Annotated in this window: 94 protein-coding genes and 1 riboswitch (2 of these 95 running past the window's edge); of the genes, 48 read left to right on the plus strand and 46 right to left on the minus strand. The window is 39.3% G+C overall.

The window, feature by feature from the left end; translation table 11 throughout:
* Both CLV48_RS06030 and CLV48_RS06035 read right to left on the minus strand, forming a co-directional pair.
* A protein-coding gene (locus tag CLV48_RS06030; RefSeq protein ID WP_106566362.1) for a SusD/RagB family nutrient-binding outer membrane lipoprotein crosses the window boundary here: on the minus strand, positions 1–1,360 show its 5' portion. Its footprint begins 68 nt before the window's first position; 1,360 of the gene's 1,428 nt are visible here — the first part of the coding sequence; the start codon lies at positions 1,358–1,360; its stop codon lies off the left edge, out of view.
* Positions 1,361–1,366: 6 nt separating this feature from the next.
* Positions 1,367–4,459 carry a SusC/RagA family TonB-linked outer membrane protein gene (locus CLV48_RS06035; protein ID WP_106566363.1) on the minus strand — a complete coding sequence of 1,031 codons (3,093 nt, stop codon included), beginning with the start codon at positions 4,457–4,459 and terminating at the stop codon, positions 1,367–1,369.
* A 977-nt stretch (positions 4,460–5,436) separates the two neighbouring features.
* On the opposite strand from CLV48_RS06035, the gene CLV48_RS06040 reads away from it, so the two are divergent.
* A complete protein-coding gene (locus CLV48_RS06040; RefSeq protein ID WP_106566364.1) occupies positions 5,437–6,186 on the plus strand; it encodes a DeoR/GlpR family DNA-binding transcription regulator in 750 nt (249 codons plus the stop codon).
* 148 nt (positions 6,187–6,334) lie between these two features.
* Here CLV48_RS06040 and CLV48_RS06045 read toward each other — a convergent pair whose 3' ends face one another.
* The 8 genes from CLV48_RS06045 to CLV48_RS06080 form a co-directional block, all read right to left on the minus strand.
* Positions 6,335–6,778, minus strand: a complete 444-nt coding sequence (locus CLV48_RS06045; RefSeq protein ID WP_106566547.1) for an Hsp20/alpha crystallin family protein — start codon at positions 6,776–6,778, stop codon at positions 6,335–6,337.
* Positions 6,779–6,894: 116 nt separating this feature from the next.
* Positions 6,895–7,857, minus strand: a complete 963-nt coding sequence (gene hutG, locus CLV48_RS06050; protein WP_106566365.1) for a formimidoylglutamase — start codon at positions 7,855–7,857, stop codon at positions 6,895–6,897.
* Positions 7,858–7,889: 32 nt separating this feature from the next.
* The gene (locus CLV48_RS06055) at positions 7,890–8,288 is read right to left on the minus strand and encodes a VOC family protein (protein ID WP_106566366.1); all 399 of its coding nucleotides are present in this window, start codon (positions 8,286–8,288) and stop codon (positions 7,890–7,892) included.
* Positions 8,289–8,341: 53 nt separating this feature from the next.
* Positions 8,342–9,808, minus strand: coding sequence for a Gfo/Idh/MocA family protein (locus tag CLV48_RS06060; protein WP_106566367.1), 1,467 nt, complete (start codon positions 9,806–9,808; stop codon positions 8,342–8,344).
* 477 nt (positions 9,809–10,285) lie between these two features.
* Entirely contained in the window at positions 10,286–10,762 is a 477-nt protein-coding gene (locus tag CLV48_RS06065) for a DUF4199 domain-containing protein (protein WP_106566368.1), read from the minus strand.
* A gap of 37 nt (positions 10,763–10,799) precedes the next feature.
* On the minus strand, positions 10,800–11,459 hold the full coding sequence (locus tag CLV48_RS06070) for a hypothetical protein (RefSeq protein WP_211299905.1): 660 nt from the start codon (positions 11,457–11,459) through the stop codon (positions 10,800–10,802).
* 113 nt (positions 11,460–11,572) lie between these two features.
* Positions 11,573–12,031 (minus strand): SRPBCC domain-containing protein, encoded by a 459-nt coding sequence (locus CLV48_RS06075; RefSeq protein WP_106566369.1) that lies wholly within the window; start codon positions 12,029–12,031, stop codon positions 11,573–11,575.
* Between the two features lie 93 nt (positions 12,032–12,124).
* On the minus strand, positions 12,125–12,730 hold the full coding sequence (locus CLV48_RS06080) for a DUF2911 domain-containing protein (RefSeq protein WP_106566370.1): 606 nt from the start codon (positions 12,728–12,730) through the stop codon (positions 12,125–12,127).
* A gap of 632 nt (positions 12,731–13,362) precedes the next feature.
* Here CLV48_RS06080 and CLV48_RS06085 point away from each other — a divergent pair.
* On the plus strand, positions 13,363–14,211 hold the full coding sequence (locus CLV48_RS06085) for a DUF4349 domain-containing protein (RefSeq protein ID WP_106566371.1): 849 nt from the start codon (positions 13,363–13,365) through the stop codon (positions 14,209–14,211).
* Positions 14,212–14,278: 67 nt separating this feature from the next.
* On the opposite strand, the gene CLV48_RS06090 is transcribed toward CLV48_RS06085, so the two are convergent.
* From CLV48_RS06090 to CLV48_RS06105, 4 genes are all read right to left on the minus strand, one after another.
* Positions 14,279–14,485 carry a helix-turn-helix domain-containing protein gene (locus CLV48_RS06090; protein WP_106566372.1) on the minus strand — a complete coding sequence of 69 codons (207 nt, stop codon included), beginning with the start codon at positions 14,483–14,485 and terminating at the stop codon, positions 14,279–14,281.
* A gap of 3 nt (positions 14,486–14,488) precedes the next feature.
* The gene (locus CLV48_RS06095) at positions 14,489–15,049 is read right to left on the minus strand and encodes a DUF2975 domain-containing protein (RefSeq protein ID WP_106566373.1); all 561 of its coding nucleotides are present in this window, start codon (positions 15,047–15,049) and stop codon (positions 14,489–14,491) included.
* Between the two features lie 82 nt (positions 15,050–15,131).
* Entirely contained in the window at positions 15,132–16,184 is a 1,053-nt protein-coding gene (locus CLV48_RS06100; protein WP_106566374.1) for a hypothetical protein, read from the minus strand.
* Positions 16,185–16,337: 153 nt separating this feature from the next.
* Positions 16,338–18,968 (minus strand): valine--tRNA ligase, encoded by a 2,631-nt coding sequence (locus CLV48_RS06105; RefSeq protein WP_106566375.1) that lies wholly within the window; start codon positions 18,966–18,968, stop codon positions 16,338–16,340.
* A gap of 299 nt (positions 18,969–19,267) precedes the next feature.
* Between CLV48_RS06105 and fahA the strand changes: the two genes are divergently transcribed.
* On the plus strand, positions 19,268–20,515 hold the full coding sequence (gene fahA, locus CLV48_RS06110; RefSeq protein ID WP_106566548.1) for a fumarylacetoacetase: 1,248 nt from the start codon (positions 19,268–19,270) through the stop codon (positions 20,513–20,515).
* Positions 20,516–20,724: 209 nt separating this feature from the next.
* A complete protein-coding gene (locus tag CLV48_RS06115; protein WP_106566376.1) occupies positions 20,725–21,264 on the plus strand; it encodes a hypothetical protein in 540 nt (179 codons plus the stop codon).
* 210 nt (positions 21,265–21,474) lie between these two features.
* On the opposite strand, the gene CLV48_RS06120 is transcribed toward CLV48_RS06115, so the two are convergent.
* From CLV48_RS06120 to CLV48_RS06135, 4 genes are all read right to left on the minus strand, one after another.
* Positions 21,475–22,824: a flavin monoamine oxidase family protein gene (locus tag CLV48_RS06120; RefSeq protein WP_106566377.1), complete on the minus strand. Its 1,350-nt coding sequence runs from the start codon at positions 22,822–22,824 to the stop codon at positions 21,475–21,477.
* Between the two features lie 6 nt (positions 22,825–22,830).
* On the minus strand, positions 22,831–25,167 hold the full coding sequence (locus CLV48_RS06125) for a glycoside hydrolase family 95 protein (RefSeq protein ID WP_106566378.1): 2,337 nt from the start codon (positions 25,165–25,167) through the stop codon (positions 22,831–22,833).
* Positions 25,168–25,271: 104 nt separating this feature from the next.
* On the minus strand, positions 25,272–25,937 hold the full coding sequence (locus CLV48_RS06130; RefSeq protein WP_106566379.1) for a hypothetical protein: 666 nt from the start codon (positions 25,935–25,937) through the stop codon (positions 25,272–25,274).
* A gap of 101 nt (positions 25,938–26,038) precedes the next feature.
* A complete protein-coding gene (locus tag CLV48_RS06135) occupies positions 26,039–26,617 on the minus strand; it encodes a TlpA family protein disulfide reductase (protein ID WP_106566380.1) in 579 nt (192 codons plus the stop codon).
* A gap of 1,096 nt (positions 26,618–27,713) precedes the next feature.
* On the opposite strand from CLV48_RS06135, the gene CLV48_RS06145 reads away from it, so the two are divergent.
* The 3 genes from CLV48_RS06145 to CLV48_RS06155 all read left to right on the plus strand — a co-directional run bounded on the left by CLV48_RS06145 (position 27,714) and on the right by CLV48_RS06155 (position 33,298).
* Positions 27,714–29,963, plus strand: a complete 2,250-nt coding sequence (locus CLV48_RS06145) for a Tex family protein (RefSeq protein WP_106566382.1) — start codon at positions 27,714–27,716, stop codon at positions 29,961–29,963.
* A 279-nt stretch (positions 29,964–30,242) separates the two neighbouring features.
* Positions 30,243–32,330 carry a S9 family peptidase gene (locus CLV48_RS06150; RefSeq protein WP_245889500.1) on the plus strand — a complete coding sequence of 696 codons (2,088 nt, stop codon included), beginning with the start codon at positions 30,243–30,245 and terminating at the stop codon, positions 32,328–32,330.
* Between the two features lie 185 nt (positions 32,331–32,515).
* Positions 32,516–33,298: an SDR family NAD(P)-dependent oxidoreductase gene (locus CLV48_RS06155; protein WP_106566384.1), complete on the plus strand. Its 783-nt coding sequence runs from the start codon at positions 32,516–32,518 to the stop codon at positions 33,296–33,298.
* A gap of 19 nt (positions 33,299–33,317) precedes the next feature.
* Here the strand turns inward: CLV48_RS06155 and CLV48_RS06160 are convergent, their stop codons facing one another.
* From CLV48_RS06160 to CLV48_RS06240, 17 genes are all read right to left on the minus strand, one after another.
* Entirely contained in the window at positions 33,318–34,052 is a 735-nt protein-coding gene (locus CLV48_RS06160) for a sugar isomerase domain-containing protein (protein WP_106566385.1), read from the minus strand.
* A gap of 1 nt (position 34,053) precedes the next feature.
* The gene (locus CLV48_RS06165) at positions 34,054–36,195 is read right to left on the minus strand and encodes a c-type cytochrome domain-containing protein (RefSeq protein WP_106566386.1); all 2,142 of its coding nucleotides are present in this window, start codon (positions 36,193–36,195) and stop codon (positions 34,054–34,056) included.
* 13 nt (positions 36,196–36,208) lie between these two features.
* A complete protein-coding gene (locus CLV48_RS06170; RefSeq protein ID WP_106566387.1) occupies positions 36,209–37,660 on the minus strand; it encodes a DUF1501 domain-containing protein in 1,452 nt (483 codons plus the stop codon).
* 1 nt (position 37,661) lies between these two features.
* On the minus strand, positions 37,662–39,968 hold the full coding sequence (locus CLV48_RS06175) for a PSD1 and planctomycete cytochrome C domain-containing protein (RefSeq protein ID WP_106566388.1): 2,307 nt from the start codon (positions 39,966–39,968) through the stop codon (positions 37,662–37,664).
* A 177-nt stretch (positions 39,969–40,145) separates the two neighbouring features.
* Positions 40,146–41,495, minus strand: coding sequence for an acetyl-CoA carboxylase biotin carboxylase subunit (accC, locus tag CLV48_RS06180; protein ID WP_106566389.1), 1,350 nt, complete (start codon positions 41,493–41,495; stop codon positions 40,146–40,148).
* A gap of 26 nt (positions 41,496–41,521) precedes the next feature.
* On the minus strand, positions 41,522–42,001 hold the full coding sequence (gene accB / locus CLV48_RS06185) for an acetyl-CoA carboxylase biotin carboxyl carrier protein (RefSeq protein ID WP_106566390.1): 480 nt from the start codon (positions 41,999–42,001) through the stop codon (positions 41,522–41,524).
* 99 nt (positions 42,002–42,100) lie between these two features.
* Positions 42,101–42,664 (minus strand): elongation factor P, encoded by a 564-nt coding sequence (gene efp, locus CLV48_RS06190; RefSeq protein WP_106566391.1) that lies wholly within the window; start codon positions 42,662–42,664, stop codon positions 42,101–42,103.
* 23 nt (positions 42,665–42,687) lie between these two features.
* Positions 42,688–43,689, minus strand: coding sequence for a beta-ketoacyl-ACP synthase III (locus CLV48_RS06195; protein WP_106566392.1), 1,002 nt, complete (start codon positions 43,687–43,689; stop codon positions 42,688–42,690).
* 155 nt (positions 43,690–43,844) lie between these two features.
* The gene (locus CLV48_RS20895; protein WP_414734290.1) at positions 43,845–43,922 is read right to left on the minus strand and encodes a hypothetical protein; all 78 of its coding nucleotides are present in this window, start codon (positions 43,920–43,922) and stop codon (positions 43,845–43,847) included.
* Positions 43,923–43,939: 17 nt separating this feature from the next.
* Positions 43,940–44,131: a 50S ribosomal protein L32 gene (rpmF, locus tag CLV48_RS06205; protein WP_106566393.1), complete on the minus strand. Its 192-nt coding sequence runs from the start codon at positions 44,129–44,131 to the stop codon at positions 43,940–43,942.
* 23 nt (positions 44,132–44,154) lie between these two features.
* Positions 44,155–44,724: a YceD family protein gene (locus tag CLV48_RS06210; protein WP_106566394.1), complete on the minus strand. Its 570-nt coding sequence runs from the start codon at positions 44,722–44,724 to the stop codon at positions 44,155–44,157.
* A gap of 138 nt (positions 44,725–44,862) precedes the next feature.
* Positions 44,863–45,666: a pyrroline-5-carboxylate reductase gene (proC, locus tag CLV48_RS06215; RefSeq protein WP_106566395.1), complete on the minus strand. Its 804-nt coding sequence runs from the start codon at positions 45,664–45,666 to the stop codon at positions 44,863–44,865.
* A 56-nt stretch (positions 45,667–45,722) separates the two neighbouring features.
* A complete protein-coding gene (locus tag CLV48_RS06220) occupies positions 45,723–47,075 on the minus strand; it encodes a DUF5723 family protein (RefSeq protein ID WP_106566396.1) in 1,353 nt (450 codons plus the stop codon).
* 146 nt (positions 47,076–47,221) lie between these two features.
* Complete coding sequence (locus CLV48_RS06225; RefSeq protein WP_106566397.1) at positions 47,222–48,622, minus strand: NAD(P)(+) transhydrogenase (Re/Si-specific) subunit beta; 1,401 nt, start codon at positions 48,620–48,622, stop codon at positions 47,222–47,224.
* The gene (locus CLV48_RS06230) at positions 48,619–48,936 is read right to left on the minus strand and encodes an NAD(P) transhydrogenase subunit alpha part 2 (RefSeq protein WP_106566398.1); all 318 of its coding nucleotides are present in this window, start codon (positions 48,934–48,936) and stop codon (positions 48,619–48,621) included. The genes CLV48_RS06225 and CLV48_RS06230 overlap by 4 nt, the downstream gene beginning before the upstream one ends.
* Before the next feature lie 2 nt (positions 48,937–48,938).
* On the minus strand, positions 48,939–50,063 hold the full coding sequence (locus CLV48_RS06235) for an NAD(P) transhydrogenase subunit alpha (RefSeq protein WP_106566399.1): 1,125 nt from the start codon (positions 50,061–50,063) through the stop codon (positions 48,939–48,941).
* A 222-nt stretch (positions 50,064–50,285) separates the two neighbouring features.
* On the minus strand, positions 50,286–50,519 hold the full coding sequence (locus CLV48_RS06240) for a hypothetical protein (RefSeq protein WP_106566400.1): 234 nt from the start codon (positions 50,517–50,519) through the stop codon (positions 50,286–50,288).
* Between the two features lie 393 nt (positions 50,520–50,912).
* On the opposite strand from CLV48_RS06240, the gene CLV48_RS06245 reads away from it, so the two are divergent.
* From CLV48_RS06245 to CLV48_RS06325, 17 genes are all read left to right on the plus strand, one after another.
* The gene (locus CLV48_RS06245; protein WP_106566401.1) at positions 50,913–52,319 is read left to right on the plus strand and encodes an anthranilate synthase component I family protein; all 1,407 of its coding nucleotides are present in this window, start codon (positions 50,913–50,915) and stop codon (positions 52,317–52,319) included.
* A gap of 29 nt (positions 52,320–52,348) precedes the next feature.
* Positions 52,349–52,969, plus strand: coding sequence for an anthranilate synthase component II (locus tag CLV48_RS06250; protein ID WP_106566550.1), 621 nt, complete (start codon positions 52,349–52,351; stop codon positions 52,967–52,969).
* 22 nt (positions 52,970–52,991) lie between these two features.
* Positions 52,992–54,005, plus strand: coding sequence for an anthranilate phosphoribosyltransferase (gene trpD, locus CLV48_RS06255; RefSeq protein WP_106566402.1), 1,014 nt, complete (start codon positions 52,992–52,994; stop codon positions 54,003–54,005).
* 7 nt (positions 54,006–54,012) lie between these two features.
* A complete protein-coding gene (gene trpC / locus CLV48_RS06260; RefSeq protein WP_106566403.1) occupies positions 54,013–54,834 on the plus strand; it encodes an indole-3-glycerol phosphate synthase TrpC in 822 nt (273 codons plus the stop codon).
* A 17-nt stretch (positions 54,835–54,851) separates the two neighbouring features.
* On the plus strand, positions 54,852–55,463 hold the full coding sequence (locus CLV48_RS06265) for a phosphoribosylanthranilate isomerase (RefSeq protein ID WP_245889501.1): 612 nt from the start codon (positions 54,852–54,854) through the stop codon (positions 55,461–55,463).
* A 42-nt stretch (positions 55,464–55,505) separates the two neighbouring features.
* On the plus strand, positions 55,506–56,684 hold the full coding sequence (trpB, locus tag CLV48_RS06270) for a tryptophan synthase subunit beta (protein WP_106566405.1): 1,179 nt from the start codon (positions 55,506–55,508) through the stop codon (positions 56,682–56,684).
* Between the two features lie 232 nt (positions 56,685–56,916).
* Positions 56,917–57,690, plus strand: coding sequence for a tryptophan synthase subunit alpha (trpA, locus tag CLV48_RS06275; RefSeq protein ID WP_106566406.1), 774 nt, complete (start codon positions 56,917–56,919; stop codon positions 57,688–57,690).
* Positions 57,691–57,693: 3 nt separating this feature from the next.
* Positions 57,694–58,713: a 3-deoxy-7-phosphoheptulonate synthase gene (gene aroF, locus CLV48_RS06280; protein WP_106566407.1), complete on the plus strand. Its 1,020-nt coding sequence runs from the start codon at positions 57,694–57,696 to the stop codon at positions 58,711–58,713.
* Between the two features lie 172 nt (positions 58,714–58,885).
* Positions 58,886–59,668, plus strand: coding sequence for a phenylalanine 4-monooxygenase (locus CLV48_RS06285; protein ID WP_106566408.1), 783 nt, complete (start codon positions 58,886–58,888; stop codon positions 59,666–59,668).
* 143 nt (positions 59,669–59,811) lie between these two features.
* Entirely contained in the window at positions 59,812–60,405 is a 594-nt protein-coding gene (gene hisH, locus CLV48_RS06290; protein ID WP_106566409.1) for an imidazole glycerol phosphate synthase subunit HisH, read from the plus strand.
* A gap of 87 nt (positions 60,406–60,492) precedes the next feature.
* Positions 60,493–61,212 carry a 1-(5-phosphoribosyl)-5-[(5-phosphoribosylamino)methylideneamino]imidazole-4-carboxamide isomerase gene (hisA, locus tag CLV48_RS06295; protein ID WP_106566410.1) on the plus strand — a complete coding sequence of 240 codons (720 nt, stop codon included), beginning with the start codon at positions 60,493–60,495 and terminating at the stop codon, positions 61,210–61,212.
* 101 nt (positions 61,213–61,313) lie between these two features.
* Positions 61,314–62,069, plus strand: coding sequence for an imidazole glycerol phosphate synthase subunit HisF (gene hisF / locus CLV48_RS06300; protein ID WP_106566411.1), 756 nt, complete (start codon positions 61,314–61,316; stop codon positions 62,067–62,069).
* 22 nt (positions 62,070–62,091) lie between these two features.
* Positions 62,092–62,703, plus strand: a complete 612-nt coding sequence (gene hisIE, locus CLV48_RS06305) for a bifunctional phosphoribosyl-AMP cyclohydrolase/phosphoribosyl-ATP diphosphatase HisIE (RefSeq protein WP_106566412.1) — start codon at positions 62,092–62,094, stop codon at positions 62,701–62,703.
* Positions 62,704–62,709: 6 nt separating this feature from the next.
* A complete protein-coding gene (locus CLV48_RS06310; protein WP_106566413.1) occupies positions 62,710–63,123 on the plus strand; it encodes an OsmC family protein in 414 nt (137 codons plus the stop codon).
* On the plus strand, positions 63,123–63,362 hold the full coding sequence (locus CLV48_RS06315) for a hypothetical protein (RefSeq protein WP_106566414.1): 240 nt from the start codon (positions 63,123–63,125) through the stop codon (positions 63,360–63,362). Before CLV48_RS06310 ends, CLV48_RS06315 begins: the two co-directional genes overlap by 1 nt.
* A gap of 26 nt (positions 63,363–63,388) precedes the next feature.
* Positions 63,389–64,393 carry a PDC sensor domain-containing protein gene (locus tag CLV48_RS06320; RefSeq protein WP_106566415.1) on the plus strand — a complete coding sequence of 335 codons (1,005 nt, stop codon included), beginning with the start codon at positions 63,389–63,391 and terminating at the stop codon, positions 64,391–64,393.
* Entirely contained in the window at positions 64,393–67,296 is a 2,904-nt protein-coding gene (locus tag CLV48_RS06325; RefSeq protein WP_106566416.1) for a PAS domain-containing hybrid sensor histidine kinase/response regulator, read from the plus strand. The genes CLV48_RS06320 and CLV48_RS06325 overlap by 1 nt, the downstream gene beginning before the upstream one ends.
* 13 nt (positions 67,297–67,309) lie before the next feature.
* Here the strand turns inward: CLV48_RS06325 and CLV48_RS06330 are convergent, their stop codons facing one another.
* From CLV48_RS06330 to fmt, 6 genes are all read right to left on the minus strand, one after another.
* Positions 67,310–68,626: a dihydrolipoamide acetyltransferase family protein gene (locus tag CLV48_RS06330; RefSeq protein ID WP_106566417.1), complete on the minus strand. Its 1,317-nt coding sequence runs from the start codon at positions 68,624–68,626 to the stop codon at positions 67,310–67,312.
* Positions 68,627–68,708: 82 nt separating this feature from the next.
* Positions 68,709–69,974, minus strand: a complete 1,266-nt coding sequence (locus CLV48_RS06335; protein ID WP_106566418.1) for a competence/damage-inducible protein A — start codon at positions 69,972–69,974, stop codon at positions 68,709–68,711.
* Positions 69,975–70,021: 47 nt separating this feature from the next.
* Complete coding sequence (locus CLV48_RS06340; protein WP_106566419.1) at positions 70,022–70,807, minus strand: SDR family oxidoreductase; 786 nt, start codon at positions 70,805–70,807, stop codon at positions 70,022–70,024.
* On the minus strand, positions 70,808–71,305 hold the full coding sequence (locus CLV48_RS06345; RefSeq protein WP_106566420.1) for a dihydrofolate reductase: 498 nt from the start codon (positions 71,303–71,305) through the stop codon (positions 70,808–70,810). It abuts the gene before it with no gap.
* Positions 71,306–71,418: 113 nt separating this feature from the next.
* Positions 71,419–72,336: a DUF4412 domain-containing protein gene (locus tag CLV48_RS06350; RefSeq protein WP_106566421.1), complete on the minus strand. Its 918-nt coding sequence runs from the start codon at positions 72,334–72,336 to the stop codon at positions 71,419–71,421.
* Positions 72,337–72,438: 102 nt separating this feature from the next.
* Positions 72,439–73,365, minus strand: a complete 927-nt coding sequence (fmt, locus tag CLV48_RS06355; RefSeq protein ID WP_211299906.1) for a methionyl-tRNA formyltransferase — start codon at positions 73,363–73,365, stop codon at positions 72,439–72,441.
* A 217-nt stretch (positions 73,366–73,582) separates the two neighbouring features.
* Between fmt and CLV48_RS06360 the strand changes: the two genes are divergently transcribed.
* The 4 genes from CLV48_RS06360 (at position 73,583) to CLV48_RS06375 (ending at position 79,867) form a co-directional block, all read left to right on the plus strand.
* Positions 73,583–73,948, plus strand: a complete 366-nt coding sequence (locus CLV48_RS06360; RefSeq protein WP_170068987.1) for a hypothetical protein — start codon at positions 73,583–73,585, stop codon at positions 73,946–73,948.
* 173 nt (positions 73,949–74,121) lie between these two features.
* Positions 74,122–75,231 (plus strand): efflux RND transporter periplasmic adaptor subunit, encoded by a 1,110-nt coding sequence (locus tag CLV48_RS06365; protein WP_211299912.1) that lies wholly within the window; start codon positions 74,122–74,124, stop codon positions 75,229–75,231.
* Between the two features lie 29 nt (positions 75,232–75,260).
* Positions 75,261–78,407, plus strand: a complete 3,147-nt coding sequence (locus CLV48_RS06370) for an efflux RND transporter permease subunit (RefSeq protein WP_106566424.1) — start codon at positions 75,261–75,263, stop codon at positions 78,405–78,407.
* A 5-nt stretch (positions 78,408–78,412) separates the two neighbouring features.
* Positions 78,413–79,867, plus strand: a complete 1,455-nt coding sequence (locus tag CLV48_RS06375) for an efflux transporter outer membrane subunit (protein WP_106566425.1) — start codon at positions 78,413–78,415, stop codon at positions 79,865–79,867.
* A gap of 326 nt (positions 79,868–80,193) precedes the next feature.
* On the opposite strand, the gene CLV48_RS06380 is transcribed toward CLV48_RS06375, so the two are convergent.
* The gene (locus tag CLV48_RS06380; protein WP_106566426.1) at positions 80,194–82,359 is read right to left on the minus strand and encodes a S9 family peptidase; all 2,166 of its coding nucleotides are present in this window, start codon (positions 82,357–82,359) and stop codon (positions 80,194–80,196) included.
* Positions 82,360–82,475: 116 nt separating this feature from the next.
* Here CLV48_RS06380 and CLV48_RS06385 point away from each other — a divergent pair, with 116 nt between their 5' ends.
* Positions 82,476–86,801 (plus strand): PAS domain S-box protein, encoded by a 4,326-nt coding sequence (locus CLV48_RS06385; protein ID WP_106566427.1) that lies wholly within the window; start codon positions 82,476–82,478, stop codon positions 86,799–86,801.
* A 62-nt stretch (positions 86,802–86,863) separates the two neighbouring features.
* On the plus strand, positions 86,864–88,171 hold the full coding sequence (locus CLV48_RS06390) for a hypothetical protein (protein WP_106566428.1): 1,308 nt from the start codon (positions 86,864–86,866) through the stop codon (positions 88,169–88,171).
* A gap of 3 nt (positions 88,172–88,174) precedes the next feature.
* Here CLV48_RS06390 and CLV48_RS06395 read toward each other — a convergent pair whose 3' ends face one another.
* The gene (locus CLV48_RS06395; RefSeq protein WP_106566429.1) at positions 88,175–88,726 is read right to left on the minus strand and encodes a RidA family protein; all 552 of its coding nucleotides are present in this window, start codon (positions 88,724–88,726) and stop codon (positions 88,175–88,177) included.
* A gap of 177 nt (positions 88,727–88,903) precedes the next feature.
* Positions 88,904–89,005: riboswitch (SAM riboswitch) on the plus strand.
* 55 nt (positions 89,006–89,060) lie between these two features.
* On the opposite strand from CLV48_RS06395, the gene CLV48_RS06400 reads away from it, so the two are divergent.
* From CLV48_RS06400 to metF, 3 genes are read left to right on the plus strand one after another with little or no spacing between them, the layout of a single operon-like run.
* Positions 89,061–90,104, plus strand: coding sequence for a homocysteine S-methyltransferase family protein (locus CLV48_RS06400; RefSeq protein WP_106566552.1), 1,044 nt, complete (start codon positions 89,061–89,063; stop codon positions 90,102–90,104).
* Positions 90,097–92,799: a methionine synthase gene (gene metH / locus CLV48_RS06405; protein ID WP_106566430.1), complete on the plus strand. Its 2,703-nt coding sequence runs from the start codon at positions 90,097–90,099 to the stop codon at positions 92,797–92,799. The genes CLV48_RS06400 and metH overlap by 8 nt, the downstream gene beginning before the upstream one ends.
* A gap of 2 nt (positions 92,800–92,801) precedes the next feature.
* Positions 92,802–93,755 carry a methylenetetrahydrofolate reductase [NAD(P)H] gene (gene metF / locus CLV48_RS06410; protein WP_106566431.1) on the plus strand — a complete coding sequence of 318 codons (954 nt, stop codon included), beginning with the start codon at positions 92,802–92,804 and terminating at the stop codon, positions 93,753–93,755.
* Positions 93,756–93,927: 172 nt separating this feature from the next.
* On the opposite strand, the gene CLV48_RS06415 is transcribed toward metF, so the two are convergent.
* A complete protein-coding gene (locus CLV48_RS06415; RefSeq protein ID WP_106566432.1) occupies positions 93,928–95,217 on the minus strand; it encodes a glycosyltransferase family 4 protein in 1,290 nt (429 codons plus the stop codon).
* Between the two features lie 61 nt (positions 95,218–95,278).
* Positions 95,279–96,265: an aldo/keto reductase gene (locus CLV48_RS06420; protein ID WP_106566433.1), complete on the minus strand. Its 987-nt coding sequence runs from the start codon at positions 96,263–96,265 to the stop codon at positions 95,279–95,281.
* Positions 96,266–96,339: 74 nt separating this feature from the next.
* On the opposite strand from CLV48_RS06420, the gene CLV48_RS06425 reads away from it, so the two are divergent.
* Together CLV48_RS06425 and CLV48_RS06430 are read left to right on the plus strand one after the other, a co-directional pair.
* Positions 96,340–96,729 carry a Dabb family protein gene (locus CLV48_RS06425; RefSeq protein WP_106566553.1) on the plus strand — a complete coding sequence of 130 codons (390 nt, stop codon included), beginning with the start codon at positions 96,340–96,342 and terminating at the stop codon, positions 96,727–96,729.
* Positions 96,730–96,780: 51 nt separating this feature from the next.
* Positions 96,781–98,118 carry a S41 family peptidase gene (locus CLV48_RS06430; RefSeq protein WP_106566434.1) on the plus strand — a complete coding sequence of 446 codons (1,338 nt, stop codon included), beginning with the start codon at positions 96,781–96,783 and terminating at the stop codon, positions 98,116–98,118.
* 63 nt (positions 98,119–98,181) lie between these two features.
* Here the strand turns inward: CLV48_RS06430 and pdxA are convergent, their stop codons facing one another.
* On the minus strand, positions 98,182–99,207 hold the full coding sequence (gene pdxA, locus CLV48_RS06435; RefSeq protein WP_106566435.1) for a 4-hydroxythreonine-4-phosphate dehydrogenase PdxA: 1,026 nt from the start codon (positions 99,205–99,207) through the stop codon (positions 98,182–98,184).
* Between the two features lie 175 nt (positions 99,208–99,382).
* Here pdxA and rsmA point away from each other — a divergent pair, with 175 nt between their 5' ends.
* From rsmA to CLV48_RS06500, 13 genes are all read left to right on the plus strand, one after another.
* Positions 99,383–100,165, plus strand: coding sequence for a 16S rRNA (adenine(1518)-N(6)/adenine(1519)-N(6))-dimethyltransferase RsmA (rsmA, locus tag CLV48_RS06440; RefSeq protein WP_106566436.1), 783 nt, complete (start codon positions 99,383–99,385; stop codon positions 100,163–100,165).
* Complete coding sequence (gene mgtE / locus CLV48_RS06445) at positions 100,153–101,520, plus strand: magnesium transporter (protein ID WP_106566437.1); 1,368 nt, start codon at positions 100,153–100,155, stop codon at positions 101,518–101,520. Before rsmA ends, mgtE begins: the two co-directional genes overlap by 13 nt.
* A 7-nt stretch (positions 101,521–101,527) precedes the next feature.
* Positions 101,528–102,007, plus strand: coding sequence for a hypothetical protein (locus CLV48_RS06450; protein WP_106566438.1), 480 nt, complete (start codon positions 101,528–101,530; stop codon positions 102,005–102,007).
* 23 nt (positions 102,008–102,030) lie between these two features.
* Positions 102,031–102,993, plus strand: a complete 963-nt coding sequence (locus tag CLV48_RS06455) for a 2-hydroxyacid dehydrogenase (RefSeq protein ID WP_106566439.1) — start codon at positions 102,031–102,033, stop codon at positions 102,991–102,993.
* 153 nt (positions 102,994–103,146) lie between these two features.
* Entirely contained in the window at positions 103,147–103,620 is a 474-nt protein-coding gene (gene greA / locus CLV48_RS06460; RefSeq protein ID WP_106566440.1) for a transcription elongation factor GreA, read from the plus strand.
* A gap of 48 nt (positions 103,621–103,668) precedes the next feature.
* Positions 103,669–104,064: an HIT family protein gene (locus tag CLV48_RS06465; protein ID WP_106566441.1), complete on the plus strand. Its 396-nt coding sequence runs from the start codon at positions 103,669–103,671 to the stop codon at positions 104,062–104,064.
* Between the two features lie 169 nt (positions 104,065–104,233).
* Positions 104,234–105,547: a xylose isomerase gene (xylA, locus tag CLV48_RS06470; protein WP_106566442.1), complete on the plus strand. Its 1,314-nt coding sequence runs from the start codon at positions 104,234–104,236 to the stop codon at positions 105,545–105,547.
* A 173-nt stretch (positions 105,548–105,720) separates the two neighbouring features.
* The gene (locus tag CLV48_RS06475; RefSeq protein ID WP_106566443.1) at positions 105,721–106,296 is read left to right on the plus strand and encodes an RNA polymerase sigma factor; all 576 of its coding nucleotides are present in this window, start codon (positions 105,721–105,723) and stop codon (positions 106,294–106,296) included.
* A gap of 94 nt (positions 106,297–106,390) precedes the next feature.
* A complete protein-coding gene (locus tag CLV48_RS06480; RefSeq protein WP_106566444.1) occupies positions 106,391–107,482 on the plus strand; it encodes a FecR family protein in 1,092 nt (363 codons plus the stop codon).
* A gap of 116 nt (positions 107,483–107,598) precedes the next feature.
* The gene (locus CLV48_RS06485; RefSeq protein WP_106566445.1) at positions 107,599–110,961 is read left to right on the plus strand and encodes a SusC/RagA family TonB-linked outer membrane protein; all 3,363 of its coding nucleotides are present in this window, start codon (positions 107,599–107,601) and stop codon (positions 110,959–110,961) included.
* Positions 110,962–110,972: 11 nt separating this feature from the next.
* Complete coding sequence (locus tag CLV48_RS06490; protein ID WP_106566446.1) at positions 110,973–112,514, plus strand: RagB/SusD family nutrient uptake outer membrane protein; 1,542 nt, start codon at positions 110,973–110,975, stop codon at positions 112,512–112,514.
* A 27-nt stretch (positions 112,515–112,541) separates the two neighbouring features.
* Positions 112,542–113,624 carry a LamG domain-containing protein gene (locus tag CLV48_RS06495; protein ID WP_245889502.1) on the plus strand — a complete coding sequence of 361 codons (1,083 nt, stop codon included), beginning with the start codon at positions 112,542–112,544 and terminating at the stop codon, positions 113,622–113,624.
* A gap of 57 nt (positions 113,625–113,681) precedes the next feature.
* A protein-coding gene (locus tag CLV48_RS06500; RefSeq protein ID WP_106566447.1) for a glucoamylase family protein crosses the window boundary here: on the plus strand, positions 113,682–115,343 show its 5' portion. The gene runs 303 nt beyond the window's last position; the window shows 1,662 of its 1,965 coding nt (coding positions 1–1,662); its start codon is at positions 113,682–113,684; the stop codon falls past the right edge of the window.

Consider the following 115,343-nt stretch of genomic DNA (forward strand, 5'->3'; position numbering starts at 1 on the left):
GTTCATCATCAGCAATGTTGGAGCGCTGTATCCATGGTTCTCCAGGTATCTGATTGATTACAGGCTTGTTAAGTCCAGGATAAATATTGGGGTCGTATTGGTAGCGACGCATATCATTCCAAGTTTCCATTTGGAGATATAGTGCAATGTATTTTTGCATCATAATATCTCTCAATTGAAGATTTGAAGAACCCATAGATACCAACGTATTTTGCAGGTAAGAATTTATAGCATCACCAGATACCCCTAATTTTGTCATACTTGCCCGGATTCCATTGACGTAAGCTTCATAGGCAGCAGGCCTGTTAGAGTTTAGGAGCGCTTCAGCTTTGATAAACTGTGCCTCGGCATAGGTCAGCATCTGGAGTGGGGCTACATTTCTACTATGCCATGTGGTAGCAGTCAGGTTTACATTAACTGTAGGATCATCACCGACCAACCTTCCAGGTACTACTCCCCTGAATTCATTAGGATTGGAAGAGCTCATGTATAAAGGAAGGCGAGGATCTACCAATCCAGGGTACTGAGCTGTTCCGTTCATCATATTGGTGATGAAGGAAGTTGGCTGCTGGGTTTTGTTAACAGGGTTTCCTAGAAATGACCACCAAGGATTTTGGATATTAGCCTCATAAATCAGATCTAAATCCTGGGAAAAGCCAGTAAATGCCCTGTCTACGTCTGCTGCTGCCGCAGCCAAAAGGCTGGGATTTTTAATGGACATCTGTAAGTTGTACCTGGCCCTCAACGCAAATGCTGCTCTTCTCCAGTTATCTAAGTTTCCATTGTAGATATAATCGTTTCTTACCGTCCTCAAATTAGGGAGTTCAGGTAAAGGTCTTTGCAGGTCTTCAATCGCTGAGTTGATCAATTGGGGGATATGTACCTCATACAGCTGCTGCATAGTATCATAACAAGGATTCAGGATGGCTGTGCCTTTGTTTGCTTCAGTATATGGTAAATCCCCATAAATAGCCGAAGCAGTCAACATGTTCATAGCGAGCATAACTTTAGCTATCCCGCTGTAATTATAAGCTCCCAGAGCCTCAGCTCTGCTTATTATTTCCTGTAAACTTGGTAAGGCATCAGAATAAAGGGGTCTCCAAAGTTGGTCAAATCCATATGGTGTATATTGACTAATGGCCTGGCCGCCCAAATATTGTGGGTATTGGGCCCCAAACTGTGCAGCCCCAAACTGTACATTGGCGGTAAATCTGATAGCTGATGGTAGTAGGTTGGGGACAGTAATTTGATCTGCAGAAATCCTGCCGGGATCTACGTTTACATCCAATAAATTATCGCATGAGCTGGCTGAAAATAGGACAAATGCTGCAATGCTTATTTTTCTCAATAATCTTTTCATGACAGATTAGAAATTAAAGTTTAACCCAAAGAACACACTTCTGGTAGCAGGGACGTTGGTTCCTACATATCCGAATACGTTACTGCCTGGACCGTAAGCGCTCTGCTCTGGATCAAAACCTATAAAAGGTGTAGTCAACCAAAGATTGTTTCCTGTCACAGATGCAGTAATTGAGGTAAACGGAGTCTTACTGATAAGTTTTGTCGGCAGCGTGTAGTTCAGTGACACGTTTTGAAGTCTAAGCCAACTAGCCTCCTGAAAACCATTGAATTCTGAAGCTAGTCTATATCTGAAGGCCTGTCCATAAAGTTCACTTACACTGATTGGGACTGGCCTTTCATTAGGTACCCAATTTGGATTTTCAATGGTGCCTGTGTTAGTTACTCCATTGAATACAACCAACCTATTTCTTAATTCTGTTTCTGCCCCTGATGGAGCCTCACCGCCCGCTTGTCCATATCTCATTCTTCTATTAATGTCAAAGACATAGCCTCCTTTTCTAAATGTAAATAGAAATGAAAATTCTAAATTTTTATACCTTATTGAATTGTTCCATCCACCTTCCCAATCAGGAAAAGCATTTCCTATATAACTATCCTCAGCCAATGGAACACCTCTCCAGTTGTTGTTGACATCAGGGTAACCATTGACAATTATCAATTCTCCAAAGAAGGGGGAGTTCCTGTCTTCAACCCGGCTAAGGGGCCATCCGTACCAATCACCTGGTCTTCCTCCCACTTGAACACGTTGTTTAACCCAGGGTGATTCAGGCTGGAATGTGATTTGATCCAAGCCTTCGGGCAAGGAAATTACTTTACCTCTTAATCTTGACCAGTTCAAAATTGAATTCCAGGAAAAGTCTTTTTTCTGGATTAAAGCTATATCAGCAGTCAATTCCCAGATATTATTTCTGATTTCACCTGCATTAGTTACATAGTTTGTGAAACCTGTGGCTCTAGAAACCGGAATTGGAACAATTTGATCTATTGAGGTCTGGATTGCATAGTTGGCATCCAGTCTTAATCTGTTATTGAATAGTCCCATGTCTACGCCGAACTCAAGGCCTCTAGTCCTTTCGGGTCTGAGATTTTCTGAACCAATTGTGTTATCACGGGCTACACCTACTATCCCTCTGAAAGGCACCAAAGTGCTGTAATAATTTCCAATAAGGAAAGGAGCAGCATCCTTGCCCACTTCGGCAAAGGAACCCCTGAGTTTGCCATAACTCAAAAACCTAGAGGAGCTAAGTTTAAGCGATTCTGTAAAAATGTAAGACATGCTTACAGAAGGATAAAAGAAAGACCTGTTTTGTCTGGGCAGTGTGGAGGACCAGTCATTCCTACCTGTAATGTTTAGGAAAACTGTCTGTCTATAATCAAATTTAGCATCACCAAATACTCCAATAATGGATCTACTCGTAGGAAATGACCTAGATTGATATTGACTTAAGTTGTTGATTGACCAAAAGTCCGGAATTACGAAATTGGAACCCGAAGCATTAAGATTGGTGGTGTTGATGGTAGTTACCTGATTACCCAATGTTATTGTCATATTGAAATCATCAGAAAGTCTCCTGTCTGCGGTCAATAAGAAGTTGGAGTTGATTTCTTGATAACCTATGATTTGTTCATTGATGCTTCCATTCGATCCTGCACCTATAAGTGTTGTAGGAGATGTAAGGATAAACCTTTTGTCGGTATATTGGTCAATCCCTGCTCTATAACTGGCTGTCAGCCAGTCATTGATCATATAAGTTGCTCCAATGTTGCCAAGTATACGGTTTACATTCTCTTCCTGGAAGGCATTTTGGGCAAAATAAAGAGGATTATCCAAAATTGTAGAGTACCTTATTTGGGAACCATCGGGGTTGATAAAATCTCTTAAGTTCACATCAGGAGCATATCTGGATGCATATGAAATTACTCCGGCCCCACCAATTCCCATCCTAGGGTTGACACCATTAGAGTTGATAAAAGTTGCAGCCCCATCTAAAGTTAATTTGTCAGTTGCTTTAAGTGAGCCCGCGATTTTTAAATTGGTCCTTTCAAAATTGGAATTAGGTAAAATCCCAGTTTGGTCAAGTCTTCCTAGAGAACCATAAAAAGTAGCTTTGTCGCTTCCGCCGGAAAAGGAAAAGTTATTTTGGAAAGTATTGCCCGTGTTGAAAGTCTCATCCCATTGATTAAACACCGGTGTTCCCGCAGGAATAGGTGGTCCATCCGCCCTATAGTCTGTCGGGTTGTAAAGACCGTTAAATCCTCTGAGATACCTTTGTTGCATAGGTGGGGTTTTGCCTACTTGGTCTATGCTCGTAGTGGTTCTAAAATTAAATGTGGTTTTACCCGATTTTCCAGATTTAGTGGTGATGATTACAGCACCATTTGCAGCCCTTAGGCCATATAAAACGGATGCGGCAGGACCCTTTAAAATACTGATCGATTCAATATCATCAGGATTTATATCTGCTGCACGGTTAGTATTGGTGAAGTTGGCTCCTCCTCGTCCCCCTGTAATGTTAGTCTCGTTCGATATTGGGATGCCGTCAATTACAAAAAGCGGTTGGTTGTCAGCATTGGGATTAAGGGAGTTGATTCCACGGATAATTATGTTTGTTCCCGCTCCTGGCGCCCCAGAACTGCTTGTGATATTCACACCTGCTATTCTTCCTCTGAGCGCATTTAGGGCATTTGGCTGATTGGTTTCTAGGATTAGTTTATTGTCAATTTCCTGAACTGCATAGCCAAGGGATTTCCTTTCTTGGGCAATTCCAAATGCTGTAACCACAAATTCACTTAGATTATCAATACTTGGTTCAAGGGTTATTTCCAAATTGGTTTGGTTACCTACCCTGATTTCTCTCGTTCCGTATCCTATAAAGGAAAAAACAAGAACACTCTCCTGTGAAGGAACAGAAACACTAAACATCCCGTTTATATCGGTAACAGTTGCTCTATTTGTTCCCCTAAGGACGACATTCACCCCTGGGAGTTCTTCTTTGGTATCGGAGTCGATCACCTTCCCAGTTATTACAGATTGGGCCATGGCCGGAACTACAGCCATCACCCATAGCAATAACACAGCTAGTAGATTTTTTTTCATTTTGGTTGGATAATTGTTTTAGGAATGGATAAAATGGTTTTCATAAACTGGCTAATTCTTTTTCAAAAGGTTTCGCATTTTCATATACAGTTTGTATTTGGAAGGATCTGATTTCTTTTTCTTCTTAAAATTTCCTTGAAGTTTATGCGAAAGCTGCAAAAAAAGGCAGATAAATTCGCAAAATACTGCATGAATAAACTAAATTATGCCAGTATTTGCAAGAAATTATTGCAATAAATTTCTGCTTATTACATTTTATTCTGATTTAAGCTCAAAAAGTTGTTTATAATTGCAGTAATTTGCTATTTTTAGCAAAGTTTCTTTTATAAAAACAGCAAAAGTGATAAGATGAAAAAAGTTACTGAAGAACCATCCAAATGGGACCATCTTGGAAAGATCGAAGTCTTGGAAATTTTGGTTAATTGAAATACAAAAAGATGAGTCGATTGCTGGTGCAACCAAGGAAGAAATTAAAGAGTCTGTCCGGTGTATAGAAAAACTGACACCAAGTTTTCAATCGAAAATAGGCTTATATAACATTAGGTACATAAACAAGTGGCAAACTGGAAATTATTGATATTCCAGATATACCTAATACTAATGGGATTATTTATTACAGTCTTTCAGGATTGGCCAATGATATTAACCAAATATTCGAAGTAGAGGGAGTTCCTGAATTTATTATGGGAATCACATTGATAAAAAGTGAAACTGCCCAAATAATGATACTGAATATGAAATCTGACAGTCAAATAATCAAATAAGGAAAAGTTAAAAGGATTAAGATGATAAATATGAAAATATCCAATTTTAAGCTTTTTAATAGAGAACTTGATATTTTGACAAAGGAATTGGATATTTCAAAAGAAGAGGCAATGACGATGAAAAATATATGTGTATCTGTTATTGCCGTCTTGGAATATTACAGAAGAGCGTGAACTTAATTAAGGCAACCCAATTTACCCAAGTTTTTAACTATGCTTAAAGAAGAAAGACATAGGCTTATATTAGAGCAGGTCCATCTGCATAACAGGGTTTTATTGACCGATCTGGCAGAGTCTTTGGATGTTTCTGTAGATACTATCAGAAGGGATGTGAAAGAGCTGGATCATCAGAAAAAATTGAATAAAGTGCATGGAGGTGCAATTTCACATGGTTTTTTATCGAATTCTTCATTAAGTCAGGATGTGTACCTCCAGCCTGAAAAACAGGTCATTGCAAAGAAAGCAGTGGATCTTCTGAAGGAAGGACAGGTTATATTAATGAGCGGGGGGACTACTAATATTGAATTGGTTCGAAATTTTCCTCGAAAGTTTTCACTTACGGTGTTTACTCCAAGTCTTCAGGTGGCCAATCAATTGATGGATTTCCCAAATATAGAGGTGATTTTTGTTGGAGGAAAATTGTTAAGCGAAGCGAAATTTGCAGTAGGGGGTATGGTAATTAATTTGCTTTCCCAAATAAAAGTAGATATATGTTTTCTTGGCACCGGATATCTAGATTCCGTACAAGGTCTAACAGAATTTGATTGGGAAGTAGTCCAAGTGAAAAAGGCAATGATTGCTTCATCTAAAAAACTAGTATTATTGACTGTTTCCAATAAACTGAACTCTGTTCAAAGGTATAAAACCTGTGACCTCAATGCGGTTGATGTTTTGATCACAGAGCTTCCGAACACAGCCCCCAAATTGGATCCATTCAGGGAATTTATTTCAGAAATTTTGTAATGCGGAATATTTATTGGACTTGAGTGTTTTTTTGATAATTCTTGGATACAGTTAATCCCAATGCTCCATTATACAGTAATTTAAAAAAATGTAACTAAAAACCCCGACCAATTATGGCCGGGGCTTTTCCTATGAAAAAAAAATAAATTTAACCCACTGTGATAGCCCTTTTTGATGTATTTTCAACTTTATCATTTTTAGGTATCAATACCTTTAGGATTCCGTTGTCATATTTTGCATCAATTTTATTTTCCAATACATTTTCCGGAAGACTAAAAGAACGCCTGATACTGGAATAAGAAAACTCTTTCTTACGGTAATTTTCTTTTTCTTCCTCTTTCTTATGTTCTTTTTCTGCACTGATGCTCAAAATGCCACCACTTACTTCGACTTTAAAATCTTTCTTGTCGAAACCTGGAGCAGAAAGCTCCAACTTAAATTCTTTGTCATTTTCAATGACATTGGCAGAAGGTACTTCCATTGCTTTTTCGGGAAGCCAGAATTTTTCATCCCACGCAAAAGGATCTGCGCCAAAAAAATCCTGGATCATCTTCGGCCAAAAACCTCCATTTCTTTTTGCTAATGTGCCCATGATTTCTTGGTTTTTGAGTTGAAAGTTTGATTTTTTTAACAGCATAAATTTACCAAAAAAACAACACCTTCCCCATGATAAATATCAGGTTGTCAGTTGATTTTTGATTTTATTTGCTATTCACTTAAAATATTTCGTAGGGCATATTCTATGACCCGTGCTGCTAACCGGGAGGTAGAATTATCAATGTCATAGGCAGGATTCAACTCTACAATATCCAACGAAATTAATTTTCCAGACCTTGCAATCATCTGCACCACTTTGGCAGCAAGGTCAGGTTGAAATCCCCAAGGGGAAGGCGCACTGACACCGGGAGCAAATGCTGAGGAAAATCCATCCATGTCAATACTTAGGTAAATTTTATTTACTTGCTGACAAAATCTGTCTATTTGCTCAGCAATCTGGGACCAATTGTTTAATGTTAATTCTTCTGCTTCCATCCATTGAACTTTCATGGACTTAGCTATTTCAAATAATTGTGGAGGATTAGCTGCTCTTTGGATTCCAATACAGAAGTAATGGAAATCTTTAGGGTATTTATTACCTAACTGGAAAAATGGTGATCCTGAATGTCCCTGGCCTCCTAATGTCGGACGGAGGTCAAAGTGGGCATCTAAATTAATGATTCCTAACTTTTCTCCTTTTTCCAAACAATATTCTATTACTGCATGCCCATGGGGAAAGGCCAAGTCATGCCCCCCTCCAATGATTACAGGAAAGACTTTTTGTGACAATATTTTTTTCACAGTAGCAAAAATAACCGAATGGGTTCCCTCCATTTGCCCTCCTTCAGTCCTGAAATTTCCCATGTCATAAACTTTTATGGATTTTGGAAGATGATAAGCCAATGGGCCCATCATTTTTCTGACTTGGTCAGGACCTTGGGCTGTCCCTATTCTACCTTGGTTTCTTCTCACACCCTCTTCTCCCTGGTATCCCAAAATGGCGACTTTTTTCTCTTGAGTACCTACGGGTATTTCAGGTGAAGAGAGGCAAGTGACGGCATGATGCCAGTATTGGATTGTATCGGCTTTTCTACCGGACCATAGTGATGGGTTTGCGACTTGATATATAGACATGGATATACAACTGGGTGCGTAAACTTAAAAAATTAAATTGGCTTTGAAGGCTCTATCAGGTCCCAAAGATTTCCATAGAGGTCCTCAAAAACAAGCACCTTACCATATTTTTCCTCTCTTGGACCATTGATGATTTTTATTTTTTGAACCAAGATGTTCTGATAATCTCTGTCAAAATTGTCCGTGTGCATAAAGAGAAATACCCTTCCGCCGGTTTGGTTTCCGATTCTGCTTTTCTGTTCTTCAGAAGCAGCTTTGGCCAATAACAATGCAGCACCATTGCCACCTTTAGGTTTTACTACTACCCACCTCTTGGTTTCCGATAATTCTGTGTCTTCGACCAATTCAAATTTGAGTTTTTGGGTGTAATATTGAATGGCTTCATCATAGTCATTGACGACCAAAGCAATTTGAACCAGTGATTGATGCATTTTTTAGCTATGGTTTATGAAAAACGAAACGCGGGGTTAGCCCCGCGTTTTTATCATACTTCAAATCCAGGCCTGTATTCTCTGCCAACAAATTGATTGGCTTCTTCCAGGTTGGTGATGCGCATGTTGTTCCCGTCCCAGAGAAGTTTTCTCCTACCGAAAAACTCCATCTGTCCTCTGCTGTTCTGTCTGCGCAACATGTAGCTTCTGATGGCAAGATTGCCCATTAAGACCGTTTCTGTCATAGGTCCTGCATAGTCAAATGAGGACATGAGTTCCTTGTGTTCCTTTGAACCAAATCCTGCTTTGCATGCATCTACCCATTTTCTTTGGTGGCCATATTCCGGTTCGTCACCTTCTTCTTTCTCAGGTCCAAATTCGGTATAACCATCATTCATGTAAAGTTTGGGCATCAATGGGGAACTGTCATTGATATTGGTAGCAATGACACCGTTTTCTCCTATAATAAGCACCCCGTTAGCTGAATTTGTTCCTCCCATATCATGGTCAGCAGGAATGGCATCCGGTCTTGAAGGACGGATACCACCATCGCTCCAGGTCATCTCTATAGGAGATCTGCTTTTGTCAGTGGCCGCAAAATTAATGGTAATGAAAGAAGAAGCCGGGCAGCCCTCTGGGTGATAATCAGGGGTCCACATTTTGGTAAATACTGTTCCAACACTACATTCCGCAGCTGTAGGGTAATGTAGGCCTAGGGTTCGGAAGGGTATGTCAATCAAATGGCATCCCACATCACCCAATGCACCGGTACCATAATCCCACCAACCTCTCCAATTGAATGGATGTAAGTTAGGTGTAAATGGTATTTCAGGAGCCGGACCTAACCACAAATCCCAGTTTAAGGCACTTGGTTTTTGGCCAGGATCGGGTTGGGGGAATGCAAAGCCCTGAGGCCATACAGGCCTATTGGTCCAGATTTGAACTTTGGATATTTTGCCTAATTTCCCGCTGTCCACCCATTTTTGTACCATGCCCAAAAGAGGATTGGAGGCCCCCTGGTTACCCATTTGGGTGACGACCTTTTTGTCTCTTGCCATTTCAGTGAGCATCCTGGCCTCCCTGATATTATGGGTCAAAGGTTTTTGTACATAGACGTGCTTACCTCTTTCCATAGCATATTTGGCAGCAGGACCATGCACATGGTCCGGTGTAGAGATGGTCACTGCATCTATATCTTTTTCCTTATCGAGCATTTCTCTGTAGTCTGCATAGAGTTTGGCTTTTGGGAAATTTTCAATGGACTGCTTGGCTGAACCGGAAAAATCCACATCGCATAAAGCTACGACTCTTTCTCTCCCATTGACGGAAGCATTCTTGATATCGGATATACCTTTGCCTCCGGCACCTATTGCTGCAAGATTTAACTGGTCAGAAGGAGCAGTGAATCCTACACCGCCCAATACATGTCTGGGTACAATAAAAATAGAAGATGCAATGGCTGCATTTTTGATAAATTCACGCCTTGAATTCCCGGAATTTTCGCTTTTTGAGGGTTTCATACTAGGTTAATGGGTTATTGAAAATTTTCAGAAAACCAAGATACACTTTTTGTTTATTTTCTTGGAATTATTTCGCTTGATTTTTGCTTCAGGCTAAATTAATTCACCTTAACAGATCTATCCATTTCTGTTATCATTTTCTTAATTCATTACAACCTTTAGTGGTAAATGGCTTTATTGATTTGTAACTGATCTTTTCAAACAACGACTACCTTTCATTCCTTATTTTGATAGACCTCTCCTGCCGTCGAGGTGACAAGGATAAGCCTTTTCAGTGCTTAAACCTCTGAGATATTTAACCCTTTTTCTTGGTGCTCTTTGTGTGAGGTTCAAAATACTCACTTAAAAAAGAACCAAGCCCTTCAAGCCTACAAGTACATCCCACTTGGCTCTTTTTACTTTTGCCTTGGCGCTTTGTTCCTCATTCTCCATTTTTCATTGTATCATCCTCATTCCTCACTCTTCATTTTCAGCTGTCTAAGACTTCTTGGTGAAGATTGCCACAATAGCACTTGTTATTACTCCAGCCACTGGAGCAAAAAGGGTGCTCTGCATCAGGTAACTGTTGAAATTAAAGAAAGATTCGGCTTCTTCCTGGCTCATTTTGCCCTGACTGACACTGTAAGCGATCATATTGTCAAAATATTCCGGACTTATCCAATAAGAAGTAATGTATTGGGTGATTGGGGTAAGTATGGTAACAAAAAGCGAAATCCAAATCCCTGTGATAAATCCTTGCAGATAAGTCATCTTTCCCTGGTAAAAATTCTTCCTTTTGTCCAACAGTGCTAAAGCATAAATCAAAAAGGCCAAAATGGCCACTCCATTGGTGAATATGGCATGTTTGTCAATATGGGCATCATGCAGCCCGGTAAGTTTTTCCATAAGCATCCAGGAGAGCTGCATCAGCACAAAGATCAGTGCCCATTTGATTTCGATTTTTAAGTTTTTCATAGTGGGGTTGGGGTTAATTGAGTTTAAGTTATATGCATTAATTGGAGCTTGACGCCAGGTCAGAATAGCCAGCCATCTTTAGGTCATTGAGCAACTGAACGATTTTTGGTAGGGAAAATGCAGCACCGTTTTTCCCCAAATTTTCATAGAAAACACGGTCTTTAGGAAACCTCTTGGCTTTCAGGTATTGCCTGATGTGACCATCTAAATCCTTGAGCTCTATGTGCAAATCCAAGAGAAGAGAAACCAATTCCGGATGAAGGTAATCTGCATACCTTACATTGAGGATTTTCCATACTTCTTCTGCTTTTTCATGAAAGTATTCATAACTGCTTTCTGTGAAAAGTTCAGTTTCGTTGATATGTGCCAAGGTTTCTTCTTTATTAAATTTCGCAGTTTTGTTCAGAAAATCGGAGCGCACTTCCCGGATATGGGATTGTGTCTTTTTTGCATCTAATCCTTCAGGTATTTGGGGATCAAAATTATAGGCCCGGATGGAGATGCCATCCCGAAGCCGATTGACCGTTCTTCCTATAAGATAATTGATGTCCTCCCTAACCCTTTTCCATCTTTTGGTTTTTGACCTTACCAAAAGCACATCAATGATGAACAAGGTAAATGCTGCCCCGAAGAGTTCAGCGAAGAAATTCATGGCCAGTTCTTCATTGTAATTTCTCCACCACCACAAAAATGCCATGCTGCCAAGGATTACCAAGTAAACCAAGATTGGTATTTCCGATTAGATAATTCTCTTCGATAGGTATTTCCGCAGGTTTTTTATGGGCATGATTTTCAAATTTATTTTGGTTATCAGTTTTCTGTTTTCATATAATCAAAAGCTCCTTTTCGAAGATTGATGCCGTATTCAAGGTAGGCTTTAAGACAGGCCAGAAAATTTGCCCAACCAGCTGTATTGTTTTTCAGCCAGTTCAATCCTTCCTCGTTGGCCTCCATTTCTTTTTCTTCCACCTTGACCAAGGTGCTATTCCCTTCATTTTTTGGTTCAAGGTAAATATTTACTTCAAGTGGGTGGCTATCGCCATCCCATTCAAAATTGATGGATTCATAAGGTTTTACAAATAAGATTCTGACCGGGAAACTGCCCGGGAATTCGGGAAACTCCCAATCAAGGGTTTTGCCAGCTTCCATTTTACCTGAACTTTTTGAGATAAAGTAATGGGTCATATGGGCGGGGTCAATGATTGCCTCAAACACCTCTTTTGGTGTCTTACTGATCTGAAGTGATGTTGAAATCTGAATTTTGGCCATAGGGTGAAAAGCGATGGATTTAAATTTAAGAAAAAAAATAAAGGTGATAGTCACCCATCACCTTTATTCTTACCCCTAATAATGTGTAATTCTTTAAAATGCTGCTTTGAAAGCTTCCATTTTTTGGTCCACTTGTGTGTCTACCATGAAGGAAACACTTACATTTTCCCAGCTCATGGTTACTTTGGCCATTTTGTTGTTTTCAGCGGAGATGCTGTATTGTAATCTTTCCTGAACTGCAGGAAGTTTCTCTGCTTTAACTTTAATAGCAACCACATCGTCTTTTGCCAAGGCTTCTTCATCGATTTTGCCATCTTTCATGTAGGTGAATACAGAATTGCCTTTTGCATTCAATCTGACAGTCCATTCTCCTGAAGCTTCAGGGGTCATAAAGATAGAATATTTTCCAGCTCTTAGGTTTTTACCGCCCACGCTGACAGGAGTGCTGAACTCAATCATTGTGGCTGCATTGGCACCTGCTCTCCAGGTCACCCCATATTTTTCGATCTCACCGAAAATTTTTCTGCCCTTAACAGCAGGGGAGGAATAGTCAATGCTGATTTTGGTGAAACCTACATTCTGTGAAACAAAAGCTGCAGGGCTTGCCGCAGGGGCCTGTAATTGGGCCATAGATTCCATTTGGATTCCAATTAGGAAAGCAAATAAAATACCGGCAAATAATAAAACTTGTTTTTTCATTGTGATTTGAGTTTATGGGTTTATAACACGCAATTTATAACTTAAATCAGAAAACCTTGTTTCGGATATTTTTGGAGCGGTTAAAATTTTATTGAAAGGGGAATTTCAGACATAAGAAATGATTCTTTGCAACCTTACAGTTATTGTTAAATTGAAAATTTGATCGTTCATTATAAGGGTTTTACCGGACTCTTTGGCCCGATCCATCATGATAATTCAAATTTCTACCCGAAATTTGGTCAGCCAGTAATCATCCACGGGATTATGTGCGCAGTTTTTTTTGGCATGGCTGTGACAGTTAAAGCCATAAAGCAATCATTCGGCTCCACCTCTCAAAGAGGGGGAACATGGATGTAATGTTGGTTAACCCAAAAATCAACTAATATTCAAGAACTGTAAAAAAACTTGGCGGTAGACATGTTTTGGTTTCAACGGGTTCCAATCTGGGATAAGTGATAAAGCGCCATTAGCTTCCAAGGTTATTGAAGAAGATATTAAAGGGAGAGACCAGGCTTGAATTTCCAAATAGACGCACGGATAGATGCCTTTAGAAGTAAGAAATGGTTGATCGACTATTTTCAATGTAGTTTTTTCAAAGGATTAATGTTATTTTTCACATTAAATGATGATTCATGAAACAGTTATTTTTAATAATTCAACCGGCCATATTTCTGTTTATTGTAGGAGCCTGTCAAAACAGTGGTGATTCCACAGGCCAATTGGTTGATTTGGGCAAAGATTTTGAAGAAATGCTAGATGTCCCAACTACTGAACAGCCATCAAATTTTCAGTCAGAAGATTTTGAAAACCCTTTAAGTAATCAAAGGATGTTGGTAAAAAGAGGGGCTTTGGAATTTGAGTCCGTACAGCTGGAAAATGACTATCAAAAGATCCGCAATTTCCTTCCCCATTTCAATGCTTATCTGGAATCGGAGAATTTTAGCAATAATGATTACTCAAGTACTTACCAATTGAGAATCAAAGTTCCGGTAGCCCAATTTGAATCCTTAATGGATACCCTTTCTTCGGTAGGAAAGAGAACCACCAATAAATCCTCCAATGCTGAGGATGTGACAAGATCTTTCAGGGATCTTAAAGCCACGATTGAAAGCAAAAAGGCTTTGGAAAACCGTTATAGGGAGTTGTTGAGCAAGGCCACTCAGGTCAAGGACATGTTGGAGATTGAAAGAAATTTAAATGACCTGAGAAATGAAATTGAAGGTTATGAAGGCCGTTTTAGAACATTGCAAACGGATATCAATTACAGTACTATCAACTTGTATTTCTTCCAGTTAAAGGATCAAAAACAAGGTTTAGAACCTTCATTTTTCAATAGACTGACTAAGGCTTTCCAAGGAGGGTGGGACCTGTTTATTTGGTTACTGCTTGCCTTAGTAAGGCTTTGGCCAATTGGGGTGCTAGGAGTATTTATCTGGATGGCAATTATGATGGTAAAAAGGAAGAATAAATCCAAAATTTGAAAAAGGATGGAGTATCCATTTTAATATAAAAAGGCTGGTTTTATGACCGGCCTTTTCCTTTTTAAAATTATTCATCTATGTATTCCAAAATATCTCCTGGCTGACAATCCAAAGCCTTACATATGGATTCTAAGGTGGTGAACCTGACAGCTTTGGCTTTACCTGTCTTTAAAATCGAAAGATTGGAAAGGGTAATATCCACTTTCTCGGAAAGCTCGTTGAGCGACATTTTTCGCTTGGCCATCATCACATCCAAATTAACTATTATGGGCATAGCTTATACGGTTAACTCGTTCTCGGACTGGATTTCCACCCCTCTCTTGAAGACTTGGGCTATGGCATAAATCAGGGCTCCCAACAATAGGTATTCAAAGGCACCTCCGGTATAAGCCCCCATAGATGGAATATCAAATCCCCGCTTGATCAACCACTTCAAAGATCCTGTTGTGAGGATGATTAATAGACCTGTTTGGATTGCAATAGATGCAATTTCTGAAATTAGGACGGATACTTCTTTGCTAAAGGGATGATTTAGGTTGATAGTAAGGAAAATCCTTATCATCAAATAATAGAGATAGGCTTTCAAACAGGCTATTGCCACCAACAAAGATACCAAACCTACATAAAACCAAATTTCCTCGTTTCTTAAACCATACAAGTTCAATCCTTCATAAAGATCCTGTGATACGATTGGCTTAAAGAAACTGTAAATAGAAGTAAATAACAAAGCACCTGCCTTGATGCAAAGCCCGATAAATATGGACCAAATCACTACAGTAATCAGCATTAATCCTGGCTGGGTCACCCATTTGTCTTTCCATTGTTCAGTGAGTTTCATAGCATATAAATTTATTGTTTTTCAAATGTCAGAAAAAATTTATTGAAAAACAATAAATATATATTGATAAATGAAATTTATTTTAACTTCCAGGCTCAACCAAAATTTCAAAATCATCAAAATTTGCCTTTCCTTTCGTTCGAGGCATCATCACAGCAAATGGAATCATAAAGATGGTTTTTCTGGTGAAGTTGGTAAGTGTTAGTTCAATCAATTCATTATCTAATTTTCCGTTGATCGGATTCATTTCCGTGCTTAGAAAATGAGATTCAACAGTACTTGCCCCGCCTTGTCCTATTGCGGTTTGATACACTCTGAGCGCAATGGCTACTCCGGGACCTTCTAGATTTTCTGAGCTGATTTTTGTCCGAAGCCTGACTGTAGCTCCTTCAGGGATGTTAGGGGCGTCAATTTGTCTAAATGCATAACCTGTATTTTGACCGGTTCCTTCTGAAGAAATTTGGAAAAATGGATTCCCAGATGCTTCATTTATACCTCCGTTTATTCCATAGTTTCCATTGTCACTGGAAAACCTCCACATAGAGTCATTTATGTCTTTTTTAAAAAATACAGGATCTGATTCAAAGTCCTGTCCAAAATCAATACACTGTTGATTGGCAGCTAACCTGTCAAATAATTCGTCCAAATAATAACTTCGTAATTCGGGTTCATTTTCTCTGTAAATAAAAAATTGATTAAATGCTTCTGTCATTAGGGAAAGTGGCTTGCCATCACATTTCAAGGCATTGTCGTGCGGGAGGTTAAAAAAGGCATGACCTATTTCATGAAAAAACAGATTTTCTCTTTCTAAATCTGTTTTATTTGCCCAATCACAATTGATAGATTTTGAAATAACTACTGTTCTTCTGCCAGTTTGAGGATGTCTGATATATCCGTATCCACAATAAACTTCATTTGGAGAAATCCGGATTTCGTCAGTATAGGAAATATCTAAAACCGAAAAATCAAAATTAAACCCTCTCAGTTTGGCTTCATTCTCAAATCTATCCAAGAAAATCTTTAGATCAGGGAATTCTTCCTGCTGTGGTGTTGGATTGGGATCTTCATCAGTTTCACAGGCAAGGATACCAAAAATTAGAAATGAGGCTAGAATAAACTGAGAATAATATTTCATAGTAAAAAGGATTTAAAATAGGATTTATTGTCTTTACGGAAATAACAATCTATCAGTTCAAAAAAAATGAAATATTATGCAAAAAAAAACGCTTATTCCAAAATTTCATTTTGGAATAAGCGTCAGGTTATTAAGGGATCTCTAAATATAATATTACCCCAATTTTGATAAGGCTTCCTCTAAAGTTTTGATTTTTGCTTCAGCATCAGCCTGCTTTTTCTTTTCGTTTTCTACCACAGCTGCTGGAGCTCCTGAAACGAAACGCTCATTGCTGAGTTTCTTTACTACAGAATTCAGGAATCCTTTGGTATATTCCAGTTCCTTGAGCAGGTTTTCTTTTTCTTTTTCTACATCAATCTGCTCACCCATTGGGATAAAGCATTCATCAGCTTTCACCACAAAGCTTGTCGCATTGTCCACTTTCTCCCCAAAGTTTAATTCAGAAAGGTTGGCTAATTTCTTCAATACCGTCTCGAAACTGCTGTATAATTCAGTCTGTTTGGTATTTACCGTCAGGGCAAAGGCTTCTTTTGGAGAAATTCCCTTGGAAGAACGGATATTTCTTATCTGGGAAACCACTTCAAAAATTTGTGCCGCCTCGGCAATAGGTTTTGTTTCGAAGGCTTTTGCCTTTGGCCAAGCCGATACGATCAAAGCTTCTGAAGCTGATCTTTCCTTGATCTGATGCCAAAGTTCCTCGGTCAGGAAAGGCATAAATGGATGAAGAATCTTTAGGATATCTTCAAAGAATACAATGGTCTTCTCATAGGTCGCCCTATCTATCGGCTGCTGATAGGCAGGTTTGATCATTTCCAGGTACCATGAGCAGAAGTCGTCCCATACCAGTTTGTATGTAGCCATCAGGGCGTCTGAAATCCTGAATTTTTGGAAGTGTTCCTCGATTTCAGTGAGTGCCTCATTGAATCTGTTTTCAAACCAATGTATGGCAGCTGCATTTTCTGCGCCGGAAACTGTTTCGTCGATTTCCCATCCTTTTACCAGCCTGAAAGCATTCCAGATTTTATTGGCGAAGTTTCTGCCCTGCTCTACCAATTTCTCATCGAATGGCAGGTCATTACCGGCGGGTGAGGAGAAGAGCATGCCTGTTCTTACTCCATCAGCGCCGTAATTAGCGATCAGGTCCAGCGGATCAGGGGAATTACCCAAAGACTTTGACATCTTTCTGCCTAGCTTGTCCCTCACGATACCTGTCAGATATACGTTTTTAAAAGGCTTGTCGCCCATGTATTCATAGCCAGCAATGATCATCCTGGCCACCCAGAAGAAAAGGATTTCTGGAGCAGTCACCAGATCATTGGTAGGGTAGTAGTATTTAAGGTCTTCATTTGGCTTACCTGAAGTGAAAACTTCAGAATCAAATACAGAAATTGGCCACAGCCAGGAAGAGAACCATGTATCCAAAACATCTTCATCCTGCTTGAGATCTTCCATGGTGTAAGAGGCATTCAACTTTTCATTGGCCAGTGCCAAGGCTTCTTCTTTGGTTTTGGCTACCACAAACTCTCCATTTGGAAGGTAAAAGGCAGGAATCTGATGGCCCCACCACAACTGTCGGGAAATACACCAGTCACGTACATTTTCCATCCAGGCTCTGTACATGTTTTTGAACTTTGGCGGGTGGAGCTGTATGATGTCCTCCATTACCGAACTCAAGGCCGGCTTGGTGATTTCTTCCATTTTGAGGAACCATTGCAGGGAAAGCTTGGGTTCGATGACTGCATCTGTCCTTTCGGAATGGCCCACATTCGATTTGTAGTCTTCGATTTTTTCCAATTGACCTACTTCCTCTAGAAGTTTGCCGATTTTTTTTCTGGCAATAAATCTGTCTTCCCCAACCAATATCTGCGCTTTTTCATTCAAAGTACCGTCATCGTTCAGGATGTCGATGACTTCAAGTTTGTGCTTGATTCCCAGTTCGTAGTCGTTGATATCGTGGGCGGGGGTCACTTTCAGGCAACCAGTACCAAACTCCATGTCCACATACTCATCCTCAATAATTGGGATGGCCCTGTTGATCAATGGAATGATGGCTTTTTTGCCTTTGAGGTGGGTAAATCTAGTGTCGTTTGGATTGATACAGATGGCCACGTCTGCCATGATGGTTTCAGGGCGTGTGGTAGCAATGGTCAGGAAATCTTCGGATCCTTCGATTTTGTAATTGATGTAATAAAGTTTGGACTGGATTTCCTTCATTATTACCTCGTCGTCAGATAGGGCGGTCTTGCCTTGGGGATCCCAGTTAACCATCCTAATGCCACGGTAGATTTTGCCTTTGTTGTAAAGATCCACAAAAACGGAAATTACGGCATCGCTAAGATCGGAATCCATAGTGAATTTGGTTCGGTCCCAGTCACATGAAGCTCCTAGTTTTTTCAATTGCTCCAGGATTATGCCTCCGTATTTCTCTTTCCATTCCCAGGCATATTTAAGGAAATCTTCTCTGGTAAGAGATTTTTTGTCAATTCCTCTTTCTTTGAGCATAGCAACTACCTTTGCTTCAGTTGCAATAGAAGCATGGTCTGTACCTGGTACCCAACAGGCATTTTTGCCTTCCATTCGGGCCTTTCTGACCAGTACATCCTGAATGGTATTGTTGAGCATATGGCCCATGTGCAGCACCCCGGTTACATTTGGTGGAGGGATGACGATAGTATAGGGTTCTTTGCTATGATCAACATGGGAGGAGAAAAATTTTTGCTCCATCCAGTATTGGTACCACTTGGCCTCAGCGGCTTCAGGATTGTATTTGGTAGCTAATGACATTTTAAGAAGAGGTTTTTTAAAACTCAAGGCGCAAAATTAAGAGAAAAATGCTTTGGAACTATGAGAAAAAAGTAATTGTGTAGGGAAAAGCAAATTGGGTAAAAGTGAGGTGTGGTTTAGGATTTCTGTAAAAGTACCTTAAATTCTTCTATCATTTGTTTTCTAAACGGTTTAACGTCCCTCAGATTTTCTGAATCAATACTACTCATCTATGCCTTCCGGTTTTTACTTAAAACCATTAATCCTATCTTTGCAAATTCATCAAGTTTTTAAGTATGAGTAACCCAAATATAACACCCATGGCTTCTTGGGTACCTGTAGCCAAAGATTCCGATTTTACCATTTATAACTTGCCATTTGGAATTTTCCAAAATAAGAGACTTTCACCTAGGCTGGGAATTGCCATAGGCGATAAAATTGTGGACCTTTCGGTATTGCATGAGGAGGGCTTTTTCTCAGAGCTTTCCCAATTGCCCAATGATATCTTCTTAAGGGATGCTTTGAATGATTTTATAGCACTAGGTAAACCGGTTACAAGAAAAGTCCGTGAAATTGTTCAGAACTTATTGAAAGAAGAAAATGATCAACTCAGAGAGCATACTTGTCGTGGCAAGGCCATGGTTAACCGCAATGAAGCTCAGATGCTGATGCCAGTAAAGGTAGGGGATTACACGGATTTTTATAGCAGTATGGAACATGCTACCAATGTTGGTGCCATGTTCCGTGATCCAGAAAATGCGCTGCTTCCCAACTGGAAACACCTTCCTGTGGGATATCATGGGAGATCCTCTTCCATCATACCTTCCGGTGTTCCGATTTACAGGCCAAAAGGACAGTTTAAAGATGCCAACATGGAGAAACCTGAATTTGGTCCTAGCAGGAGATTGGATTTTGAGTTGGAGATGGCTTTTATCACAGGTGGGCCGACCAAAATGGGAGACAGCATCAATACAGAGGACGCAGAAGATTACATTTTTGGCATGGTGCTTTTTAATGACTGGTCAGCAAGAGATATACAGGCATGGGAGTACGTGCCATTAGGGCCATTTTTAGGAAAAAACTTTGCTTCCAGCATTTCTCCTTGGGTAGTTACCTTAGAGGCCTTGGCTCCATTTAGAGTGGAAGGTCCCAAGCAGGATCCCGAGGTATTGCCCTATTTGCAATGCAAAAATCAGCATGCCTTTGATATCCAATTAGAAGTATATATACAGCCAGAAGGCATGAAGGCCAGTAAGGTTTGTGCCTCCAATTTTAAATACATGTATTGGAATATTGCCCAGCAATTGGCCCACCATACCGTGAATGGATGCAATATCAATGTAGGGGATATGATGGCTTCCGGAACAATTTCAGGACCCACTGAAGACAGTTATGGTTCTATGCTTGAACTGGCATGGAAAGGCACCAAACCTGTACAACTTGAAGAAGGAGGGGAAAGGAAGTTTATAGAAGATGGGGATACTGTAATCATGAAAGGTTATGCTGAAAGCAATGGCATAAGAGTAGGATTCGGTGAAGTTTCCAGTAAGGTACTTCCTTCCAAATGATCAAACATTAACCATTTTACGGACCTCTGTAAGCTTTACCTTACAGAGGTTTTTTGTTTTCAAAAATGATGGACTTGGGGTTTTGAATTTTATTCCTCATTTCCTTTTCAATTAAACTGGCCCAAAAGCAGTTCTTAAAAAATTAATATGAATTATTTAGGTGATAAATTTGAAAATGTTAATTTAGGCTTCAAATTAATCAATATTTTATGAGAAAGCTTCTTTTAATAATTTGTTTTGCGTTATTGGTACAATTTTCATTGTTCGCTCAAGTTCCTGGTTCCCAGTCTGTCTACGTAGAATTGGGCGGTGCAGGATTGGCATATTCTTTCAATTATGACTTTAGATTTGATAAGAATAATATCAATTCATGGGGAATGCGGATGGGTGCTGGTGGATGGGCAAGAAATGATAGTTGGCGAACGGAGGGATTACTTACAATGCCTTTACAGGTCAATAAGTTATTTGGGAAGCAAAAACATTTTTTTGAATTGGGTGGAGGAACAACATTTATTTATTACCGGGATAGGGTAAATGATTGGAATAATGGAGAACCTAGGACTTGGAAAGATTTTGATTTTATTCTGAACTCCGGAGAAACACCTGCTTTTATGGGTACTTTGAATTTTGGGTACAGAAGAATACCCGTGGATGGAGGATTTACTTTCAAGGCTAATCTCAATCCCATATTTAACCACAATGGTTTCTGGCCACTTTGGGTAGGAGTTGGTTTTGGATATGCATTCTAAATACGCGCTTTCAACCTAATAGAGTTTAATTTGGGAATGCATATTTCTCAATTTTAGATTGATATAGGTTTTTTGATTCAGTAATTGTCCTCTCGGGTATATCATGGCATTTTTCCCTTCGCGGAAAAGCCAAATCTTCCTGAGAGGACATAATTTTCAGGTTACTTGCAATAGAATTAATAGCTGATCAATTACGATTGATTTAAAGGTTTAATTTTTGATCCCATCAATTATTTCTTGTGCTGCCTTTTCACCAGAACGCACTGCTCCTTCTATGTAGCCAAACCATACTTTAGAGGCTTCCGTACCGGCCCAATAGATCTGTCCTTCTGTTTGGGCATAGGAATCCTGAAAACCTGTCCAGGTTCCAGTGGGATAAATTCCTGCATAACAACCCCTGCTCCAAGCCTCATCGGTCATCGTGAAATCTTCATAGAGCAGAGGGTTTTGAGCTGCGGTTCCGAAATATTCCACGAGTTTTTCCAACATGATTGCTTTTCTATCTTCTTTGGTTTTGGTGAAATAATTTCTTGCCCTTTGACCGATGGTAAAGCCCAAAATGATTCCATAATCCGAGTTTCTTGGAGAAGTATCAAACATGGATTGGAAAGGAGAGTGCTGGTCTGCAAATGCCTGTCCGCTAAAGCCTGAATCCCGCCAAAAAGGTTTATCATACACCATGAAACATTTACCGACCTGTCCCATGGCTATTCGGTCCATGACTTGTCTCTTTTCTGATGATAGCATTGGCTGAAATTCAATTTTTGCTGCCAAAGGTGGAGGGATGGCCATAATGATCCTTCTGGTAGCATAAGAGAAATCTTTTCCGCTGACCTGGTAAGTTTCATTTTCTTGGGTGATTTTTTCCACTGCATGGTTGAAATAAATCCTTTCTTTGAAAGGGGCGGCCATTTTTTCGATAATGGTTTGCATGCCTCCTACAATCCGGTGCAACTGTGCTCCGTTTTTGATGTTGATCAGGGTATTGAGGTCCCTTCCTGATTTGATGTAAAAAAGGGCATGTAGCAAGGATACCTCGTTTAGTTCCGCAGCAAAAACAGTTTCAAGAGCCAGATCCACTACTTTTTTACAAGTTGAGGTTTTACAGTTAGTGGCCACAAAGGCACCAAGGGAAATGCTATCAAATTCCATTGCCTTTGGGTGGCTCCATGGGTTGTTCAATGAAATGCTTTTGGCCAATTTTTCCAGTTTTTTGAGCACATAATCCAGGTTGATCAAAGAAACGATATCCATTTTAGGGATCAATCCTTTGAATTTTTTGACCTTTTGGTTCAGATCCAATAGGTTAAAGCCCTGATTGTAGGTTTCATAATATCCAATCCCAAATTCTTCACAAAGCGCATACATTCTGTCTTGGCTCGGGCCTATCCACTGACCTCCAAAATCAAGGTATAGATTCTCCTTGATTTGCGTAGTGAAAACCCTTCCGCCAAGTCTTTCCCTGGCTTCCAGAACAATAAATGGGATTTTGGCTTCATATAGTTTTTTTGCAGCGGCAATTCCCGAAAAGCCGGCACCGATGATAATCACTTCCTTCATAGCATGCTATTGGATCTCAAATTCGAACTTCTCCCCTTTACCTAGTTCAACTTCCATTAGGGTATCCTTGTATTTAACTTTGGCTGTTCCTCCCAAAGCTGAAAAAATACTTGCACTAATCAGTTTCCCATCGGCCCAATAGAGCTCAAGGGTATAATTTCCCCTAGCTTTCAGGCCTGTAATACTACCGCTTTTCCATTCTTTGGGGATGGCAGGTAAGATGTGGATAATCCCATCATGGCTTTGAAGCAACATTTCGGCAACTCCTGCCGTGTATCCAAAATTCCCATCAATCTGAAACGGTGGATGTGCATCAAAAAGGTTAGGATACAGGGATATTTCGATCAGTTTTTTGACATGCTCATGTGCCATTTCTCCATCCTGCAGTCTTGCGGCGAAATTGATCAGCCAAGCCCTTGACCAACCTGTTCCCGCTCCTCCATGGGCCAGTCGATAATCCAAGGTATTCTTTACCGCGTCAAAAAGTTCAGGGGTTTTACTTTTCGTGATTGCACTGCCGGGGTGAAAGGCGTATAAATGGGACATATGTCGGTGGCCTTTTTCAGGTTCTTCATATTCCTGGTCCCATTCCAGCAATCTGCCATCTTTTCCTATTCGAAGTCCCGATCTAAGGTTTTTCCTTTTTTCCTTTACTTCAGCCAGAAGAGGAGGATTTTTGTCCAGTATTTCACAGGCTTTTATATAATTGTCAAAGACTTCCGCTATTATCTGTTGGTCCATGGCGGCTCCCATGGTGGAAGCTACAGATTCCCCTTTGGTATTTATAAAACTGTTTTCCGGTGAGGTGGAAGGGGAAGATACCCACTTGCCATCTTCCGGATATGGAACTAACCAATCCAGGTAAAAAGCAGCAACTTCCTCCATGGCAGGCAAGAATCTTTTTTCAAGGAACCCATTGTCCTTTGTAAAGAGGTACCTTTCCCAGAAATGCTGCATCATCCATCCTCCTGCCCCCAGCCAGGAACCCCAATAGGCTTGGGCGGCTTGGAGAAAGGTCATATGCCAAATGTCTGATCCATGGGCCAATGCTGCTCCACGCATACCATAAGTGCCCTGAGCGGTCTTTTTCCCACTTAAAATCAGTTGGTCCATATAATCGAATAACGGCTCATGAACTTCTGATAAATTGCTGACCTCCGCAGGCCAATAATTCATCTGAAGGTTGATGTTCAGGTGGTAATCTGCATTCCAAGGGGCTTCTATATGTCTGTTCCAAAGTCCCTGTAAATTGGCAGGTAGTGTACCTGGTCTGGAAGATGAAATCAATAAATACCTTCCAAAATCAAAAAGTAGGCTTTCTAAATATAAGTCTGTCTTACCTTCTTTTACCGCCTGGATTCGTGCATCTGTTGGAATGTCCAATGGGTTTGGATCTTCCAAAGCAAATTTTACTCTATGGAAAAGAGATTGATAATCTTTGATATGTCTTTGCTCTAGTTCTTCAAAAGTTTGGTGTTTGATATTCTGAAGTTGTTCTTGGGTTTTTCTATGGAAATCGTGGTGGTAGTAGGAAGTGTTTGTGAGCAATTTGATGGTTATTACTTCTACTCCTTCAACTTCAATATGATCCCCTTTTTGAAATGTTTTGCCACTCACGTTTTCTATGAAGGCGATGGTTTGGAATTTGACCCCATGAAGGATTGGATAGGGTTTGGAATCAATTTGCCCTCTTCTCTGTGTGATTTCTCCATCCATTTGTAAAGTTTGGTTGGAGGTTGTCTGCACAGTAACAGTGGGGTATCCATCATCCTCTGGCCTGCTCAGTCTAATTTTTCCATTGATTCCCTTTGGGTGTTTGGACTCCAATCGAATCACTATCGCCTGATCTGTTGCTGAAGAGAATACTTTCTGAAAAAAATCATATCCATCCACCTTATAACTAACTTTCACCAAAGCCCGGTCCAGATCCAGTTCACGCTTGTAATTACTTACTTGCTCATGTCCCAGGTCCAGCCAAAGGTCCCCCAAAGTCTGATGGGAGCGGGTGATGCTTTTTCTTGAAAATTTGGCTACCAATAAAGAATCTGCCTTTTTATTTTCTCCTTGCAAGATTAGCTGCCGGATGAACTCCAGGTCCTCCGGTTTTCCTTCTGCCAGTCCCCAGTCATCAGGTCCACCCGGCCAGAGGGAATCTTCGTTGAGCTGGATCCGCTCTTTTGATGTTTGCCCAAAGACCATGGCTCCTAATCTGCCATTGCCTATAGGAAGGGCTTCTTCCCAAATACTAGCAGGCTTTTCGTACCAAAGTAAGGTTTGAGCTTGGGATTTTTGTGCACCAAAAGTGCACAAAAGACAATACAATAAAAAAAGCGTTGACTTCATAGGTCGGGAATTAGGCAGTGGGTATTTCGCTAATTTACCGATTAAAAAGCAACACTTTTCTTATTGTATGTAAAATAATGGGATTAAAATCTGCTCTTTTTGACTTAAAAATGAAAAGCAAACCGGATGGCACGAAGAGGCAACATGTCAACGAACAAACTACTTCTTCTGATGTTTTCAGAAAAATTTGGATTTTCAGTTTTATTAGAGGATTTGCTGTTGTTAAATCCTGCATTTAATCCTGATTCTGCCGAAATTGAAAAATGTCTGGATAGATGATATTTCATACCTACAAATCCAATGGCACTGATACTGTAAGTGGTGTTGGTAGTGCTGAAACTGGTTTCAGGAAGGTTAATGAAATTTCCCCCTGTTGAACTTCTTCCATATCCAAGGTTGAGGTCCATTCCATAATAAGCCAATATTCTGTTTTGTATGTTTTTTTGCCATTCTTTTCCTATTAAAAAGTTGACTTGATGACTATTTAGGTCAACTGTACTTTGTGGATTTTCCTCATTTTTTTGAGAGGTGAAGGTCCCGGAAAAGTTTGCCCCGAGCCTAAATGCTGCATTTTTTCCTTTTTTGCTCACATAATTGTTTCGGTATAACAAGCTGCTGGGGAAATTCCCTAACAGTACTGGTGAGATGTCTATTGAAAACTCATGTTTATCTTCGGAATAATCAAAAATGGTGGTTTTTTGCATTTCCTGGGAAAAGGAAGTGGAGCTAATTACCAAAATCAAAAAGGAAATAATAAAGGTTTTTCTCATAAAATATTAGTTTATAAAGGAACATAATCATCATAACGGCAAAAAAAGTAAATAGTTAAAAAAAGGGAAAATTATTTTTAAATTCTTAGGAGAAATGTTGGTTATTTTTGATTGATGAGAAAATCACGGAATTCTTGTGTGTCAAAATTACTCATGCCCTCTTGATAAAAGACAATTTCACCATTGGGGTCGACCACCAGAGTGGTAGGAATGGATTGGCTTTGTAAGGTTGCATTCAGTCCGTAACTGGCATGTACCACAGGGAAAGTAAATCCTTTTTTGTCGATAAAATCTTTGCTCTTTTCAAATTCTTTATCCAAGGCAATCATTAGGAACTCCAGGTTTTCCTGTTCACTGACTTTTTTATACAAAGATTCGATATGAGGCATTTCTGCCCTACAGGGTGGGCACCAGGTTGCCCAAAGGTTGATGAATACTGTTTTCCCTCGGTATTCTTCCAACATCACCCGGTTGCCTTCCAGGTCCAGGAATGCACCTTGATAGTCAAATTTGGTATTGGATTTATCAACAAGTGTGATTTTTGGTTTTTTAATACCTGTGGCAAGCAACAAGGATTGTACGCCACCCATAATGGGAGTCAATAGTCCTGTAAAGTACAGAAAAGCAAAAACTGCAAACATTATGCCCCAGCTTTTCAATTCTTTTTTCCAATCGATCATTTAAATTCCATTTTTTGACAAATTAGAACAAAGTTGAGGATATATCTTGTGACAAATAATACTGAATACAATGGGAATTGGATTTCAGTCTTACAAAATTCGGGTATAGTAGTCTGAATTTGGCTAAAATTATTTAAAAGGATATAAGTAAATCTTTATAATTTTTGGAGGTCAAAATTTGTCATGCCCTCTTGAAAAAAATCAATATTACCGTCTTGACTAACAATCAAAGTCATAGGAATGGATTTTGTGTCTATTGACGAATTAAGACCTTCCTGTGAGTGAAATAAAGGGGAACTGTATTTTTTTATGTATGAAATCTATTGTTCTGGTAAAATCTTCATCTGTTGTAATTATCAGAAATTCAAGATTTTACCGATCTTTTACTTTTTTGTAAAGAATATTGATGTAAGGTATCCCGGCCCTACATGGCCCGCACCAAGAAGTCCAGATTTAAATGAAAAAAGTTTTCCCTTTGAAGTCGGTCAGAGATTCAACATTGCCCTCCAATTCAAGTATTATTCCGCTGAAATCAAATCGTGGGTTTGTTGGTTTCGGGTTAAATTTTCCCTAGATCAATCCTTTTACTAATAATTCCATCATTGCTTTTCTATGTAAAGATTTTTCGAATTGGGTAGTATACAAAAGACCTAAGAAAATTAAGGCCATGAAATGAATTGGCGGAATTAAAAACTTCGGCTTGTACTTTTGATTTATTATTTGAAATATGAAAGATTAGAACAAGCTGTTTGTCCTATGTTGTCCCATAGATTCATGTTATCATTATATGCATTTTTCCGATTCTAAGAAAAAATAATAACTTGAGAAGCAGCTATTTTCTCGATAAAATTTTCTCAAATATTGTGTTATCTGATGGCATTTCAAAGCAATGTTATTATGGATGATATTTTTTAAGTCTTACTTTTTTTGTTAAACAGCATTAATTAGTTGAAGAATTTATATTCATTTGGATAGAAATCAAAACATCAGGTTTTCAGTTTTTTAGTTTCCTCATTGAGAATTTCAAAAGGTATTTTTTTGAGAGACATCGAGGACTTCTTACTTTGCGCCACCATTTGAATAAAAACCTGAACTTATGAATATCCAACATTTTGTTAAAGTTGCCGAAGAGCTCAATATCAAAGTTAAACAGGTCACAGATACCATTGTGTTATTGGATGAAGGGGCTACCGTTCCTTTCATTTCCCGCTACCGTAAAGAAGTTACCGGTAGTCTGGATGAGGTGCAGGTGGCAGCTATAAGAGACCGTATTCAGCAATTGAGGGAACTTGACAAAAGGAGAGAGGCCATATTGAAATCCATAGAAGAGCAGGGGAAACTTACTGTTGAATTGGAAGAAAAAATCAATGCTGCCGAGACCATGTCGGTTCTAGAGGATTTGTACCTGCCGTACAAGCCAAAGAGAAGAACAAAAGCGACCATTGCTAAAGAAAAAGGTTTGGAGCCTTTGGCAGTCAAGATATTTGAACAAAGCTCCTTCGATCTCATAGAAGAAGCCGAAAAATATATTGATGCAGAAAAAGAGGTGAATTCCATAGATGAAGCCCTTCAAGGTGCCCGCGACATCATTGCTGAGTGGATCAATGAAAATGTGGAATTGAGGAAAAAAATGAGGGATCTCTTTATAGAAGAAGGGGAGTTCGTATCCAAAGTTATTCCGGGTAAAGAAGAGGAGGCCATCAAATACAAAGATTACTTTGATTGGAAAGAACCTATCAAAACGGCTCCTTCCCATAGGGTGCTTGCGATGAGAAGGGGCGAAAAGGAGTTGTTCTTGATGTTGGATTCTTCACCGGATGAATTTTCCGCATTGGCTTTGATGGAGAAAAGCGTTCTTGAAAACGCTTCCAATGCAGCTGTGGAGCAAGTTAGGCTTGCGGTGAAAGACTGCTATAAAAGACTTTTGAAACCTTCCATGGAAACAGAAGTCAGGCTCTTCACCAAAAAGAAGGCCGATGAAGAGGCCATTAAGGTTTTTGCCGAAAATCTGAGGCAGCTTTTATTGGCCGCGCCTTTAGGTGAAAAATCCGTGATGGCCATTGATCCGGGTTTCCGGACAGGCTGTAAAACCGTTTGTCTTGGCCCTCAAGGTCAATTGTTGAGCTATGATACCATCTTCCCAAATGAACCTCATAGGAAAACTGCAGAAGCGGGCTCAACTATTAAGCATTTGGTTGAAAAGCATCAGGTGGAGGCCATAGCTATAGGAAATGGAACTGCAAGCAGGGAGACAGAGGCTTTTGTGAAATCATTGGGATTGCCCAAGCATATCATTGTAACCATGGTCAATGAAAGTGGGGCATCAATCTATTCTGCTTCTGAAGTAGCAAGAGAGGAATTTCCAGACCATGACCTAACGGTGCGTGGGGCAGTGTCTATAGGGAGAAGACTAATGGACCCATTGGCAGAGTTGGTGAAAATAGATGCGAAATCCATTGGTGTAGGACAGTATCAGCATGATGTGGACCAGTCAGCTTTAAAGAACTCATTGGATGACACAGTGATGAGCTGCGTAAATGGTGTTGGCGTAGAAGTAAATACTGCTTCCAAACAACTTTTGACCTATGTATCTGGTTTGGGCCCTGTTCTGGCCCAGAATATCGTTAGCTACAGGAATGAAAACGGTCCATTCAAGAGCAGAAATGATATTAAAAAAGTACCAAGATTAGGTGACAAGGCATTTGAACAGGCAGCAGGATTTTTGCGCATCCGAAATGCCAAAAATCCACTCGATGCTTCTGCGGTTCACCCGGAGCGTTATGAACTGGTAGAAAAAATGGCCAAAGATATCGGAGCAAAAGTTACGGATCTGATGAGTTCTGAAGAATTGAGGTCAAAAATCATTTTGAAGAATTATGTTTCAGAAACAGTAGGGTTACCGACATTGCAGGATATCATGGAGGAACTTTCCAAGCCGGGAAGAGATCCAAGGGAAACTTTTGAAGTGTTCAATTTCCAGGAAGGAGTCAATGAAATTTCAGATCTGAAAGTCGGAATGAAGCTGCCGGGAATCATTACCAACATTACCAAGTTTGGGGCTTTTGTGGATATTGGGGTACATCAGGATGGATTGGTTCACCTAAGTCATTTGGCTGACCGATTTGTCAATGATCCTGCTGAAGTAGTGACTGTCAACCAAAAAGTGGAAGTAACCGTAATGGAGGTGGATATACCAAGAAAGCGGATCGGATTGAGCATGAAATCTGATCCATTTGCTGAAAGAGGAAAACCAAAACCTGGAGTAGAAAAGAAAAGAAGGGAAGAACCAGTGGCCGAGGGAGACCTAGCAGCGAAACTGGCCATGCTGAAGAATAAGTTTAGGTAAATTCAGAAGCAAGAAATTAGAAGCGAGATACGAGAAGATAAAAGAACCAAGAAGCGAAAGATTAGAAGCGAGAGACTTCTCCATGTCATTTGAAGATTCTATAAATTGGTATATTTACAAAAGGGTGATGACATCAAACTCAAAACTAGAAGAGGGTTGGTGGTTATCTTAGTCCTATGTTGCCAAACTTGGTATGTTTTATCCTATTAAAGGTTTATCCGAAAGCTTCTGATGAAAAAACTAAATTTAATTCTAAGTATTATTTGCATTCAAATAATTATGTCTTGTTCGAAAAAAGAATCCCAAGTGATATTGCCCGATGTGCAGCCACCTGTAGCCAAGATTGAGCCCTTTGAAATCTTATCCAAACATGGGCATGTCCGTGTGGATAATTATTATTGGTTAAATGACAGGGAAAACCAGGATGTAATTGCATACCTGGAAGCTGAAAACGCCTATCTGGATACCATGATGGGGCATACCAAAATTTTTCAGGAAAAGTTATTTCAGGAAATGAAAAGCAGGATCAAGGAAGATGATTCCTCAGTTCCTTATCAGCTGGATGATTTTTTCTATTACGTAAGGTATGTTGAGGGAGGGGAATATCCCATTTACTGTAGAAAAAAAGGGAGTTTAAATGCACCTGAGGAAATCATCGTAGATGGTAATGAATTGGGCAAAGAGAAAGCTTATCTTAATTTTTATACTTCTATAAGCCCAGATCATAATCTTGCTGCAATTATTATGGATACCCAGGGCAGAAATTTTTATTCCATCATGGTGAAGGATCTGAAAACTGGTCAAATTCTTCCGGATAGAATAGAGGACACAAGGGGTGGAATAGCATGGACCAATGATAACCGCTCATTTTATTACTCAATTCCTGATAAACAGACCTTAAGGGTATTTCAAATAAAAAGACACATTTTAGGTGCAGAAACTCTTAAAGATGAACTGGTTTTTGAGGAAAAGGATCCTACTTTGGATTGCTATGTCGGCAAAACTAAATCTAAAAAGTATGTCATCATCGGTTCTGGAAGGACTGATGCTTCCTATGCCCTGTTTATTGATGCCGATCAGCCGGGGAAACCTCAGTTGATTGAAAAAGTAAAGGACAATGTCCAATACCATGTGGACCATGCAGGAGGTGACAACTTTTATATCCATACCAACTTGGATGCAGTCAATTACCGCTTGGTTCAAGCTCCGGTGTCCAAGCCTCATGCTGCCAATTGGAAAGATGTGATCCCCCACAGGCAGAACATCTTCCTGGAAGGAGTTGATTATTTCAAAGAGTACATGGCCGTTCAGGAAACTTTCGAAGGTTTGGCCAAAATCAGGATCGTCAAATGGACTGATGGCTCTGAGCATGAATTGAAATTTGATGAACCTGCCTATTCGGCTGGGATAGGTTATAACCCAAACTTTGATACCAAAACGCTCCGTTATTCTTATACTTCGATGACTACCCCTAATTCAACCTATGATTACAATATGGAGAGCAGGGAGAAAACCTTGATGAAAGAGCAGCCTGTTTTGGGGGATTTTGATAAGAATAATTACCAAACAGAAAGGGTGATGGTGCCTGCAAGGGATGGAAAGCGGATTCCGATGTCCATTGTTTACAGAAAGGACAAGTTCAAAAAAGACGGCTCAATGCCCGGATGGATATATGCTTATGGTTCTTACGGGTATTCCATGGAGCCAACCTTCAGTTCTACCCGCTTGAGTTTGTTGGATAGAGGATTTGTTTATGCCATTGCGCATATCCGTGGAGGTCAGGAAATGGGAGGAGAGTGGTATGAGGATGGTAAAATGATGAACAAAAAGAATACCTTCACAGACTTCATAGACTGTTCAAAATGGCTTCAGGATAATGGTTATGTTGCAAAGGAAAGGTTGTTTGCATCTGGAGGAAGTGCTGGTGGTTTGCTGATGGGTGCAGTGGTCAATATGGCTCCGGAATTGTACAGCGGGGTAATAGCAGCTGTTCCATTTGTGGATGTAGTGACCACCATGATGGATGAATCTATTCCATTGACTACTTTTGAATGGTTGGAGTGGGGGAATCCTAACATTCAGGAACAATATGAATACATGCTTTCTTATTCGCCTTATGACAATGTGGAGGAAAAAGCCTACCCCAATTTGCTTGTAACGACTGGTTTGCATGATTCCCAAGTGCAATATTGGGAACCTGCCAAGTGGGTAGCTTTGCTCAGGACAAAAAAGACGGACAACAACAGGCTGTTTTTGTACACCAATTTAGATGCCGGACATGGTGGGGCTAGTGGCCGTTTTGAAAGGTTGAAGGAAATAGCCCTTGAATATGCATTTGTATTTGATATTCTGGGAATTTACGAATAAGGGGTGCCAAAGTCAGTGATGACATAGTTACAGCTACTTATTGGGCTTATAATAAAAAGGGATTTTCAAATCCCTTTTTTATTTATATTCAGTTTTTGGGGAATAAAACTTCCAAATTGGAAAATCCGAGAGACTTGGTGGGGATTTTCCCTTTTTCAGTATTGGATAATTGTTTATTTTAGGTCATGTTCAAAGACAAAGTGGTATGGATAACAGGAGCTTCTTCAGGCTTGGGGAAGTTCATGGCTTATGAGTTTGCCAGTCAGGGAGCGGTCTTGGCTCTTTCTGCAAGAAGAAAGGATCAATTGGAAGAGGTTAAAGCTACAATTGAATCCAAAGGAGCCAAATGCCTTGTATTACCCTGTGATGTTTTGGAGGAAAGTCAGTTAGAGGCCGCTGTTCAAACCATCATCCGGGAATTTGGGAGCTTGGACGTGGCTGTTGCAAATGCCGGGTATGGTGTGGTGGGGAAAATAAAAAATCTTAGTGCCAAAGAATGGCGCAGGCAGATGGATGTTAATGTAGTTGGTCTTGCTCTTACTTACAAATATGCATTTCCATATCTTAAAGAAGCCCAAGGTAGGATTGTCTTAATTGGAAGTGTGGCGGCTTATGTGCCCAATCCAGGGGTAGGGGCCTACGGAGCATCGAAAGCGGCAGTACGGTCCATAGGGCAAACCTTACAGTTGGAATTAAAAGGCACTGGAGTTTCCTGCACGGTGATACACCCAGGATTTGTGGAGTCAGACATTGCCAAAGTAGATAACGAGGGAGTTTTTCATCCTGAAAATCCGGACCCAAGACCTGCCCAATTGATGTGGCCAACAGACAAAGCAGCGAAAGTGATGGTCAGGGCCATAGCGAAAAGAAAGCGTTCCTATGTTTTTACCGGACACGGAAAAATTTTGGCATTTATAGGGCAACATTTTCCTAGGCTGGCGGCTTTGTTAGTATCAAAGATGGGCTGAATACTGGATTAGTTCTTTTTTAAAGGCCTTTTATTTTTCCTTTATACTTTTTGATGAGGGCTTCATTATGTTCCTCGCCTTCATCGGAATTGGAACTGCTGAAAACTTCAGGACTTAGCCCTTTTTTAACCATGTTTTCGGTGGCTTGGACCATAATGGCCTGAAGAATAGTGGTTCCTATCACTGTAGAAGTGGCACCGACTTTAAATCCGAGACCTTCGATTTCTACTGATGCATCTCCGATTTCTCCCCCATTGTCAAAATAAAGGTCAGCAATTTGGAAAAGTTTTTTGCCGGATGGGTGTCTGGACTCCACTGACAGTGTATGTTTGAGGTTGGTAATAGCAATCACTTTGGCCCCATTTTCCCTGGCAATCATAGCCATTTCTATACTGACTGTATTCCTCCCCGAATTGGAAGAAATGATAAAGATGTCTTTTTCGGTAATAGAATAAGCTCCTAGAAGTTGGGCGGCATATCCTTCCATCCTTTCGACCTCTGTACTGTATGAAGCATCCTTGTGAAGCATAAGGGCATCATCCAAAATTGGGATTACCCTAGCAAATCCACCTGCACGATAGAAGATTTCCTCTGCAAATATATGGGAGTGCCCAGTACCACTTGTAAGGATATATCCTCCCATTTCCATACAACCCGATATCCAAGAAGCCGCTTCTTCAATTTTTCCGGATTGTTCATGGACAAGTTGAAGTTTTTGCTGGATTTGATTAAAATACTTTTTGTACGCCTTCATGTCAATTGATTAATACCTCATCGATAAACATCCAGGCTTTTTGTCCTGCTCCAGGGTGCCATTTCGGGAGTCGGTTTACAGGTTTTAATATAGCTTTAATTTGTTTGGGCTTTTGTCCTGCAATAGGGTATTCCAAAAGTATTAATTTCCTGTCCCCCATTTTTTCAGGTTGTTCAGGATTATCCACTTGGATCATTTTCCAATCCCCTTGATGCTCTTTGGTCCATATTTCAACTTGGAAAGGTGGAAATATATAAGAACCCTCAGCGGTCAACAAACTAAAGCCAACACTTTCTATCAATTGATCTTTTCCCAAGTCAATAAGGAGTTCTAGCGGTTGATCCTGGAACCCTAACCATTTTCCAGAGCCAAAGTCTTCATCTCCTTTTTCTTGGTCAAATAGGGTTTCCACTCCATTTCCAGGATAGCTTTTGTGTGGCGGGTAGCTTAATTGATAAGAGATTGGTTTAATGCTGGCTTTGAAAAAGGAATTGGTATTCTCTTCACTTCCCAACCATCCATTGGCAAAAGCCCTTGCTCTCAAGGTGGTACTTTTTTGGATTTTCAAAGGTCCCTGATAGAGCAGATAGTTGGAGCTGTCCGGTTCGGTATTATCCAAAGTATAAAAAATACTTACAGATCCTATTGGATGTTTTAGTCTTACCTCCAATTCATTATTGAAAATATTGTTTTCAGCTTGGATCAGAGGTGGGTTAAGTTGGTAGCGTTCACCTTCATCCTTAAATCCGGTTTCAATTTTTGTATTGGGAAGTAATGTCTTTAGCTGCTCTATATTTTGAGTACTTAAGCTACTATTCCAAAGGAAAAGATTATTCAATTGTTTTAAAGCTCCTAGTTCAGCTATGCTTGTTTCCTTTAATGGATTACCGGAAAGTGATAAGCTATGCAGTTTTGGTTGATTTTTTAAGCTACTTAAAGTCGTACCGCTCAATCCAGTGGAATTAAGATAAAGTTTTTCCAGATTGTTGAATCTGGATATTTTTTTGATATCCTCATCATTTAGTGGCATGTTGTTGAGGTTGAGTTCTACCAGCTGAACACTGATTTTATCCAGTTCATCCAAAGCTTTAGAAGTGAATTGGCTTTTTCCAAAAAAACTGACTCTCAGTGCCGGTGCTTCTGGATAAATGGTCTGGACAACCCGATAATCATTATTGAGTTTTTCAATTGTAATTCCTTTAGCAAAAGGGAAATCATAATTTGGTCCTTCAGAGGGTACAAATAGATTTTTTGCCAATTGGAATAAATTACTTTCTTCAGGATAATGGACAAGCTTCTTATCGAAATGCGCTGATTCTTTAATCCAGGAGGTTATAATTTGGATTTCTAATTCAGTAAGCTGTAATTTTCCTTTTGGCGGCATATGATCTTCATCTTCCATTGGCAATAAAATCCGATGAAGGAGATTGGATTCTTCAGTGTTGTTGAGGTCAATGACAGGACCATTTTTACCACCTGCTAGAATATACTCTACACCATCTAATCTTAAATCACCTTTTTGCTTGGAGGCTTTATGGCAAGACACACATTTTTGTTCTAAAATAGGTCTAATGACATGATCATAGCTCAATGCTTCATCCAGGTTAACCTTTGGATCATTTTTTTTCTTAAGTAGTGGCGCAAATAAAAAATCATCCCCATGGGTCAGTGAGGCACCAAGATGGCCAGTGATTATGATCAGGATGATGGTTAAAACAGAAATTACTCTAGCGGTCTGGTAAATTTCTTTAGTCCACAGAATGTACCAAATAGTTCCCAGCCAAAATAAAGTCACTCCGGTCCATTGATGGAAAAAAAAAGACTCCTTTTCATATCCTTCTTCTGTTGCCAGTAAGAGTCCTGCCATCACCGTTATCCCTGTTAGAAGCAAGGTGCTCAGGAATAGATTGTTGGAAAACGGTTTGTTTTCCAAAAAAGTGATGTTTGGGTTCCATAATACCAAGGCTAACAACAAAAGTAATGCAATGGGGAAATGAAGAACTAAAGGATGCGTTCTTCCTAAGAATTCCAAAATTGGCGGTACTTCCAAATGTTCGTGTCCAAATGCCAAAATCAATGTCAGGCCATGGAATACAATCAATACATTTTTCAGGATTGCAGATAATCTGGTTTGAAACGACATAAAATTGAAACTGTTATACCAAAATATCTTTTACTACATGGCCATGCACATCTGTCAGCCTATAGCGCCTCCCCAAATGCTTGTAGGTCAACTTTTCGTGGTCAATACCCATTAAATGGAGGATAGTCGCTTGAAAATCATGAACATGTACCGGGTTTTCAGTGATGTTGTAGCCAAATTCATCTGTTTCTCCATAGACCATTCCGGATTTGACGCCTCCACCAGCCATCCAAATGGAGAAAGCTCTAGGGTGATGGTCTCTACCGTAATTATCTACTTGGATTTTTCCCTGACAATAATTCGTTCTTCCAAATTCACCTCCCCAGATTACCAAAGTTTCATCCAAAAGTCCACGTTGTTTTAGGTCCTGGATCAAAGCTGCTGAAGCCTGATCCACATCTTTGGCCTGTGTAGCCATTTCATTGGGTAAGTTCCCATGTTGGTCCCATCCTTGGTGGTAGAGTTGTACGAAGCGCACACCATTTTCAGAAAGTTTTCGGGCCAAAAGGCAGTTGGCGGCATAAGTGCCCGGAACAAGGCAATCAGGGCCATACATTTTGATGATGCTGTCGGGTTCTTTAGAGATATCTGTTACCTCAGGAACGGCTGTCTGCATCCGGAAAGCCATCTCATATTGCTGGATTTTGGCGTTGATTTCAGGATCTCCAAAAGCCTGATAATTGAGTTGATTGAGTTCTGATACTTTATCCAACATCCTCCTTCTTTCCTGTCTGTCCATGCCTTTAGGATCTCTCAAATAAAGGACGGGATCTTCACTGGCAGAAAATTGTACACCTTGATGTACAGAATCCAGGAAGCCATTGGTCCAAAGCTTTGAATAGACACCTTGTCCATTTCCCTTACCTCTACTCAAAAGAACGCAAAATGCAGGAAGATTACTGTTTTCGCTTCCCAGCCCATAACTAAGCCAAGCACCCATGCTTGGACGGTTGCCAACTTGTGCTCCTGTCTGGAAAAAGGTAAGGGCAGGGTCATGGTTGATGGCTTCCGTATGCATGGATTTGATGATGCAGATATCATCCACAATTTTGGCAGTATGTGGAAAAATATCTGAAATCCATGCTCTGGCTTCTCCATATTGCTTAAACCCAAAATATGAGCCTACTAAAGGGAAAGAATTTTGACCTGAGGTCATACCTGTAAGCCTCTGCCCCATACGGATAGAATCAGGCAATTCTTTACCTATTTGTTGGTTCAATAATGGTTTATAATCAAATGTTTCCAGCTGGGAAGGAGCTCCATTCTGAAAAAGGTAAATGATTCTTTTGGCCTTTGGCGCAAAATGGGGAAGGGCTGCAAAAAGGGCATCTTCCTCAGATTTTCTATTCAATAGATCTGGTATCAGTAGACTTCCCAAGGCCACACTTCCAATTCCAAGGCTGAGTTTCCCAAGAAACTTTCTTCTATTAAGGCTTAATCCATGTTCAAGTTGTTCCTTTTCCATCTTAAATTTTTGTTATGGCTTCCTCAAGGTTGTAAATGGCAGTGACGACTTGGGTCATTGCAGCTAACTTTGGACTTATCAACTCATCCGAAATGGGGGACTCACCTAGCTTGGTAAGACTTATTGCTGCCTCTATATTTTTTTCAAACCTTGATAATTCCTCAAGATAGTAGCTTTGAAGAATTTCAATTTCTTTATTGTTGGGTTTTCTTCCAATTACTCTAATAAATGCATTTTCAATAGAAGCATTGGGTTTCAGTTCCTGTGTTAGGAGCTGTGATGCCAGGTACCTTGATGCTTCTAGGACTAATGGGTCATTTAGCATAACCAAGGCCTGTAAAGGGGTATTGGTCCGCCCTCGGTTGACCTCGCATTGGTCTCTGTTGCTCCCATCAAAAATGATCGGCATTGGTGGTGGAACAGTAAGTTTGATAAAGGTGTAAAGACCTCTTCTGTATAGTTTTTCTCCTTTGTCCTGTTTGTATGTTTTCAATTCTCCTCGACCGGAGGTTGCAGCTTCCCAAAGGCCTTCGGGTTGGTAGGGTTTTACACTTGGTCCGCCTACTTCCTGCACCAGCAATCCTGAGCTTGAAAGAACAAGGTCGCGGATATTTTCTGCTGGAAGTCTCAGTCTAGGGGCCCTGGAAAGGTATATGTTTTCAGGGTCAACTTTCAAATTTTTGTTTTCCACTTTAGAAGACTGTCTATAGGTCGAAGAGCTGAGGATTTGTTTGACCAAACGTTTGATATCCCAGCCGTTCTCCATAAAGTCAACTGCAAGCCAATCCAATAATTCAGGGTGGGAAGGAAGGTCTCCCTGCATTCCAAAATCTCCGGTAGATTTGACTATCCCACGCCCGAAAATTTCCTGCCAAATAAGGTTTACAAATACCCTTGCTGTCAGAGGATTGTTCTTGTCCACTGTCCATTGGGCTAGTCCAAGACGGTTTCTGGGGAATTTAGAACCGAATGGGAAAACATTTTCAGGAGTATTCGGATTGACTGGAAGAGTGGGGGCATCATATAGTCCTCTGTCTAATATGTAAGTCTTTCTGGGTTCTTTCAACTCTTCCATCACAGAAACCATGATTTTGCTGCTGTCAGTGTGATTAATAAAAGTGAGCAGTTGGTCGATATCATTCCGTTCTATCCATAAGATAGGAGTTTTGGCAGGTTTAGACTGCATGACATCTCCTTCATACCCTTTTTCAGGAGTATTGTTGAAAAAAGCAAAAAGCTCAAAGTAATTTTTCTGTGAAACAGGGTCATATTTATGGTCATGGCAATGGGCGCATTCCATGGTCAGTCCTAAGATACCTTTGCTGAAGGTATTGGTTTTGTCCAAGATATATTCTACCCTGTATTCTTCATCAATTACGCCGCCTTCTTCCGTGTATTTGTGGTTTCTATTGAATGCCGTAGCCAGAATTTGTTCTTTATTGGCATTGGGCAGCATATCACCTGCCAATTGCCAGGTGATAAATTGGTCGTAGGGTAGGTTCTTGTTGAAAGCATGGATTACCCAGTCCCTATAAGGCCATTGGGTTCGGATATTGTCATCTTGGTATCCATAAGAGTCAGCATATCTTGATATATCCATCCATAAAGTAGCCATTTTTTCCCCGTAAGCACTTTGATCTAATAAGTAATCAATCATTTTTACATAGGCTTCCGGACTTTTATCATTTTCGAATCTTTTTTGTAGTTCCGGACTTGGGGGTAATCCCGTAATATCCAATGATATTCTTTTTAAAAGTGCTGATTTTTCCGCTTCTGGATTAGGGCTAAGTCCTCTTTGGTCCATTTTTGCCCATATGAAATGATCGATTTCATTATTAGGCCAATTTTTGTTTTTTACTTTAGGGGGATCCACTTTTCGTGGTGGAACAAAAGCCCAATGAGGTTCATATACAGCGCCCTGCTCGATCCATCTTTTGATGAGTGCTATATCATATTCACTTAGTTTTAAATTGGACTCTGGTGGTGGCATCATTTCGTTTGGATCGGAAGAAATTATCCGGTGGTAAACTTCAGATTCTGAAGGAGAATTTGGTACAATACCAAATTTATTCGGATTCTCTTTCAATGCGGCATAAGCATTTTCCGCAATATCCAATCTTAACCCTGCCTCACGTTTATTGGCATCAGGCCCATGACAGGCAAAGCAATTGTCGGAAAGAATTGGTCTGATGTGGTAATTGTAGCTTATCTGTTCATTTTTTTCTATGACAAGTTCAATTTGCTTATCCTGGCTACAGGATCCAAACAATAAAATTAAGGCGGCAAAGATCAAGGCTTGAAGGTTCATTGTTTGCGGTCAAGGTTAATTGAGAAAGATAATTTCGCAAAAAACACATTCCGTCACAATGTTTTGCAAAAAAATAATAGAAAAAAGAAAATATATTATTGGATTAATTGTGAAAAATAGCGGTTAAAGGGCGGAAGAATAGTAAAAAAAATCCGGCGACTAAGCCGGATTTTTTAATTATTTTTTTATCACACTAAAATCAAAGTAATCAAGGAATTTGGTGGTAAAATTACCTGCCCTGAAATCCTCATTGTCCAATAAAGCAATATGGAAAGGTATGGTAGTTTTAATACCGTCTATTACAAATTCTTCTAATGCCCTTTTCATCCTGACAATTACTTCTTCTCTGGATTGACCACTAACAATCAATTTGGCAATCATAGAGTCATAATTTGGAGGGATGACATAGCCAGCGTACACGTGAGAATCTACCCTTACGCCTCTGCCTCCCGGCATGTGTAGATTAAGGATTTTGCCTGGACTAGGTCGGAAACCATTGCTTGGATCTTCTGCATTGATACGGCATTCCATGGCAAACAATTTTGGATAATAATTCCTTCCTGAAATTTTTTCCCCAGCTGCTACTTTAATCTGTTCTTTAATGAGGTCAAAGTCAGTAACTTCTTCTGTGATAGGATGCTCCACTTGTATACGAGTGTTCATCTCCATAAAATAGAAGTTTCTGTGCTTATCCACTAAGAATTCAATAGTTCCGGCACCTTCATACCCAATGGCTTCTGCACCTTTTATTGCGGCTTGGCCCATAGCTTCTCTCAACTCATCTGTCATGAATGGAGAAGGAGTTTCCTCTACCAGCTTTTGATGCCTTCTTTGGATAGAACAATCCCTTTCAGAAAGGTGACAAGCTCTACCAGTGCTGTCTCCTACAATCTGGATTTCTATATGCCGGGGTTCTTCTACGAATTTTTCAAGGTACAGACCATCATTACCGAAAGCTGCTCCGGCTTCTTGCCTGGCATCATTCCATGCTTTTTTGAATTCGCTTTCTTCTTTGACAATCCTCATACCGCGTCCACCACCACCCGCAGTGGCTTTCAAGATAACGGGATAGCCCATTTGATTGGCTAATTTAATCCCCTCTTCCATACTGGCCAATAATCCCTCTGATCCTGGAATGGTAGGCACACCTGCTTCCTTCATGGTAGCTTTGGCAGTGGCTTTATCCCCCATTTTATTGATCATTTCTGGGCTTGCTCCTATGAATTTGATGCCATATTCTTCACAGATTCTCGAAAACTCCGCATTTTCTGACAAAAATCCATAACCTGGGTGTATGGCATCTGCATTGGTGATTTCTGCTGCTGCTATGATCCTGGGAATATTCAAATAGGATTCGCGGCTTGGCGCGGCACCTATGCAAACTGCTTCATCAGCAAAGCGGACATGTAAGCTATCTTTATCCGCTGTTGAATAGACTGCTACGGTTTTGATCCCCATCTCTTTACAGGTTCGGATCACACGTAGGGCAATTTCTCCCCTGTTGGCAATTAGTATTTTTTTAAACACAGTTCTTTTGGTTGGTGAAACAAAAATTATCCAGCTGGATCAACTAGGAATAAGGGTTGGTCATATTCAACAGGAGACGCATTGTCAACTAGAATTTTAACAATTTTGCCAGATACTTCGGATTCAATCTCATTGAAAAGTTTCATTGCCTCAATGATGCAAACTGTCTGTCCGGCAGTAACGGTGTCTCCTACACTTACAAATGGATCTGAGTCAGGATTAGGTGTTCTGTAAAAAGTACCAATCATCGGGGATTTGATTTCCAGATATTTGGATGTATCTTCTTTTGCAGGAGCTGAAGATGGTGCTGGAGCCGCTGCTACTACAGGAGATGGCGCTGCAGCCACTGGAGCTGTGGCAGGTACTGCTACTGTCTCTACTTTTACTGCTGGAGCCTCAGAATATTTTTTAATGGAAAGTTTAAATTCTTCTGTTTCGATCTTTACCTCCGCAAGACCGGAGTTGGAAATAAAATCTATAAGGTCTTGAATTTCTTTTGCTTTCATGAGTTTTTAGTTTAACAATATCCAACTGGATATTTGGGTTTGTCTGGGAAATAAGCAATAAAGCTATGTAATTTAGGTAAATCACATAGCTTTAGAAAATTATTTTACTCTTTCAGAGTAAGAACCATCTCGGGTATCTACCTTGATCATGGTATCCTGATCCACAAATAAAGGTACCATTACAGTAGCACCGGTTTCAACAGTTGCAGGCTTAAGTGCATTGGTTGCTGTATCACCTTTAATGCCGGGTTCTGTATAAGTAATCATCAATTCTACAAAAGGAGGAAGCTCCACAGAGAGAGGGGTTTCTGTTTCAGCATGCACTAAAATGTCAACCATTTGGCCTTCTTTCATTAGGTTGGACCTTTCGATGAGTTTCTCTTGTATTGGGATCTGTTCAAAAGATTCTGTGTCCATGAAATGGTAGCCCATATCATCTGCATAAAGGAACTGATGTGGTCTTTTTTCTACCCTGGCAGTAGTGACCTTTTCACCGGCGCTGAAAGTTTTGTCCAAAACTTTACCTGAAGTCAGGCTTTTTAGTTTGGTTCTTACAAATGCAGCACCTTTTCCTGGTTTTACGTGCTGGAATTCTACTATGGAGTAAATGTCATTGTTCATTTCAAGACACAATCCATTTTTGAAATCTGCAGTTGTTGCCATATATGATCTGAATTATAGTTTTCTTATTGTTTTGGGTCAAATCCCCATTTGAGATAGATTGCGCCCCAGGTAAATCCACCCCCAAAAGCGGCTAATATTATATTGTCACCTTTTTTGAGCTGAGATTCATAATCCCAAAGGCATAAGGGGAGCGTACCCGCTGTAGTGTTCCCATAATGTTCAATATTGAGCATTACTTTTTCAGGTCCAATACCCATTCGGTTGGCCGTGGCATCAATAATACGCTTGTTGGCCTGATGTGGAACCAACCAAGCCACATCTTTGGCTTGGAGGTTGTTCCTTTCCATGATCTGTGCACTTACTTCGGCCATATTGGTAACCGCAAATTTGAAGACAGTTGAACCTTCCTGATAGGCAAAATGCTCCCTAGCATTAACCGTTTCAATGGTTGCAGGCTTCCGGCTTCCACCCGCCTTCATGTGTAGGTAAGGAGCACCAGACCCATCGGCATGTAATAAAGAGTCCATGATACCTACTTCTTCTTCAGTAGGTTCTAATAAGACAGCTCCACCGCCATCACCAAAGATGATACAGGTGGCCCTATCTTGGTAATCAATAATTGAAGACATTTTATCTGCTCCTACAATTATTACTTTTTTATGCATTCCTGTTTCAATAAACTGGCTTCCCATGGTTAATGCATAAAGGAATCCGGAACAGGCTGCAGATATATCAAAACTATAACTGTTTTTAGCTCCAACACCCTCTGCAATAATATTTGCAGTAGCTGGAAAAGGCATATCTGGAGTTACAGTTGCACAGATAATAAGATCAATATCTTCGGGATTGGTGTTGGTTTTTTTTAGAAGACCTTTGACTGCATTGATGCCGATGACTGAGGTACCTTGGTTTTCACCTTTTAAAATTCTTCGTTCTTTGATGCCGGTTCTGGTAACTATCCACTCATCGTTAGTGTCTACCATCGTTTCAAGTTCCTTGTTGGTTAGGATGTATTCTGGAACCCATCCGTGAACACCGGTAATTACTGCTCTATTTTTTTTCATTCAGAATTTATTTTCGGCCTATTTTCTCAAACCGAATAGGTAAGGATTTGGCTTACAGTTGCTTATGCTTATTTTGCTAGGTGGCTTTTTTATTATTTAAAAGCAAGGCCTCAAAATTATCTAAAAAGCGCTTTTTCACCAAAGATTTTTGGTTATTAGGTGAAGGTAAATGCAATTATTGACGAAGTAAAAAACAAAAAACCTTCCGGTAATACTCGGAAGGTTTTTATCAAAAGGCCTTTTGAATCAATTAAGCTACTACTTCTTTTTCCATGATAACCTGTCCTTTGTAGTACAGTTTACCATCAAGCCAAAATGCTCTGTGCGGCAGGTGAAATTCACCTGTTGTAGGGCATTGAGCAAGACCTGGTGCAGTCAACTTATAGTGAGTTCTTCTTTTGTCTCTTCTGGTTTTCGAAATTTTGCGTTTAGGATGTGCCATCTCTTAACTATTTTAGATTAATCTTATTTCTTTAGTTTATTCAATATTTCCCATCTGGGGTCAACTGGCTTATCGGTATTTTCTTCCTCTTCTTCCAGTTCTTCAATTTCTTCACTTTCTAAATCCTCCGACAGGTAAACAATTGAACCTTCTTCGTCGAAGGCCTCATCGTCCATTTCCTCTTCATAATCAGGATGGATTTTTTTTGCAGGAATGGCCAATAAAATAAATTCATAGACCAGTTGGGCGATATTGATACTAGGAGTGTCTCTAGTAATCATAAACACATCCTCACTGATTTCCTGTTCAATAGGCCCGTACTTGTAAATTACTTTTTCAGTAAAACCCAATGGATGATCGAACTCTTCCAAACTCCTGTCGCAGGTTAACCTCACTGTGCCAGCAAACACATAATCAGCTTCAATGACAGATGCTGTTTTGTTAAGTGAAACATTTACAGATATTTTGGATCCGTTGACCCAATCTTCCGCTTCGTAAAACTTAAAGAAATCATCACCGACCTCAAAATGAAAAGCGTGTCTCCCGTCCTTCAGTTTGATGATGTCTATATTGTAGTTTCTCAAGAATTTCACGACTCCTCCTGCTAATTCAAGACCGCAAATTTAGGGAAATGGGTTGGAAAAATAAAATTTGGTCCTAATTTATTTTTCCTCCGCAATTTTGGAAATCTAATTGGCAGAAATTCAGCAGGATTCTCTTACGAAAAGGCCTTAGGTTTTTTCAATTTTTTCATAGGAAGCTAATACTCCTCTAACCATAGCTGCTGAAAATCCCTGATGCTCCATTTCATTAAGTCCGACAATTGTGCAGCCTTTGGGAGTTGTTACTTTATCAATAGCCTCCTCAGGATGCATGTTCTTTTGGATCATCAATTCTGCAGCACCTTTAACTGTCTGATTTACAATTGTACTGGCTGTTTTTGCATCAAAGCCAATCTGGATTCCTCCCTGAATCATGGCTCTTATGAACCTCAGTACATAAGCAATTCCACAGGCTCCCAGAACGGTAGCTGCTTCCATTAAATTTTCATCAATTGTGATAGAAAAACCTATGCTTTCAAAAAGAGCTTTCACTTTGACTTCAGCCTCTTCCTTGTTATTCCGTGCAGTAATGCAGGTGACAGATTCACCAATTTCTGCTGCAATATTGGGCATGGCCCGGAAAGCGGTTGTTTTTGGATCCAAAACTTCAAACATCTCATCCAAAGTGACGCCGGTGGCCAAAGATACCACCACTTGCTTCTCTGGATCTAATACCGGCTTGATTTCTCTTAGGATAGCATTGACGTTGAAAGGTTTTACACCCAATATAACCAGATCAGCTTCCTTAGCTGCAATAAGGTTGTCTGAATGTACTCTAATCCCTTTGTCCTGAAGGTAAAAGAGACTGGAGGGGTTTCTTTTAGTGACATGAAGGTGTTGAGGTTGAAACCCCTCAAGCTCCAAAAGACCATTTACAATAGAAGTGCCCAAATTTCCACATCCAATTATTGCAATTTTTGTATCCTTAAGCATGATTATTTTCAATAAAAATTGAGGTTTATTGCGTAAAGATAAGAATTTGATTTGGTTTATTGTCTTTTTCCAAAAGACCAGCTTAGCCCTGTATGAAAGTCAATTAATTTGCCCTCAGCTAATACACCGGTAAGAATGGAGTTACTGCCTATAAAAAATCCGCCAAATCTTAAACCTAAACCACCAGATAATCCAGATAGTTCTAGTTTAGCCCAGGGAGAGTAAAGTTCAAATCTCCCAAAGACAATTCTAGGGGTGATCAGAATGAGGTTTTGGGAAATAATCTGTGAGTTGTCTTGCTTATCCCTCATTCTTTGATGGCTATTCACACTTAAATAAAAATTTTGATTCACTTTCCATTCACCATAAATTACGAACTGGGTAGGTAAACCAGTCTCAAAATTGGTTGTAGGAGATTCCAATTGAAAATAACCACTCTCAATAAGGTGGCTCTCTATTTCATCTAAGGAACCTCTGAGTTCGTTTAAATTGAAGAATTGATCAGGGGGAATATTGAAAATGTAACTGTTGTTTTGAATTTGGCCTGTAGGATATCTGACGCTTCCTAAATTCCTCACTGCAAGGCCAACATTGAATTTAGGGCCTTCTTGGTCTAAAAATTGATAATTTGCTCCTAGGTCAAGTCCAAGACCAGAGGGGTTATTGAATTGAAAACCTTCAAAAGAAAGGTTGAAGCTATTGTTCGAAAGAATTTCGGAGGAATAAATCATGTTTACTTTTCCAGATGCATCGGTCAGAGCAAAATCAAAGTTTTCTTGGACTAAAGTTCCTCTCAAATTATCTACAGCCAAGTTGATATAATTTTGGGGAAAAATCAGCCTGGCATTGGCACCTAAGGATAATCTGTGATGTTGATAAGAGAAAACTTCTCTTCCTAAAATTAAACCAATTTCAGACCAATTGCTCAGGTATACTCTTTGATTGTAGGGGCTGTTAATTGAAAAAGTATTGTTGTTGACCTGTATTTCATAGTCGCTAAAAGCCTCTCCCAGTTTAGCATCTACATCTATCATATTTCCGTTTACGACTGATTTGGTACTGAGGCCTATAGCCCATTTGTTAAGCCTAATTCCTACTGTTGGTCCTATGATTTCTGCTTCGGAACGGAAACTGATTGGAGCTTTAGCTTTATTGATGGCAAAATCTATCACCCGGTTTCGATTGTTTAGAAATTCATTAAAGGTGATGGTATTGTTCCCAAAGGATCCCTCGGCCCCCACAAAAAAAACGTCAACTGACCGGTTGAGGTTATTGATCTCTGCTGGGTTCATTAGGGATTGGAGTACTCCTTTCCTAGGGCTGTTTTGGATGCCCAAAAATGAACTTTGTGCTAAGGAAATATTTGCAATTAGAAAGAAAAAAGGAAGAAATATTAGGATGTATTTCATGACATCAACCGTTCATTGTGTCCCATTTAAAACAAAATTGGTACCACAATTTAACAGAAAAAGCCCGGGATCCGGACTTTTTCTGTTTTTATGTTCAAATAAGGGATTTTTGTCAAAAATCACCTATAAAAAGTGGTATTTCTTATTTAAACTTCTTTTACTTCCTGGGTTAGCTTTTGAAGGGAATCCTTGGCATCTCCAAAAAGCATCCTGGTTTTAGGGTAGAAGAATAGTTCATTTTCAATGCCTGCATAACCTGCACTCATTCCTCTTTTGAGGATAATGATGTTTTTGGCCTGATCAACTTCCAAGATCGGCATGCCATAAATTGGAGAGGAGGGATCATTCTTTGCTGCAGGGTTGACCACATCATTGGCGCCGATCACTACGACTACATCAGCATTGGCCAATTTAGGATTGATTTCTTCCATCTCTTGCAGTTTTTCATAAGGGACATCGGCCTCTGCGAGAAGTACGTTCATATGTCCCGGCATTCTACCTGCTACAGGATGGATCGCATAATTCACTTCCACTCCTTTTTCTTCCAGGAGTTTTTCCAATTCATGGCAGGTGTGCTGGGCTTGGGCTACTGCAAGGCCATAACCGGGAACGATAACGACATTCTGCGAATAAGAAAGCAAAACTGCTGTATCTGAAAGAGAGATTTCCCGGACAGTTTGATCGCCGCTTTGGCTTTTTGAAGGCCCGCCAGCTGCCCCTCCAAATGCCCCTAATAGTACATTTGTTAGCGAGCGGTTCATGGCATTGCACATCAGGATGGTAAGTATAGTTCCTGCAGAGCCTACCAAGATTCCTCCCGTCAACATGGCCTTATTGTCATAAAGGAAGCCACCAAAAGCTGCTGCCATACCTGTAAAGGAATTGAGCAGGGAAATCACCACCGGCATGTCAGCACCGCCTATGGGCATCACAAAGAGGATGCCGTAAACTAAGGCCAGACCCAAAAGGATGTAGAATTGTAGGGGGGTACTTTCACCAAATAACTGATAGATGATCAAAACCACAATTGCGCCCAACAAAACCATATTGATGGCTTGGTTCATTGGGAGCACTTTATCTTTGATCTTGCCCTCAAGCTTGCCGTAGGCAATCATTGATCCAGAAAAAGAAACAGACCCGATCAAGAGACCTAATAACATCACCATGAGCTCCCCGTCAAATCCAGTCACAGTAGTATGTTGATGGTGTTGGTATTCAATAATTGCAATTAAAGCCGCACAGGCTCCACCCATCCCGTTGAAAAAAGAAACCATCTGCGGCATGGCAGTCATCTGTACTTTTTTTGCCATAACCGTTCCAATCAGGGTACCAATGATGAGGCCGCCAAAGATCAGGGAATAATTGAGCATTTTGTCCTCGTCAAAATCCTGGAATAGGGTAAGAGTAGCAACAATAGCTATCAACATTCCCGCTGCAGCAATCAGATTTCCCTTTCTTGCTGAGTCTGGATGGCTAAGCATTTTTAACCCCACGATGAACGTAAGGGAGGCTACAAGGTAGCTTATTTCAAGTATACTTAAGCTCATGATTTCTTGGGTTTTTTCTTAAACATTTCCAGCATTCTGTCTGTCACTACAAATCCCCCAATTACATTGAGGGTACCCACTATGACAGCTAAAAATCCCACACTCAAGGCTAGGTAATTGTCAGGCGAAGCCTGAAGCATGACGATAATCGCTCCTACCACTACTACTCCGTGGATGGCATTTGCACCGGACATCAGAGGGGTATGCAAAATAGCGGGGACATTTGAGATGACCTCCACTCCCAATAGAATTGCCAATACGAGGAAATAAATCATTTCCATGTTATTGCCTATATAGTTAAATAAATCTTCCATGATCAATTGTTTTGGATTTGAATGATTCGAGGACTCACTGGTTTTCCTTTATGGCAGACACAGGTGCCTGTAACAATATCATCTTCAAAATTCAGGTTGATGTTACCGTCTTTAATGATAAGTTTAAGGAAATTCAGGTAGTTTTTACCATACATTTTGCTGGCATCCTGAGGCATTTTTGCGGCCAAATTTCCAACACCCACTATTCTTACACCATTGACTTCAACGGTTGTATCAGGCTTAGAAAGGGCACAGTTGCCGCCCGAAGATGCAGCAAGATCAATGACCAAGGAACCGGGCTTCATGGCCCTCACTGTCCGCTCTTCTACTAATAGCGGTGCCTTTCTTCCCGGAATCTGAGCTGTTGTAATTACCACATCGGCTTTCATGGCATGTTCATGGATGGTGTCCTTTTGCCTTTGAAGAAATTCTTCCGTCTGTTCCACAGCATATCCGCCAGCTCCTTTATCTTCTTTGGCTCCTTCTACATCTACAAATTTTGCTCCTAAGGAAAGTACTTCCTCCTTGGCAGCTTGTCTTACATCAAAAGCAAATACTGTCGCTCCTAATCTTTTTGCTGTGGCTATGGCTTGAAGTCCTGCAACACCCGCTCCCAATATCAATACTCTGGAAGGTGTAATGCTACCCGCTGCTGTCATGAACATAGGAAAGAATCTTGGCAATAAATCCGCTGCCATGAGTACCGCTTTGTAACCTGATACAGTAGCCATGGAAGAAAGTACGTCCATAGCCTGTGCCCTGGTGGTTCTTGGAACCAATTCCATACTAAAAGCAGTACGGTTATTGTTGATCAAATATTGGGTAAGTTTTGGATTATAAAGTGCATTGAGCTGACCAAACAAAACAGCTTCCGGTTTGATGAGGGAAATTTCTTCTTCCTCCAAAGGTTGAATTCCTAACAGCAAATCTGCATGTCTCAGTATTTCATCTCTGTTGTGGATTTCTGCTCCAGATGCTTTATAAAGTTCATCAGCTGCAAATGCCCGGGATCCGGCATCGTTTTCGACCCAGACCGAAACCTTCCAGGATATCAAAGTCTTCACCGCCTCAGGCAATAAAGCCACTCTTGATTCATCCCCAGGTTCCTTAAGTATACCTATGACCATTTGATTATTTTGAGTGTTGGATAATTGATTAAAATAAAATTTCTTCGGCCCTTAAGCTATCAAAAAAGTTCATAAAATAAAGTGATTTTTGTCAGTAAGAGGAATATACAATAAAAAAAACCATAAATTGGTCATTTGGGAAAATTATCTAAGCCGGAAATTACGGAGCATGTCGCTGTGGGTGAGGATATTATTTTTGATTAATGAGTACGATAAAAAATATCAATTGGTCTTGGTTTTTGCCAAATGCAAATTGAATTCCAATGGACTGCAAGGTGTAAATTCATCAAATTCCAAATCCTCAAAAATTTCCTCATCAAATTCCATTTCTGTTTTTTCAACATTTCCGTCAGGATGTATGATGAGTTCAATACCGGTGAAATCATCTGAATTAACTTTAACCAGGACTTGGTAGTCATCAAAAATCCTTTTGAAATATTGGGGAAGGTTTTTCATGAGTTTTGAGCTTTATTTCCAAAGTTAAATGATATTTACATGGAAGGGAAATTTATTGAAAAAGAAATAGACGCCTTGAAATTGGAGTCAATCTGCCTGAATTTGAATAGCATTGGGGAAAAATAAACCAAGAAAATTGAGGAAAACACAAGTAGGAGAATGATTTATTAAAATTTTGACAATAATTTCCTTGTTTTGTTTTGATGCTAAAATTCATTTTTTATTTTTGTGCCTATTCAATATGAAAACAATGGTTGCAAAATATTGGTGGTGGCATCTAACTTCTCAATCCGGGGAGAACCGATAGCCATTGTCTAATTTGTAACACTAACAATATGTTAAGAGGCTTGCTGGTTTACCCCGCAAGCCTTTTTTGTTTTATGACCTTAGATTATGAAAAAATTCCATATCAACACCTCTTTTAAAAAGTTATTGGCAGACACCATAACCCCTGTAAGCATTTATTTGCAGATCCGGGACCGTTTTGCCAATCCTATTTTGCTTGAAAGCTCGGATTACCATGGACAGGAAAACAGCTATTCCTACATTTGCTTTAATCCACTTGCTTCTTTTTCATTCAATGAGGGGCAAATCAAAGAGCAATTGCCAGATGGGCAAATCCTTCGCTATCCTGTGGAGGAAGAGAAAAATCTCATTACTTCTCTCAGAAACTTTGCCAATAAATTCAAGGATGATAACGGACACCACAAATTTATCAGCAATGGCCTTTTCGGGTATATACAATATGATACTGTTGCTTATTTTGAGGATATCAGTTTGACAAAAACACATTCTGATAGTATTCCAATGCTTCATTATGCGGTGTATCAGCATGTAATTGTGGTGGACCATTTCAAAAATGAAATGTACCTGTTTGAACATCAGGTGGAAGGAGCTGAAAAGCCGGCGGGACTTGCTCAGATTGAAACGCTTTTGAACAGCAAAAATATCCCCAATTATTCATTTAAATTGGTGGATGAAGAATATTCCAACTACACAGATGAGGAATTTTTGGATATTCTCAAAAAAGGGCAGGAACACTGTTTCAGAGGGGATGTATTCCAGATCGTTTTATCTAGAAGATACAGTACCAAATTCAAAGGTGATGAATTCAATGTGTACAGGGCTTTGCGATCTGTCAATCCTTCCCCTTATTTGTTTTATTTTGACTATGGATCTTATAAAGTTTTTGGCAGTTCTCCAGAGGCCCAGATTGTTGTTAAAAATAATAAGGCCACTATTTATCCTATCGCCGGCACTTTCAAAAGAACCGGAAATGATCAGGCAGACGCATCCTTGGCCTTGAAGCTTTATGATGATCCTAAGGAAAATTCAGAGCATGTGATGTTGGTAGATTTGGCCAGGAATGATTTGAGCCGTTCTTCTGAGAAAGTGGAAGTGGAGGTGTTCAAAGAAATTCAGTACTATTCCCATGTGATTCATTTGGTGTCAAAAGTTACTGGCACACTTCCGCAAAGTTCCAATCCACTGCAGTTGGTAGCTGACACTTTTCCTGCTGGAACGCTTTCAGGTGCGCCTAAATACAAGGCAATGCAACTGATCGATGAGCTGGAAAATACATCCAGAAAGTTTTATGGGGGCGCAATAGGCTTTTTGGGTTTCAATGGGGATTTCAATCATGCCATTTTGATTCGGTCTTTTGTTTCAGAAGGTAATGAGCTCCGGTTTCAGGCAGGAGCAGGAGTAGTGGCAAAATCTTCCATTCAATCCGAATTACAGGAGGTTTCCAATAAGCTTGAGGCATTGAGGGTAGCATTAACCGCAGCTGAGAATATTTAAAATAAATGTTTGCATTGATGAATGGGTTTATGAAAATATTGGTGCTTGATAATTACGATTCCTTTACCTACAACCTGGTTTATATCATCAGGCAGCTTGGTTATGGAAACCAAATGGATATTTACAGAAATGATAAAATCACTTTGGAAAAGGTCGGTATGTATGATAAAATTTTATTGTCTCCAGGCCCTGGAATTCCGTCTGAAGCAGGAATTATGCCTGATTTGATCAAAAAATATGCTGTTTCAAAGGATATTTTAGGTATCTGTCTGGGGCATCAGGCCATTGGGGAAGCATTTGGTGGGACGTTGACCAATTTGGCAGAGGTAGTACATGGTGTTGCTTCAGAAGTCAAAGTAGAAAATGATTTGCTTTTTGAAGGCTTGCCCGAAGTTTTTAAAATAGGGAGGTATCATTCTTGGGTAATTAATCCTGTTACATTGCCAAATGAATTGGAAGTAATCGCCAGAACTCCAGATGAGCAAATCATGGGAGTGAGACATAAAACTCTTTCCATTAGGGGATTGCAGTTTCATCCAGAATCAATTCTGACAGAATATGGCAGCCAGATGATGAAAAATTGGTTGGAGTCGGGAGAAAAAGGAAGTGTAAATGAATCTTTGACAACTTCAATAAAAGTTCAGAAATGAAGGAATTGATAAAAGGAAAATTATGAAAGAGATATTGAATCATTTGATTGAACACCGTACGCTTTCAAAGGAACAAGCCCGAGAGGTGTTGAAAAATATAGCAACGGGTAGTTACAACCAGAGTCAAATAGCAGCATTTCTGACTGTTTACTTGATGAGAAGCATTACCGTGGAGGAACTGGGTGGTTTTAGGGAAGCGATGTTGGAACTGTGTGTTCCCGTAGAAATAGATGAATATAATGCCATGGACTTATGTGGGACAGGTGGTGATGGAAAAGATACTTTCAATATATCTACATTGGCTTCCTTTATAGTAGCTGGAGCAGGTCAGAACGTTGCCAAACATGGTAATACCGGCGTATCCTCTATTTGTGGTTCATCAAATTTACTCGCACATTTTGGATATGAGTTTACCAATGACAAAGATAAACTCAAAAAGAGCCTTGATGATGCAGGGATTTGTTTTCTTCACGCCCCATTATTTCATCCGGCTATGAAAAATGTTGCTCCGATAAGAAAGGAATTAGGAGTAAAAACTTTCTTCAATATGCTTGGGCCCATGGTCAATCCAAGTTTTCCGAAAATCCAATTGGTAGGGGTATTCAGTCTTGAATTGGCCCGATTATATGCCTATTTGTATCAGGAGTATGAGGGGAGGTTCAGTATACTCCATGCTTTGGACGGATATGATGAGATTTCACTGACAGGAGATTTCAAAATGATTTCCAATGAAGGGGAAAAATTGCTTAGTCCCGAGAGTTTTGGACTACCAACTATTGTTTCTTCCTCTATCAATGGAGGTGAAACAGTAGAAGAATCTGCCAGAATATTTGATAATATATTAAAGGGGAAGGGTACCCCTGAACAAAGTGCAGTTGTGGTTGCTAATGCCGCCGCAGCTTTGCTGACAGCAAAACCTGGACTCAGCAATGAGGAAGCTGTAGCAAAGGCCCAGGAATCTTTGTTTTCGGGCCAGGCTTTGAGGGTATTCAATGCCTTAGTCAATCCTAAAACCAGTATTTCATTTGCTCAATAAAAATCTGATGAATATTTTAGAAAAAATCATTGCATATAAAAAGACAGAAGTTGCTGAGAAAAGCAGTCTTGTTCCTACCAAGTTATTGGAAAAAAGTATCTACTTTGATTCCCAGGTGGTTTCAATGAAAAAATACATCAAAAGACCGGATAAAACTGGAATCATAGCTGAGTTCAAGAGAAAATCACCATCCAAAGGGGATATCAACACAAATGCGTCTGTGGAGACAGTTACCATAGGTTATATGCAGGCTGGAGCCTCAGCTTTGTCTATACTGACTGATAAAGAGTTTTTTGGAGGAAAAAATGAAGATCTTAGCTTGGCCAGAAAGTTCAATTTCTGCCCGATTTTAAGAAAGGACTTTATTGTTGATGAATACCAGATCATTGAAGCAAAATCCATTGGTGCTGATTGTATATTATTGATTGCTGCTGCATTGGAACCAAAGAGATTGAAAGAATTGGCTGCCTTTGCCCATGGCCTTGGATTGGAAGTATTGATGGAAGTTCATGATAGTAAGGAATTGGATAAAAGCCTCAATGAGCACCTGGATTTGGTAGGAGTGAATAACCGGAGTCTGAAATCCTTTGAAGTTTCCTTGGATACATCATTTGGCTTAGTGGAAAGAATCCCTTCTGAATTCTTAAAGATTTCAGAAAGTGGTATCTCCCATCCTGGAACCCTTTATGAATTGAGAAAAGCAGGTTTTGATGGGTTTCTAATCGGGGAAAATTTCATGAAATCAAGTAGGCCACATCAGGTTGCCCTCAATTTTATGAACGCTTATAGAAAAATATTGAAGGAAGTCGGTTTGGTTCAGGAAAAATGAAACTCAAAGTCTGTGGCATGTCAAATATCGGTAATATCCGGGAACTGGAAGACCAAGTGCAACCGGATTGGATGGGTTTGATATTTTATCCACCTTCCCCCCGATATGTTGGAGATCAACCATTTCCTGGGATAACGGATATTTCCCTAAGAAAAGTTGGTGTATTTGTAAATGAATCCCGGGAATCTATCCAACAAAAAGTTAATGATTTTGGGCTGTCAGGTATTCAATTACATGGCGATGAAAATGTTGCGGAAGTGAAAGCAATAAAAGAAAGTTCAGGTTTGGAGATTTTCAAAGTTTTCAAAGTCATTGACAGGATGAAATGGACGGAATTGGAAGCTTACCTTCCTTGGGTGGATTATTTCCTCTTTGATACCTATACTCAGAATCAAGGTGGAAGCGGGCAGACATTTGATTGGGAGATTTTGAAAGATTACCCTTTTGAGAAACCCATAATATTGAGTGGAGGAATAGATGCTGATCAGGTGAATGAGATTTTGGAGTTAAAAAAACTGATTCCCCAATTAGCTGGAGTGGATATCAATTCAAGGTTCGAGGTTGAACCCGGAATTAAGAATATCTCCAAAGTGAAGAAATTTAAAGCGCAATTAAAAAAAATAGAATAATAAGGCTGACTAGGAAGTAAGCAGCACAAGCATAGGAATATTATGATCAGAGTTGACGAAAAAGGCTTTTATGGAAAATTTGGAGGGGCCTATATACCCGAAATGCTTCACCCCAATATAGAGGAGTTGCGTGAGAATTATGAAAAAATCATAGCTACAGAGGACTTTCAAAAAGAATTTAGAGCCTTGTTGAAGGATTATGTGGGGAGGCCAACGCCATTATATTTTGCCTCTAGGCTTTCTGAAAAACACGGGGCTAAAATCTACCTAAAAAGGGAAGACCTTTGTCATACAGGGGCACACAAGGTCAATAATACTGTAGGTCAGATCATATTGGCCAAGAAATTAGGAAAGAAAAGAATTATAGCTGAAACCGGGGCCGGTCAACATGGTGTGGCCACAGCTACGGTCTGTGCCCTGATGGGAATGGAATGTACGGTTTATATGGGGGCATTGGATATTCAAAGACAAAGACCCAATGTAGAAAGGATGAAGATTTTGGGAGCTAAAGTTGTGGCAGCTACATCTGGTTCGCAGACCTTAAAAGATGCCACTAATGAGGCTATGCGTCAATGGATCAATAATCCTGTAGATACACATTACATCATTGGCTCGGTTGTAGGCCCCCATCCTTACCCTGAAATGGTTGCCAGATTCCAATCTGTAATTTCGGAGGAAATCAAATGGCAATTAAAGGAAAAGGAGGGTACAGAAAATCCAGATTTGGTCATTGCATGTGTAGGAGGAGGCAGTAATGCAGCAGGAGCGTTTTATCATTACTACAATACCTCACAAGTACGGTTGGTAGCGGCAGAGGCAGCAGGATTGGGAGTCAATTCGGGAAAATCTGCGGCCACAACCGCTTTGGGAACACCGGGGATTTTACATGGAAGCAAAACATTGCTTATGCAGACAGAGGATGGGCAAGTAGTGGAGCCTCACTCTATTTCCGCAGGATTGGATTATCCGGGGATCGGACCAGTCCATGCGCATTTATTTGATATAGGAAGAGCTGAATTTGTAGCAGTGGAAGATGAAGATGCAATGAAGGCAGGTATTGAACTTAGCAGGTTGGAAGGTATTATTCCTGCAATAGAAACAGCACATGCACTTCATGCACTGAATATGATTGAGTACAAAAAGGATGACATTATTGTAATCAACCTATCAGGCAGGGGGGATAAGGATCTGGATACCTATATCAAGTGGGGAGGTTATTGAGTGGAGAGAAGTGAGAGACGAGAAATTAGAGACAAGAACCAAGAAGCAAGACTCAATTATCAAGGGACTTGAGATTTTTGTCGGGAGATTTGATTTAGACTCGGTAATTTGTGGTAAGAATATTTATTGTTAAGGGAATCGGAACAAAGACAACTACGACAATAATGAGAACCATGGCAACCATTTAGCAAGACTAACGGATTCAAAAACAAACATTAATATCCAGAAAAGGATGAACAGAATAGATCACTTATTTGATAGAAAAAAAGAGCGGGTACTTTCTATCTATTTTACTGCTGGATTTCCTGACTTAGAGGACACATTGCCCATCATGCAGGCCATAGAAGATGCAGGTGCGGATATTATTGAGGTGGGAGTTCCATATAGTGACCCAATTGCAGATGGACCTACTATTCAGGAAAGCAATATGATAGCTTTGAATAACGGGATGAGCTTGAAAAAACTCTTCGATCAATTGAAGGATATGCGAAAAAAAGTAAGCCTTCCAGTTGTATTAATGGGTTATCTCAATCCAATAATTCAATATGGGATGGAAGAGTTCTGCAAGAAATGTCAGGAGTTGGGGATTGATGGACTTATAGTTCCAGATTTGCCCATGCAGCAGTATATCGATGAATACAAGGAAATGTTTGACCGATATGGTTTAAGGAATACCTTTTTGATTTCTCCCCAGACCAGCGAAAAAAGGATCAAGGAAATTGATGACTATTCCAATGGTTTCATTTATATGGTTTCTGCTCATGCTATCACAGGTGCAAAATCAGGTATTTCTAATGAGCAGATAGCTTATTTCGAAAGGGTGAAATCCATGGAGCTGAAAAACCCAAGGTTAATAGGATTTGGTATTTCTGATGCTGAAACTTTTTCAACAGCTTCTCAATACAGCAATGGGGCTATCATCGGAAGTGCATTTATCAAAATTATCAAAAACAGCAAAGACTTGAAAAATGACATCAAGTCCTATATACAATCAGTCATTAAATAGATTATGATTATCCAGCTAAAAGAAAATATCAGTGCAAAACAAAAGGAAGCACTGATTCAGGAGGTACATGAAATCGGGTATAAAATCACAGAGGTAAAAACCCAGTTAGGTGATTATCTGATAGGGATTGGGAAGAAAGAATTTGATATCAGAAAAATCGGGCAAAAAGAAGGTATCGAAGATATTCATATTGTTTCTGATGAGTACAAATTGGTCTCCAAAAAGTGGAAAGTAAAACCCACTTCCATTGATCTTGGGGATGAGGTTTGCATCAAAGATGGGGATATGGCCATAATAGCAGGACCATGTTCCATAGAATCTGAGGAGCAGATCCGAAAAGTAGTTGCCCATTTAAAGGAAAATGGTATTCGTATGATGCGTGGAGGGGTTTTCAAACCAAGAACCAGTCCATATGCATTTAGGGGAATGGGTATAGATGGACTGAAACTATGGTACAGCATTGCCAAAGAAGAAGGGATCAAGATTGTTACAGAAGTAATGCAGGTATCTCAAATTGAAGAAATGTATCCTTATACTGACATCTATCAAGTAGGAGCCAGGAATACCCAAAATTTCAATCTCTTGGATGAATTGGGAAAGGTAGATAAAGCTGTAATGATCAAAAGAGGGATTTCCGGCACGATTGAGGAGCTGTTACAATCAGCAGAATATGTGTTTTCAGGAGGAAATGAAAAGCTGATTCTTTGTGAGAGAGGCATTCGCACTTATGAAAAGGCAAGTAGAAATACATTGGATCTAAATGCTGTGCCTATCCTTAAATCAAAGTCTCATCTCCCTGTTATTGTAGATCCTTCTCATGGAATAGGGATTAGAGAATATGTTCCTCAGATGGCCTTGGCAGGAGTAATGGCAGGTGCAGACGGAATCATTTATGAGACCCATGAAATTCCAGAAAAGGCTTATTCCGATGGGCAGCAGACATTGGATTTTTCCCAAAGTGCCCGTTTGGCCGACTGGATAAGGCAAACCTTTGCCATGCGTAAGACATTTGAACTGCTTTGATTCTCCATTCACAAAATTTTATTTAAGAAGCAGTCGAAAATGCTTATTTTTGACTGTTTCTTTGATGGTGTTTTAATGGATTAGAAAACATTTGATTGGAGATCAGAGTAAAAATAGAAAGGACTCACAGGTTTAGCATTAATTATGTGAAGTCCTAAAACCCAAATATACGATGATGAATAAACCCAAAGACTGGGTCTTCTCTGACCCGAGACTGAAAGTGATGAGGCAGGATTATGATGCTTATACAGAGGAGGATTTTAAAGTATGGAAAATTCTCTTTGACAGGCAGATAGTCAATTTGCCAAAAGCCGCTTCCAAGGCATATTTGGAAGGGATTAAAGAGATTAATTTTACTTCGGACCGAATTGCCGATTTTGAAGATGTCAATAAAAGACTCGCCAAAAGTACAGGTTGGTCCATACAGGTTGTCCCGGGTCTGATTGATGATGATCTGTTCTTTGGACTGATGAACAATAGGAGATTTTGTTCATCCACTTGGTTGAGAAAAATGGAGCAGTTGGATTATCTCGAAGAACCAGATATGTTCCATGATGCCTTTGCTCACATGCCGATGTTGACCAATCAGCCCTACGTGGACTTTTTGGAAAAACTTAGTGGGATTGCCTTGAAGCATATTGAAGATAAGTGGGCCATTGAGCTGCTTTCCAGGATATATTGGTTCACTATAGAATTTGGACTAATCAGAGAAGATGGGGAGTTGAAGATTTATGGTGCGGGAATTCTGAGTTCTGCAGGAGAAACCAAATACAGTTTGTCCGATGAACCGGCGCATTATGAGTACAATGTCAAAAAAATCATGAATACTCCTTACTGGAAGGATAAATTTCAGGATAAGTATTTTGTGATAGAAAGCTATGAGCAATTGTACCAATCAATTCCTGAAATTGAAGAAGTTTTGGAAGAAATGCTTTCTGAAGCAGCACAAAAATAAGTGTTGGGATAAAGAAGAACTCTGGATTTAATATTCAATTGAAAGGCGTTTGTGATCCCTTGACCACGAACGTTTTTTTATTCCAAATTAACATGATGATTTAGATTGGGAAGGCCCCGATCACTTGGTTTCAAAGAATTTGAATGAAAGTAGCTGTAATAAAATACAATGCAGGAAACGTTCAATCCGTACTTTATGCATTGGAAAGGTTGGGCGCGGAACCAACGCTTACTGATGATCTGGAATTTATTTCGAGTGCGGACAAAGTTATCTTTCCCGGACAGGGAGAAGCTAGCACAGCCATGAAATACCTTCAGGAAAAAAAGCTGGATTTATTGATTCCTGAACTTAAACAACCCTTTTTTGGGGTTTGTCTGGGCCAGCAGCTACTATGCGAGTTTTCTGAAGAAAATAATACTACTTGTCTTGGAGTTTTTCCTGTAAAAGTCAAAAGGTTTATCCCTCATAATACAGCAGAATTTAAAGTTCCCCATGTAGGCTGGAATAATCTCTATGATTTGAAAGGCACTCTTTTTGAAGGCTTGGATAATCATTCTTATGTGTATTACGTGCACAGTTTTTATTGTGAACTCAGTGAGTTTACAATTGCCAAAACCCAATATATCCATGATTTTGCAGCATTGATGAATAAGGATAATTTCTATGCCATGCAGGCCCATCCTGAAAAAAGCAGTTTGGTAGGAGAAAGGATTCTGAAGAATTTTCTTGCCCTTTGAAAAAGTGTAGTGTCGGGAATGTTGTCTTCGGAACAAATTAAGTATTGATAAAAAAATTGGGGAGTAGCCCTGTTTACATTTAGAATCATGGAAATAATACCCGCTATTGATATTATTGATGGAAAATGTGTCCGTTTGACCCAAGGAGACTATGGTCAAAAAAAAGAATACCATGACAGTCCGATTGAAATGGCAAAAAGATTTGAAAATGCAGGTATTAAGAGATTGCATTTAGTAGACTTGGATGGAGCCAAACAAAAGAAAATTGTAAACAAAGAGGTTTTAAGGGCAATTTCGGAGGGAACCTCTTTAACAATTGATTTTGGGGGAGGGGTGCAATCGGACGCTGCCATTGAAGAAGCTTTTGCATTAGGGGCCCATCAAGTTACCGGAGGTAGTATTGCAGTTAAAAACAAGGATTTGTTTGAGTCTTGGATTTCACGGTTTGGGGGGGATAAAATAATTTTGGGTGCTGATGCCAAAAACAGGAAAATCGCTATTTCTGGGTGGGAAGAAACAACTGAAATTGAGCTCATTGACTTTATCAAAGGATACCATGCAAAGGGTATAAGTTATGTGATTTGCACTGATGTAGCCAAAGATGGTTTGCTTCAGGGTCCTTCTTTAGATTTGTATAAGGATATTCTATCTGAGATTCCGGGTATCAAACTTATAGCGAGCGGGGGAGTATCGAATGTAGATGATCTTGAAAAATTAGCTGAAATAGGAGTATTTGGAGCGATTGTGGGGAAAGCTTATTATGAAGGAAGGATCAGTCTTGAGCAATTGGCAGGTTTTACCCGATAGACTTTAGGGAGGTAATTATAAAAATGTTTTAACATTAATAACTGTACTGGCCGATGTCAATGTACTTTGCGCATCGTACTTGGTACCTGGTAGAATAAGAAATGCTAACAAAAAGAATCATACCCTGCTTGGATATCAAAGATGGAAGGACTGTCAAAGGTGTAAACTTTGTTCAGCTTCGCGATGCAGGGGACCCTGTAGAACTCGCCAAAATTTACTCTGACCAAGGGGCAGACGAATTGGTTTTTTTGGATATAACCGCTACGGTGGATAAGCGGAAGACCTTGGCTGAACTTGTTACCAAAGTAGCCAAAGCTATCAATATTCCATTTACTGTTGGGGGAGGGGTTTCTACTGTGGAGGATGTAAAAGTGTTGCTTAATGCAGGAGCAGACAAGATTTCCATCAATTCAGCTGCTGTAAAACAACCCGGTTTAATCAATGACATGGCTTTGGAGTTTGGTTCCCAATGTATAGTTGTTGCTATTGATACCAGGAATGTTGACGGGATTGATTTTGTCCATACCCATGGTGGCAGAAAACCTACTTTGTTGAAAACGCAGGAATGGGCAAAAGAGGTCTGTGAAAGGGGTGCCGGTGAGATTTTATTGACCTCCATGGACCATGATGGCACCAAATCGGGATTTGCCAATGAAATTACAGCAGAGATTTCTTATATGTTAAGTATTCCTGTAATTGCTTCCGGAGGAGCGGGAAGTATGCCCCATTTCAGAGATGTTTTTACCTTTGGTAAAGCTGATGCTGCCTTGGCTGCCAGTATCTTTCATTTTAAAGAGATTCCAATTCCTGAGTTAAAAAACTACTTGGGACAGGAAGGTGTACCCGTAAGGATTTAAACTGTCATAAAACCCTGAAAAAATGAGCAATCTGAATATAGATTTTGATAAAGTGGATGGATTAGTTCCAGCAGTCATACAGGATGCTGAAAGTAATATTGTGTTGATGTTGGGCTATATGAACCAAGATGCATTGGATAAGACCATGGAGACCAAAAAGGTCACTTTTTTTAGCAGGACCAAGCAAAGGTTATGGACCAAAGGAGAGACTTCGGGAAATTTTTTGATAGTACAATCTATAAGCGTTGATTGTGATAATGATACCCTTTTGGTCAAGGTAAAACCACTAGGACCCGTATGCCATACTGGTTCGGATACTTGTTTTGATGAATCCAATTCAAGTAGGACCTTATTTATTGACCATTTAAGAAAAATTATAAAAGAAAGAAAACAAAATCCTTCTGACCAATCTTACACAGCTTCATTATTTGCCAAAGGAATCAATAAAATAGCCCAAAAAGTAGGAGAGGAGGCAGTGGAAATTGTAATTGAGGCTAAAGATAACAATAAGGACCTCTTTTTGGGAGAGGCTGCGGACCTGCTTTTCCATTATTTGGTGCTTTTAGAGGCAAAAGAAATTGAACTTGATGAGGTCATAGAAGTGTTAATTGACCGTCATGCAAAAAAACAATGATCAGTTATGAGCAAAAGGAATGTGACTGTCCGAATGAAAGCGGACTACGAATATGAAGCTTCAAATTTACAGGGCAATAAGGTGGACATAGATATGTATGATGCGCCCAATAAAAAAGCCCAGTCCCCTATGGATCTTCTTTTATCAGCTTTGGGTGGGTGTTCGGCAGTGGATGCTGTCATCATGATGAAGAAAAAGAGAAAGACCATAAATGACTTTTATATTGAATTAGAAGGAACAAGAAATGACGGTGTACCTGCATATTATACCCATATCCATTTGAAATTTGTTTTGGTTTCGCCTGATGCCAAAGAGGAGGAATTTGCCAAAGTGGTTGCCCTATCGGTGGACAAATACTGTTCTGTAGCCTCATCTCTTAAATCAGAAATTACCTACAGTTCAGAAGTTAGAAAACCCTAATGCGCGTAGTTAAAGAATTTACCAAAGCCGATATAAGGATTTCCATTTACAATTGGAACAATAAATTTTTGATTAAGTTTGAACAAGGGCCTTTGGAACAAACTTTCAAAGTTTCAGAGATGGATATATTGGTGGAAGATGATCTGGATCGGTTTTGTGAGGGTGATTTTTTTGACAAAGTAATGATACGTTTTAAAGAAATGGGACAAAGCCTTCAAATTCAGATGCAAAATCTTTAGCTTTAGGATCAATCTTCCAAATTAAGATGAAATATCTGGGTGTTTTTTGGGCTCTTTTTTCTATGCTTTTGGTACAGTGTAAACCCACACCAAAAGAAAAATATGAAGATGTCCTTATGGACTTGAATTCCTTTATTTCATTAATGGAGTATGACCTTCAAGAGCTTGAGCAGGAAATTCTGTTGTTAGGGGAAGAAGTCAAAAATCTTTATGCTCAATCTGATCAGTTAATTGCCCAAGCCCGAAATTCAGATATTCCCCTAATTCAAGCTGGGGTATACAATAATGCTGGATCTCAGGACCCTAATTTAGGAACCATCTATATACCCTCTAGGGCAGATAATCTTAACGAGGTTAGGGAAATGTATATCATCACAAAAAGTCTGGATGAGAAATTCAAATCAATTATACAGCGTAATTCGGTTGTCACTCAGGTTTATTTTAATAGCAAATACCACTTTAATAAGCTATATCCTCCTTATGATGCTTTAGCTATGTTAGATCCAGATTTGGATGTAACCATTTTTAATTTTTATTATGAGGCAATAGAAGAGAATAATCCGCAGAGGAAACCTGTTTGGGTTGATGAAATTTATATTGATCCAGTAGGTAGAGGATGGATGATTTCCTTAATTTATCCTATATATGTGGGGGATGACCTTAAAATGGTACTTGGATTTGATATCACCTTGAATGATATAATAGAATCCTATTTGGAAAAATTTGATCGGAATTTTGTGATTTTTGATGTTACCGGTACACTTGTAGCGGGGAAAACCAAAGCAATTGAATCTCTTTCACTTCCGCCTTTGAAGAATCATACCTACAAGCAAACGATTACTTCAGATAGTTTCAGGTTGGAAGATTTTAACCTCTTCCGAAGCAAAAGTAAAGAAGTGAGGGAATTGGCGTCAAAAATAATCTTGAATAATGAAAAAAAGGCTACTCTTAAGGATTTGGGTCTTGATATTCAGGTTTCTGCTGCTAAAATGACTGTTTTAGATTGGGTAATACTTGATTTGGTATATTGATGAAGGGACGTCGCTTTGATTTTGCATCAGGTAATAAAAAGGGTATTTACAGGTGGTTTATTTTTTTGGGAATTGCTGTAGCATTCATTATTTCCTTGCTTGCCTTTAATTTTTTTGCTGCGCTGCGAGATAGTCAAATAGAATCTATACAAGTTTCGTTGGGAAAACAGGCAGAGCTTGCGGGAAAAGATATCCAGAATACTTTTTCAGCGATGTACGAGGACATGTTGTTTTTTGTGAATAACCTTGAACCTTGGACCTACGAAAGGAGCTCGAATGAGACATTAGCTTTTGAAAGGAGGGCAAGAAGAATTTTTAATAATCATAGGTTCATTCTAGATTCTGTAATTGTAATTTTTCCAAAGCAAATAGTTTCTTTTCGCTATGATCAAAAGAATAATTTTATACATAAGTTTCATCAAGAACTTGAGCAATTCGGACACAATGATCCCAGGGTTATTGAACTTAGAAATGCAAGCAAGGGTGTTGGAATTATTATTGTCACTAACCTCGACAGGTTTTTTAATGATCAATTGAGTAATTTTTATCTTGGACTTGATACTAAAAAATTCATTTGGAGAGATGATGTGCTTTATCCGGTAAATTTGGAGAAAAATGATCGTTCATTTACTCCATCTAAAGATATATTGGACAAGCTTCAAGAAGATCTTTACCTAGGTCTCAAAGGTCAAAAGGTTGGGGGCGCCTATTTTGGAGATCAGGAGAAATCGAAAAAATCTACGATTCATTATTATCCGTTTCGTTTGGTGCCATTCGAAAATAAATACGGCGTGGTATTCATACAAGACATCTCAAAAGTCGGTTTTGAAGTTTATATCAACTATTTTTATATTTTGTTTAGTCTTCTTTCCCTTTTAGTGCTTATACTTATTATCCTTTTTAAATTCATCAAGAATATTCAGGTTGCAAATTCGACTATTCAAGCTGGTGCCAAAGAAATTAAAGAGCTTTTTAGGCGGCAGACACTTTTGTTACAGGAGTCCAAAGGCTTTATTTATTTTCAGGATGAGAATGGGGAAATGTATTCAGTAAGTGATGAGGTAAAACAGGTATTGGGTTATAACCCTGAAGACTTCAAAACTAATTTCAAGAAATATATCCGTCCAGAACACAACGCCCGACTGGATAATTTCATCAGGGAAAGTATGGATTCCCAGAAAGATAATTTACAGTTTGAATTTGATTTTCTTCACAAAGGAGGACAATGGGTCAGGGTAAAGATTTTTGAAAAGTTATTATATGATGATTCCGGAAATTTTAAGGGTAATGTAGGTATCTGCACTGATATTCAGGAAAAATTTGAATCAGAATTTAAACTTAAGGAAAGTGAGAACAGATTAAGGGCAGTGCTCAAAAGTTTGCCGGACCTTATATTTATCTATGATAATGATGGGGTTTTCAGGGATTATTATGTCAAGGATAAGACTTTGCTGATGGCCCCACCTGAATCAACAATGGGTTATAATTTCAAAGATATTATGCCTGAGCCAATACGTACAGACTTGATTGAAGCATTTGATAAAGCTCAAAAAACAGGCAAACTTCAATACATTACTTTTGAAATGATGGTTCCAATTGGTAAGAGGATATTTGAAGCCAGGGTTTTTAAATTGGACGAGCAGCGGATGGTAACTATGGCCAGGGATATCACCGCTCAGAAACTTTGGGAAAAGGGACTTCAGGAAGCAAAGGAGGCGGCAGAGCAAGCCAATAAAGCAAAGTCTGAGTTCCTGGCTAATATGAGTCATGAAATCAGAACCCCAATGAATGGTCTTTTGGGAATTGTTGAATTAATGGAGCAGACCCAATTGGATAAATTACAGAAACAATACATTCAAGTTATCAAAGATTCAGGAAAGTCCCTAACAAATATTATCAATGACATTTTGGATTACTCCAAAATTGAGTCAGGAATGATGGAGCTGAAACTTACTGTGTTCCATTTTAAAAATGAGATTATAAGGGTTTTCAAGATATTCTCAGGACTAATTGAAAAAAAGCAGATCAAATTTACATACGCTTTTGGTCCATTGATTCCTGGATATGTCAGATTGGATAAAGAGAAATTGGCTCAAATTCTATTTAATATAATAGGCAATGCCGTAAAATTCACACCTCAGGAAGGGGAAGTACATGTATCAATTGAAGTGGAGCCGGTGTTGGAAGAAAACATCATTCTTCATTTTGTTGTAAAAGACAATGGAGAAGGTATCCCCAAAGAGAAAATTGCACTGCTGACTGAACCATTTGTCCAATTGGATGGCAGCAATACCAGGGAGTTTCAGGGAACAGGACTTGGGTTGGCAATCTCCAAAAAACTCATAGAATTGATGGGAGGAGATCTTGAAATCCGAAGTGAAGTTGGAGTAGGATCGGAGTTTGGCTTTAGTGTTTTTGGTTCCGTTATCAACCAAAGTGAAGTTTTCGGTGAAAATAGGATTTTTGATTTGAATGAAGAAGAAGTTCAGCTCTTGGATTTAGCCAAAAGATGCCCTATGGATATTCTGTTGGTAGAGGACAACAGTACCAATCTTATTTTTATGAAAATGCTGATGGACCAGTTAGGGTATGAGGTTAGTATAGCTAGGAATGGACTGGAGGCATTAGAGTTTGTAAAAAATGGAAGAGTCTTTGATCTAATTTTTATGGATATTCAAATGCCCAAAATGAACGGTTTGGATGCAACAAAGCACATTAGAGGGATCAAAGGTGCCGAATCCATGATGATTGTGGGGCTATCGGCCAATGCTTTTAGAGAGGATATAGAGACTGCATACGCAGTTGGAATGAATAACTATCTGACCAAACCGGTCAGTATTCATGAAATTGCCAAGGTGATTTCAGAGCGGTTCAAAGAAATATCAATAAAAAAAGAGGCATAAGCCTCTTTTTTTATTATATCTCAGATTCAAGATCAAATGCTTCCAGATAATCAGCAACTCTTCTTACAAACATTCCTCCAAGTGAGCCGTCCACAACCCTATGGTCATAGGAATGTGACAGGAACATTTTGTGTCGGATAGCAATTACATCTCCAGTTGGGGTTTCTACCACAGCTGGTTTCTTCTGAATAGCCCCCACCGCCAAAATAGCAACTTGAGGCTGCATTATAATTGGTGTGCCCATTACATTCCCAAAACTACCCACATTGGATAGGGTATAGGTTCCACCTGAAAGTTCATCAGGAGAAAGTTTGTTATTTCTGGCTCTATTGGCCAGATCATTTACTTTTTTGGAAAGTCCTGTCAAATTCAACTGATCTGCATTTTTGATTACCGGAACAATCAAATTTCCAGTTGGGAGTGCTACCGCTACCCCAATATTGATGTCTTTTTTCTTGATGATTTTATCTCCATCTACAGAAATATTGATCATAGGGAAATCTTTGATGGCTTTGGCTACAGCTTCAATGAAGAAAGGGGTAAAAGTAAGTGCTTCACCTTCTTTTTTCTTAAAACTATCCTTCGTTTTATTTCGCCACAATACAATATTGGTTACATCAGCTTCGACAAATGAAGTCACATGTGGCGAGATTCTTTTTGAATCCACCATTCTTTGTGAGATCATTTTTCTCATTCTGTCCATTTCAATAATTTCATCATGGGCCGAAATACTTACTTCAACCCTTGATGGACTTGTTGTAAAGATGCTAGCAGGTGTTGGTGCAGTTTGGGTGCTGGATACAGGAGTTTGGCTTCCCCTATTTTTGACATAGTTAAGCATGTCCTGTTTTGTTACCCTTCCGTCTTTTCCAGTACCTGGGATACCAGCTAATTCTGCCTTGCTGATATTTTCTTCTTTAGCTATACTTTGTACTAATGGGGAGTAAAATCTACCATCACCTTCATTACTGATACTGGTTGATGGACTGCTTGCCAAAATAGTTTGAGTTTGGGCAGGTGCGGCCGCTATTAATTCTTCTTTTGGTTCAGTTTTGGTAATTGATGGTCCTGAGGAAGTGTTTTCTGAACCCTCCGTTTCAATTAAAGCAATTGGAGCGCCAACAGCTACTACTTCACCTTCTTTTGCTAATATTTTTTTGAGTACTCCGCCATGAATTGCGGGAACTTCAGTATCCACTTTATCTGTTGCTACTTCCAGCACGGATTCATCCTGCTCGATTGTATCTCCTTCTTTTTTAAGCCAGGTTAGGATAGTTCCTTCAATAATACTTTCACCCATTTTGGGCATTAGCATTTCTACAGTCGCCATACTTATATTATTTAATTGGGTTTATTTCTGAGTTTTAAAATTAAATTTTATTTTTACCAATGCAAAATTGCATTGAAAAATTTTATTCTGTTTTTTCTTCAAGGCATAACCTCAGTAAATTCAGTACTGCCACAGCCGTTAGCTGGATGTTGAGCATTCTATCTTGGGTTAGCAGTAATTTTTTCGTAAGGGTCTTTTTTTCCATGGCACATGCGATCCAAACTGTTCCGACAGGTTTTTCATCTGTTCCTCCGCTTGGACCGGCAATCCCGCTACTGGAAAGACCAATATCGGAGCGGAATAATTTTCTTACATTTTCGGCCATTTGAATGACGGTTTCTTCACTTACAGCACCAAATTTTTTCAAAACATCATTTTCTACTCCCAGAATGTTGTTTTTGAATTCATTATGGTATGGAATGATAGCGCCTTGAAAATAATCACTGCTACCAGGTACTGTTGTTACCAAATGAGAGATATATCCTCCTGAGCAACTTTCTGCAAAAGCCACATTTTTACCATGTAGCTTCAATAACCTTCCTATGGCTTCTTCCAGTGTTTCTTGATTATAACCATAAATATATTTGTCTATCAGTGGATTTAGTTTTTTTAATTCCTGCTCTACCTCTTGTTCAAGTTCTTTGGTATTGCTGCCGAAGGCTGTCAATCTAAGCCTGACCTGACCCAGAGAAGGTAAGTAAGCCAGTCTGATATGTGGAGGAAGATTAGCTTCCCAATCCTTGATCAAGTCTGCCAGCCAGCTTTCTCCTATCCCGACGGTTTTAATTACTTTATGGTAAATATGGGGTAGAGGAAATATTTCTTTTAACCTGGGAATGACTTGGTCAGTCATGAGTTTTTTCATTTCATGTGGTACCCCAGGCATGGACATCCAAATTTTTCCTTTTTCATGAAACCACATCCCCGGCGCGGTTCCCAGTTCATTGGGGATATAAGTACAATTTGTTGGCAAATGTGCCTGAAGCTTATTTAAGTGAGTCAGTTCCCTTCCCCTTCTTTCAAAAAAAATTCTTACAGCCTCCAAAGCTTCTGGAACCAGTTTGATCTCACAGTTGAAATATTCTGCCAGTAAAGGCTTGGTAAGGTCATCATTTGTCGGCCCCAAGCCCCCTGTCATCAGAATAATGTCGGCTCTTTTTTCTGCACTTTCAAACGCAGAAAGAATGGATTCCCGGTTATCGCCCACAGTAGTTCTTCTTACTACCCTGACACCGATTTTATCTAACTCCTGGCTAATCCAGTGACTGTTGGTGTCCATGATCTGACCATAGAGCAATTCATCTCCTATGGCTAGAATCTCAGCTTTTACCTCTTTATAGTTGGTCATAATTCATTTAGAAGAGTGACTGAAAAAGTATAATTCAAGACTTTTTATTACCTGACTTTGGCTTTTCTGATAATTTTGGAAAATATACTAGGAAAAAACCTTTTCAGGTACACTGCATATTTTTCTTTACCTCCAACAAGGACTTCCTCTTTTTGTTGCTCAATGGCCATTATAATTTGTTTTGCACATTGTTCTGGGGACATCCCTTTTTCCTGGGCCTCATCCATTTCATTGAGGGGTGAACCATCTCCTGTGAGGGCATTGACAGATACATTGGTACGGATAAAACCTGGGCAAACTATTGTGACATTTATGTTGTCCCGATAATGTTCGGCCCTTAGTGTGTCAAAAAAACCATGAAGGGCATGTTTGGAAGCTGCATAAGTGGACCTAAATGGAGTTCCGAACTTACCTACCAAACTGCTAATGGCCACAAAATGCCCACCTTTGTTATTGATGAAATGGGGCAAAAGTTCTTTTGTAAGGCATACAGTTCCAAAAAAATTAACTTCCATAATCTTTCTGTCCACCTCAATGGATGTTTCTGCTGCCAATGAACGCTGACTGATACCTCCATTGTTGATCAATACATCTAATTTTCCGAATGCTTTTATGGCTTCTTTGGTCTTCGACGGGAAGCTGTCAGGGTCGCTGAGATCTAAGGGCAGTACATAGATGTTAGTTGGGTGCTTAGATTGATTTTTTATTTGCTCAAGCGCTTCCTGGTTTCTTGCTGAAATAATGATCCTGAACCCTAAATTATCATAAGCCTTTGCCAGTGCCTGACCAATTCCAGAAGAAGCTCCGGTGATCCAAATTACTTTATGGTTCATTTACCTGTTCCTTTTATAGATAACAAAATCAAAACTGTATTGATTGTTTTGATCTTTTTCATAATGTTCTGAAGATACAATTTGCCATTTTTTCGGGTCAATTTTTGGAAAAAATGCATCGCCTTCAGGATAAGCATCTACCTGTGTGACCAAAAGTTCATCAGCAAACTTCAAAGCATGGTTATAAATTTCAGCTCCGCCTATAATAAATACCTGAGAAAGATGCCTCCCAATACAAATTTGAATTGCCTCCTCCAAAGAATGAGCAATTAAATGTCCTTCAGGAAGGGTATAGTGATTGTTTCTTGTAATGACTACAGATGTCCGATTGGGCAGTGGACGGCCTACTGATTCATAGGTTTTCCTCCCCATTATAATATGATGTCCAGTTGTTAATTTTTTGAACAATTTTAAATCAGAGGAAAGCTTCCACACTAATTGATTGTCTTTTCCTATGACATCATTTTTGGCCTTTGCTACAATAATTGAAATTTTCAAGGTGATTATAGTTTATCGACCAAGATACCAAGGTTTGGCTGAGGATGAAAGTGGAACCTCAAAAAATAAGCTATAAAGCGTTTTATCAATTATGGAGGTTAGTGAAATGGACTTTATTGGTTGCCAGTAAATACATTTTGATAATCGGACATCAAGAAACTTTGATGTGAGTTTTCATTGATTTCGGTGACAGTCATCTGAATCTCACTTTTATCTTTTTTGCTTTTATAATCCAATTCCAACATACCTCCTTGAGGTAAGTGATTGAATTGTTTTCTGTTTTGGTTTTTCATTCTGGCAGCAAGAACTGGGTTATTTTCTTCCCAAAAACCCGATTTATTTCCCACAGCAAGTTCTGTAATCCAAATGCTTGAAATCCCGGCCTCATCTTCGCTCTGATATTCATCACAGGTATATCCTAAAATAGTTTTGCTTTTACCGGTTTTTATGAAATTCAATGCCCTTTCATCATTCATTTCGTCACTACTTTTTTCCATGCCGGAAGCCATTTTGTCAAAATCATAGCCATAGGCTAACCTGCTTTTTTGACCCTCATTATCGAAAAGAATGATCGAAGCGTTTCTTTCCAAGTCATATATTATCACAGATGTTCCGTCTTTTTTCTCCTTTTCTTTAATTTCAATTTCCATTCCTATGACCCAATCTGAATCGGAGAAAAATGATTTTAAATTCATAGGTTCAATAGGTTTTCCTTTTTCATCCAAGCCTGTGAGAAGCATAGTTGAATAACCTGTAAAGTCATATTGATCTCCTATGGGCACATCCGCATGAATACCGCTGAGGATTTTTTCGATATCCATTCCGGGCAAACCTTCTGGTCCATATATCCCCATGAATACTTTTTCTAGTTGCCTTTGGGCGATTTTTTCTGCTTCAGCTTCAATACGTTTTTCTACTGCTTTGCTTACGCCTCTTTCAGCAGCTTTTTTAACTCTGTCCAGAAATTGTGCCTCAGAAGAAATAGAAATTGTTACAAAAATGAGAGTGCAAAGTAGAGATTGAATTTTCATGGTTCAAGTATGATTTTGACCCAAGTTAATAAAAATGGGCTTAACCTCCTAGTATATAAGGGTTTAGTGTATTTTTATAAAAAAACCGATCGGGAATGTAAATTATAATTTATTACCACGGAGAAATTCCTCAATTGTCAGCCTTTTTTTGCCTTCTAGCTGTAGTTCCAGAATAGACAAGCTGTTATCGCCTGTTTGGAAAATAAGTTGGCTTTTGCCGTCAGAATAGAATTCTCCTGGGGCCAAACCATGGATATTCTTTTCATTTATTTTGGTTTTGAAAATCTTACAGTTTTTTCCATCTAAAGTGGTCCAAGCCCCAGGATAGGGGGAAAGTCCTCTTACTAGATTATGGATTTTTTGTGCAGACTTTGTCCAATCGATTTGGCATGTTTCCTTAAATATTTTGGGGGCATGGTGCCTCGCCAAATTTTCATCCTGGGGATTAGCCTGTACGTTTCCAGAAGCAATTTCTTTAATGGTTTTTAGTACCAATTGAGATCCTTTTGCCATCAATCTCTCATAAAGGCTGCCGACATTATCCTCTTCATAAATAGGTTCTTTCTCTTGAAAAATAACACTTCCTGTATCAATCTCATGCTTCAGGAAAAAAGTAGTAATTCCTGTTTCTTTTTCTCCGTTGATAATTGCCCAGTTGATAGGTGCAGCCCCACGATAATTTGGGAGAAGTGAGGCGTGCAGGTTGAAAGTACCCAATGGCGGTAAATTCCATACTGCTTCGGGCAACATTCGAAAAGCCACCACTACTTGCACATCAGCATGGTATTGCTTCAGTTCGCTTAAAAATTCCTGTGATTTCAAATTGGTTGGCTGAAGGACTGGTATCCCATATCTTAGGGCACATTCTTTGACCGGTGAGGCAATTAATTTTTGGCCCCTTCCTTGGGGTTTGTCTGGCGCTGTAATAACAGCAACCACATTCCATCCATTTTCCATCAAAATTTCTAAAGAAGGCACAGCAAATTCCGGTGTGCCCATAAAAATAATTCTAAGATCTTCTTTTTTCATATATCCAATGCTACTGCCATATCTTCAGCAAAAATTGGAAAAAAATACCAAACCGGCCCTCTTAATTTCATTTTTGGTAAATTTTAATCAAAGAAAACTTTTCATTGCACTTTAATCGTTAAGGGAAATATCGACCGTGTGAAGCATTATAAAGTTTTAAATAAATCAATATCTCAAAAAATAATTGCGGTTTTGATATTTTAGTTAATTTTGCAGGATGATAAAAAAGGCGCAATGTGAATTTAGAATGCTCATCAGGATTTTTTCCTTGATGTTGTCATTGTTTTTCGTTGTGCTTGCAGTATATGACGGGTTAGAAGAGGAAGAAAATTTTGAATATTTTGGAGAATTTGTTGATGAAGCAGAATTCGATTATGTAGATTTTCCGACTTCTATCTCCAGACCTACAGGTAACAAACAAACAAAAACCCAAAGGTTAGAGCTGATAAAAATAATTGATCAGATTCAGACGATATTGAGGTTTGAAACGTTCAATCAACCAGATGAAAAGCCGGCCATTGCCGAAGTTATAATTTATCAGATTTTTCTTCTAGAGCACATCATTTCCACCAACGCGCCCTAGTCCTTAGATTTTTTTAGAATCCTACCTATTTACAGTTTACAAAAAGCCCAAATAATCTTCCAAAGGATTATTCATTCAAGTATTATACGATCAAAATGACATCAAAAGTTTACAATGAAACTTTTGGACCAATATTTAATTGGTTTCCAAAAGTATTTTCTGCCATTATTCTGATGGCGCTCTCAATTCTAGTTTCCTGTAGTTCTGGAAATGGGAAAAACCAAAATAAAGACCAACTGGTAAATATTCCAGTATTGGAGTTGCAGTCAAGAAGTATTGAACTTCCAAAAACTTATGTCTGTGATTTGCAGGCAGTCCAATTTGTAGAAGTCAGGTCAAAAGTTGAAGGCTTTATGGACAGGATTTATGTTGACGAAGGACAAGTGGTGAGAAAGGGACAGACTCTTTTTCAATTATCTTCTATGGAATTCAATGAAATGGTTAATTCAGCCAATGCTAAATTGCGTCAGGCTGAGGCGGAAGCCAAGGCAGCTTCTCTTGAAGTAGAAAGGCTTAAGATACTGGTTGATAAAAACATCATTTCAGCTTCTGAATTAGAATTGGCTCGATCAAAGCGTGCTGTGGCTCAATCTGCGATTGCTGAAGCTGAAGCCATGCTTAAGAATGCAAAAACCGGACTTTCATATACAACAGTCAAAGCGCCATTTGACGGAATAGTCGATAGAATACCATTTAAGACAGGGAGCTTGGTCACGGCAGGTGACCTTTTGACCAATATCACAGATATATCTGAAGTTTTCGCTTATTACAAAGTTACTGAAAATGAGTATCTGAGGTATATGAGGGAGAAAATGGAAAATGAAGTTAATGGTCTGGATGAAGAATTGACATTAATACTTTCGGATGGCCAAGTGTATCCATATAAGGGAAAGCAAGAAACCATGGAGGCTGATTTCGAAAGAGGTACTGGTTCTATTGCATTTAGGGTGAGATTTCCTAATCCTGATCAATTGATCAAGCATGGTGCAAGTGGCAAAATACAGACAACCAATACCTTGGAAAATATTTTCCTGATTCCTCAAAAATCAACTTTTGAGATACAAGAATACAATTATGTATATGTCATCACCAAGGATAATAAAGTAAGAGTCAGAAGCTTCAAGCCCATCCAAAGATATGGTGTGTTTTATATTGCTGATGGTTTTGAGGAAGGTGACCGTATAATCTTTGAAGGAATTCAACAAGTCAAAGATGGTATGGAAATCATTCCTTTGGAAGTTTCTGAGCAGGATGCTTACGACACTTTAAGTATTTCAAAATAAATATTTCACAAAGTTGATTTAGGAAAATTATGTTTGAAATATTTATTAGGAGACCCATCTTATCCACGGTTATCTCCATTTTCATAACCCTTTTGGGATTATTGGCTCTATTTTCTTTGCCAATAACCCAATTCCCCGAAATTGTTCCTCCTTCTGTTACTGTAACTGCCAAGTATACTGGGGCCAATGCAGAAGTATTGGCCAAGGCAGTGGCCACCCCCTTGGAGCGTGCTATTAATGGTGTTCCTGGGATGACTTATATGACTTCAGTAAACACCAATGATGGTGTAACCTTGATCAATATAGTTTTCAAAGTTGGAACAGATCCTGATCAGGCAGCTGTCAATGTTCAGAATAGGGTAGCAACAGTTCTTGATGAATTGCCTGAAGAAGTAATAAGGGCGGGTGTACAGACTGAAAAAGAGGTAAACAGTATGTTGTTATATCTGAATTTGATTACCTCTGATTCCACACAAGACGAAAAATTTGTTTACAATTTTGCCGATATAAACATTCTTCCGGAACTTAAACGAATTGATGGAGTTGGTTTTGCCCAGATAATGGGATTCAAGGATTACGCCATGAGGGTTTGGATGAAACCTGACCGATTGGTGGCCTATAATTTATCACCTCAAGATGTAACGGATGCCATCAGGGCTCAGAATGTGGAGGCTGCCCCAGGTAAATCCGGGATCAGTTCAGATAGGGATCCACAAGCTTTACAATACGTTCTAAAGTATACCGGAAAATTTAACCAAGTGGAAGATTATGAGAACATCACTCTTAAAGCTCTTCCCGATGGATCTTTATTAAAGCTTAAAGATGTAGCAGAGGTAGTGTTTGATGCACAGGAATACAGCATGGTTTCCATGACTGATGGAAAGCCCTCGGCTTCCATTATGATCAAACAAAGGCCGGGATCCAATGCAAGGGAGGTTATCCAAAATATCAAAAATAAAATGGATGAACTTCAAGATGATTCATTTCCCCCTGGCATGGAATACAATGTATCCTATGATGTTTCAAGGTTTTTGGATGCTTCTATTTATGAGGTAGTCAAGACCCTGATAGAAGCCTTCCTTTTGGTATCCATAGTAGTATTTATTTTCCTTCAGGATTTCAGGTCTACTTTGATTCCGGCTATTGCGGTTCCTGTTTCATTGATAGGTACATTCTTCTTTATGCAGTTATTTGGCTTCTCCATTAATCTTTTGACACTTTTTGCTTTGGTTTTGGCAATTGGTATCGTGGTGGACAATGCCATAGTAGTAGTGGAAGCCGTGCACGTGAAGATGCACCACAATAAAATGAATGCCACGGACGCTACCCTTGCAGCGATGAAGGAGATAGGAGGAGCTATTGTAGCCATTACACTCGTGATGTCGGCTGTATTTGTGCCAGTGAGTTTTCTTTCCGGCCCAGTTGGTATATTCTACAGGCAGTTTTCTTTGACCTTGGCAATAGCGATTGTTATATCAGGTATCAATGCACTTACCCTTTCTCCTGCCCTTTGCAGTCTTTTGCTAAAACCTTCAGATGTTGAGCATGATCCCAAAAAAGGTTGGCTTCAGAAGTTCTTCTTTGGCTTCAATAAGCGGTATGATGCATTATCTGAGAAATACTCAGGAGTAGTTAATAAAATTGCAGGTAGGAGAACAGTGACATTTGGCGCATTGATTCTTTTCTTTTTACTTACCTATGGAGGTATTGCTGTATTGCCTACAGGATTTATCCCTAATGAAGATCAGGGGATGATTTATGTCAACGTCACTACTCCTCCAGGAGCTACTGTGGAAAGGACTTCTGAGGTAATGGATCTGGTTCAGGCCAGTTTACTTCCTCTTGATGAAGTAGAGACCGTTTCGACACTTGCAGGCTACAGTTTGATGACAGAGACAGCAGGTGCTTCTTATGGCATGGGTATGATTAATTTAGTTGGTTGGGGAGAAAGGGATAGGAATGTCAATCAATTGATTACTGATTATCAAGAGAGGACTTCTCATATCAAGGGCGCTGATATCCAGTTTTTTTCTCCACCTCCGGTACCTGGATTTGGTAATGCATCAGGTTTTGAACTCCGTTTGCAGGATAAGACAGGAGGTACTTTGGCAGTAATGTCCCAGATTACCCAGGAGTTTTTAGAAGAACTAAATAAAAGGCCTGAGCTGAAGGAAGTTACTACCAATTTTGAGCCAAATTTCCCCCAGTATATTCTAAATGTTGACCATGATAAAGCTGCAAAACTAGGGGTCTCGGTTCACGGTGCTATGGAAACCCTGCAAGCCTATGTAGGCAGTTATTACTCTTCAAATTTCATTAGGTTTGGGATGATGTATAAAGTCATGATACAGGCATCTCCTGAATACAGGACATCCCCTGAATCTATTTTGTCCATGTATGCAAAAAATGACAGGGGTGAAATGGTTCCTTATTCCAACTTTGTGACTTTGGAGAGGGTATTTGGGCCAGAGCAATTGACGAGGTACAATATGTTCAACTCTGCCTTGATTACAGGTGATGCGGCAGAAGGGTATTCATCAGGTGATGCCATTAAAGCAGTTGAGGAAGTTGCTTTGAAAATGTTGCCAAGGGGCTTCGATATTGACTGGTCAGGTATTACAAGGGAGCAGATTGCTTCTGGTAATCAAGCACTGTATATTTTTGCAATCTGTTTGATTTTCGTGTATTTACTTCTAGCCGCCCAATATGAAAGTTACTTCCTTCCTTTACCTGTAATTCTTTCCTTACCTGCCGGGATTTTTGGGTCATTTCTGTTTTTAAAACTTACAGGTCTTGAGAATAATATTTATGCACAGGTTTCCCTGGTCATGTTGATCGGTTTGTTGGGGAAAAATGCCATCCTAATCATCGAGATTGCTATTCAAAACAGACAAAAGGGACTTTCAATTCTTCAGAGTGCCATCAATGGAGGAGTAGAGAGGTTGAGACCTATTTTGATGACTTCTTTTGCCTTTATTGCCGGTTTGATTCCATTGACCATCGCTTCTGGAGCTGGTGCTATTGGTAACAGGACAATCGGTACTGCTGCGGCAGGAGGAATGCTAATCGGGACTTTGGTGGGGGTTTTCTTAATACCTGGTCTGTATGTGGTTTTTGAAACCATGGCCACTAAATTCAAGAAAAAAGAAACCTCAGAAATCTCAGTAAAAGCATAAGCACCATGAATTTGAATAGGAGAATATTTTCAGTCGCTGGTTTTTTGATGACAGGCCTTTTGTTATTAGGATGTCAGACAGCCAAGATTCAGGAAGGAATGGGGCTGGGGCAGATCCCAAGCGCTTATTTCGAAGAGAGTAAAAAAGAGGATACAACTATAGCTATCCTACAATGGGAAGAGTTTTTCCAGGATCAGGCATTGAAGGATTTGATTGCGCTTGCCCTGGCCAATAATCAGGAAAACCTGAAGACCCTTGAAAGGATCAAACTGGCAGGTGCAGACTTCAAAATTGCCAGAGTAGGAATGCTGCCTGAAATCAATGGAATTGCAGGTGCATCAAGACGGAGGTTTGGAGAATACACGATGGATGGTGTGGGTAATGCGGATTCAAATCTTTCACCTACAGTTCCTGAAGACAAGAAAATCCCGGATCCATATAGGGACTTTATCCTAGGTGCTCAGTTTAATTGGGAACTGGATATTTGGGGAAAATACAGGAACCGAAAAAAGGCCGCAGCTTCCCGTTATTTGGCTTCCCAGGAAATGGCCAATTTGGTAAAGACTATGCTGATTTCAGAAGTAGCAGCGTCTTATTACAAATTGGTTGGCCTTGATGAAGAGCTGAGGGTTTTGGAAGAAAATATCAGATTGCAGGAGCTTGCAGTAAATCTGACCAAAGACCTCAAAACTGCCGGAAAGGAAAATCAATTAGCTGTTGATCAGTTTGAGGCTCTTATGCTGAATTCTAAAGCTTTATTGGTGGAAAAACAAAGGGAACTACGCTCTGAGGAACTTAGGATGACCGGTCTTTTGGGTATTTATCAATTTGATCACCAAAGGGTGAAGCTGGATCAGATTTTTGATAAACCTGATTTGATTCATGTAGGCTTGCCTTCGGATTTATTAATTTTCCGTCCTGATATTCGTTCTGCAGAGCAGGAACTATTGGCAAGCAAAGCTGATATTTATGTAGCTAGGGCAGCCTATTTCCCATCTTTTAATCTCTTTGGGATGGCTGGGTTCAATGCTTTTGATTTCAGTAGACTGTTCTTAAATCCTGCTTCCAGTGTTTACCAATTTGGAGCTGGGCTAGTTGCTCCGGTTTTCAACAGAAATCAGATCAGTGCGAATTTTGAGGCAGCAAATTCACGTCAAAGAATTGCCTTATACGATTATGAGCAAACTGTCCTGAAAAGCTATCTGGAAGTTTTGGACCTGGTCAATGAATTCCAAACCTATGATGAGCAGCTTCAGGTAAAAACTTATGAAGTGGAGGTACAGAAAAGGTCAGTTGAAAACTCCAATACCATGTTTATGGTAGGTTATGCCAACTACCTGGAAGTCATCAATGCCCAAAGCCGGGCTCTTCAATCACAGATCGAGCTGATTGAATTAAAAGTAAAACAACTGCAATCCAATGCAAAACTTTACCGTGCATTAGGAGGAGGTTGGAATTAAAATAAAAAAACAAAAAGCCCCCAAACATTGGGGGCTTTTTAGTGTCTAGGATAACCCTTATTTGAACTTAAACACTTAATTAGAGAAACTCTAAAAGTTAATTCAAGTTTAGCCATTCTAACCTTCTCGAAAAATACCTAACGTTAGGTATTTTTTTTGCCGTTTTATTGGAATAAGTCTATCAATTGTATGAATAAAACAATTAATCCCGATTGAGGGTTTAAAAATGTTTTAATTATTAGATTAAGTCAAACTTAGTTTTAGCCATCTAAACTTTTTATGGGTTTTCAATGGAAGTCATTTTGACTGATAATGAAATTTGTTGCTCAATTAGTTGGATGGTTTACATATCTTTCAAAGAATTCTATGATTCTTGCCAAACGGTCTATCCTTCTATGAACAGCTCCAGTTCTAGATAATTCATGGCCTTCACCAGGGTAGCGTACATATTCTACAGGTTTACCTAGTATTTTAAGGCTTTTGTAAAGTAATTCAGACTGTCTTACGCCAGTCCTCAAGTCCACATCTCCATGCTTGATCAATAAAGGGGTTTGGATATTTTGGACATAAGTCTGTGGGCTATTATAATCAAGTATCTCTTTTACACCCTCATCCCACGGGTAGCCAAAATGGTTGGGGACTAACCTCCAGGCATTGCCTTCACCTAAGAAAAAGGTTAGTTCATATACACCTCTTTGTGCAAAAGCAGCCTTGAATCTATGGTCGTGCCCAACAATCCATGCGGTAAGGTACCCAGCATAAGAGCCACCAGTAAGAAATAATTGGTCTTTATCAATCCAGTCAAATTGATCGCCTGCAGCATCCAATGATCCTAGGACATCTGCGGCCGGCCCATCTCCCCAATTTCTATAATTCCCTTTTTGAAAAGCTTTGCCGTAACCGCCACTCCCCCTGGGATTAGCATAAACCACCCCATATCCTTTTGCAGCCATTATCTGAAATTCATGCCACATACTTGCTTCTCCTGGGCCCCACATCGCAGACGGTCCACCATGCATGTTTAAGATAGTTGGATATTTAACGCCTTCTTTTTTTTCGGCAGGTTCCATCACCCAATAATCTATTGTAAAGCCATCATTTGTATTCAATTGATGGGCACTTGGTCTGGAAAGTTTTTTTCCGGAGAGCCATCCTTCATTAAAATTGGTTACCTGAACTGGATTTCTGTTGTTCAGATCTGATACAAAAATTTCAGAAGGGTTTTCAATTTTTGTTAATGCATATACTAACTGCTTCCCTCTTACATCAAATCCATTTACTCCAACAGGTCCGGTAATAACAGCATCTATCTTTCCTGTAGTGATTTGAGCTTTCCAAAGGCTAAAACCTCCTTGATTTGCTCCTGAAAAAAGAATTTGCTGGCTGTCATCTGCCCATTTTGGACTTGAAACAGACCTGTCCAAACTTTCTGTAATCCATTTGAAGCCACTTCCATCGGGTTTAATGATGCCAATCATAGCCATATTATAGGTTGGCTCTTCTATGTTTTGTCCTCCTAAAGCTATCCATTTACCATCCGGAGAGAAAACAGGATTTCCTACGCGGTGATTTTCCAAGGCGAAAAACACTTTTGCTGATTTGTTCTTTGGATTGATTTTCCAAATCTCCGTATGGTTCGTCAAGTCAGGATGATCGGTATTTTTGAGCGAAGAAGCCAAAATATAGGAACCATCAGGAGACCAGGTTGCACCGAAATAACTTTGAAATCCATCTGTTATTCTTTCGGTATTCCCGCTTTCTAAATCCAGAATATTAAGATGGGAAAAGAAGAGGTCGGGACTCAGGTCGGTTTCTCCTAGGAAATTTAGCCTGTCTATTACCCTTGGATCATTTTTACTTGCATTTTTGGCAAGGAATGCCCTTAGTTCCTCAAGATTCCCGTCAGGGTTTGGTTGAATTTCTTCCTTGGCCAATCCCTCTTGGATCGCTTTATAATTTGGTTCATCTCCATAATTTCTTCCCGGTCTTTGTATTTCCCAATCAGGGCTTCCTTTTAAAGCCCACATAGGAATTGTGGTATTAAAAAGAATTTTTTTGCCATCTGGGGACCAAATTGGATTGGAAACATTGAATTTCTCAGAAGTTGCCATTTGGCTTTCTCCTCCATCAAGAGAAAGAATCCAAATTTGAAGTTTTCCATCTTTAGGTCTTACAAATGCAACTTTTTTTCCATCTGGGGACAGTTCAAAAGAGGATACGTTATACTCAGATGAAGTCAATGGTTTTCCAGGTTGTTTTCCATCTATTGAGGTCACCCAAAGTTGGGACTTATATTGATAATCATTTTCATTCTTCACATCGATGAAATTTTTTATAAAAAGGACTTCTTTTCCATTTGGTGCAATTGTATGGGAGGAAGTGCTAATTATTTTGACAATGTCGCTGATGTTGATAAGATCTTCTCTTTGTGCCTTTAAAATTTGCGTACTTGCCAATAAAAGAATCAGCAATAATTTTAATTTCCGGTTCATGGTTAATTTTTATTTTATGGTAAATGGAAGATTAATGATTAAGATTGTTAATTGTGCAAGAAGATTTTAAATTAAATCATTAAAATTGTAATCTACATTTAATTTTACAGGACCATATGGCTTATTTTGAAAAATTGGATATTTCCATTTTCAGTTTTTTTGATGAAGTTACTGATCCAATGATGGTTTTTAGCGAAGATCAGATTGTTTTTGTGAATAAATTCTGGCGGGAGAATTTTCAATATGATTTTCAAAAATGGCAAGAATTTGTAAATAATGGTGTTAGTCAAAATGAACTTTATAGATTTTTTCTGGCGGGGGAACAGCCAAAGACAGAGTTTTTGAGGACATTAAAGGATAACAGAGGATTTCACCCCCGATTCCAATGGACATTTATAAGTCTTGCCTCCAACAATGAACAGCGGTACTGCCTAGCAAAAGGGAAGCTCCATATTACTTTTGGAGATTTGTTGCAATATGAAAGTCAAGGGATTGAAATAGCAGAACAGCAAGATCTTGGCTTTATCAAAACGATGTTAAGGAATAGCCACGATATGATGGCTATTGTGGATGGAAAGGGCGTATTTAAGTTTGTCAGTTCTTCAATTATTGATAAGCTGGGTTTCAAACCAGAGGTAATAATAGGGAGGTCAATACATGATTTTGTGGAACTGGGAGCCATTGAATTAGTAGATGGAAGCTTTGAAGAACTCAATAGAAAGGGAAGGGAGATTAGGTTGGATTTTTGGGTCCATAAACCTGACGGAACAAGGGTTTTTCTGGAATCTTTTGGGAAGAACCTATTGGATGAACCTACAGTGGAAGGAATACTTTTTAGTGTGAGGGATGTTACTGAATTTTATGAGGCAAAAAAATCTCTTCAAAAGCGCTATGATCTTGAAAATCTGATCAACAAAGTTTCTACTAAGTTTGTCAATGCTGACTTCCATCAGTTGGATCAGGTCTTTCAAGATTCCCTAAGGATGTTAGGTGAATTTGAGAGGGCAGATAGGGCCTATATTTTCCTTATCCATGAAGAGCTGAAGTCTATTGAATATGCTTATGAATGGACAGGTGTAAACGTGGAACCCCAAATACAGGATATGAAATATATTCCTTTGTATGAGGATGCAGCTACCATGAAAACTCTTAGGAAGGGCGAAATCTTTATTGTATCTGATGTTGAATCCTTACCTGATTCGTTTTCTTTTGAAAAGGAGGTTTACAAAATGCAGGGAATTAAATCAGTCCTTTTGATTCCTATTTTTTCTGAACATAAGTTAATTGGATTTTTTGGTTTAGATGCAGTCAAGGAAAAGAGGGACTGGGTTGAAAAGGACGAATATGTGCTAAGGCAATTAGGAGATATTTATGCTGGAAGCTTCATAAATAGGGCCATCAAAAAGAGCTTGGACAGGAATGAGAAGTTGTTAGAGTCAACTGAAATATTGGCAAAATCAGGTTCTTGGAGGTACAGTTCTACCAAAAACAGACTGCATATTTCAAAAGGATTCAATAAAATTTTTGAAATCCCTGAAGGAATAACATCTGTTAATTTGTCTGAATTATTTCCTAAAATCCTAAAAGTTTCGAGGAAAAATTTCATCAGAGATGTAAAGAAAGCAGTTTTAGAGCTTAAAAGTTCTTCAGGAGAGTTGTCCATCAAGTCTTTAGAGGGGAAAGAAAAAATCCTATCTTATAGTATTGTCGTGAATCAAGGTGATGGTAACAAAGCTACGGAGATTTATGGCTATTGCACTGACATAACCCATAAGAGGGATGCTGAAAAATTTTTAAAGCTTCAGTCCCAGATTTTGGCTCAAGTTGATGATCCGATTTTTGTTACAGACATCAATTGGAATGTAATTTACCTCAACAAAGCAGCCAAGGCAGAATGTAGCCTTTTTCATAATTCAGATTTTCAAGGTACGCTTTTCGATTTATTTGATTTCCTTTCTGAGGATGTCAATGAAATCAAAATGGCTATTATGGATTTAAAAAATGATAAAGTTTTTAGGCGGGACCTTAACCTTAAATCCATCAATGGTTCTGTGCAACCCTATGACCTTTCCGTCCAGGCATTTTTAAATGACGAGCAGGAGAAATTAGGCTATTCATTTGTAATCAGGAATCTCTCAATTTTACAGAAGCAGGAAGCCCTTGCCAAAAGAGCAAAAATAGTGGTAGAAAATAGTCCTGCTGTGTTATTCACTGTGGATCCGAATGAAAATTTTAGGATCCTGTACATTTCGGATAATATTAAGCAATTCGGTTATGTTGCCGAGGATTTGATTTCTAAAGGTACCAGCATCCTTGATATCATTCATCCAGATGATGTGGAGGAGCTTTTGGATTTTCATTTGCAGGAACAACATGAAAGGGGAATTCCTGCATATTCAGGGGAATATAGAATCAAAAAATCAACAGGGGAATACCGCTGGGTAGAAGATAAATCAAGAGAACTGTTAGATCAAGATGGAAGGGTGGTTTTACATGAGGGGATACTTCAGGATATCACAGAGCAGAAAAAAAACAGGGAAGAGATTATCCGAAGTCAGGAAAGGTATCGTGTGCTGGCTTCTAATATTCCTTATATAAGTGTATTCCTTATTGATAAGGATTTAAAATATATTGTAGCCCAAGGTTCTACGATGAGAAATTGGGGAATGAAGCCTTCTGATTTCGAAGGAAAGACCCTGTCCCAAGTGCACAAGAATAACTTAAGTCAAATTGAGCCTGCTGTTAAAACTGCCCTGCTAGAAAAAAGGGATGTAAATAAGATTCTTATTTTTAGGAAAAGGGTTTATGAAATGACCATTAAACCCATCATGCATGAAGGTGAGGTGGAATATGCCTTGGGTATACTTAGGGATATCAATGAAGAATACAATGCAAAAGAAAATCTTCAAAAAAGTGAAGAAAAGTACAGGAGATTAGTTGAAGAGTCCACGGAAATTATTTTTTCAATGGAACCGGACTTTACTTTGACCTATGTGTCTCCCAACATTAAGCAATTTATGGGATATGAGCCAAATGAGGTGATTAACCTGAAGTTAACTGAATTTTTGCATGAGGATAATATCTATGAGTTAAAGGAGTTAATAGGGGATCCTGTAAAATTCTTAAAGGAGAATCAATACCTCGAATTCAAACTTAGGAGCAAGGACGGGGAATATAGGATATTTAGCTCTAATGGTAAACTGATTGCAACGGAAGACGGAAGGGTTTTCTACAATGGTATTGCGCGAGATATCACACAATTAAAAGAAGCCCAAAGAGAGATGCTTTTGGCGAAGGAGAAAGCAGAACAGGCATCCAAGGTGAAATCCCAGTTTTTGTCCATAATGAGCCATGAAATCAGGACACCAATGAATGCAGTTATTGGGATGGCCCATTTACTTATAGAGGATAACCCTAGGCCTGATCAGCTAGAAAACCTTAAAACACTCCAGTTTTCTGCTGAAAATTTATTGGGGTTGATCAACGATATTCTGGATTTTACCAAGATAGATTCAGGCAAGGTGGAGCTTGAGAAACTGGAATTTGAGTTAAAGAATGTCATTAACAGGATCATCCATTCCTATACTTACCAGGCAAGGGAAAAAGCACTTGATATACAATTCGAATATGATGGGGAAATTCCTCCCAAATTGATAGGAGATCCGGTGAGGTTAGGCCAGGTAGTCAATAACTTAATTTCCAATGCGGTTAAATTTACCCAACAAGGTTTTATAAGGATTGTACTAAAAAGAGTAGACGAAGATTCTGAAGATATTAAAGTTCAGTTTGATTTCGAAGACACTGGAATTGGAATCCCAGAGGAAAAAATGGCCACAGTTTTTGAGGCATTTACCCAAGCAAGTGCAGAAACAACCCGTAAATATGGGGGAACTGGTCTAGGATTAGCAATAGTAAAACGATTGGTAAATTTGTTTGGTGGAGATATTTTAATAAAACAAAGACCTGGAGGAGGTACTGTTTTCTCATTTACTATTAAATTCCAAAAAGTAAAAGCATCATCTGAACATCATTTCAGAAGAGTAGCTTCTTACAATAGGAATTTAGCTTCAGCAAAAATACTTGTGGCAGAGGATAACTTGGTCAACCAAATCATGATCAATAAATTTTTGACCAAGTGGGGTGTTGGAGAAATTGTAATTGCTGAAAATGGGCAAATGGCCATTCAAGAATTTGATCTTCACGATTTTAATCTCATTCTTTTAGACCTTCAAATGCCTGAAATGGATGGATTTGAGGTAGCGTCATACATAAGAAGGCATCCTGATATCCAAAAAAGAAGTGTTCCCATAATAGCCCTGACAGCATCCTCATTAATTGATGTTAAGATGCAATTGGAAGAAGTTGGAATGGATGATTTTATTCCCAAACCTTTCAATCCAGATAACCTTTATTCAAAAATAATCCGGTTTTTAAAGATTTAAATTTTGTATATCCTGCTTTACTTTTGGAGATTGGTTTTATTTTTGGAAAGTAATTCCGTTGTATGAGATTATTAATAACCGGTCTTCTCCTTTTTGCCATTTTTCCATTTGTCTATGGACAGGAGACACCATCCAGCAGGTCAACCATGTATTTTGCATTGGGCAGAACAGGCACCAACTTGAGGGAGTTTAATCAAATGCTTGAAAACAAAGGTCTTAGCCCAATGAGGAAAGGTTATACCAATTTCAATTTTGGATATCAGGCTAGGTACAATGATTTCATTCTAGGTTTGGAATTATTTCAAAATCCCGGGCCTAAATCAATTTTCAACGGATATGAAATTGACTACAGAACAACTAGATTTAATGTAAACATAGGTTTTTCATTTACAGAAGAAGGTCCATTTCAATTGATCCATTATATGTCTGTAGGATCTGGCTTTCTCAATTTTCAAATGCTAAAGGATAATGAAGCAAGTGATCTTGATGATTTTTTACAAAATCCAGCACACGGATTTATCCTTAGAGATGGGAATATTCATAAAAGCTCTCTTAACCTTTCCGGATTTTTGACGGAAATCGGGTTTCAATTGAGTTATGACCTGCCTATTCCTGGAAGAGATGAAGCTTTGGCTTTGATGGCCAGATTTGGTTATTCCTTTAGTCCATTTGAAAACTCCTGGAATCTCAATGGAATCAGTTTTAACAGTACTCAGGCTGGTGCATTTCTAAGATTAGGTGCGGGAATTACCCTACCAGATTACAAATATTTTTATAAGGATGCTTCATTGGGTGCTCATATATTTTATGGTCTCAATTTTACAAGTCCTGATTTATTTAATGAACATTTGGTAGAGAATGGGCTGCAGCCATTTACAGGAAGGCCTAACAATTGGGGGGTTAAAATATTGGGCTATAGCAAGCAGATGATGTATGGAATGGACTTTTTTAACCTAGGTTTAGGAGGAAAAGCCAATGCCACTCAAAGCCATAGTCTGAATAGTGTAAGAGTTTATGCCAATGGGGGATTGAAATTTTTGGATTTAAGAAATCTGGAAATGGGAGCATTGGCAGGACTTGGTTTTGGAAATTTAAGGTACACTATTACTTCTGACCTAAGGCCTGACTTCCCAAGACTATTTGAAGAACCGGATCATGATGGATATTTGGCTGCATATGGGGCCATGGCTAAGCCAGAAGTATTTATCACATATGGAGTTCCATTATCCCAAAGAAAGTTTCTTGACCTGATATTTGGTGTCCATGCTGGTTATGAGTTGCCTCTAAGTCAATATAAATTAGCAGACTTGGCAATGTTCAAGTACATGGCCAACCCCTATTTGCAATTAAGTATTGGTGTTAGGCCATAAAGTTCAATCTTCAATTTCTACTATAAGCTCAATTTCAACTGCTATATCCATTGGCAAAGCGTTCATTCCTACTGCGGAACGGGCATGCTTACCTTTTTCGCCAAACACTTCCACCATCAAATCCGAAAATCCATTGATGACCTGTGGATGTTGGGTAAAATCCGGTCCGCAATTTACCATGCCCAAAACTTTTACAATTCTTTTAACTTTATTTAGATCACCTAATTCTGCTTTTAGTACAGCCAATTGAGCAATGCCGACCAGCCTTGCAGCTTCTTTTCCTTCCTCAATGCTCAAATCTTGCCCTACTTTGCCTGTCACGTAATTTCCATCTGGAAGATTTGGGCCTTTTCCTGCCAAGAATAGCAAGTTCCCAGTTCTAACGGCATTGACATAATTGGCTACAGGTTGACTGGCTTCAGGGAGATTTATTCCTAAATTGCCGAGTTTTTCTTCTGCATCCCAAGTAGGCTTATGGGAAGTTGAATCGGATTCCTGATTGGATGAACAGGAGGTGATTACAGGAATTAACAAGATTAGTAAAAGCTTTTTCATAGAAGAATACATTGTGTAAAGCATTAAATTAATTTTTGGGTTTAGAAATTCAAATAATTAGGTCAAATAATAGATAAATGGCAAACAATTGGCCCTTGTTTGTGTATTTTCCTCAATTTTTTTCAATAATTTTTAAATTGTTTAATGAAATTCAAGAATAGCACTTAACTTTGGAATTGCTTATCGAGAAAGACTGAGGGATGGGCCCTGAGACGTCTTAGCAACCTGAAACAGCAAGGTGCTAATTCCCCTTCCGGAAATGCCGGAAAAAGATGAGCGGAAGAATTTCTTTTTCATCCGGTTAGACTCGCATAAGCTTTTTAATTTCAGATTTATGAATAGAAGCGAGTTATTACTATCAATAGCCAAAAAGAGAATTCTGATATTGGATGGTGCCATGGGTACAATGATCCAGCGGTATAAGTTGGGAGAGGAGGATTTCAGAACTTCAGAATTAAAGCATCACCCCAAATCACTGAAAGGGAACAATGACCTGCTTTCATTATCCAGGCCGGATGTGATCAAAGCAATTCATGCGGCTTATCTTGAAGCTGGAGCCGATATCATCGAAACCAATACTTTCAGTGGTACATCTATCGCTCAGGAGGATTATGGATTGCAACATTTGGCTTATCAGATCAATTTTCAATCAGCAAAAATAGCCAGAGAAGTTGCAGATGAGTTTACCAACAAATCTCCGGAAAAGCCTCGCTTTGTGGCAGGTGCTTTGGGGCCAACCAACAGGACAGCCTCTATATCTCCTGACGTAAACGACCCAGGTTACAGGGCCATAACTTTCGATCAATTATCTGAAGCTTACCAAGAACAAGTGAGGGGGCTATTAGATGGAGGTTCGGATATATTGTTGGTAGAAACAATTTTTGATACCCTTAATGCCAAAGCGGCATTGTTTGCAATACAAGAGGTTTATGAGGAGCGATCATTGCCCTTGAATCCCGAGGAAGGCGGTGTACCGGTCATGGTATCAGGAACTATAACTGATGCATCCGGAAGGACACTTTCAGGCCAAACTACCGAAGCATTTTTGATTTCTGTTTCTCATTTGCCTCTTTTCAGTATTGGTCTCAATTGTGCTTTAGGGGCAAAAGAATTAAGGCCTTATTTAAAAGTAATGGCAGATAATGCACCATTCTATGTGTCAGCTTATCCCAATGCAGGCCTTCCAAATGAATTTGGCCAGTATGATCAAGGTGCTAAAGAAATGGCTGAACAGGTAGAGGAGTTTTTAAAGGAGGGGCATATCAATATTTTGGGAGGTTGCTGTGGGACTACCCCAGAGCACATTGCTGCATTAGCAAAATTGGTTGAAAAATATCAGCCAAGAAAAATTGAATTTGTCAACACAGAAGATGAGTAAAATTCATAACCAGCATATATTGAAACTATCGGGTTTAGAGCCATTGGTCTTTACACCTGAAATTAACTTTGTAAATATTGGTGAGCGAACCAATGTAACCGGTTCAAAAAAGTTTGCAAAGTTGATTTTGAACGGCCAATATGATGAGGCATTGGAAATTGCACTTGATCAAGTCAGGGGAGGAGCTCAGATCCTTGATGTCTGCATGGATGAGGGGATGTTGGATGGTGTAGCTGCTATGGAGAAATTTTTGAATCTAATTGCCTCTGAACCTGAAATAAGCAGAATTCCTATCATGATCGATTCTTCTAGGTGGGAGATTATTTTGGCTGGATTGAAATGTATTCAGGGAAAAGGAATCGTAAACTCCATCAGTTTGAAAAACGGGGAGGAGGAGTTTGTACAACAGGCTAAGACCATTAAGAAATTTGGAGCTGCAGTAGTTGTAATGGCTTTTGACGAGCAAGGTCAGGCTGACACTTACCAAAGAAGAATTGACATCTGTAAGCGGAGTTATGAGATCCTGGTAAATCAAGTAAGGTTTAACCCACAGGACATTATTTTCGATCCAAATATTTTTCCTGTGGCGACGGGTATGGAAGAGCACAGGAGAAATGCACTGGATTTTTTCCTTGCTACACAGTGGATTAAACAAAACCTTCCCGGTGCAAAAGTAAGTGGTGGAGTTAGCAACGTAAGTTTTTCTTTTAGAGGCAACAATCCTGTAAGAGAAGCAATGCATGCTGCATTTTTATACCATGCTATCAAGCATGGGATGGATATGGGAATCGTCAATCCAACCATGTTGGAAGTATATGATGATATTCCAAAGGACTTACTGGAAAAAGTTGAAAATGTTCTATTTGATAGAAATGATCATGCCACTGAAGATTTGCTGTCCTTTGCCGAAACAGTCAAGTCCCAAGACAAAAAGGAAGTTGTTTCCGAAGCATGGAGGCAGGATGATGTAGAAAGGAGAATAGAGCATGCCTTGGTAAAAGGAATAATAGATTACATTGTTGAAGATGCTGAAGAGGCTAGATTGAAATATCAAAATCCACTAAAAGTGATCGAAGGACCTTTAATGGATGGGATGAATGTAGTTGGAGATCTGTTTGGAGAAGGGAAGATGTTTTTGCCTCAGGTAGTCAAATCTGCCAGAGTAATGAAAAAAGCAGTTGCCTACCTAGAGCCATTTATGCCAAAGGCGGGAGATGTGGGATATAGTGAGGAACAGAGCAGTATTAAGAAGATTCTTTTGGCAACAGTCAAGGGTGACGTTCACGATATTGGAAAGAATATAGTAGGGGTGGTTTTGGCTTGCAATAATTACCAAATCATAGATCTTGGAGTAATGGTAGATGCCCAAAAAATCATTGATGAAGCAGTCAGGAATAAAGTAGATATTATTGGACTAAGTGGTCTGATTACTCCCTCATTAGATGAGATGGTAAATGTAGCCTCCGAAATGGAGAGACAGGACCTAAAGATTCCCTTGTTGATAGGAGGGGCTACCACCTCAAGAATCCATACCGCTGTAAAAATTGATCCGGTATATAGCGGGACGGTTGTTCATGTGACAGACGCATCCAAATCGGTTCCTATTGCAGGAGAAGCTATATCCGAAGAAACCAAAGAGGTTTATCAAAGAGAAATCAAGGCAACTTATAAGAAGCTAAGAGAAGAACATGAGGCCAAACAACAAATAAAACAGTTAGTTAGTTATGAGGAGGCACAAGCTAACCCGGTCTTTATTGATTGGGATCATTTTGAGCCTGTAGCACCTGCCCATAAAGGCATTACTGTAATGGAGGACCTGGACCTTAATGTTTTGAGAAAATATATTGACTGGACTCCCTTTTTTAGTACGTGGATGTTGAGCGGAAAATTTCCGAAAATCATGGAGGATCCTGTTATCGGAAAAGAGGCCAAGAGACTTTATGAAGAGGCTAACAATATGCTTGATCAGATAATCCATGAAAAATGGTTAAAAGCAAAAGCTGTTGTCGGTATTTTTCCTGTTGAAAGAGTTGGAGATGATATTAAAGTGTTAGGAGCTTCTAAGGAATACTCCTTCCATTTTCTGAGGCAGCAAGGAAAAAAAGGAAAAGGTGTTCCCAATCGATCCTTGGTAGATTATATCCATCCTAGGAAGCCGGATTATTTTGGGGGATTTGCAGTGACAGCGGGTTGGGGAATTGAGCCCAAGCTAAAAGAATTCCAGGATAATCATGATGATTACCATGATATCATGCTTAAGGCTTTGGCAGACAGATTGGCAGAAGCAGGTGCTGAATACCTTCATGAGCTGGTAAGGAAAGAAATATGGGCATATGCACCTTCAGAGTCTTTGGATAATGAGTCTTTGATCAAAGAAGAATATATGGGTATAAGGCCGGCGCCAGGCTATCCGGCATGTCCCGAGCACTCAGAAAAAAGAACTTTGTTTGATCTTCTGGAGGTTGAAAAAAATACAGGAATTACATTGACAGATAGTTTTGCAATGTATCCGACCTCTTCGGTCAGTGGATTCTACTTTGCACACCCAGAAAGCAAATATTTTGGATTAGGCAAAATTGGGGAAGACCAAGTAGCCAGTTATGCATTGAGAAAAGGTGTAAGCAAGGCTCAAGCTGAAAGATGGCTATCTCCTAATTTGGCTTATTCCCCATCACTTCATGTTCAAGAAAACTAATTATGAAAATTACAGAATACATCAATCAAGCTGAGAAACCCCTTTTTTCTTTTGAAATTTTACCACCACTTAAGGGGCAAAGTCTTAAAGATTTGTGTGAAGGCATTGAGCCATTGATGGAATTTAATCCGCCATTTGTGGATGTGACTTATCATAGGGAAGAATTTATTTATAAAAAACATCCGAGTGGACTACTAGAAAAAGTTTCTACCAAAAAAAGACCTGGAACAGTTGGAATCTGTGCAGCTATCATGAACAGGTTTAAAGTAGAGGCTGTACCTCATTTACTCTGCGGAGGATTTACAAAAGAAGAGACAGAAAATGCGCTGATCGACCTCAACTTTATAGGTGTACAGAACATCCTCGCCCTTAGGGGTGATGCCCCCAAAAGTGAAAATAAGTTTACTCCCGAGCCAAACGGGCATGCTTATACCAAGGATCTGGTAAAGCAGATTGTAAATATGAACCATGGAAGGTATCTGCATGAGGAAACAGAAACCGGATTTCATACTGATTTTTGCGTGGGAGTTGCAGGATATCCTGAAAAGCACTTTGAAGCTCCAAGCTTGAAATTTGACCTGAAGTATCTTAAGGAAAAGATTGATGCTGGAGCTGAGTATATCGTAACCCAGATGTTTTTTGACAATCAGAAGTATTTTGATTTTGTCAAGAAAGTAAGGGAAATGGGTATAACTGTCCCCATTATCCCAGGAATAAAGCCAATTACTACCTTAGGGCAGATTACGATGTTGCCAAGGACCTTTTTCCTTGATCTTCCCGACGCATTGATGGATGAGCTTGAGAAATGCAAAACCAATGCCGATGTGAAAGAAGTGGGAGTTGATTGGGCAATTCATCAAAGTAAAGAACTAATTGCCAATGGTGTACCTGTTTTACATTATTACACAATGAGTAAGGCTGAGGCTACTTATAGGATTGCCAAGGAGGTTTTCTGATTTGAAATTGGAATTTTCTGACCAATGTTTTCAATTCAGGACTGCTGGATTTTAGCCTTAAACCTATTTTTATAGGTGATTGGAGGAGTGGTATAAAAAACTTAAGCTTATTGATCCTGTGCTAAAAGCCTTCAACAATTGTAAAGAACTGACCACCGGGAAACAAGCGCATTTAAGTTCCTGAAATCCTATCTAAAATTCCAGCCAGCTGTTGAGTTAGGTTTTTACGGGAATATTGCTGGATTTCAGGGGCGGAGAAATGCGTATCCTTTGGTTCAAACAACTTCAGAAAATTTTTGATTCCTTCGAAATCTGAGTGTTTGAAAACCTTTCCTGCATTGGCTGATTTCAGGATTTTTGCAGAATCTCCCTCTGGATCTCCTAAGGCCAAAATGGGTCTTCCAGTGGCCATATATTCGAAAAGCTTCCCTGGGATATTGCCCTTTGCATTTTTAGTATCTGTAAGAATTAGTAAAAGCAGATGGCTTTGACTATAAAAATCAAAAACTTTTTCATGAGGTACATATCCTTCCAAGTTTACATGGACACTAAGCCATGGGTCTTTTGTGATATATTCCCGGACAGATTCGGATACTTTACCGACAAACCTCATTTTAACAGGCTTTCGATTACCTTCAAATGCCTCTTTCATCGCGCTTAAAAATGGGATTGGATTACGGATAGCGTCTATGATCCCAGTATATAAAATTTCTGTTACCGCAATTTTACTTTTCTTTTCCATCCAATTATTTGGAAGGTCCTCTTCATCAAATCCATTGGTCAATAGTTCAATTTTTCTATTTCCCAAAATTTCCAGTTCACCTTGAAAACAGGGGCTGATTGTAGTAACTGCGTTTGCGTTGAATAGGACTTTTTGTTCCAATTTCTCATGTCGCTTTCTTACCAAATTTATCATCGGAAGGGTTTCTAAAAACTCCCATTTTGACCAAGGATCTCTAAAATCCGCCAACCATGGGATCTCTGTTTTTTGGTGTATTTTCAGTCCTATAAGATGCAAGCTATGCGGGGGGCCAGTCGTTATGATGGCCTGGAATTGACCTGATTTGGAAAGATCAAGTAAGAAATTGACCGATGGTTTAACCCAAAATACCCTTGGGTCAGGAATGATGATATTGGCTCGTATCCAAATACCCAGCAGATCGATCCAGGTCTTTTTCTTTTTTTCCAATACTTTGGCCGTGTCTCCAGATTTTTGCTTTTTTAGCTTTCTGAAAATTTGATAAGGTTCCCATATTGGGAATTTAAGAACCTCAAGCTTGGGTTTGACTTCTTTCAATAAACTCTCATCCTTAAGATCAAAATCAGGGTTTTCAGGTGTGAAAATGACGGGTTCCCATCCGTATTCCGGTAAGTATTTTGCAAATTTGAGCCAACGTTGAACCCCAGAGCCTGCTGAAGGTGGCCAATAGTAAGTAATGATTAAAACTCGACGTAGGCTCAAAACTTGATGATTTTTACGTTTTTGTATTAGGAATTAATTTGGGATTTGTGACCAGTTTACCTTACCAAAGCTGATGGATTTCTGGTTTAAAATATTTTTCATAGACATTTCGTACTGCGTTCATTTGATCTGTATTTACCTCAGGTAGATTCATTGCATGTAAATTTGCGCTGACCTGTTCTACTTTAGAGGCACCTGGTATAACCGTACTCACTTGGGGAAACATCAGGATCCAGCGAATGGCCCAAGCAGACAATGGTTCATTCCCTTTGAAGATTTCCTTAAGTTCTTCTACAGCTTGTAACCCCTTTTGGTAATCTACTCCTGAAAAAGTTTCCCCTTTATCAAAAGCTTCACCATTTCTGTTGAAGGATCTATGATCTTCCGGAGCAAAAGAGGAGGAGGGAGAAAGTTTTCCTGACAATAGTCCACTAGCCAAAGGCACCCTTGCAATGATTCCAAAATCATCAATATCTGAATGAGTGAAGAGTTTTTCTGACGGTTTATGCCTGAACATGTTGAAAATGATCTGGATACTTGAGACAATATCATATTTCATAGCTGCAATTGCTTCATCCACCAATTCCACACTAACGCCCATTTCTTGGATTTTTCCCTCTTCTTTTAATTTTCCAAACTCCTCAAATATTTCATCTCTATGGTAGACAGGTGTAGGAGGGCAATGAAGTTGAATCAAGTCGATAGTTTCTAAGCCCATATTTTTTAAGGAGCCTTCTACAAATTTTCTTAATACTTCAGGAGTATAACCTTCATTTACATATGGCTGAATCTTTCTCCCACATTTAGTGGCCACATAAATCTTTTCTCTGCTCTGCTTTACTACCTCTCCGACGGCTTTTTCGCTTAATCCGGTATCATAAACATCTGCTGTATCAATAAAATTAACACCTTGATCAATTGCAGAATGGAGAATTCTTTGGGCTTTTTTTTCATTGAAATCTGTTCCCCAGCCACCACCAACCTGCCAAGTGCCCAACGCAACTTCTGATATCTTCCATCCAGTTTTTCCGAAATTCCTGAAATTCATATTTGTGCTTTTTTTGGATAGTATTTCAAGAGGCAATTTAAATGTTTATATTTAATGCCCTTAATAAAATTTACATGAAATCCCGAAGAAAATTTCTCCAAGCATTAACTGTAGCCGGTGCTGCGACAACTTTACCTATTCAACTTATGGCAGAGCAAACTAAAAAACAAAACATGATTCACCAGGTCTATTTCTGGTTAAAAGATGGAGTTGATGTGTCTGACTTTATCAAAGAAGCGTCCGTCTTGGGCAAATGTAAATCCGTTGATAAATTTTATATCGGAACGCCCGCTCCCACTGAAGCAAGGGACGTTGTTGATCACAGTTATCAAGTGGCTTGTACGCTTTTCTTTAAAAGCATAGAGGACCAAAATACTTATCAGGTAGACCCGATGCATTTGAAATTTATTGAAAGAAATTCAAACAAATGGTCATCAGTTAAAGTATATGATTTTGTTATCTAGTCCTACTTCAGTAGGACTTCTTTAAGTGAGTTTAAAATTTAATTAATTTAAATGAGTACGATTAAAAGTAAGTTCTGGGGGCTCCTAATGGTATTTGCCATAGTATTTGCCGCGTGTAATCCAGAATCGGATGAAGTAGAACTGGAAAAAGTAGAAGATGTAGTCAAAAAGGCAATTTTTGACACAATGAAAGAATGGTATTTTTGGACTTCGGAATTGCCTCCCAATATGGATGTTTCAAAGTTTTCTAATAATCAGGAATTATTGGATGCTTTGATGTTCCGACCATTGGACAGGTGGTCTTATTTGACTACAAGAGCTCAGTTTGATGCTGCATTTACCGGGCAACAAACGGGAGCACATGGTTTTGGCTTTGCATTTGATGAAAACGAAAGGTTATTTGTTGCTTTCGTGTTTTCCCAAGGACCTGCAGGAAGAGATGGATGGAGGAGAGGATGGGAATTTATTGAAATCAACGGTCGCCCGATTTCTTCATATAGAAATTCAAATGGCGGTTACAGTTTTGATTTAGGTCCCAATACAGTTGGGGTCACCAATACTTTTAAATTTAGGTTGCCTGATGGAACTGAAACTACCCGGACTATTGAAAAAGGATCCTTTCAGTCCAATTCTGTATTGCATCGGGATGTCTATGAGGTAGGAGGTAAAAAGGTAGGTCATTGGGTATATCAAAGTTTCAGGGCTACAGCAGGCCTAACACCTACAAGAAGCCAAGAAGTTGATGATACATTTACCTTTTTTCAACAGCAAGGAATCAATGAATTGATTATTGATCTTAGGTACAATGGTGGAGGATCGGTAGCTGTAACTGAACAGATCTTGAATTATTTGGTTCCAGCATCAGCATCAGGAAGACCTATGTATACCAATAGCCATAATGGCAATAAGGTTGAAAGAAATGTCACTGTGAATTTTAACAAAAGAGGCAACCTAGCTCTTAATAGAGTGATTTTTATCACTTCGAGGGGTTCTGCTTCTGCGTCTGAATTAGTGATCAACTGCCTCACACCTTACATGAATGTTTATTTGATAGGAGACAATACTTATGGCAAGCCTGTGGGTTCTTTTCCATTATCAGGCTTTAACCGTACGCTTAGTTCGAATGATGTGGAAATTGTACCCATCACTTTTGCCATAGCCAATGCAAATGGACAAGCAAATTACTTTGAAGGTTTCCCGGCGAATATGAGAGTAGGAGATAATCCTGCTAGAGATTGGGGAGATCCATTAGAAAGGAGATTGGCCGCAGCATTGGATTATATCGCTAATGGATCTGCTTCTTCAAGATTGGCATCTACTTATTACAAACCTGTATGGGAAATGATTGATGCTTTCGAAGGTTTACAAAAGGAATTCCCTATGTATTAATTCAATGAAGCAAAAAAAAGCGGTACAAATGCCGCTTTTTTTTTTGGTTTCATCGTGTAAAAATCAGTCTTCTTCAGACTCCCAATCTCCCCTGTTTTTGATTATATCGTAAGCTTGCAAAATAGCAGCTCTCATAGATCCTTCATCCGCAATTTTCTTTCCGGCGATGTTGTAGGCAGTTCCATGATCCGGGGAGGTTCGTACAATAGGTAAACCTGCCGTGAAATTTACCCCCGTTTCAAATGCCAGAGATTTGAAAGGAATCAGTCCCTGATCATGGTACATGGCTAAAACGCCGTCGAATTTTTTCTGATGCATCATGCCAAAGAATCCATCGGCGGAGTATGGGCCAAAAACTAAATGACCTTTATCCTTATAATCCCTGATTACTGGTTTGATGACTTTTTCTTCTTCATCTCCCAGTAAACCATCTTCTCCAGCGTGGGGGTTAAGTCCAAGGACGGCCACTCTTGGTTTCCCTATACCAAAATCCAATTGAAGAGATTGGAGCATGATATCCAATTTCTTTTTTATATTTTCAGCAGTAATATTCGCTGCAATTTGTTTGAGTGGTAAGTGCCCAGTCACCAAACCTACCCGAATATCCTCTGCTACAAGAAACATCAAACTTTCTTTGGCCCCAAAAGCATCTGAAAGGTATTCTGTATGTCCTACAAATTTTCTTTCTGGTGAATTGATATTGTTCTTATTTAATGGAGCAGTTACCAAGCCATCTATTTTTCCTTCCTTTAAATCATTGATGGCGGCATCAAGTGCGGTGGCCGCCATTTTTCCAGCTTCCTGGGTTTCTACACCTGGAATTACTTCAGGGCTTTCATCTGTTACATTGATGACATTTATTTTTTTATGATGAACTTCGTCAATGTTTTTGATCTGCATGAAGTTGAATTCTTCCAATTCCAATTGTTTTCTATAGAAGGTTATTATTTTGCCATGTGCATATATTACTGGCGTGATCAGTTTTTGAAGGCGGCTATCCAACAAAGCCTTCAGAGTTACTTCGGGCCCCACACCATTGATATCTCCAATACTGATCCCTATTACTGGTTTGTTTTTTCTTGGGTTCATGCTTAAAGCGATTGCTTAGTTTTAAAATTATACTCAATCTCCCTACTGTAAGATTTAAATTTTCCAGTTGGAGCAAAGGTAAAGAAGAGAATGAGTTCACAATTGATAGTTAGCCTTTGTGAGAATTCTCTTATTTTTGACCTGCAATTTATATAAAATAATCTTAGTATAGCGTATGGAAAAGGTCAAACCCAAAAAACACCTTGGACAGCATTTTCTGACCGATCTGGGCATTGCGGAAAAAATAGCCAAGGCAGTTACTGGACACCAAGATGTACGGAAGGTTCTTGAAATAGGGCCTGGTATGGGTGTGTTGACTGATTTTTTACTAAAAGAAAATTGGGACCTTTACCTAGTAGATATAGACTCAGAATCAATCCAATATCTCCACCAAAAATATTCAGATTTAGGTGATAAGATCATTGAAGCTGATTATTTGAAAAAGGATTTCGGCCCAATAATGGGTGGGTCCTATGCAGTGGCAGGCAACTTTCCTTATAACATATCATCCCAGATTTTTTTCAAAATACTTGAAGAGAGAAATAGTGTAACCGAGGTAGTTTGCATGCTTCAAAAAGAAGTGGCACAGCGTATAGCCTCTCCAAAAGGGAACAAAGATTATGGGATTTTATCTGTTTTATTGCAGGCTTATTATGAAATTGAATACCTATTTACTGTCCCTCCGGGTGTATTCAATCCTCCTCCAAAAGTGAATTCAGGGGTAATCAGGTTGAAAAGAAATAAGGTAAGGCAGTTGGAATGTGATGAAAAATTGTTTTTCAGGGTTGTCAAACAAGGATTTAACACGCGCCGAAAAACTTTAAGGAATGCCCTTAAACCACTTGGATTGTCAGATAAATTGAAAGAGGATGCTATCTTGGATAAGAGAGCGGAACAGTTAGACGTTCAGGAATTTGTTATATTGACAAAAAAACTACAGGAATCTTGGAACCAATAAAATCATTTGAATTATCCAAAGAGTACCTGGAAAGCCTAAGGGAAAGTATAGGAATTCAGGATAATAACTTCATTACAGAGTCCTTAGAGGGAGCGAATGTGGCGGATATTGCAGCCATTTTGGATGAGCTCAATTTGGATGAAGCTATTTATGTTCTCAGGTTATTGACTCCAGGTACCGCTGCAGATATCCTTATTGAATTGGATGAAGATTCATTGGTCAAAGTAATCAGGGAAATGGAAGCATCAGAGCTCGCTGCCCTGATTGATCAAATGGAATCTGATGATGCGGTAGATATTCTAATTCTTATGCCATCTAAAGAGCGTGAGGATGTCATTTCATATTTGCAGGAAAAAGAAAAATCTGCGAACATCCTGGACCTTTTGAGGTATGATGAGGACTCCGCAGGGGGGTTGATGGCAAAAGAATTCATAAAAGCCAACCAAAACTGGAATGTAGTCCAGACCATTGAAGAAATCAGGAGGCAAGGAGAGAAAGTGGAGAAAATTTATTCCATTTATGTGGTTGACAATAAGCAACACCTTCTTGGGAGGGTTTCATTGAAAAAGATTATTCTAGCATCTTCTGATACAAAAATCTCAGATATTTATGAACCCGAATTGATTTCAGTACCCACTCACATGGATGGAGAAGAAGTGGCAGAGATCATGAGGAAGTATGACCTTGAATCGGTACCAGTGGTCAATGCCAAGAACAAACTTGTAGGAAGAATCACAGTTGATGATATTCTTGATCTCATCAGGGAGCAGTCTGAGGAGGATATGCAGGCAATGACAGGTATTTCTGCAGATGTGGAAGAGTCAGATTCTGTTTTTAAAATTTCCAAAGCCAGATTGCCTTGGTTACTGATTGGCGTGGTAGGGGGGCTGATGGGGGCACAGATTATTGGTTTCTTTGAAGATGGATTGAGCAAGTATATTGCATTAGCTTCATTTATTCCCTTGGTGGCCGCTACAGGAGGAAATGTGGGTATCCAATCATCCTCTTTGGTAGTTCAGACACTGGCCTCTAAATCGGTGTTTAATGATACACCTTGGCAGAGGTTTATAAAGGGGTTACTTATTGCAGTGGTCAACGGGCTGGTTCTTGGAGCATTTGTTTTTTCAGTTGTGGTATTTATTTATGGCTTCGAGAGTATATTTGGTTTAACTATTGGCCTGGCAATGTTCTGTGTGGTCTTATTAGCTTCTTTTATGGGAACAGTAACACCTTTGGTTTTGGATAAGTTTGGTATCAATCCAGCGATTGCATCTGGTCCATTTATAACTACCGCCAATGACCTTTTGGGTTTGGCGGTGTATTTTGGGGTGGCGATGTCACTTCTTAAATTATAATAGATTCATGAAAGAAAATCTCAGCCATAAAAAACATTGGTATCATGTTTCTGATCAAGGGATCCAATTTTACTTCCCAAAATCTACCTTTATAAGTTGGGGAGATATCGAGAAAGTTCAGGTTTTAAATGATGTTGCAGTAAAACGACCCAAATTGACTTTTGGTCTTGGGCTTTTGTTGATTACCTCTGTTCTTGTTTTGATTCCAATCCAAAAATTCAGTTTTCCTGTTTTCGGTCAACAAAATGATGTCAGAGGAACTTTCGTGGTACTTTTTGTTTATTTGATAATGATGGGTTTTGGGATTTTGTCTATAAGAAATTCATTGCTTAAAAAACCGGTTTTGAAGGTGTATTTCAAATCTGGAGGATATGAAATCATTTTGCTGGATCAAGGGATCGGTACAGAGTCTGCCCATGATATCATTTCCTCGCTTACGAAATACCTTGGGGCAAGCAAAGTGATTTTCTGCAAAGAAGCGGCCTGATTTGTTTTATAAAACACCTGATTATGTATCAACTTGATGAAAATCTTCGCAAGGTCCTTATTATAGATGAAATGCACCTATCGATCATTCCTTTATTGGAAGCGGAAGGCTTTGCAGTCGATTACAGACCTGATATACAAAGGCCTGAAATTTTGGCCATATTAGGAGGATATGTTGGACTTATCATCCGGTCAAAAACTCCAATTGATAGGGATTTGCTGGAAAAAGCAAGCAATCTCCGATTTATTGGTAGGGCAGGGGCAGGACTGGATAAGATCGACCTTGAATTTTTGGAACAGGAAAATATCAGGCTTTTCCATGCGGCAGAGGGGAATAAAGATGCTGTCGGTGAACATGCAATTGGTGGCCTCTTAGCTTTGTTTAACCATGTCAATCGCTCGGATAAGGAGGTTAAGAAAGGCATATGGAATAGGGAAGAAAACAGGGGAGAGGAACTTCAAGGCAAAACAGTAGGTGTATTGGGATATGGAAATATGGGCTCGGCATTTGCCAAAAAGCTCATAGGCTTTGATGTACGTATCATCGCCTATGACAAGTACAAATCAGGGTTTGGAAACGAATTTGTTGAGGAGGTGGACTTTGAGACATTGGTTGAGCAGTCAGATATTTTGAGCCTTCATGTGCCGCTCACTCCTGAAACAAAGGGATTTCTAACCTATGAATTACTCAAGAAGTTCAAAAAATCTTTTTACCTTATTAATACCGCCCGAGGAGAGATTATTACTTTCCGCACCCTGAATAGCGCTTTGGAAGAAGGGATTTTGAGGGGTGCAGTTTTGGATGTCTTAGAAAATGAAAAATTCAGCACTTTTACAGATGAACAAAAGAGAGAATTTGAACGTTTATCTCGAAGGGAAAATGTGATCTTCAGTCCGCATATCGCCGGTTGGACATTTCAGTCATACGAGAAGATAAACAGGGTGTTGGTTGAGAAAATTAAGTATAGTAATATTCCTTGGAGTTGAATATATAGGGAAATTTCTTTTTAAATCAATTATTGCTTTCTGAAATTGATTTGATTACCTTTGTTTAATTAATATAGCAACTAGATAGAAGAAACGGTCCCGCTCAGCAGGACCGTTTCTTCTATTTTTCATAGCATATAAAATTTTACAAGCATGGGAAAAATACAGTATTACACTGAAGAAGGATTAAGGAAACTGAAAGAGGAGCTTCAGGAGCTGAAGACCAAAGGCCGTACTGATATCGCAAAGCAGATTGCTGAAGCGAGGGATAAGGGAGATCTTAGCGAAAATGCAGAATATGATGCTGCTAAGGATGCGCAGGGATTGCTCGAGCTCAAAATTGCTAAACTTGAGGAGGTTGTGGGGAATGCCAGAGTAATGGACAATTCCAAACTTGACACTTCTAAAGTTGGTATTTTGAGTACTGTTAAAATCAAGAATGTGAAAAACGGTATGACCGTCACTTATACTTTGGTGTCTGAAGAAGAGGCAGACCTTAAAGCAGGCAAAATTTCTTTGGCATCTCCTTTTGGGAAAGGACTTCTAGGTAAATCCAAAGGAGACGTTGCTCAGATCATTGCTCCGGCAGGTACTTTGGAGTTTGAAGTACTGGATATCTCTTATTAAATCTTTTGTCCCGATGGTTTCTCCCTCGGGATTTTTTATTTTTACCCCATGGCAACAATTTTCACAAAAATCATCAACAGAGAAATTCCTGCCCATATCGTAGCAGAGGATGAAAACTATATTGCTTTTCTGGACATCATGCCCTTAGCCAAGGGACACGTTTTGGTTGTGCCCAAATTAGAAGTTGATTATATTTTTGACCTTAAAGATGAGGTGTTGGCAGGTTTACATGTTTTTTCCAAGAAAGTTGCTCATGCAATGGACAAAACCATCAAATGTACTCGAATCGGTGTGGCTGTCATTGGATTGGAGGTTCCACATGTTCATGTCCATTTAATTCCTTTGAGAAGTATGGATGATATCAATTTTTCGAGGCCTAAATTAAAGCTCTCTCAAGAAGAAATGACTGAAATTGCAGAAAGCATCAAAAAAGGATTTGAATAATTCCAGATTTTAACAGGTAATAAATCTTCTTTTCTGCTCAACGATTATTCGTTCAATTGCCACTTATAAATTTATTTAGCAGGTCTTGTGCAAACGTTTTCCATTATCCTGAAAAATGGATAATTTGCCTGCCTCTAATTTTATTAAACCTATTTAAAACCCAAAAATTATGTCCAAAACTTATTTTCCAGGTATTGAAAAGATCCAATTTGAAGGCAAGGGATCTAAAAATCCATTTGCATTAAAGTTCTACAATCCTGATCAGGTGGTGGCAGGAAAGTCCATGAAGGAACATTTCAAATTTGCTATTGCCTATTGGCATACCTTCTGTGGAAACGGAGGTGATCCCTTTGGGCCCGGAACCATCAGGAGAGCCTGGGATGAAAACGCAGACCCTATTCAGCGGGCCAAAGATAAGATGGATGCAGCCTTTGAATTTATTACCAAGATAGGTGCGCCATATTATTGTTTCCATGATGTGGACCTAATTGATGAGGGACCTTCATTGGCTGATTATGAGAAGCGAATGGAAATCATTACCGATTATGCTAAAGCTAAACAGGCTGAGACAGGTGTCAAACTTTTATGGGGTACAGCCAATGTGTTCAGCAATCCTAGGTATATGAATGGGGCATCTACCAATCCAGACTTCAACGTAGTAGCTTGGGCAGGAACACAAGTAAAAAATGCGCTTGACGCTACTATCAAGTTGGGTGGTGAGAATTATGTTTTCTGGGGCGGTAGAGAAGGTTATATGTCACTGCTCAATACAGATATGAAGCGTGAAACTGAGCATTTGGCAAGATTCCTGACCATGGCGAGGGATTATGCCCGTAAAAATGGATTCAAAGGCACCTTCTTTATTGAGCCAAAGCCTATGGAACCTACAAAGCATCAGTATGATTATGATTCCGCTACTGTAATAGGTTTCCTTAGACATTTTGGTTTGGATAAGGACTTCAAATTAAATATTGAAGTGAACCATGCCACTTTAGCCGGCCATACTTTCCAGCATGAATTGCAGGTTGCAGCAGATGCTGGTATGCTAGGCTCTATTGATGCCAACCGCGGAGATTATCAGAATGGTTGGGATACAGATCAATTTGCGCTGAACCTTCAGGAGCTGACAGAATCTATGTTGGTAATTCTGCAAAGCGGAGGACTTCAGGGTGGTGGTGTCAACTTTGACGCTAAAGTAAGAAGGAATTCCACAGATCTAGAAGATCTTTTCCTTGCCCATATCGGTAGTATGGATGCCTTTGCTAGGGCTTTGTTGATCGCAGATAGGATTCTTGCCGAATCAGCCTATCTGGATTTGAGAAAACAACGTTATGCTTCATTTGATGAAGGAAAAGGCAAAGAATTCGAAGAAGGAAAATTGAGCTTGGAAGATCTTAGAGTGCATGCCATCGCTGTGGGTGAGCCTAAGCAGACCAGTGGCAAACAAGAGCTTTTTGAGAATATTTTAAATGAGTTTATCTGATTTCGTGTTTCGGAAATCAGAATTCGAAAGGACCAGCAGCACACACGCTGCTGGTTTTTTTATTATCTTTTGGTGTTGATAAATTGAAAAATTCCATCTTATTATTAGTTTCTTTCAGTGCTATTTCATTAAATTTTTGAATAGTAGGATGAGGATTTGTAATTTTGACAGTAATGAATACAAACCCCAAAAATGAACTAGAACAATTAACTGATTATCAGGCATGGGAAATGCTAAAGTCAGGAGATGTAAAGGGTTTGGAAAAGTTATACAGGATTTACTCGGCAGAGCTTTTTAGATTTGGAATGTCCTTGGCCCACGAGGAGCCATTTGTATTGGATAGTATTCAAGAACTATTCTTGGATTTATGGAAGTACCAAAATAATCTTTCTGAAGTGGGCAACCTAAAGTTGTATCTTTTTAAATCTTTGTCCAATAAAATCAAAAGGGCGAAAAAAACACAGTCCAAACAGGCAAAGATTGAGTTTTCAGGTATGGAGGATTTGGTTTCAACTGGATCAGTTGAGGATGAATGGATATCGAGTCAACAAGAAGAGGAGCTAAAGAAGAGACTAGCCAAGGGTATCGAAAACCTTCCCCTTAGACAGAAAGAGGTAATTCAATATTTATTTTTTGAGAGAATGAGCTATGAAGAATGTTCTAAAATTCTCGAAATAAATCTTAGATCTGTTTATACATTAGCTTGGAAAGCAATAAACAGTCTTAAAAAGCATTTGGGCTTCTTTTGATTAGCCAACATTCAGGAAATTTTTTTAACATTTTTTTAAAATCGAAGGATAACTTTTTGGTCTTCTTGACTCATGTATTCAAGATTAGTGAATTATGAGCAGAAGTGATTATACAATTGAGGACTTTGTCTTAGATCCTGAATTTAGATTATGGGTTTTAACACCAAGTAATTCCAATAGGAGTCTATGGGAGGATTTTTTAAGCGAAAATCCCCACAAAAAGGAAGATGTCCAAAAAGCAAGACTTTTGGTCATTAATATGGCAAGGAAAGCTCATCCTTGGACAACAGAAAAAGAAGAGTCATTATGGCAACGTATTGAAGATTCGGTTAGCTCTGTTGAGGTAAAAGAAAAGGAATCTAAAGTGATTTCAATGATACCTACTTTAAATTCAGGCAAAACGGACAGAGGATTTTTGAAATCCGGTATCCGGAAAAACAGAACTCTTGTTAATCTTACATTTTTGATGATTTTTTTGTTGGGAGGGGGCATAACTTATGTGTTGATAAATCCTTTAGTTTTTCATCCTGAGAAAGAAATAGTAAAAGTAGAATGGGTTGTACACAATGTTCCAAAAGGTCAGAAATCAGTTTTTATACTTACAGATGGCACCAGAATTACCGCTAACGCCGAAACCGTCTTGAAACATTTAAAAAATTTCGAAACAGATAGAAGGGAAATTTTCCTTGAAGGCGAGGCCTATTTTGAAGTTGCAAAAGATGAGAAAAAACCATTTTCAGTTCATGCAGGTGGCTTGGTGACAACTGCTCTAGGTACAGCCTTTAATATCAAAGCTATAGAAAACAAAGATTTGAAGATTTCCTTACTGGAAGGAAAAGTGAAAGTAGCCTCTCCGGCTGAAGAAGAATTTCTTTTGCCTGGCAAAGCAGCCATCTATTCAGTCGGAAAACAAAAGATTAAAATAACTGAATTTGATGAAGAGGAGGTGATGGCATGGACCAAAAAGATTATCTATTTGAAAGAAATGGACATCAAAGAAGTTTTTGAAATCCTAGGGAGGTGGTATGGGGTTGACATTCAATTAATGAATCTTCCAAAGAAGGACATAAAGGTAACAGGTAAATATCAGGACCAAACATTGAAAAATCTGCTGTCAGGTCTCAGTTATTCAGCTGGGTTTAAATATGAAATCAACGCAAAACAAGTCAAGATAACTTTCAAATAAACAATTTGCCTATGGAATTAAGTGTCATTTGATAACTTACTGTTATAGACAGTTTTTAAACCACTTTAATCATAGTGGAAACCAACAATTAGCACAATCCAAAAAACTTAAAAATTATGAGAAATATTTTACGGCGCTATGTTTTTAACATGGTAAAATTATTTTCTATCGCTTTTGTATTCCTTTTTATGGGATTAGGTGCCAGGGCTGCTGATGACCAGACCAAGAGCATAGAGAATGTTTATCTTACAGTTTCACTCAAAGAGCAAAACCTATCCAAAGTATTTGAAATCATTGAAAAGAATTCTGGATTTAATTTTGTTTATGTTAATCGAGATGTGAAAGATGCAGGAAAAGTAACGGTGGAAGGTAGTTCCCTGTCTGTTTATGATATTCTTAGCAAAATTTCAATTCAGACAGGTTTGGACTTCAAGCAGGTGAACGAAAATATTCATGTCAAAAAATCGGATTCAAGAATGCCTGTTCAGGTGGTTTTACAATCTGAAGTAAGGGTTACAGGTAGGGTGATTGATCCTACAGGGCAACCATTGCCAGGTGTGACTGTCACAGTGGCTGGAACAAGCCGGGGTACTGTTACGGATATAGATGGTAATTATTCCATTGAAGTCAACCCTGAGGATACATTGGTTTTTTCATTTGTTGGCTTTGAAACACAACGTTTTGTTGTCGGGAATTCCAGTACTATCAACATTACTATGCGTGAAGATATTTCTTCTTTAAATGAAGTGGTTGTAGTTGGCTACGGTACTTTAAAAGAAAGGGATTTGACCTCCTCGATTGCTACACTCAAATCTGATGTCATTACCCAAACACCTACTCCAAATGCCATGCAGGCTTTACAGGGTAGGGTAGCCGGTGTTCAGATTGTGAGTAATGGGGCACCAGGTGCTTCACCCACGGTAAGAGTAAGAGGAGTTGGTTCTTTTGAAGGTAATGCAGCACCTTTATATGTTGTGGATGGGATGTTTTTTGATAACATTGACTTTTTGAACCCCAATGACATTGAAACAATCAACGTACTTAAAGATGCCTCTGCTTCTGCAATTTACGGTGTGAGGGCTTCAAATGGGGTAGTCTTGATCGAAACCAAGTCAGGGAAGTACAATCAAAAACCTGAAATTATCATCGATTCTTACTATGGTACCCAGGTTCCTCAAAATGTATTGAAAATGGCAAATGCACAGCAGTTTGTAAGATATATCAACGAAACTGGTTCAACAGCCGATATTGCCTTTGTCAACAATGCAATGCAGAGGTTTGGTAGAAGTAGAATTGATCCAAATATCCCTAATGTCAATACGGACTGGTATTCTGAGATCATGAGTCCTGCAGCCATCCAAAACCACAACTTGAGTTTTAATGGTGGAAATGAAACCACCAGATACTCCTTAGGTGGTTCTTATTTCGATCAGAAGGGTCTTCTTAATGATACCAGAAATGAGTACAAAAGATTGAACTTCAGGGCAAAAATTGATACGGATGTTAGAAATTGGCTAACCGTAGGAGGTAATTTCAATGCCAGCGTTGCTCGTCAGTTCAATGGTGATGATGGTGCTTGGTTTCAGGCATACTTTGCAGTTCCTATTCTTCCGGTTTTCGATGACCTGAATGCACAAGCTGAGCCATTTAGACTTTCCAATGCACAGCTGCTTGGGTATAGAAACAGACAAAATCCTTTTTACAGTTTATTGTACAATGACAACAGAAACCACGTTGGGAAGGTATTAGGTAATTTCTATGCTGATTTTGAGATCATGCCTAGCAAGCTTTCATTTAGGACAGCATATAATTATGCGCTTGAGATTATCAATTCCAGAAATGTTGGTTTTGATTTCAATGATGGTGTAACAGATTTTCAATCTTCCATTGGAAGGACAAATTTTGCGAGGTTTGATCAAGTCTGGGATAATTTCTTCACCTATACTGATTACGTTGACAAGCATAGTTTCACCGCTGTTTTGGGCCAGTCATTCAGAAGCGAATATGCAGAAGTTCTTTTTGCAAGGGGTACAGGGATTTCACCAATTCCTGATAGGTCAAGAGAGAATTTCTGGTATTTATCCAACGCAACCAATTTTGATATCAATAATATTGGGGATACGGGAGATGTAATCAATTCTAGACTTTTCTTCATGTCATATTTTGGAAGATTGTCTTACAACTATGATGATAGATTCTTGCTTTATGGTACTTTCAGAAGGGATGGTAACAATAAGTTTCAAAAGAAATGGGGTAATTTTGCCACTATTGGTGCAGGCTGGGTGGTATCCTCCGAACAGTTTTTTAATGTTAGCGGAGTTGACTTTTTAAAGCTTAGAGCTTCTTGGGGGCAGCTGGGAAATGATGGGATCCGTCCTTCAGTAGGTAGACCCACAATCCAGGAGAATTTCACTGCGATCAATGATGTCCTTGTGTTTGGTAGGAGGTTGAACCCAACCTTTGACTTAATTGATCAGTGGGAAACTACAGTTGAAAAGAACTTTGGTTTTAATTCAAAATTCTTAAATAACAGGTTATCCCTTGATGCAGATTATTTCATCCGTGATACTAGAAACCTAGCAGTGAATATTATTCCTCCAGTTTTCAGGGCAACAGAAAGAAGGAGTGTTGGTGAGATAAGAAATCAAGGTTTGGAGGTGACACTTAATTGGGAAGACAAAGTAAGTAAAGATTTCTCTTATTATGTGGGTGGTAATTTTGCAACATTGAAAAACCAGGTATTGAGTTTAGGGGGGCCACAATATCTAGATGGTGGCTCAGCAGAATTCCGTCAAAGATCAATTGTAGGGCAACCATTTCAGGCATTTTATGGGTATCAGGTTGCCGGTGTATTCCAAAACCAACAGCAAATTGACCAAAGCGGATACACTTCCCAATTTATCGCTGAGAATAATTTACAACCTGGTGATTTTCAATTTGTGGATCAAAACGGTGACGGAATCATCAATGATCAGGACAGGGTAGTTTTGGGCTCATTTTTACCTAATCTTACCTATGGATTCAATATGGGATTTACTTACAAAAATTTCGATGTTTCAGCATTGGTACAGGGACAGGCTGGATATAGCATTCTGAATAGAAAAAGAGGTGAGTTGATCTTTACCAATGACACCAACATTGATGCGGAATTGGCAGAGAATCTTTGGAGAGGTGAAGGCACTTCAGACAAATATCCATCTGCTGCTGGGTTGAGAAAAGGTTGGAACCAAAATATGAGCGACTACTTTGTTGAAAGCGGATCTTACTTCAGGATACAAAACGTTAGAGTATCTTACAATTTATTGGACAAATCTCTTTTTGGTGTTCCAATGCCGGCGACAAGGGTGACATTTACCGCTGAAAGGCCGCTCACCTTGTTCAATTACAACGGCTTCAATCCTGAAGTGGCCAATGGTATCGATAGGCAGGTATATCCTATCCCAGCAATCTACACATTGGGTCTGAATATCAAACTTTAAAGCGCACTACCATGACTAGAAATATTAAAACTAAAATACTTATTCCATTAGTTACTGTCTTATTTGGGACTTCCTCTTGTGTGGACCTTCTTGACCAACCTTTGGAAAACCAAATAGTAGCTGATGGAACTGACTATACGCAATCAGAAAATATGGTTTTGATGCTATATGGTTCTTATGCAGAATTAAACTCATTGCAATGGGAAACCTTCCCGATCATTTCTGTGAGAGGCGATGATGTGAATGCTGCAGGAGATCAATTTCCTTTGACGGAAACAGATCTGTTCAGGTATGACCGTAATTTTTGGATGTATAATTCCACTTGGTTGAATTTATATACCGATCTGCTTTATTGGCATGGAGCGATGGAAGAAATCCAGAAATATCAGGATGCAGGAGCTAATGCTACCTTGGCGCAACAATACATTGCGGAAATTAAAGTGATGCGTGCCTTTGAGCTATTTCAATTGGCCAGGCTTTGGGGTAATATCCTAATTCCGAATTCATCACAACCCAGCGCATTGTACAATGTAGAAGTGTCTTCTTTTGAGGACGTATTGCAACATATTGTTTCCCAGATGGATGAAGCAATTCCTTCTTTGCCAACAGTACATCCCAATCAAAGATCAGATGTCAGAGGAGGAATTACCGCTTACACTGCACTGGCAGTGAAAGCAATGGCTAACTTGGAGCTTAAAAATTATCAGGCAGTGGCTGATGCTACTGGTCAGATTATCAGTAGTAATCTATTCGCTTTGGAGCAGGATTATTATAACCTGTTCAAAATTCCAGGAAAACTTAACAGAGAGAACATTCTTGAGCTTCAATACTCTGATTTTGGAACTCCTACCGGTACCAATACCAGATACCTATGGGATTTCTTTGGACCTGCCAGTTGGACACCGGCAGTAGCAGGTGCAGGGGGTGGTTGGGGCTTCTGGGAGCCAAGTATGAAATATGTGAAATTCCTGCTTTCTAGGGGAGAGAAGACCAGGGTTCAGACTTCAATCTTGTTTACTCCGGATGCCATCACCGAATTGAGAAATGATCCTGATTTCCAAAACTTACCTAGTTGGGTTTCACATATTACTCCTGATGGGGATGTTTTCAACAATCACCCTAGGTACAAAATGTTAAGTGGTAAGTTTTATTTGCCATCTACCCAACTTACTCCAGGTAGGTTTACTTATGGCGAGAATAAAAACTTTGCAGTCATCAGGTATGCGGAGATTTTATTGATGCATGCAGAGGCATTGGTGAGCGGTGCAAACAGTACTGTTTTATCAGCCGAACAGGCAGTCAATCAAGTCAGGTCAAGGGCAGGTTTGGCTCAAGCCTCATCGGTCAATTTGGATGTAGTCTTGGATGAAAAATATGCAGAATTTGGTACTGAATGGGGTATCAGATTTTATGATTTGGTGAGACATGGAAAAACCTCAGAGTTGAATTATGAAGGCAGGTCATTCCAGCAAGCCCAGCATAGATTCCTTCCTTATCCGTTGGAACAACTGGATATTATTCCACAATTAAGAAATGCCTCTAATGGAGGTTGAGTATTCATTAACCAAAATAACTGAGTTATGAAAAAAATGCAGATAATTTTACTAGCTGTAATCTTTGCTTTTGCAGGGTGTACAGATAGCTATATAGACGATATTGTAGCTGTTGATCCAGGACCGGACAATGCTGCTCCTGAAATCCTGATCAATTTCCCGATTGAGGGTGCCTTGATCAGGGTGGTAGAGGATGTGACTTCCATTGATATCAATTTCGAAGTCAGAGACGATATTGAAGTAGATGTTGTCACTATTTCTCTGAATGGCAATCAACTGGAATCTTTTAATGATTTTCTTGACTACAGAAGAGTGGTAAAGACCTATACTTATCCATCATTGGGGAACGGAGAACATATACTTTCGATCACAGCGACAGATAAATCAGGTAAATCTACAGTGGAGACTGTTAGGTTTGAAAAAGTAGAGCCTTATCGACCTGTTTATGAAGGGGAAGTTTTCTATCTTCCATTTGATGGAGATTATACGGAGTTGGTGAATATCAGAAATGCAAATGTTTCTGGATCCCCTGGATTCGTAAATGGCATTTCAGGAAGAGCCTATTCTGGGGCTTCTAATGCATATTTGACTTTCCCAACAGCTGGCTTGTTAGGTCAGGAATTCTCTGCGGTATTCTGGTATAAAGTGAATGCATCGCCTGATAGGGCAGGTTTGTTGGTGATTGGACCACCTGATCCAAATAATCCGAATAATCCAAATAATAGATCTAAGGGTTTCAGATTTTTCAGGGAAGCAGCAGGTCCAAATCAACGTTTCAAATTGAATGTAGGGAATGGTGGATCTGACAACTGGTTTGATGGTGGGGATGCTGCAGACCTCAATCCTGCTGATGGAGAATGGGCCCATTTGGCATTTACCATTTCAGGAAGTCAGGTGACTGTTTATATCAATGGAGAAATTGTGAGTCAGGGAGGTTTCCCTGGAATCGATTGGACAGGATGTGATGTATTGTCAATTGGATCAGGAGCACCACGATTTACAGAATGGGGTCATTTGTCTGATCAGAGTTATTTTGATGAACTGAGATTATTTAATAAGGCATTGAGTCAAAATGAGATCAGGACAATTATTGATGCCGAAAAACCATAAACTTTAATTAAGCAAAGGGGTCATAGGACTCCTTTGCTTTCTCAAACCCATGTAACCATGAAGCACCTTGCGCTGTTTTTTGTTTTGTTTTTTTTACTTGTATCCTGTGGAGAACGAGGAGAAGATGTGCCAGCGTTTACATTGTTGAAAGTAGAAGTAGGTACTGAAACAATCAATTTGGATCCGCCTTATAGTGAAGGTCTTCCTTTGGATAGGCCGATAACCATGTATTTTAGCAGGCCTGTAGATGAAGGTGTGCTCAATCAGGGTATTATTTTAAGTAGATTGAACGGTAATCCGGTAAATGTCAATTTTGCCACATCTTCTGATAATACAAATGTCATTTTGAGGCCAATTGGCGCACTGGAAGCGGGAGAAACGTATTTGTTGTCCGTTTCTGATTTCTTAAGAAGTGAATCAGGTCAGACAATTTTGTCCAGACAAATTCAATTTAAGACCCAAGAAGATGGCTTAAGGATTGAAAGTATTCAATTTGAAGGAGGACGGTTGGTCAATTCCAATAGGGTAATAAATGTGAATGTTGACCTCAATATTGAAATCAATTTTTCAGCGCCTGTGGACAGGTCAACTGCTCAAAATGCCTTCCGAATAAGTGGTCATGCAATTCCGGGACTGCAAGTCGAATATTCAAATGAAGACAGAAAAGTTACTTTGAAATCATCAGGCAAGCTTCCCTACTTTTCTAAATTTGAGCTTGAAATTTCCAATACACTTAAGTCTGCATCAGGTGCTGCATTTCCGGAAGAAAAGCGTGTCTTTTACACCGGACCTGATGGAGTTTTGAAATTCCCTCTGATCTCAGATGATGCATTATTGACCAAAATCCAAGAACAGACCTTTAAGTATTTTTGGGATTTTGCCCATCCTGCAAGTGGTATGGCAAGAGAGAGGAATACCTCGGGAAATCTGGTAACGGTAGGTGGATCTGGATTTGGCGTGATGGCAATCATTGTGGGTATTGAAAGAGGCTTTATTTCTCGGTCAGAAGGTGTTCAACGCTTAGCTCTGATTGTGGATTTTTTATCCAAGGCTGATAGATTTCATGGTGTCTGGCCACATTGGTTGGATGGTAATACAGGTAAAACCATTCCATTTAGTCAAAAAGATAACGGAGGAGATTTGGTTGAAACTGCCTTTATGATACAAGGACTTCTTACTGTTAAGGAGTTTCTCCAACCATCAATTCCAACAGAAAAGGTTATAATAGATCATATACAGCAGTTATGGGAGGAAGTAGAATGGAGCTGGTACACCAGAGGTAGTAAAAATGTGCTTTACTGGCATTGGTCGCCAGATTTTGGCTGGGATATGAATTTGCCAATCCAAGGATACAACGAATCATTGATAGTTTATATTTTGGCTGCTTCTTCACCTACTTTCCCAATCTCCAAAGAGGTTTATGATCAAGGATGGGCTAGAAATGGTCAAATGAGAAATGGAAACAGTTTCTATCAATTCAATCTTCAATTGGGAGAGGATTTTGGAGGTCCCTTATTCTTTTCACATTACTCTTTTTTGGGATTGGACCCGAGAAACCTAAAAGATGCTTATGCAGATTATTGGGCGCAGGGAAAAATGCATACCAAAATCAACCGAGCGCATGCAATCAACAATCCTAAAGGATTTGCCGGTTATGGGGAGAACAGTTGGGGTTTTACAGCTAGTGATAACCACCAAGGTTACAGTGCCCATTCTCCC

Origin of the sequence: Cecembia rubra (assembly GCF_003014575.1) — a bacterium.
GTDB lineage: Bacteria > Bacteroidota > Bacteroidia > Cytophagales > Cyclobacteriaceae > Cecembia_A > Cecembia_A rubra.

Bases quoted from the DNA above. Each gene is read 5' to 3' on its own strand.
- CLV48_RS06035 (WP_106566363.1), bottom strand. From the start codon at position 4,459: ATGAAAAAAAATCTACTAGCTGTGTTATTGCTATGGGTGATGGCTGTA.
- CLV48_RS06040 (WP_106566364.1), top strand. From the start codon at position 5,437: ATGCTTAAAGAAGAAAGACATAGGCTTATATTAGAGCAGGTCCATCTG.
- CLV48_RS06045 (WP_106566547.1), bottom strand. From the start codon at position 6,778: ATGGGCACATTAGCAAAAAGAAATGGAGGTTTTTGGCCGAAGATGATC.
- hutG (WP_106566365.1), bottom strand. From the start codon at position 7,857: ATGTCTATATATCAAGTCGCAAACCCATCACTATGGTCCGGTAGAAAA.
- CLV48_RS06055 (WP_106566366.1), bottom strand. From the start codon at position 8,288: ATGCATCAATCACTGGTTCAAATTGCTTTGGTCGTCAATGACTATGAT.
- CLV48_RS06060 (WP_106566367.1), bottom strand. From the start codon at position 9,808: ATGAAACCCTCAAAAAGCGAAAATTCCGGGAATTCAAGGCGTGAATTT.
- CLV48_RS06065 (WP_106566368.1), bottom strand. From the start codon at position 10,762: ATGAAAAACTTAAAAATCGAAATCAAATGGGCACTGATCTTTGTGCTG.
- CLV48_RS06070 (WP_211299905.1), bottom strand. From the start codon at position 11,459: ATGGCATTTTTGTGGTGGTGGAGAAATTACAATGAAGAACTGGCCATG.
- CLV48_RS06075 (WP_106566369.1), bottom strand. From the start codon at position 12,031: ATGGCCAAAATTCAGATTTCAACATCACTTCAGATCAGTAAGACACCA.
- CLV48_RS06080 (WP_106566370.1), bottom strand. From the start codon at position 12,730: ATGAAAAAACAAGTTTTATTATTTGCCGGTATTTTATTTGCTTTCCTA.
- CLV48_RS06085 (WP_106566371.1), top strand. From the start codon at position 13,363: ATGAAACAGTTATTTTTAATAATTCAACCGGCCATATTTCTGTTTATT.
- CLV48_RS06090 (WP_106566372.1), bottom strand. From the start codon at position 14,485: ATGCCCATAATAGTTAATTTGGATGTGATGATGGCCAAGCGAAAAATG.
- CLV48_RS06095 (WP_106566373.1), bottom strand. From the start codon at position 15,049: ATGAAACTCACTGAACAATGGAAAGACAAATGGGTGACCCAGCCAGGA.
- CLV48_RS06100 (WP_106566374.1), bottom strand. From the start codon at position 16,184: ATGAAATATTATTCTCAGTTTATTCTAGCCTCATTTCTAATTTTTGGT.
- CLV48_RS06105 (WP_106566375.1), bottom strand. From the start codon at position 18,968: ATGTCATTAGCTACCAAATACAATCCTGAAGCCGCTGAGGCCAAGTGG.
- fahA (WP_106566548.1), top strand. From the start codon at position 19,268: ATGGCTTCTTGGGTACCTGTAGCCAAAGATTCCGATTTTACCATTTAT.
- CLV48_RS06115 (WP_106566376.1), top strand. From the start codon at position 20,725: ATGAGAAAGCTTCTTTTAATAATTTGTTTTGCGTTATTGGTACAATTT.
- CLV48_RS06120 (WP_106566377.1), bottom strand. From the start codon at position 22,824: ATGAAGGAAGTGATTATCATCGGTGCCGGCTTTTCGGGAATTGCCGCT.
- CLV48_RS06125 (WP_106566378.1), bottom strand. From the start codon at position 25,167: ATGAAGTCAACGCTTTTTTTATTGTATTGTCTTTTGTGCACTTTTGGT.
- CLV48_RS06130 (WP_106566379.1), bottom strand. From the start codon at position 25,937: ATGAGAAAAACCTTTATTATTTCCTTTTTGATTTTGGTAATTAGCTCC.
- CLV48_RS06135 (WP_106566380.1), bottom strand. From the start codon at position 26,617: ATGATCGATTGGAAAAAAGAATTGAAAAGCTGGGGCATAATGTTTGCA.
- CLV48_RS06145 (WP_106566382.1), top strand. From the start codon at position 27,714: ATGAATATCCAACATTTTGTTAAAGTTGCCGAAGAGCTCAATATCAAA.
- CLV48_RS06150 (WP_245889500.1), top strand. From the start codon at position 30,243: ATGTCTTGTTCGAAAAAAGAATCCCAAGTGATATTGCCCGATGTGCAG.
- CLV48_RS06155 (WP_106566384.1), top strand. From the start codon at position 32,516: ATGTTCAAAGACAAAGTGGTATGGATAACAGGAGCTTCTTCAGGCTTG.
- CLV48_RS06160 (WP_106566385.1), bottom strand. From the start codon at position 34,052: ATGAAGGCGTACAAAAAGTATTTTAATCAAATCCAGCAAAAACTTCAA.
- CLV48_RS06165 (WP_106566386.1), bottom strand. From the start codon at position 36,195: ATGTCGTTTCAAACCAGATTATCTGCAATCCTGAAAAATGTATTGATT.
- CLV48_RS06170 (WP_106566387.1), bottom strand. From the start codon at position 37,660: ATGGAAAAGGAACAACTTGAACATGGATTAAGCCTTAATAGAAGAAAG.
- CLV48_RS06175 (WP_106566388.1), bottom strand. From the start codon at position 39,968: ATGAACCTTCAAGCCTTGATCTTTGCCGCCTTAATTTTATTGTTTGGA.
- accB (WP_106566390.1), bottom strand. From the start codon at position 42,001: ATGAAAGCAAAAGAAATTCAAGACCTTATAGATTTTATTTCCAACTCC.
- efp (WP_106566391.1), bottom strand. From the start codon at position 42,664: ATGGCAACAACTGCAGATTTCAAAAATGGATTGTGTCTTGAAATGAAC.
- CLV48_RS06195 (WP_106566392.1), bottom strand. From the start codon at position 43,689: ATGAAAAAAAATAGAGCAGTAATTACCGGTGTTCACGGATGGGTTCCA.
- rpmF (WP_106566393.1), bottom strand. From the start codon at position 44,131: ATGGCACATCCTAAACGCAAAATTTCGAAAACCAGAAGAGACAAAAGA.
- proC (WP_106566395.1), bottom strand. From the start codon at position 45,666: ATGCTTAAGGATACAAAAATTGCAATAATTGGATGTGGAAATTTGGGC.
- CLV48_RS06220 (WP_106566396.1), bottom strand. From the start codon at position 47,075: ATGAAATACATCCTAATATTTCTTCCTTTTTTCTTTCTAATTGCAAAT.
- CLV48_RS06225 (WP_106566397.1), bottom strand. From the start codon at position 48,622: ATGAGCTTAAGTATACTTGAAATAAGCTACCTTGTAGCCTCCCTTACG.
- CLV48_RS06230 (WP_106566398.1), bottom strand. From the start codon at position 48,936: ATGGAAGATTTATTTAACTATATAGGCAATAACATGGAAATGATTTAT.
- CLV48_RS06235 (WP_106566399.1), bottom strand. From the start codon at position 50,063: ATGGTCATAGGTATACTTAAGGAACCTGGGGATGAATCAAGAGTGGCT.
- CLV48_RS06240 (WP_106566400.1), bottom strand. From the start codon at position 50,519: ATGAAAAACCTTCCCCAATATTTCAAAAGGATTTTTGATGACTACCAA.
- CLV48_RS06245 (WP_106566401.1), top strand. From the start codon at position 50,913: ATGAAAAAATTCCATATCAACACCTCTTTTAAAAAGTTATTGGCAGAC.
- CLV48_RS06250 (WP_106566550.1), top strand. From the start codon at position 52,349: ATGAAAATATTGGTGCTTGATAATTACGATTCCTTTACCTACAACCTG.
- trpD (WP_106566402.1), top strand. From the start codon at position 52,992: ATGAAAGAGATATTGAATCATTTGATTGAACACCGTACGCTTTCAAAG.
- trpC (WP_106566403.1), top strand. From the start codon at position 54,013: ATGAATATTTTAGAAAAAATCATTGCATATAAAAAGACAGAAGTTGCT.
- CLV48_RS06265 (WP_245889501.1), top strand. From the start codon at position 54,852: ATGTCAAATATCGGTAATATCCGGGAACTGGAAGACCAAGTGCAACCG.
- trpB (WP_106566405.1), top strand. From the start codon at position 55,506: ATGATCAGAGTTGACGAAAAAGGCTTTTATGGAAAATTTGGAGGGGCC.
- trpA (WP_106566406.1), top strand. From the start codon at position 56,917: ATGAACAGAATAGATCACTTATTTGATAGAAAAAAAGAGCGGGTACTT.
- aroF (WP_106566407.1), top strand. From the start codon at position 57,694: ATGATTATCCAGCTAAAAGAAAATATCAGTGCAAAACAAAAGGAAGCA.
- CLV48_RS06285 (WP_106566408.1), top strand. From the start codon at position 58,886: ATGATGAATAAACCCAAAGACTGGGTCTTCTCTGACCCGAGACTGAAA.
- hisH (WP_106566409.1), top strand. From the start codon at position 59,812: ATGAAAGTAGCTGTAATAAAATACAATGCAGGAAACGTTCAATCCGTA.
- hisA (WP_106566410.1), top strand. From the start codon at position 60,493: ATGGAAATAATACCCGCTATTGATATTATTGATGGAAAATGTGTCCGT.
- hisF (WP_106566411.1), top strand. From the start codon at position 61,314: ATGCTAACAAAAAGAATCATACCCTGCTTGGATATCAAAGATGGAAGG.
- hisIE (WP_106566412.1), top strand. From the start codon at position 62,092: ATGAGCAATCTGAATATAGATTTTGATAAAGTGGATGGATTAGTTCCA.
- CLV48_RS06310 (WP_106566413.1), top strand. From the start codon at position 62,710: ATGAGCAAAAGGAATGTGACTGTCCGAATGAAAGCGGACTACGAATAT.
- CLV48_RS06315 (WP_106566414.1), top strand. From the start codon at position 63,123: ATGCGCGTAGTTAAAGAATTTACCAAAGCCGATATAAGGATTTCCATT.
- CLV48_RS06320 (WP_106566415.1), top strand. From the start codon at position 63,389: ATGAAATATCTGGGTGTTTTTTGGGCTCTTTTTTCTATGCTTTTGGTA.
- CLV48_RS06325 (WP_106566416.1), top strand. From the start codon at position 64,393: ATGAAGGGACGTCGCTTTGATTTTGCATCAGGTAATAAAAAGGGTATT.
- CLV48_RS06330 (WP_106566417.1), bottom strand. From the start codon at position 68,626: ATGGCGACTGTAGAAATGCTAATGCCCAAAATGGGTGAAAGTATTATT.
- CLV48_RS06335 (WP_106566418.1), bottom strand. From the start codon at position 69,974: ATGACCAACTATAAAGAGGTAAAAGCTGAGATTCTAGCCATAGGAGAT.
- CLV48_RS06340 (WP_106566419.1), bottom strand. From the start codon at position 70,807: ATGAACCATAAAGTAATTTGGATCACCGGAGCTTCTTCTGGAATTGGT.
- CLV48_RS06350 (WP_106566421.1), bottom strand. From the start codon at position 72,336: ATGAAAATTCAATCTCTACTTTGCACTCTCATTTTTGTAACAATTTCT.
- fmt (WP_211299906.1), bottom strand. From the start codon at position 73,365: ATGAAAAAAGAAGATCTTAGAATTATTTTTATGGGCACACCGGAATTT.
- CLV48_RS06360 (WP_170068987.1), top strand. From the start codon at position 73,583: ATGATAAAAAAGGCGCAATGTGAATTTAGAATGCTCATCAGGATTTTT.
- CLV48_RS06365 (WP_211299912.1), top strand. From the start codon at position 74,122: ATGGCGCTCTCAATTCTAGTTTCCTGTAGTTCTGGAAATGGGAAAAAC.
- CLV48_RS06370 (WP_106566424.1), top strand. From the start codon at position 75,261: ATGTTTGAAATATTTATTAGGAGACCCATCTTATCCACGGTTATCTCC.
- CLV48_RS06375 (WP_106566425.1), top strand. From the start codon at position 78,413: ATGAATTTGAATAGGAGAATATTTTCAGTCGCTGGTTTTTTGATGACA.
- CLV48_RS06380 (WP_106566426.1), bottom strand. From the start codon at position 82,359: ATGAACCGGAAATTAAAATTATTGCTGATTCTTTTATTGGCAAGTACG.
- CLV48_RS06385 (WP_106566427.1), top strand. From the start codon at position 82,476: ATGGCTTATTTTGAAAAATTGGATATTTCCATTTTCAGTTTTTTTGAT.
- CLV48_RS06390 (WP_106566428.1), top strand. From the start codon at position 86,864: ATGAGATTATTAATAACCGGTCTTCTCCTTTTTGCCATTTTTCCATTT.
- CLV48_RS06395 (WP_106566429.1), bottom strand. From the start codon at position 88,726: ATGAAAAAGCTTTTACTAATCTTGTTAATTCCTGTAATCACCTCCTGT.
- CLV48_RS06400 (WP_106566552.1), top strand. From the start codon at position 89,061: ATGAATAGAAGCGAGTTATTACTATCAATAGCCAAAAAGAGAATTCTG.
- metH (WP_106566430.1), top strand. From the start codon at position 90,097: ATGAGTAAAATTCATAACCAGCATATATTGAAACTATCGGGTTTAGAG.
- metF (WP_106566431.1), top strand. From the start codon at position 92,802: ATGAAAATTACAGAATACATCAATCAAGCTGAGAAACCCCTTTTTTCT.
- CLV48_RS06420 (WP_106566433.1), bottom strand. From the start codon at position 96,265: ATGAATTTCAGGAATTTCGGAAAAACTGGATGGAAGATATCAGAAGTT.
- CLV48_RS06425 (WP_106566553.1), top strand. From the start codon at position 96,340: ATGAAATCCCGAAGAAAATTTCTCCAAGCATTAACTGTAGCCGGTGCT.
- CLV48_RS06430 (WP_106566434.1), top strand. From the start codon at position 96,781: ATGAGTACGATTAAAAGTAAGTTCTGGGGGCTCCTAATGGTATTTGCC.
- pdxA (WP_106566435.1), bottom strand. From the start codon at position 99,207: ATGAACCCAAGAAAAAACAAACCAGTAATAGGGATCAGTATTGGAGAT.
- rsmA (WP_106566436.1), top strand. From the start codon at position 99,383: ATGGAAAAGGTCAAACCCAAAAAACACCTTGGACAGCATTTTCTGACC.
- CLV48_RS06450 (WP_106566438.1), top strand. From the start codon at position 101,528: ATGAAAGAAAATCTCAGCCATAAAAAACATTGGTATCATGTTTCTGAT.
- CLV48_RS06455 (WP_106566439.1), top strand. From the start codon at position 102,031: ATGTATCAACTTGATGAAAATCTTCGCAAGGTCCTTATTATAGATGAA.
- greA (WP_106566440.1), top strand. From the start codon at position 103,147: ATGGGAAAAATACAGTATTACACTGAAGAAGGATTAAGGAAACTGAAA.
- CLV48_RS06465 (WP_106566441.1), top strand. From the start codon at position 103,669: ATGGCAACAATTTTCACAAAAATCATCAACAGAGAAATTCCTGCCCAT.
- xylA (WP_106566442.1), top strand. From the start codon at position 104,234: ATGTCCAAAACTTATTTTCCAGGTATTGAAAAGATCCAATTTGAAGGC.
- CLV48_RS06475 (WP_106566443.1), top strand. From the start codon at position 105,721: ATGAATACAAACCCCAAAAATGAACTAGAACAATTAACTGATTATCAG.
- CLV48_RS06480 (WP_106566444.1), top strand. From the start codon at position 106,391: ATGAGCAGAAGTGATTATACAATTGAGGACTTTGTCTTAGATCCTGAA.
- CLV48_RS06485 (WP_106566445.1), top strand. From the start codon at position 107,599: ATGAGAAATATTTTACGGCGCTATGTTTTTAACATGGTAAAATTATTT.
- CLV48_RS06490 (WP_106566446.1), top strand. From the start codon at position 110,973: ATGACTAGAAATATTAAAACTAAAATACTTATTCCATTAGTTACTGTC.
- CLV48_RS06495 (WP_245889502.1), top strand. From the start codon at position 112,542: ATGAAAAAAATGCAGATAATTTTACTAGCTGTAATCTTTGCTTTTGCA.